At 65.5% G+C, this 106,880-nt stretch carries 129 protein-coding genes, 1 pseudogene and 1 riboswitch (1 of these 131 only partly in view); of the genes and pseudogenes, 42 read left to right on the top strand and 88 right to left on the bottom strand.

Annotated elements, in window-relative coordinates; genetic code table 11:
* Positions 1-229 precede the first annotated feature (229 nt).
* Positions 230-1,099: an oxygen-dependent coproporphyrinogen oxidase gene (gene hemF / locus ASC89_RS20350; RefSeq protein WP_055880784.1), complete on the bottom strand. Its 870-nt coding sequence runs from the start codon at positions 1,097-1,099 to the stop codon at positions 230-232.
* Positions 1,096-1,560, bottom strand: a complete 465-nt coding sequence (locus ASC89_RS20345) for a tRNA (cytidine(34)-2'-O)-methyltransferase (RefSeq protein ID WP_200940470.1) — start codon at positions 1,558-1,560, stop codon at positions 1,096-1,098. The genes hemF and ASC89_RS20345 overlap by 4 nt, the downstream gene beginning before the upstream one ends.
* Positions 1,561-1,796: 236 nt before the next feature.
* Between ASC89_RS20345 and petA the strand changes: the two genes are divergently transcribed.
* From petA to ASC89_RS20320, 5 genes are all read left to right on the top strand, one after another.
* Positions 1,797-2,321 (top strand): ubiquinol-cytochrome c reductase iron-sulfur subunit, encoded by a 525-nt coding sequence (petA, locus tag ASC89_RS20340; RefSeq protein ID WP_055881291.1) that lies wholly within the window; start codon positions 1,797-1,799, stop codon positions 2,319-2,321.
* A gap of 14 nt (positions 2,322-2,335) precedes the next feature.
* Positions 2,336-3,625, top strand: coding sequence for a cytochrome b N-terminal domain-containing protein (locus ASC89_RS20335; RefSeq protein ID WP_055880780.1), 1,290 nt, complete (start codon positions 2,336-2,338; stop codon positions 3,623-3,625).
* A 17-nt stretch (positions 3,626-3,642) separates the two neighbouring features.
* A complete protein-coding gene (locus ASC89_RS20330) occupies positions 3,643-4,485 on the top strand; it encodes a cytochrome c1 (RefSeq protein WP_056001205.1) in 843 nt (280 codons plus the stop codon).
* 131 nt (positions 4,486-4,616) lie between these two features.
* Complete coding sequence (locus ASC89_RS20325) at positions 4,617-4,817, top strand: hypothetical protein (protein ID WP_055880775.1); 201 nt, start codon at positions 4,617-4,619, stop codon at positions 4,815-4,817.
* A gap of 47 nt (positions 4,818-4,864) precedes the next feature.
* A complete protein-coding gene (locus ASC89_RS20320) occupies positions 4,865-5,395 on the top strand; it encodes an adenine phosphoribosyltransferase (protein ID WP_056001202.1) in 531 nt (176 codons plus the stop codon).
* Positions 5,396-5,473: 78 nt separating this feature from the next.
* Here ASC89_RS20320 and ASC89_RS20315 read toward each other — a convergent pair whose 3' ends face one another.
* From ASC89_RS20315 to lgt, 18 genes are all read right to left on the bottom strand, one after another.
* Complete coding sequence (locus tag ASC89_RS20315; RefSeq protein WP_162247971.1) at positions 5,474-7,378, bottom strand: diguanylate cyclase domain-containing protein; 1,905 nt, start codon at positions 7,376-7,378, stop codon at positions 5,474-5,476.
* A 199-nt stretch (positions 7,379-7,577) separates the two neighbouring features.
* Positions 7,578-7,748: a hypothetical protein gene (locus tag ASC89_RS28530; RefSeq protein WP_156384696.1), complete on the bottom strand. Its 171-nt coding sequence runs from the start codon at positions 7,746-7,748 to the stop codon at positions 7,578-7,580.
* Positions 7,749-8,273: 525 nt separating this feature from the next.
* Positions 8,274-8,636 carry a hypothetical protein gene (locus ASC89_RS20310; RefSeq protein WP_055880766.1) on the bottom strand — a complete coding sequence of 121 codons (363 nt, stop codon included), beginning with the start codon at positions 8,634-8,636 and terminating at the stop codon, positions 8,274-8,276.
* A gap of 8 nt (positions 8,637-8,644) precedes the next feature.
* Positions 8,645-9,202 carry a MaoC family dehydratase gene (locus tag ASC89_RS20305; RefSeq protein ID WP_055880762.1) on the bottom strand — a complete coding sequence of 186 codons (558 nt, stop codon included), beginning with the start codon at positions 9,200-9,202 and terminating at the stop codon, positions 8,645-8,647.
* The gene (locus tag ASC89_RS20300) at positions 9,199-9,723 is read right to left on the bottom strand and encodes a MaoC family dehydratase (RefSeq protein ID WP_082533492.1); all 525 of its coding nucleotides are present in this window, start codon (positions 9,721-9,723) and stop codon (positions 9,199-9,201) included. Before ASC89_RS20300 ends, ASC89_RS20305 begins: the two co-directional genes overlap by 4 nt.
* A 269-nt stretch (positions 9,724-9,992) precedes the next feature.
* Positions 9,993-10,415, bottom strand: a complete 423-nt coding sequence (locus tag ASC89_RS20295; protein ID WP_055880759.1) for a hypothetical protein — start codon at positions 10,413-10,415, stop codon at positions 9,993-9,995.
* A gap of 122 nt (positions 10,416-10,537) precedes the next feature.
* Positions 10,538-11,638 carry a redox-regulated ATPase YchF gene (gene ychF, locus ASC89_RS20290; protein WP_055880756.1) on the bottom strand — a complete coding sequence of 367 codons (1,101 nt, stop codon included), beginning with the start codon at positions 11,636-11,638 and terminating at the stop codon, positions 10,538-10,540.
* A 268-nt stretch (positions 11,639-11,906) separates the two neighbouring features.
* Entirely contained in the window at positions 11,907-12,641 is a 735-nt protein-coding gene (gene pth / locus ASC89_RS20285; protein ID WP_056001196.1) for an aminoacyl-tRNA hydrolase, read from the bottom strand.
* 62 nt (positions 12,642-12,703) lie between these two features.
* A complete protein-coding gene (locus tag ASC89_RS20280; RefSeq protein ID WP_055880751.1) occupies positions 12,704-13,342 on the bottom strand; it encodes a 50S ribosomal protein L25/general stress protein Ctc in 639 nt (212 codons plus the stop codon).
* 231 nt (positions 13,343-13,573) lie between these two features.
* Positions 13,574-14,839 carry an RNA polymerase sigma factor gene (locus ASC89_RS20275; protein ID WP_056001964.1) on the bottom strand — a complete coding sequence of 422 codons (1,266 nt, stop codon included), beginning with the start codon at positions 14,837-14,839 and terminating at the stop codon, positions 13,574-13,576.
* 21 nt (positions 14,840-14,860) lie between these two features.
* Complete coding sequence (locus ASC89_RS20270; protein WP_055880748.1) at positions 14,861-15,241, bottom strand: YciI family protein; 381 nt, start codon at positions 15,239-15,241, stop codon at positions 14,861-14,863.
* Between the two features lie 13 nt (positions 15,242-15,254).
* Positions 15,255-15,704: an iron chaperone gene (locus tag ASC89_RS20265; RefSeq protein WP_056001193.1), complete on the bottom strand. Its 450-nt coding sequence runs from the start codon at positions 15,702-15,704 to the stop codon at positions 15,255-15,257.
* A 25-nt stretch (positions 15,705-15,729) separates the two neighbouring features.
* Positions 15,730-16,119, bottom strand: coding sequence for a VOC family protein (locus ASC89_RS20260; RefSeq protein WP_056001190.1), 390 nt, complete (start codon positions 16,117-16,119; stop codon positions 15,730-15,732).
* A 136-nt stretch (positions 16,120-16,255) separates the two neighbouring features.
* Positions 16,256-16,663, bottom strand: a complete 408-nt coding sequence (locus tag ASC89_RS20255; RefSeq protein WP_056001187.1) for a YciI family protein — start codon at positions 16,661-16,663, stop codon at positions 16,256-16,258.
* Between the two features lie 285 nt (positions 16,664-16,948).
* Positions 16,949-17,884, bottom strand: a complete 936-nt coding sequence (locus ASC89_RS20250; protein ID WP_055880738.1) for a ribose-phosphate pyrophosphokinase — start codon at positions 17,882-17,884, stop codon at positions 16,949-16,951.
* Between the two features lie 285 nt (positions 17,885-18,169).
* Entirely contained in the window at positions 18,170-18,940 is a 771-nt protein-coding gene (gene pgeF, locus ASC89_RS20245; RefSeq protein WP_056001184.1) for a peptidoglycan editing factor PgeF, read from the bottom strand.
* Between the two features lie 2 nt (positions 18,941-18,942).
* Positions 18,943-20,022: a class I SAM-dependent methyltransferase gene (locus tag ASC89_RS20240; protein WP_200940465.1), complete on the bottom strand. Its 1,080-nt coding sequence runs from the start codon at positions 20,020-20,022 to the stop codon at positions 18,943-18,945.
* Positions 20,015-20,827: a prolipoprotein diacylglyceryl transferase gene (gene lgt, locus ASC89_RS20235; protein ID WP_056001181.1), complete on the bottom strand. Its 813-nt coding sequence runs from the start codon at positions 20,825-20,827 to the stop codon at positions 20,015-20,017. Before lgt ends, ASC89_RS20240 begins: the two co-directional genes overlap by 8 nt.
* Positions 20,828-20,991: 164 nt before the next feature.
* Here lgt and ASC89_RS20230 point away from each other — a divergent pair, with 164 nt between their 5' ends.
* From ASC89_RS20230 to ASC89_RS20195, 8 genes are all read left to right on the top strand, one after another.
* Positions 20,992-21,231: an accessory factor UbiK family protein gene (locus tag ASC89_RS20230; RefSeq protein WP_056001178.1), complete on the top strand. Its 240-nt coding sequence runs from the start codon at positions 20,992-20,994 to the stop codon at positions 21,229-21,231.
* Positions 21,228-21,941, top strand: a complete 714-nt coding sequence (locus ASC89_RS20225; RefSeq protein ID WP_056001175.1) for a metallophosphoesterase — start codon at positions 21,228-21,230, stop codon at positions 21,939-21,941. The genes ASC89_RS20230 and ASC89_RS20225 overlap by 4 nt, the downstream gene beginning before the upstream one ends.
* Before the next feature lie 50 nt (positions 21,942-21,991).
* A complete protein-coding gene (locus ASC89_RS20220; protein ID WP_055880722.1) occupies positions 21,992-22,714 on the top strand; it encodes a metallophosphoesterase in 723 nt (240 codons plus the stop codon).
* Between the two features lie 464 nt (positions 22,715-23,178).
* Positions 23,179-23,682 (top strand): YbjN domain-containing protein, encoded by a 504-nt coding sequence (locus tag ASC89_RS20215; protein WP_055880720.1) that lies wholly within the window; start codon positions 23,179-23,181, stop codon positions 23,680-23,682.
* The gene (gene proC / locus ASC89_RS20210; RefSeq protein ID WP_082528189.1) at positions 23,679-24,494 is read left to right on the top strand and encodes a pyrroline-5-carboxylate reductase; all 816 of its coding nucleotides are present in this window, start codon (positions 23,679-23,681) and stop codon (positions 24,492-24,494) included. Before ASC89_RS20215 ends, proC begins: the two co-directional genes overlap by 4 nt.
* Before the next feature lie 16 nt (positions 24,495-24,510).
* Positions 24,511-24,849, top strand: a complete 339-nt coding sequence (locus ASC89_RS20205; protein ID WP_056001172.1) for a tRNA-binding protein — start codon at positions 24,511-24,513, stop codon at positions 24,847-24,849.
* 72 nt (positions 24,850-24,921) lie between these two features.
* Positions 24,922-25,188, top strand: coding sequence for a YARHG domain-containing protein (locus tag ASC89_RS20200; protein WP_162247970.1), 267 nt, complete (start codon positions 24,922-24,924; stop codon positions 25,186-25,188).
* A 110-nt stretch (positions 25,189-25,298) separates the two neighbouring features.
* Positions 25,299-25,628, top strand: a complete 330-nt coding sequence (locus ASC89_RS20195; RefSeq protein WP_056001166.1) for a GYD domain-containing protein — start codon at positions 25,299-25,301, stop codon at positions 25,626-25,628.
* Position 25,629: 1 nt separating this feature from the next.
* Here ASC89_RS20195 and ASC89_RS20190 read toward each other — a convergent pair whose 3' ends face one another.
* Positions 25,630-26,082, bottom strand: coding sequence for a MarR family winged helix-turn-helix transcriptional regulator (locus ASC89_RS20190; protein ID WP_055881282.1), 453 nt, complete (start codon positions 26,080-26,082; stop codon positions 25,630-25,632).
* A 203-nt stretch (positions 26,083-26,285) separates the two neighbouring features.
* Between ASC89_RS20190 and ASC89_RS20185 the strand changes: the two genes are divergently transcribed.
* Complete coding sequence (locus tag ASC89_RS20185; protein ID WP_056001163.1) at positions 26,286-27,176, top strand: branched-chain amino acid aminotransferase; 891 nt, start codon at positions 26,286-26,288, stop codon at positions 27,174-27,176.
* Positions 27,177-27,364: 188 nt separating this feature from the next.
* Here the strand turns inward: ASC89_RS20185 and ASC89_RS20180 are convergent, their stop codons facing one another.
* Positions 27,365-28,399 carry an aldo/keto reductase gene (locus ASC89_RS20180; RefSeq protein ID WP_056001160.1) on the bottom strand — a complete coding sequence of 345 codons (1,035 nt, stop codon included), beginning with the start codon at positions 28,397-28,399 and terminating at the stop codon, positions 27,365-27,367.
* 11 nt (positions 28,400-28,410) lie between these two features.
* Complete coding sequence (locus tag ASC89_RS20175) at positions 28,411-29,580, bottom strand: MFS transporter (protein WP_056001156.1); 1,170 nt, start codon at positions 29,578-29,580, stop codon at positions 28,411-28,413.
* A gap of 97 nt (positions 29,581-29,677) precedes the next feature.
* Here ASC89_RS20175 and ASC89_RS20170 point away from each other — a divergent pair, with 97 nt between their 5' ends.
* Positions 29,678-30,583 carry a LysR substrate-binding domain-containing protein gene (locus tag ASC89_RS20170; RefSeq protein WP_056001153.1) on the top strand — a complete coding sequence of 302 codons (906 nt, stop codon included), beginning with the start codon at positions 29,678-29,680 and terminating at the stop codon, positions 30,581-30,583.
* A gap of 257 nt (positions 30,584-30,840) precedes the next feature.
* On the opposite strand, the gene ASC89_RS20165 is transcribed toward ASC89_RS20170, so the two are convergent.
* From ASC89_RS20165 to ASC89_RS20130, 8 genes are all read right to left on the bottom strand, one after another.
* Positions 30,841-31,323, bottom strand: a complete 483-nt coding sequence (locus ASC89_RS20165) for a nucleoside deaminase (protein WP_056001150.1) — start codon at positions 31,321-31,323, stop codon at positions 30,841-30,843.
* 2 nt (positions 31,324-31,325) lie between these two features.
* Positions 31,326-32,276 carry a phosphotransferase family protein gene (locus ASC89_RS20160; RefSeq protein ID WP_056001148.1) on the bottom strand — a complete coding sequence of 317 codons (951 nt, stop codon included), beginning with the start codon at positions 32,274-32,276 and terminating at the stop codon, positions 31,326-31,328.
* Positions 32,273-32,707, bottom strand: coding sequence for a VOC family protein (locus tag ASC89_RS20155; protein WP_056001145.1), 435 nt, complete (start codon positions 32,705-32,707; stop codon positions 32,273-32,275). Before ASC89_RS20155 ends, ASC89_RS20160 begins: the two co-directional genes overlap by 4 nt.
* Positions 32,704-33,156 (bottom strand): molybdenum cofactor biosynthesis protein MoaE, encoded by a 453-nt coding sequence (locus tag ASC89_RS20150; protein ID WP_056001142.1) that lies wholly within the window; start codon positions 33,154-33,156, stop codon positions 32,704-32,706. The genes ASC89_RS20155 and ASC89_RS20150 overlap by 4 nt, the downstream gene beginning before the upstream one ends.
* 3 nt (positions 33,157-33,159) lie before the next feature.
* Complete coding sequence (locus tag ASC89_RS20145) at positions 33,160-33,411, bottom strand: MoaD/ThiS family protein (RefSeq protein WP_055880686.1); 252 nt, start codon at positions 33,409-33,411, stop codon at positions 33,160-33,162.
* A complete protein-coding gene (gene pgsA, locus ASC89_RS20140) occupies positions 33,408-33,977 on the bottom strand; it encodes a CDP-diacylglycerol--glycerol-3-phosphate 3-phosphatidyltransferase (protein ID WP_056001139.1) in 570 nt (189 codons plus the stop codon). Before pgsA ends, ASC89_RS20145 begins: the two co-directional genes overlap by 4 nt.
* A 270-nt stretch (positions 33,978-34,247) precedes the next feature.
* Complete coding sequence (locus ASC89_RS20135) at positions 34,248-35,324, bottom strand: 3-deoxy-7-phosphoheptulonate synthase (protein ID WP_056001136.1); 1,077 nt, start codon at positions 35,322-35,324, stop codon at positions 34,248-34,250.
* Between the two features lie 232 nt (positions 35,325-35,556).
* A complete protein-coding gene (locus tag ASC89_RS20130; protein ID WP_244488506.1) occupies positions 35,557-35,988 on the bottom strand; it encodes a MarR family winged helix-turn-helix transcriptional regulator in 432 nt (143 codons plus the stop codon).
* A gap of 376 nt (positions 35,989-36,364) precedes the next feature.
* On the opposite strand from ASC89_RS20130, the gene ASC89_RS20125 reads away from it, so the two are divergent.
* The 3 genes from ASC89_RS20125 (at position 36,365) to ASC89_RS28235 (ending at position 38,386) form a co-directional block, all read left to right on the top strand.
* A complete protein-coding gene (locus tag ASC89_RS20125) occupies positions 36,365-37,216 on the top strand; it encodes a carbohydrate ABC transporter permease (protein ID WP_056001959.1) in 852 nt (283 codons plus the stop codon).
* Positions 37,213-38,010: a carbohydrate ABC transporter permease gene (locus ASC89_RS20120; RefSeq protein WP_056001133.1), complete on the top strand. Its 798-nt coding sequence runs from the start codon at positions 37,213-37,215 to the stop codon at positions 38,008-38,010. Before ASC89_RS20125 ends, ASC89_RS20120 begins: the two co-directional genes overlap by 4 nt.
* A gap of 232 nt (positions 38,011-38,242) precedes the next feature.
* A complete protein-coding gene (locus ASC89_RS28235; RefSeq protein ID WP_082434123.1) occupies positions 38,243-38,386 on the top strand; it encodes a DUF1127 domain-containing protein in 144 nt (47 codons plus the stop codon).
* A 356-nt stretch (positions 38,387-38,742) separates the two neighbouring features.
* Here ASC89_RS28235 and ASC89_RS20115 read toward each other — a convergent pair whose 3' ends face one another.
* From ASC89_RS20115 to ASC89_RS20105, 3 genes are read right to left on the bottom strand one after another with little or no spacing between them, the layout of a single operon-like run.
* A complete protein-coding gene (locus tag ASC89_RS20115; protein ID WP_056001130.1) occupies positions 38,743-39,522 on the bottom strand; it encodes a carbon-nitrogen hydrolase family protein in 780 nt (259 codons plus the stop codon).
* Between the two features lie 7 nt (positions 39,523-39,529).
* Entirely contained in the window at positions 39,530-41,473 is a 1,944-nt protein-coding gene (gene uvrC / locus ASC89_RS20110) for an excinuclease ABC subunit UvrC (protein WP_156384695.1), read from the bottom strand.
* The gene (locus ASC89_RS20105) at positions 41,434-42,240 is read right to left on the bottom strand and encodes an SDR family oxidoreductase (RefSeq protein WP_056001127.1); all 807 of its coding nucleotides are present in this window, start codon (positions 42,238-42,240) and stop codon (positions 41,434-41,436) included. The genes uvrC and ASC89_RS20105 overlap by 40 nt, the downstream gene beginning before the upstream one ends.
* A gap of 271 nt (positions 42,241-42,511) precedes the next feature.
* Between ASC89_RS20105 and ASC89_RS20100 the strand changes: the two genes are divergently transcribed.
* The 3 genes from ASC89_RS20100 to ASC89_RS20090 all read left to right on the top strand — a co-directional run bounded on the left by ASC89_RS20100 (position 42,512) and on the right by ASC89_RS20090 (position 44,613).
* Entirely contained in the window at positions 42,512-42,832 is a 321-nt protein-coding gene (locus ASC89_RS20100) for a hypothetical protein (RefSeq protein ID WP_056001124.1), read from the top strand.
* A 110-nt stretch (positions 42,833-42,942) separates the two neighbouring features.
* Complete coding sequence (locus ASC89_RS20095; RefSeq protein ID WP_056001122.1) at positions 42,943-43,890, top strand: DMT family transporter; 948 nt, start codon at positions 42,943-42,945, stop codon at positions 43,888-43,890.
* A 282-nt stretch (positions 43,891-44,172) separates the two neighbouring features.
* Positions 44,173-44,613 (top strand): hypothetical protein, encoded by a 441-nt coding sequence (locus ASC89_RS20090; protein WP_056001119.1) that lies wholly within the window; start codon positions 44,173-44,175, stop codon positions 44,611-44,613.
* 228 nt (positions 44,614-44,841) lie between these two features.
* Here ASC89_RS20090 and ASC89_RS20085 read toward each other — a convergent pair whose 3' ends face one another.
* From ASC89_RS20085 to ASC89_RS20040, 10 genes are all read right to left on the bottom strand, one after another.
* Complete coding sequence (locus ASC89_RS20085; protein ID WP_056001117.1) at positions 44,842-45,063, bottom strand: hypothetical protein; 222 nt, start codon at positions 45,061-45,063, stop codon at positions 44,842-44,844.
* 62 nt (positions 45,064-45,125) lie between these two features.
* A complete protein-coding gene (locus ASC89_RS20080) occupies positions 45,126-45,545 on the bottom strand; it encodes an SH3 domain-containing protein (RefSeq protein WP_056001114.1) in 420 nt (139 codons plus the stop codon).
* A gap of 108 nt (positions 45,546-45,653) precedes the next feature.
* The gene (locus ASC89_RS28725) at positions 45,654-46,112 is read right to left on the bottom strand and encodes an SH3 domain-containing protein (RefSeq protein ID WP_056001111.1); all 459 of its coding nucleotides are present in this window, start codon (positions 46,110-46,112) and stop codon (positions 45,654-45,656) included.
* 268 nt (positions 46,113-46,380) lie between these two features.
* Positions 46,381-46,752 (bottom strand): SH3 domain-containing protein, encoded by a 372-nt coding sequence (locus tag ASC89_RS20070; protein WP_056001108.1) that lies wholly within the window; start codon positions 46,750-46,752, stop codon positions 46,381-46,383.
* Between the two features lie 228 nt (positions 46,753-46,980).
* Positions 46,981-47,334, bottom strand: coding sequence for an SH3 domain-containing protein (locus tag ASC89_RS20065; protein ID WP_056001105.1), 354 nt, complete (start codon positions 47,332-47,334; stop codon positions 46,981-46,983).
* Between the two features lie 168 nt (positions 47,335-47,502).
* The gene (locus tag ASC89_RS20060; RefSeq protein ID WP_162247969.1) at positions 47,503-47,871 is read right to left on the bottom strand and encodes an SH3 domain-containing protein; all 369 of its coding nucleotides are present in this window, start codon (positions 47,869-47,871) and stop codon (positions 47,503-47,505) included.
* Positions 47,872-48,222: 351 nt separating this feature from the next.
* Positions 48,223-48,762: a pyridoxamine 5'-phosphate oxidase family protein gene (locus tag ASC89_RS20055; RefSeq protein ID WP_056001099.1), complete on the bottom strand. Its 540-nt coding sequence runs from the start codon at positions 48,760-48,762 to the stop codon at positions 48,223-48,225.
* A 75-nt stretch (positions 48,763-48,837) separates the two neighbouring features.
* A complete protein-coding gene (locus tag ASC89_RS20050) occupies positions 48,838-49,182 on the bottom strand; it encodes a hypothetical protein (RefSeq protein ID WP_244488505.1) in 345 nt (114 codons plus the stop codon).
* Between the two features lie 75 nt (positions 49,183-49,257).
* Positions 49,258-49,701: a Crp/Fnr family transcriptional regulator gene (locus ASC89_RS20045; RefSeq protein WP_055880647.1), complete on the bottom strand. Its 444-nt coding sequence runs from the start codon at positions 49,699-49,701 to the stop codon at positions 49,258-49,260.
* A gap of 79 nt (positions 49,702-49,780) precedes the next feature.
* A complete protein-coding gene (locus ASC89_RS20040; protein WP_056001096.1) occupies positions 49,781-50,113 on the bottom strand; it encodes a cupredoxin family copper-binding protein in 333 nt (110 codons plus the stop codon).
* 421 nt (positions 50,114-50,534) lie between these two features.
* On the opposite strand from ASC89_RS20040, the gene ASC89_RS20035 reads away from it, so the two are divergent.
* Positions 50,535-50,732 carry a hypothetical protein gene (locus tag ASC89_RS20035; protein ID WP_056001093.1) on the top strand — a complete coding sequence of 66 codons (198 nt, stop codon included), beginning with the start codon at positions 50,535-50,537 and terminating at the stop codon, positions 50,730-50,732.
* 6 nt (positions 50,733-50,738) lie between these two features.
* Here the strand turns inward: ASC89_RS20035 and ASC89_RS20030 are convergent, their stop codons facing one another.
* The 7 genes from ASC89_RS20030 to ASC89_RS20005 form a co-directional block, all read right to left on the bottom strand.
* Complete coding sequence (locus tag ASC89_RS20030) at positions 50,739-51,017, bottom strand: DUF1905 domain-containing protein (protein WP_056001090.1); 279 nt, start codon at positions 51,015-51,017, stop codon at positions 50,739-50,741.
* 174 nt (positions 51,018-51,191) lie between these two features.
* A complete protein-coding gene (locus ASC89_RS20025) occupies positions 51,192-51,533 on the bottom strand; it encodes a hypothetical protein (RefSeq protein ID WP_056001087.1) in 342 nt (113 codons plus the stop codon).
* A 183-nt stretch (positions 51,534-51,716) separates the two neighbouring features.
* Positions 51,717-51,977: a hypothetical protein gene (locus tag ASC89_RS20020; protein WP_056001084.1), complete on the bottom strand. Its 261-nt coding sequence runs from the start codon at positions 51,975-51,977 to the stop codon at positions 51,717-51,719.
* Positions 51,905-52,219, bottom strand: coding sequence for a cyclic nucleotide-binding domain-containing protein (locus ASC89_RS29250; protein WP_082533485.1), 315 nt, complete (start codon positions 52,217-52,219; stop codon positions 51,905-51,907). The genes ASC89_RS20020 and ASC89_RS29250 overlap by 73 nt, the downstream gene beginning before the upstream one ends.
* A 638-nt stretch (positions 52,220-52,857) precedes the next feature.
* Positions 52,858-53,397 carry a hypothetical protein gene (locus ASC89_RS20015; RefSeq protein WP_056001081.1) on the bottom strand — a complete coding sequence of 180 codons (540 nt, stop codon included), beginning with the start codon at positions 53,395-53,397 and terminating at the stop codon, positions 52,858-52,860.
* Positions 53,398-53,586: 189 nt separating this feature from the next.
* Positions 53,587-53,883 carry an SH3 domain-containing protein gene (locus tag ASC89_RS20010; protein ID WP_056001078.1) on the bottom strand — a complete coding sequence of 99 codons (297 nt, stop codon included), beginning with the start codon at positions 53,881-53,883 and terminating at the stop codon, positions 53,587-53,589.
* A 14-nt stretch (positions 53,884-53,897) separates the two neighbouring features.
* Positions 53,898-54,188 (bottom strand): hypothetical protein, encoded by a 291-nt coding sequence (locus tag ASC89_RS20005; RefSeq protein ID WP_056001075.1) that lies wholly within the window; start codon positions 54,186-54,188, stop codon positions 53,898-53,900.
* A 323-nt stretch (positions 54,189-54,511) separates the two neighbouring features.
* On the opposite strand from ASC89_RS20005, the gene ASC89_RS20000 reads away from it, so the two are divergent.
* The 4 genes from ASC89_RS20000 to ASC89_RS19985 are packed head-to-tail and all read left to right on the top strand — an operon-like array spanning position 54,512 to position 57,357.
* The gene (locus ASC89_RS20000) at positions 54,512-55,210 is read left to right on the top strand and encodes an iron-containing redox enzyme family protein (RefSeq protein WP_056001072.1); all 699 of its coding nucleotides are present in this window, start codon (positions 54,512-54,514) and stop codon (positions 55,208-55,210) included.
* Positions 55,207-55,773: a hypothetical protein gene (locus tag ASC89_RS19995; RefSeq protein ID WP_056001070.1), complete on the top strand. Its 567-nt coding sequence runs from the start codon at positions 55,207-55,209 to the stop codon at positions 55,771-55,773. Before ASC89_RS20000 ends, ASC89_RS19995 begins: the two co-directional genes overlap by 4 nt.
* Positions 55,770-56,882, top strand: a complete 1,113-nt coding sequence (locus ASC89_RS19990; RefSeq protein ID WP_056001067.1) for an ImmA/IrrE family metallo-endopeptidase — start codon at positions 55,770-55,772, stop codon at positions 56,880-56,882. The genes ASC89_RS19995 and ASC89_RS19990 overlap by 4 nt, the downstream gene beginning before the upstream one ends.
* The gene (locus tag ASC89_RS19985) at positions 56,863-57,357 is read left to right on the top strand and encodes a hypothetical protein (RefSeq protein WP_056001064.1); all 495 of its coding nucleotides are present in this window, start codon (positions 56,863-56,865) and stop codon (positions 57,355-57,357) included. Before ASC89_RS19990 ends, ASC89_RS19985 begins: the two co-directional genes overlap by 20 nt.
* 78 nt (positions 57,358-57,435) lie before the next feature.
* On the opposite strand, the pseudogene uvrB reads toward ASC89_RS19985, so the two are convergent.
* Positions 57,436-59,790: pseudogene (uvrB, locus tag ASC89_RS19980) on the bottom strand (excinuclease ABC subunit UvrB); the annotation flags it as partial.
* 819 nt (positions 59,791-60,609) lie between these two features.
* On the opposite strand from uvrB, the gene ASC89_RS19975 reads away from it, so the two are divergent.
* On the top strand, positions 60,610-61,785 hold the full coding sequence (locus tag ASC89_RS19975) for an MFS transporter (protein ID WP_056001059.1): 1,176 nt from the start codon (positions 60,610-60,612) through the stop codon (positions 61,783-61,785).
* A gap of 119 nt (positions 61,786-61,904) precedes the next feature.
* Here ASC89_RS19975 and ASC89_RS19970 read toward each other — a convergent pair whose 3' ends face one another.
* Both ASC89_RS19970 and ASC89_RS19965 read right to left on the bottom strand, forming a co-directional pair.
* Positions 61,905-62,384 (bottom strand): SRPBCC domain-containing protein, encoded by a 480-nt coding sequence (locus ASC89_RS19970; RefSeq protein WP_056001056.1) that lies wholly within the window; start codon positions 62,382-62,384, stop codon positions 61,905-61,907.
* Positions 62,381-62,710: a helix-turn-helix transcriptional regulator gene (locus ASC89_RS19965; protein ID WP_056001053.1), complete on the bottom strand. Its 330-nt coding sequence runs from the start codon at positions 62,708-62,710 to the stop codon at positions 62,381-62,383. The genes ASC89_RS19970 and ASC89_RS19965 overlap by 4 nt, the downstream gene beginning before the upstream one ends.
* Before the next feature lie 136 nt (positions 62,711-62,846).
* Here ASC89_RS19965 and ASC89_RS19960 point away from each other — a divergent pair, with 136 nt between their 5' ends.
* Positions 62,847-63,461, top strand: a complete 615-nt coding sequence (locus ASC89_RS19960; protein ID WP_056001050.1) for a dihydrofolate reductase family protein — start codon at positions 62,847-62,849, stop codon at positions 63,459-63,461.
* Positions 63,462-63,638: 177 nt separating this feature from the next.
* Here ASC89_RS19960 and uppS read toward each other — a convergent pair whose 3' ends face one another.
* The 3 genes from uppS to ASC89_RS19945 all read right to left on the bottom strand — a co-directional run bounded on the left by uppS (position 63,639) and on the right by ASC89_RS19945 (position 65,581).
* Positions 63,639-64,322, bottom strand: coding sequence for a polyprenyl diphosphate synthase (gene uppS, locus ASC89_RS19955; RefSeq protein ID WP_056001048.1), 684 nt, complete (start codon positions 64,320-64,322; stop codon positions 63,639-63,641).
* Between the two features lie 298 nt (positions 64,323-64,620).
* Positions 64,621-64,983 (bottom strand): transcriptional regulator, encoded by a 363-nt coding sequence (locus ASC89_RS19950; protein ID WP_056001045.1) that lies wholly within the window; start codon positions 64,981-64,983, stop codon positions 64,621-64,623.
* The gene (locus ASC89_RS19945) at positions 64,973-65,581 is read right to left on the bottom strand and encodes a hypothetical protein (RefSeq protein ID WP_056001041.1); all 609 of its coding nucleotides are present in this window, start codon (positions 65,579-65,581) and stop codon (positions 64,973-64,975) included. Before ASC89_RS19945 ends, ASC89_RS19950 begins: the two co-directional genes overlap by 11 nt.
* A 407-nt stretch (positions 65,582-65,988) precedes the next feature.
* Here ASC89_RS19945 and ASC89_RS19940 point away from each other — a divergent pair, with 407 nt between their 5' ends.
* The gene (locus ASC89_RS19940) at positions 65,989-67,152 is read left to right on the top strand and encodes a DUF2652 domain-containing protein (RefSeq protein ID WP_056001038.1); all 1,164 of its coding nucleotides are present in this window, start codon (positions 65,989-65,991) and stop codon (positions 67,150-67,152) included.
* A 27-nt stretch (positions 67,153-67,179) separates the two neighbouring features.
* Here ASC89_RS19940 and arfB read toward each other — a convergent pair whose 3' ends face one another.
* The 7 genes from arfB to ASC89_RS19905 all read right to left on the bottom strand — a co-directional run bounded on the left by arfB (position 67,180) and on the right by ASC89_RS19905 (position 72,659).
* Positions 67,180-67,635, bottom strand: a complete 456-nt coding sequence (gene arfB, locus ASC89_RS19935) for an alternative ribosome rescue aminoacyl-tRNA hydrolase ArfB (protein ID WP_320410479.1) — start codon at positions 67,633-67,635, stop codon at positions 67,180-67,182.
* 198 nt (positions 67,636-67,833) lie between these two features.
* Positions 67,834-68,619 (bottom strand): SDR family NAD(P)-dependent oxidoreductase, encoded by a 786-nt coding sequence (locus tag ASC89_RS19930; RefSeq protein WP_056001035.1) that lies wholly within the window; start codon positions 68,617-68,619, stop codon positions 67,834-67,836.
* A gap of 153 nt (positions 68,620-68,772) precedes the next feature.
* Entirely contained in the window at positions 68,773-69,279 is a 507-nt protein-coding gene (locus ASC89_RS19925; RefSeq protein ID WP_244488503.1) for an SRPBCC domain-containing protein, read from the bottom strand.
* Positions 69,263-69,616: a helix-turn-helix transcriptional regulator gene (locus tag ASC89_RS19920; RefSeq protein ID WP_056001029.1), complete on the bottom strand. Its 354-nt coding sequence runs from the start codon at positions 69,614-69,616 to the stop codon at positions 69,263-69,265. Before ASC89_RS19920 ends, ASC89_RS19925 begins: the two co-directional genes overlap by 17 nt.
* Before the next feature lie 56 nt (positions 69,617-69,672).
* The gene (locus tag ASC89_RS19915) at positions 69,673-70,731 is read right to left on the bottom strand and encodes an iron ABC transporter permease (protein ID WP_056001026.1); all 1,059 of its coding nucleotides are present in this window, start codon (positions 70,729-70,731) and stop codon (positions 69,673-69,675) included.
* A 168-nt stretch (positions 70,732-70,899) separates the two neighbouring features.
* Positions 70,900-71,844, bottom strand: coding sequence for an ABC transporter substrate-binding protein (locus ASC89_RS19910; RefSeq protein ID WP_056001023.1), 945 nt, complete (start codon positions 71,842-71,844; stop codon positions 70,900-70,902).
* A gap of 11 nt (positions 71,845-71,855) precedes the next feature.
* On the bottom strand, positions 71,856-72,659 hold the full coding sequence (locus ASC89_RS19905) for an ABC transporter ATP-binding protein (RefSeq protein WP_056001020.1): 804 nt from the start codon (positions 72,657-72,659) through the stop codon (positions 71,856-71,858).
* A 108-nt stretch (positions 72,660-72,767) separates the two neighbouring features.
* Positions 72,768-72,985: riboswitch (cobalamin riboswitch) on the bottom strand.
* A 404-nt stretch (positions 72,986-73,389) separates the two neighbouring features.
* Between ASC89_RS19905 and ASC89_RS19900 the strand changes: the two genes are divergently transcribed.
* The 5 genes from ASC89_RS19900 to ASC89_RS19880 all read left to right on the top strand — a co-directional run bounded on the left by ASC89_RS19900 (position 73,390) and on the right by ASC89_RS19880 (position 78,081).
* Positions 73,390-74,757, top strand: coding sequence for an LLM class flavin-dependent oxidoreductase (locus tag ASC89_RS19900; protein ID WP_056001018.1), 1,368 nt, complete (start codon positions 73,390-73,392; stop codon positions 74,755-74,757).
* Entirely contained in the window at positions 74,757-75,329 is a 573-nt protein-coding gene (locus ASC89_RS19895) for an NAD(P)H-dependent oxidoreductase (RefSeq protein ID WP_056001015.1), read from the top strand. Before ASC89_RS19900 ends, ASC89_RS19895 begins: the two co-directional genes overlap by 1 nt.
* Before the next feature lie 28 nt (positions 75,330-75,357).
* Positions 75,358-76,323 (top strand): aliphatic sulfonate ABC transporter substrate-binding protein, encoded by a 966-nt coding sequence (locus ASC89_RS19890; protein WP_056001012.1) that lies wholly within the window; start codon positions 75,358-75,360, stop codon positions 76,321-76,323.
* 74 nt (positions 76,324-76,397) lie between these two features.
* Entirely contained in the window at positions 76,398-77,249 is an 852-nt protein-coding gene (locus ASC89_RS19885; RefSeq protein ID WP_082533483.1) for an ABC transporter permease subunit, read from the top strand.
* A 4-nt stretch (positions 77,250-77,253) separates the two neighbouring features.
* A complete protein-coding gene (locus tag ASC89_RS19880) occupies positions 77,254-78,081 on the top strand; it encodes an ABC transporter ATP-binding protein (protein WP_056001009.1) in 828 nt (275 codons plus the stop codon).
* A 68-nt stretch (positions 78,082-78,149) separates the two neighbouring features.
* On the opposite strand, the gene ASC89_RS19875 is transcribed toward ASC89_RS19880, so the two are convergent.
* From ASC89_RS19875 to ASC89_RS19855, 5 genes are all read right to left on the bottom strand, one after another.
* Complete coding sequence (locus tag ASC89_RS19875; RefSeq protein WP_056001006.1) at positions 78,150-78,812, bottom strand: SH3 domain-containing protein; 663 nt, start codon at positions 78,810-78,812, stop codon at positions 78,150-78,152.
* A gap of 172 nt (positions 78,813-78,984) precedes the next feature.
* Positions 78,985-79,623, bottom strand: a complete 639-nt coding sequence (locus tag ASC89_RS19870; protein ID WP_056001003.1) for a peptidase inhibitor family I36 protein — start codon at positions 79,621-79,623, stop codon at positions 78,985-78,987.
* Between the two features lie 195 nt (positions 79,624-79,818).
* Positions 79,819-80,388, bottom strand: a complete 570-nt coding sequence (locus tag ASC89_RS19865) for a peptidase inhibitor family I36 protein (RefSeq protein WP_056000994.1) — start codon at positions 80,386-80,388, stop codon at positions 79,819-79,821.
* Positions 80,389-80,749: 361 nt separating this feature from the next.
* Positions 80,750-81,142 carry an acyl-CoA thioesterase gene (locus ASC89_RS19860; protein WP_056000991.1) on the bottom strand — a complete coding sequence of 131 codons (393 nt, stop codon included), beginning with the start codon at positions 81,140-81,142 and terminating at the stop codon, positions 80,750-80,752.
* A complete protein-coding gene (locus ASC89_RS19855; RefSeq protein WP_056001947.1) occupies positions 81,139-81,738 on the bottom strand; it encodes a thymidine kinase in 600 nt (199 codons plus the stop codon). Before ASC89_RS19855 ends, ASC89_RS19860 begins: the two co-directional genes overlap by 4 nt.
* 328 nt (positions 81,739-82,066) lie before the next feature.
* Here ASC89_RS19855 and ASC89_RS19850 point away from each other — a divergent pair, with 328 nt between their 5' ends.
* Positions 82,067-82,462 carry a DUF2147 domain-containing protein gene (locus ASC89_RS19850; protein ID WP_055880570.1) on the top strand — a complete coding sequence of 132 codons (396 nt, stop codon included), beginning with the start codon at positions 82,067-82,069 and terminating at the stop codon, positions 82,460-82,462.
* A 3-nt stretch (positions 82,463-82,465) separates the two neighbouring features.
* Here the strand turns inward: ASC89_RS19850 and ASC89_RS19845 are convergent, their stop codons facing one another.
* Positions 82,466-83,368, bottom strand: coding sequence for a DMT family transporter (locus tag ASC89_RS19845; protein WP_056000988.1), 903 nt, complete (start codon positions 83,366-83,368; stop codon positions 82,466-82,468).
* A gap of 166 nt (positions 83,369-83,534) precedes the next feature.
* Here ASC89_RS19845 and ASC89_RS19840 point away from each other — a divergent pair, with 166 nt between their 5' ends.
* Positions 83,535-83,882, top strand: a complete 348-nt coding sequence (locus ASC89_RS19840) for a nuclear transport factor 2 family protein (RefSeq protein WP_055880565.1) — start codon at positions 83,535-83,537, stop codon at positions 83,880-83,882.
* Between the two features lie 9 nt (positions 83,883-83,891).
* Here the strand turns inward: ASC89_RS19840 and ASC89_RS19835 are convergent, their stop codons facing one another.
* From ASC89_RS19835 to ASC89_RS19815, 5 genes are all read right to left on the bottom strand, one after another.
* Positions 83,892-85,124 carry an aminotransferase class V-fold PLP-dependent enzyme gene (locus ASC89_RS19835; protein ID WP_200940464.1) on the bottom strand — a complete coding sequence of 411 codons (1,233 nt, stop codon included), beginning with the start codon at positions 85,122-85,124 and terminating at the stop codon, positions 83,892-83,894.
* A gap of 193 nt (positions 85,125-85,317) precedes the next feature.
* A complete protein-coding gene (locus ASC89_RS19830) occupies positions 85,318-85,887 on the bottom strand; it encodes a Spy/CpxP family protein refolding chaperone (protein WP_056000985.1) in 570 nt (189 codons plus the stop codon).
* Positions 85,888-86,317: 430 nt separating this feature from the next.
* Positions 86,318-86,746, bottom strand: a complete 429-nt coding sequence (locus tag ASC89_RS19825) for a CBS domain-containing protein (protein WP_055880559.1) — start codon at positions 86,744-86,746, stop codon at positions 86,318-86,320.
* Between the two features lie 179 nt (positions 86,747-86,925).
* On the bottom strand, positions 86,926-88,815 hold the full coding sequence (locus ASC89_RS19820) for a hypothetical protein (protein WP_056000982.1): 1,890 nt from the start codon (positions 88,813-88,815) through the stop codon (positions 86,926-86,928).
* A gap of 170 nt (positions 88,816-88,985) precedes the next feature.
* Complete coding sequence (locus tag ASC89_RS19815; RefSeq protein WP_156384694.1) at positions 88,986-89,318, bottom strand: hypothetical protein; 333 nt, start codon at positions 89,316-89,318, stop codon at positions 88,986-88,988.
* A 145-nt stretch (positions 89,319-89,463) separates the two neighbouring features.
* On the opposite strand from ASC89_RS19815, the gene ASC89_RS19810 reads away from it, so the two are divergent.
* The 4 genes from ASC89_RS19810 to pip all read left to right on the top strand — a co-directional run bounded on the left by ASC89_RS19810 (position 89,464) and on the right by pip (position 92,436).
* Positions 89,464-89,919 (top strand): DUF4864 domain-containing protein, encoded by a 456-nt coding sequence (locus ASC89_RS19810; protein WP_056000976.1) that lies wholly within the window; start codon positions 89,464-89,466, stop codon positions 89,917-89,919.
* Positions 89,920-90,019: 100 nt separating this feature from the next.
* Positions 90,020-90,178 (top strand): hypothetical protein, encoded by a 159-nt coding sequence (locus ASC89_RS28525; RefSeq protein ID WP_156384693.1) that lies wholly within the window; start codon positions 90,020-90,022, stop codon positions 90,176-90,178.
* A 96-nt stretch (positions 90,179-90,274) separates the two neighbouring features.
* Positions 90,275-91,477, top strand: coding sequence for a pyridoxal phosphate-dependent aminotransferase (locus ASC89_RS19805; RefSeq protein WP_056000973.1), 1,203 nt, complete (start codon positions 90,275-90,277; stop codon positions 91,475-91,477).
* Positions 91,477-92,436, top strand: a complete 960-nt coding sequence (gene pip, locus ASC89_RS19800) for a prolyl aminopeptidase (RefSeq protein WP_055880550.1) — start codon at positions 91,477-91,479, stop codon at positions 92,434-92,436. Before ASC89_RS19805 ends, pip begins: the two co-directional genes overlap by 1 nt.
* 144 nt (positions 92,437-92,580) lie before the next feature.
* Here pip and ASC89_RS19795 read toward each other — a convergent pair whose 3' ends face one another.
* From ASC89_RS19795 to ASC89_RS19780, 4 genes are all read right to left on the bottom strand, one after another.
* Positions 92,581-93,675, bottom strand: coding sequence for a hypothetical protein (locus tag ASC89_RS19795; RefSeq protein WP_056000970.1), 1,095 nt, complete (start codon positions 93,673-93,675; stop codon positions 92,581-92,583).
* 207 nt (positions 93,676-93,882) lie between these two features.
* A complete protein-coding gene (locus ASC89_RS19790) occupies positions 93,883-94,725 on the bottom strand; it encodes an aldo/keto reductase (protein WP_056000967.1) in 843 nt (280 codons plus the stop codon).
* 948 nt (positions 94,726-95,673) lie between these two features.
* Complete coding sequence (locus ASC89_RS19785; protein WP_056000964.1) at positions 95,674-96,660, bottom strand: magnesium transporter CorA family protein; 987 nt, start codon at positions 96,658-96,660, stop codon at positions 95,674-95,676.
* Positions 96,661-96,913: 253 nt separating this feature from the next.
* Entirely contained in the window at positions 96,914-97,408 is a 495-nt protein-coding gene (locus ASC89_RS19780; RefSeq protein WP_056000961.1) for a hypothetical protein, read from the bottom strand.
* Positions 97,409-97,529: 121 nt separating this feature from the next.
* On the opposite strand from ASC89_RS19780, the gene ASC89_RS19775 reads away from it, so the two are divergent.
* Positions 97,530-98,213 (top strand): GNAT family N-acetyltransferase, encoded by a 684-nt coding sequence (locus tag ASC89_RS19775; RefSeq protein ID WP_056000958.1) that lies wholly within the window; start codon positions 97,530-97,532, stop codon positions 98,211-98,213.
* A 213-nt stretch (positions 98,214-98,426) separates the two neighbouring features.
* Here ASC89_RS19775 and ASC89_RS19770 read toward each other — a convergent pair whose 3' ends face one another.
* From ASC89_RS19770 to ASC89_RS19755, 4 genes are all read right to left on the bottom strand, one after another.
* The gene (locus ASC89_RS19770) at positions 98,427-99,320 is read right to left on the bottom strand and encodes a LysR family transcriptional regulator (protein WP_055880534.1); all 894 of its coding nucleotides are present in this window, start codon (positions 99,318-99,320) and stop codon (positions 98,427-98,429) included.
* A gap of 3 nt (positions 99,321-99,323) precedes the next feature.
* Entirely contained in the window at positions 99,324-100,286 is a 963-nt protein-coding gene (gene trxB / locus ASC89_RS19765) for a thioredoxin-disulfide reductase (protein WP_056000955.1), read from the bottom strand.
* Between the two features lie 158 nt (positions 100,287-100,444).
* The gene (gene greA, locus ASC89_RS19760; protein WP_055880529.1) at positions 100,445-100,918 is read right to left on the bottom strand and encodes a transcription elongation factor GreA; all 474 of its coding nucleotides are present in this window, start codon (positions 100,916-100,918) and stop codon (positions 100,445-100,447) included.
* Positions 100,919-101,221: 303 nt separating this feature from the next.
* Positions 101,222-101,431, bottom strand: coding sequence for a cold-shock protein (locus ASC89_RS19755; RefSeq protein ID WP_055045318.1), 210 nt, complete (start codon positions 101,429-101,431; stop codon positions 101,222-101,224).
* Positions 101,432-101,877: 446 nt separating this feature from the next.
* Between ASC89_RS19755 and ASC89_RS19750 the strand changes: the two genes are divergently transcribed.
* Positions 101,878-102,798 carry a class I SAM-dependent methyltransferase gene (locus ASC89_RS19750; RefSeq protein ID WP_056000952.1) on the top strand — a complete coding sequence of 307 codons (921 nt, stop codon included), beginning with the start codon at positions 101,878-101,880 and terminating at the stop codon, positions 102,796-102,798.
* Between the two features lie 5 nt (positions 102,799-102,803).
* Here ASC89_RS19750 and ASC89_RS19745 read toward each other — a convergent pair whose 3' ends face one another.
* The 5 genes from ASC89_RS19745 to ASC89_RS19725 form a co-directional block, all read right to left on the bottom strand.
* Positions 102,804-103,598, bottom strand: a complete 795-nt coding sequence (locus ASC89_RS19745; protein ID WP_056000949.1) for a phytanoyl-CoA dioxygenase family protein — start codon at positions 103,596-103,598, stop codon at positions 102,804-102,806.
* A gap of 198 nt (positions 103,599-103,796) precedes the next feature.
* A complete protein-coding gene (locus ASC89_RS19740) occupies positions 103,797-104,660 on the bottom strand; it encodes a DMT family transporter (protein ID WP_056000943.1) in 864 nt (287 codons plus the stop codon).
* 46 nt (positions 104,661-104,706) lie between these two features.
* Entirely contained in the window at positions 104,707-105,504 is a 798-nt protein-coding gene (locus ASC89_RS19735) for a nucleotidyltransferase domain-containing protein (protein WP_055880518.1), read from the bottom strand.
* Between the two features lie 67 nt (positions 105,505-105,571).
* The gene (gene catB, locus ASC89_RS19730; RefSeq protein WP_056000940.1) at positions 105,572-106,210 is read right to left on the bottom strand and encodes a type B chloramphenicol O-acetyltransferase; all 639 of its coding nucleotides are present in this window, start codon (positions 106,208-106,210) and stop codon (positions 105,572-105,574) included.
* 225 nt (positions 106,211-106,435) lie between these two features.
* Positions 106,436-106,880: the 3' portion of a hypothetical protein gene (locus tag ASC89_RS19725; RefSeq protein ID WP_055880512.1), read on the bottom strand. Its footprint extends 104 nt past the window's final position; only the last 445 of its 549 coding nucleotides appear in the window; its start codon lies beyond the right edge, outside the window — the gene reads right to left on this strand; it ends in the stop codon at positions 106,436-106,438.

Below are 106,880 nucleotides of genomic sequence, written 5' to 3'. Positions count from 1 at the left end.
CGGCTTAAGCTTCGGCAAGGTTGGTAAGGGTGGGGTCATGCGCAAATCTCTCCATGATCCTCCCCCGCGTGGCGGGGGAGGGACGAGGCCAGAGGCCTCACCCCGGGGGGACCAGCGAAGCTGGTGGAGGGGGGGAGCCCAAGCCGGAGAGTCTTGCCGCCCCCTCCACCGCCTTCGGCGGTCCCCCTCCCCCGCCACGCGGGGGAGGATCAAGGAGAGGTCGGTGTCTTTACGGCCAGCGCACTTCCGGGGGCATGGAGGAGAGAATCGAGGTGACATTGCCGCCGGTCTTCAGCCCGAAGGTAGTGCCGCGGTCGTAGAGCAGGTTGAACTCGACATAGCGGCCGCGGCGGATCAACTGCTCGTGGCGCTCGGCCTCGGTCCAGGGCGTCTCGAAATTGCGGCGAACCAGGGCGGGGTAGACGCTGTCGAAAGCGCGGCCGACGTCCTGGGTGAAGGCGAAGTCGGCGTCCCAGTTCCCCGAATTGTGCTGGTCGTAGAAGATGCCGCCGATGCCGCGCGGCTCCTTGCGATGCGGCAGGTAGAAATACTCGTCGCACCATTTCTTGTAGGCGGCGTAATCGACGCCATGCGCCTCGCAGGCGGCCTTGTAGGCCAGGTGGAAATCGATGCTGTCAGGGTCGTCCTGGGTGCGCCGGCGATCCAGGACGGGAGTGAGGTCGCCACCGCCGCCGAACCACCATTTGCCGGTGACGATCATGCGGGTGTTCATGTGCGCGGCGGGAACATGCGGGTTCCAGGGGTGGATGATCACCGAGACGCCGGCGCTCCAGAACTCAGCGCCTGCCTCGGTATGCGGCATCTGGCGGGCGAACTCCTCGGAGAAGTGGCCGTGGACGGTGGAGATATGGACGCCGGCCTTCTCGAACACCCGGCCGTGCAGCAGGCCCATCTCGCCGCCGCCACCGGCTTCGCGACTCCACGGTTCGATCTCGAACTTGCCGGCAGGCCGGTCGGCATGCGGCCCCTTCACCTCGGCTTCGACGGCCTCGAGGCTCTGGCAGAGCTGATCGCGGAAACTCCGGAACCAGGCCGCGGCCACTTGCTTTTTTGAGTCAATGTCGGCGGGTAATGTCATGAGAGAGCTGCAAAACCGTTGGTCTGTCGCAGCGCCTCACCTAGCACGAGGCTGCCGGCCACGGCCACGTTGAGCGAGCGCATATCTTGTCGCATGGGAATGCGGACGCGCAGCTCAGCGTCATCAGCCACCGCATCCGGCACTCCGGCCGACTCACGGCCGAGCAGCAGGATGTCGTGGGGTTGATAGGCCACGGCATAGGCCGAGACGCTTGCCTTGGTGGTGAGGAGCGCCAGCCGGCGCCCGGCCGAGCGGCGCCAATCATTGAAATGGGTGTAGCTGTCGTGCTCGGTGAACAGGGCGTGCTCGAGGTAGTCGAGCGCCCCGCGGCGGATCGAACGCGGCGAGAACTGAAAGCCGGTCGGATGGATGATGTGCACCATGACCCCGAGGCAGGCGCCGAGGCGGAGCAGGGTGCCGGTGTTCTGCGCGATATCGGGTTGGTAGAGGGCCAGATCGATCATTGGAATTCTTGAGTATAGCGGTTAGGTTTTAGGCGGTTGCTATAGTGTCGCATCGGGGGAAAGTCACCCTGACTCCGGCTGGACAAGCCCCATTCATAGTGTCAAAAGAACGCCCAAATCACGCGCTGTTGAGGGCGGGGGTTGGCTCTGGCTATGTGGCCCTATGCCAACGGGCACCGAGGCGCTGATCAAGACACAACAGACGGAAGCTTACCTTGGCGACGCAATCCAATCTGGCACATCAGGACGACCCTAAACCGGGTCGGCGCGATTTCCTCTATATCGCGGCGGGCGCCGTAGGCGCGGTGGGCGTTGCCGGGGTGACCTGGCCGCTGATCAACCAGCTGAACCCCGATGCGTCCGTGCTGGCGCTGGCCAGCATCGAGTTCGACCTTTCCGGCATCGAAGTGGGCCAGTCGGTCACCATCAAGTGGCGTGGCCTGCCGGTGTTCGTGCGCAACCGCACGCCCGAAGAGATCGCCGAGGCCAAGGCCGTTCCGATGTCGGACCTCAAGGATCCGGCGACCGACGAACAGCGCACCAAGCCGGGCCATGAGCAGTGGCTGATCATGATCGCCAACTGCACGCACCTCGGCTGCATCCCGGTCGGCGATTCCGGCGATTACAACGGCTGGGCCTGCCCCTGCCACGGCTCGCAGTTCGATACTGCCGGTCGTATCCGCAAGGGCCCCGCGCCGACCAACCTGGTGCTGCCGCCTTACGAATTCATTTCCGATACGCTCGTGAAGATCGGTTAAGGGGACTCGACCAGATGGCTCACGAATCCAGCTACGTCCCCGGTAACGTCGTCGAGAAATGGATCGACGACCGCCTGCCGATCATCCGGTGGTCCAAAGAACACCTGATGGACTACCCCACGCCGAAGAACCTCAACTACTGGTGGACCTTCGGCGCCATCCTCGCCTTCATGCTCGGCGTGCAGATCGTGACGGGCATCATTCTCGCCATGCACTACACCCCGCATGTCAGCCTCGCCTTCGACTCGGTGGAGCATATCCGCCGCGACGTGAATGGCGGCCGCATCATCCAGGCCGTGCATGCCACGGGCGCCTCGATGTTCTTTGCGGCGGTCTATATCCACATGTTCCGCGGGCTGTATTTCGGCTCGTACAAGGCGCCGCGCGAGATCCTGTGGATCCTCGGCGTGCTGCTGTTCGTGCTGATGGTGACCACCGCCTTCATGGGCTACGTGCTGCCGTGGGGCCAGATGAGCTTCTGGGCCGCGACCGTGATCACCAATATCCTGGGCGCCATTCCGGTGCTCGGCACGCCGATCCTCGAATTGCTGCGCGGCGGTTTCGCCGTCGACAACGCGACGCTCAACCGCTTCTTCTCGCTGCATTACCTGCTGCCGTTCATCATCGCGGCGGTGGTGGCGCTCCACATCTGGGCGCTGCACGTGCCGGGCAACAACAACCCGATCGGCGTGGAAGTGAAGTCGAGCCGCGAGACGGTGCCGTTCCACCCGTATTACACGATGAAGGACCTCTTCGCGGTCATCGTGTTCTGCATCCCGTTCGCCTGGTTCGTGTTCTTTGCGCCCGATATCCTGGGCCACCCCGACAACTACATCATGGCGAACAGCCAGGTGACGCCGGCTCACATCGTGCCCGAATGGTACTTCCTGCCGTTCTACGCGATCCTGCGCGCCATCGACTTCAACATCCTGTTCATCGATTCGAAGCTGGGCGGCGTGATCTTCTTCGCCGGCGCGATCCTGGTGCTGTTCTTCGTGCCGTGGCTCGATACGTCCAAGGTCCGCTCGGGCACCTTCCGCCCGATCTTCAAGTGGTTCTACTGGCTGTTCGTGGCGAACTTCGTGTTCCTGACCTGGCTCGGTTCGGCGCCGGCCGAGGGCATCTACGTGCTGCTCTCCAAGATCGCCACGGCCTACTACTTCATCTACTTCATCATCGTGCTTCCGCTGCTCGGACGCTTTGAGACGCCGCGGCCCTTGCCGACGTCGATCACTGAGTCCGTGCTGGCCAAGCACAAGGCGCCGGCGGCCGCTCAGCCTGCCGCTGCGTCGACGTCGCACTGACCCGGGGCCCAACGCCAATGATCAAGACCAAAAGCATTATCGGCGCCCTGCTGGTGAGCATGCTGTTCGCGGCGGTTCCCGCCGTGGCGCAGGACCACGGCACCCCGGAGATCAAGAAGGAAGCCTGGAGCTTCGCGGGTCCGTTCGGCACCTATGATCGCAACCAGCTGCAGCGCGGCTTCCAGGTGTTCAAGGAAGTCTGCTCGAGCTGTCACTCGGCGCGGCTCATCGCGTTCCGCAACCTCTCCGAGCCGGGTGGTCCCGAGTTCACCGAGGGCCAGGTGAAGGCGCTGGCGGCCGAGTACGAGATCAACGATCCCGAGGCCGAGGGCGGCAAGCGCCCGGGCATCGCAGCCGATCGCTGGCCGTCGCCGTTTGCCAATGATCAGGAAGCCCGTGACGCCAATGGTGGCGCGCTGCCGCCGGACTTCTCGGTGCTGGCCAAGGCCCGCGGCACGACGCAGCCGTTCCCGTGGTGGATCTTCAACTACTTCACTGCCTACTCGGAAGGCGGCCCGGACTATATCCACGCGCTGCTCAACGGCTATGTCGACCCGCCGCCGCATGGTGCCGAGGTGCCGGAAGGCAAGCACTACAACACCTACTTCCCGGGCCACGCGCTCGGCATGGCGCCGCCGCTCAGCGACGGTCTCATCACCTATGAGGCAGGCGAGACCGGCAGCGTGCCGCTGACCGTCGACCAGTACTCGCGCGACGTCGCCTCGTACATGATGTGGATGGCCGAGCCGCACCTCGTGGCGCGCAAGGAAGCCGGCTTCCAGGTGATCGCGTTCCTCCTGGTGTTCGCCGGGTTGATGTACTTGGTGAAGCAGAAGCTCTGGTCGCGCGTCGAGCATTAAGCCGACGCTGCAATGAACAACGCAAAGGGCCCTGTGGGGCCCTTTGTCGTTTCTGCGCCCCTTGCGATCCGGGGCGGCATCGTCGATATTCTCGGGCGAAGCAGTTCCTGGCGAAACATCCGGAGGCCCACATGTCGATCATTCGCGGCGCCATCACGGCCGCAGCCCTGGCCCGGACCATGATCGCCCATCCGATGGTGCGTGCCGGCATTGCTGCGGCGCCGCTGCTGCTGACGCCCAAGGTCAAGGCCGCCGCCAAGGACGCGACGCTCAACACCGCCTACAAGGCTGGCCAGCTGGCGCGCAAGATCGTCAACAGCACCAAGCGCTAACCCCGCGCTGATCTCCTTCATCGTTTCCCAACAGCCGAAGCACACTCATGCTCGACCTCAAGTCGCTCGTCCGCACGATCCCCGACTACCCCAAAAAGGGCATCCTGTTCCGTGACATCACCACGCTGATCGAGGATCCCGCCGGGTTTCGCGAAAGCGTCGACCGGCTGGCCGGATTGCATCGTGACCTGGGGATCACACACGTCGCGGGCATCGAGGCGCGCGGCTTCATCTTTGGCGCCGGCGTCGCCATTGCGCTCGGCGTCGGGTTCATCCCGGTGCGGAAGAAAGGCAAGCTCCCCGGCGAGACGATCGGCCAGAATTACGCGCTCGAGTACGGTGTCGACACGATCGAGATCCATGCCGATGTGATCGGGTCCGGCGACAAGGTGCTGCTGGTCGACGACCTGATCGCCACCGGCGGTACGGCAGTGGCGGCAGTATCGCTGCTGCGGCGGACCGGCGCGGAAGTGTCACATTCCGGCTTCGTCATCGACCTGTTCGACCTGGGCGGGGCGGAGAAGCTCCGAGCCACCGGGGTGAAGGTCGAGGCGCTGATCCCGTTCGAGGGGCATTGAGGGGCAGCAGGCGCTGAGGCCTGCAGTCGGCGCGCCCTCCCCCGCAAGCGGGAGAGGGTACCCGACTGTCAGTACCTGCTAATGCACTACGCGCAAACTGCGGGGCAGCACCTCGAAGCGGCGGCGCCAGCCGCTGACCTGGTCGCGGCCGCCGCTTTTGGCGGCATAGAGCGCCTCGTCGGCGCGGCCGACGAGGTCGGCGGCGTTGCGGTCGGTCTGGCCCGGGGCATAGGCAGCGATGCCGAGGCTGACGGTGACGCGGCCGAACTCGCTGGCCTGGTGCGGTAGCGCCAGCGCTGCCAGCAGCTCGCGATAGTCGTTGGCCAGGCGGTAGGCGGCTTCGGCATCCGCCTCGGGCAGCACCACGAGGAACTCCTCGCCACCATAGCGGGCGATGAGATCGGCCGGGCGGCGGAACACCTGGCTCAGGCACTGGCTCACCGCCTTCAGGCAGGCGTCGCCGGCAAGGTGACCGTAGCTGTCGTTGTAGGCCTTGAAGTGATCGATATCGAGCAGGATGACGCTCAGCGCCGTATCAGAGCGGAGGCTGCGAGCGATCTCGATCTCGAGCCGCTGGTCGAGGGCGCGACGGTTGACGAGGCCGGTCAGTGCGTCGGTCGTCGCTTCCTCGCGCAGCCGTTCGGCGACATCGAGCAGTTCGAGCTCGGTGCGCTTGAGCCGGGTGATGTCGGAGACCACCACCATCGAGACGCCGTCGAGCGAGGGGCGAGTGGAGACGCGCAACCAGGTGCCGTCGTACAGGTGCACCTCTTCCTCGGCGTCGTGGTGCAGCGACTCGGTGATCTCGTCGATCCACTCGGCGACATCGGCAGGCGACGAGCCGACCTGCTGCTCGCGCCGTTCGGCCGCGGCTGCGAGAATGTCGCGGATATTGGCGCCGGGGACGCGGACGTCCGAGGTCAGCGGGAAAAGCTTCTGGTAACGGGCGTTGCAGAACAGCAGCTTGCCGGCGTGGTCGAACATGGCGACGCCATCGGTCATCTGCGCCATGGCGAAGGCGAGGACGCGCTGGCGCTCGTCGAGTTCCAGCTCCAGGTGCTTCTGGTCGGTAATGTCGCGGTTGTGGGTGATGAGCCCCATGGCGCGGCCGCTTGGGTCATTGAGTTGTACCTCGAGCGTCTGCAGCCAGCTGGTGCCACCGTCCGGGCGCTCTACCGGCTGCTGGAAACTCCAATGCGTCTCGCCGGTATGGGGCGGCGAGGCAGGGCGAGCGACGCCGAGCTCGTCGCCGGGGCGTCCGATCAGCGCTTTCGACGAGCTCACCCCGAGTAACGTCGCGGTCGCCGGATTGGCGATGACGAAACGGCCCTCGGTATCCCTCACACTGATGCTGTCGGGCAGCTCGTCGATCACCTGGCGATAGATCTGGTTCTCGCGCCGTGCCGTGCGCAACTCCTCGTCATGGGTGAGCGCGAGGCCCGAGAGCATCACCGCGAGGAACAGCAGGGCGGTGCGCGCGGCAAGCAGCGGCACCCAATCGCTCATGCCGGGATCGATCGGAACGAAGGCGATGGTCAACAGGCCGATGGCGCAGGTGGCGAGCGCCAGCGCCGGCGAGTGCCAGCGGGCGATCGACAATCCGCGGCGGCGTAGCAGCAGGTGGCCGAACGAGGCGGCAAGGGTGACCAGGGTCATCGACACCATGCCAGCGGGCGCCCCGACGCCACCGACCCAAAGGCGATAGGTGATGGCCGGGATAAGCGCCGCCAGCGCCGCCAGCGGGCCGCCGAAAAAGGCGGCAAGGGCGAGGAGGCAGGTGCGCAGGTCGAAGAAGACGCCAGGCGCGAACTGCACCGGGAACAGCATGGCCGCGATGGCGCCGAGCCCCATCACCGCGCCGAAGCCGGTCTCGACCGCCCGCGGCCCGAAGCGCTCGAACACGTCGCGCAGCTGGGTCCAGACAGTGACGACGAACGCGACGACCGAGACGTTGGTCATCAGGCTGTACCAAGGCGACTCCATGACCGGGGGACCTCGTGGCGCGGGTAGGCAATAGTGTCGTCGCATGATTGTGCGCCGGTGCGCATAACGAAGCGCTAAATCGTTGAATAGAAAGCATTGGGGTCGGTAAGTGTTTGTTGGCGCTACCGGCCGCCCCCTGCTCGGGAGCGGGTTTTCCCCGTGATTGGGCGCCCCGGCGGCGTTGCCGGGGCGCCTTCGCTCATCGCGATTTAGGCCCACCGAGCAATGGCGGCAGGGCCAGCTTCTGCGGCTCAGGCACAGGGTGCCCGGCCGGCCGACGCACCGGCTGATAGGGGTTGGCGCCAGGGCGGCCGCTCCAGCTTTGCTTGTTGACCGGGGTAGGGCGCTGGTAGGTCATGAATTTGGGCATAAGCAATCTCCTTGCCCGCCGCGGCGCAGTAACGCCAGAAACGAGCTCAAGTAGCGGCGCGACGCAAAGCAGTGCTGTGCGCGAGCCGCGGTTAGCGATGAAGTGCAGGGGGGGATTGGACGCCCGAGGCGCCGGACAGAGTCAGCCCGTCATCTGGAGCAGTGCTGTGGTCGGCATCCGCGCATCAGCTGCCACTCGCAAGGCGAGGGAAGCAATGGCTCGGGCGTCCGCAACAGTGCTCAGATCATTTTCGGGCGATACTCCTCTGGAAGGCGCGTTGTTTAGCGCTGGAGGGCGGGGAGGTCAAGATGGATGTGGCGCAGTATCGACACATCCCGAGGTTGTCGACGGACTTCCCACGCCCACCGGATGTCATCCCAGCGAAAGCTGGGACCCAACTATCGGCTGGTGCGGGCGGCGAAATGGGTCCCAGCTTTCGCTGGGATGACATCGAGTTTGAGGATAGCTGCGGTGGTCCACTGACACATCGGTTGCCCTGTTGCAGCGCCCCTAGGCCCGCAATGCCTACCCCCGCGGGGTGCAGGTGAGGACGTTCTTTTCTGCGGTGTAGAGCTGCAGCACGTCGCGGCCGGCATCGTCGAAGCCGAGGATGGCGTTGGTGATGCCGGCGCCGGCGACGAGGTTGCCATCGAGGAAGGTGACGCCGTTGGAGGCCATCTCGACGGTGCCGCTGCCCGATGCGGTGCTGCCGAAATTGGCCGAGGCGTAGCCGTAGGAGCCGGCATAGATGGTGAGGAGCCCGGCGCGGGCGCCGTCGACATTGGCGCGGCAGCCCCAGTTGCCCTCGACGCCGACGCCGGTGAGCGACTGCGCAGTGGCGGGCGCGGCTGCCAGCAGCAGGGCAGCGAAAGCAAGGGCAAGGCGCATGGCGTGACTCAACTCCGTTGGGTCAGCAACTTCCCTAATCCGGGGATTTTGGTCAACGCCTCAAGAACCCGTAAGTGCGGCGGCATCCGATAGTCGCGCAGCTTCGAGAAGCCGACCAGTTCGGCATGGTAGACTTTTTCGCCGTGCTGGTTCACCGCATCGAGGCTGTTGAACAACAGGCCCCAGCCGGGAATCGAGTTGGACGGGCGCTTGCCGGTGACGGTGAGCGTATAGGTGACGGTGTCGCCGGGCCGCACCGGCGCCTTGAATTCCATCTTGTTGACGCCGGGGGAGGGGCCGGAAACGCCTGGCTCCTGGCCGAGGTCGCGCAGCCGCACTTCCTCGGCGTCGAGCGCGTCGACCATCTTCCTATGCCCCATCAGCACGGTGTGCCAGCCCGAGGCAATAACGCCGCCGAAGTGGCTTTGGGCCGCCGCAGCGGGGTCGAGATGGAAATATTGCGGGTCGTATTCCCGGCCGAAGGCGAGAATCTCTTGTTCGCTGAAGGTGTGGCTGCCGAGCGGGAACGGCTCGTCGATGGCGATGTCCTCGAACCAGCGGGTCATGCGGCACCGCCCTGTTCGACGTCATAGGGCTGCTCGGGCTGCGCCTGCATGCCGGCTTCGGGCTCGCGGCTCTCAACCAGGTTGGCGAGCCGCATGCTCATCACCGGCTGGCCCTTCTGGTTCTTCACGTCGAGATCGATGCTGACAATGCCCCATTGAGGATGGTGGCGAGAGCGACGCAACTCGGCAATGGTGGCGGTGGCCCAGATGGTGTCGCCCTTCATCACCGGCTTCTTCCACTTCAAGTCGGAAAAGCCGAGCCCACCGGCCGAAGCGATCTTCGACAGGAAGCTATCGCCGAGCAGGCGCAAGGTCAGCGCCGCGGTCTGCCAGCCGGAGGAGGCAAGCCCGCCGAGCAGCGAGCGCTTGGCGGCGGCTTCATCGAGGTGGAAGGGCAGGGGATCGAACTCGCGGGCAAAGGAGAGGATCATCTCCTTGGTCACGAGGGTCGAGCCGAGATTGACGGTCTCGCCGACGACGAGATCCTCGAAATGGCGGCGGTCAGCAGTAACGGCGTTCATGGCGGGTTGACGTATACGTCAACGGGGAGGGGAGAGGCAAGGTGGTGGGTGGTCCTACGCTATGCGGAGCGGGACCTTGCAGACCTACCTGGATGTTGCCCCACCCACCGGCGGTCATCCCAGCGAAAGCTGGGACCCATCTATCGGCTGGTGCGGGAGGTGAGCGGACGAGGGCAAGAGCCCTCGCTGCGGGGTCCCAGCTTTCGCTGGGATGACATCGAGGTTGGGGAAGCGCTGGTGCCCTCCGGAGCAGAGGGTCCACCTTCGGACTACGCCAATCCCCAGATGATCGCGATGCTGCGAGCGGTGCAGTAGACGACGAAGTTCACCGCGAACAGGCCGAGCAGCCAGACCGGCAGGCGGCGGGCGGCGTCGCCGGAGATGATACCGGTCCAGAGCAACAGGCCCACCGCCCCGATGACCAGCGCGAACATCACCACGAACCAGCCACCGAGGATATTGCCGATGGCAAGGATCACCGGGGTAAGCGCCGCGGCGACGATCGGACCGATCACCCATAGCGCCTGCTTCTCGCGCCACAGGATGGCGGCGAGGATGCCGAGCAGCAGCAGGGCGAAGCCCACCGTCGGAATGACGGTAAAGGGGGTTACGGTGCCCCCGATCAGCGCCGGTGGTCCGGCGAGGTAGGACGATATCGTCGGCCACCAGGAGCCGAAGAGCTGGTCGAGCATGACGGGGCTCAGGGGTTATGAGTTAGGAGGTCAAAAACGTATTTGGCTTGTTGCGCTTTCGAACCGGAAAAGTCTGCAATCCCCGCCTTCGCGGGGACAGGCTTTTTCCTGAAAACGCTCCCTTAGGTATTGAACTTGAACAACATCACGTCGCCGTCCTTGACGACGTATTCCTTGCCTTCGTCGCGGGCCTTGCCGGCTTCCTTGGCGGGGACTTCGCCGCCCAGGGTGACGAAATCGTCGTAGCCGATGGTCTGGGCGCGGATGAAGCCGCGCTCGAAATCGGTGTGGATCACGCCGGCCGCCTGGGGGGCGCGGTCACCCTTGTGGATGGTCCAGGCGCGGGTCTCCTTGGGGCCGACGGTGAAATAGGTCTGCAGGCCCAGCAACTGGTAGGCCTCGCGGATCAGGCGGTTGAGGCCCGGCTCATGCAGTCCGAGGCTTTCGAGATACTCGGCCTGCTCCTCGTCGGGCAGTTGCGCCAACTGGCTCTCGATCTCGGCGGAGATGACGATCACCGCGGCGTTGTGCTGCTTGGCATACTCCTCGACCTGCTTGGTCATGGCGTTGCCCGACGCGGCCGAGGCCTCGTCGACGTTGCAGACATACAGCGCCGGCTTCGAGGTCAAGAGCTGCAGCTCGACAAAGGCCTTTTCTTCCTCGGCCGAACGCTGCACCAGGCGCGCCGACTTGCCATCGCGCAGCAGCAGCAGCGAGCGATCGATCAGCTCGAGGGTCAGCTTGGCTTCCTTGTCGCCGCCGGTCTTGGCCTTCTTCTCGACGCCGTTGCGGCGCTTCTCGAGGCTCTCGAGGTCGGCGAGCATCAGCTCGGTCTCGACCACTTCGGCATCGGCAAGCGGATCGACCTTGTTGGCGACGTGGATGATGTTGCCGTCTTCGAAGCAGCGCAGCACATAGGCGATGGCGTCGCATTCGCGGATATTGGCGAGGAACTGGTTGCCGAGGCCTTCGCCCTTCGACGCGCCTTTCACGAGGCCCGCGATATCGACGAAGCTCATCTTGGCCGGCAGGATCTGCGCCGATTTGCCGATAGTGGCGAGCTTATCGAGGCGCGCATCGGGGACGGCGACCTCGCCGGTATTGGGCTCGATCGTGCAGAACGGGAAGTTGGCGGCCTGCGCGTTGGCAGTGCGGGTCAGCGCATTGAAAAGCGTCGACTTGCCCACGTTGGGCAGGCCGACGATGCCCATCTTGAAACCCATGACAGTCTCCGGAAATCGTCGTTGGCGGCGCGAAGAAAGCCGCGCCAATCGTTGCGCTTCACATCGGGTGATCGGGCGCGGAAGTCAATTGGTTTGGTGAGGGACCGCGAGGCCGGTGCGACGCCTCCAACAAGCTCGATTGTCATCCCAGCGAAGGCTGGGACCCAACTCACAGTCTGCGCAGGGGGAGGCTTGGGTCCCAGCTTTCGCTGGGATGACAGCCGGTGGTTGAGGGAGCGTCGAGCACACCGCAGCCACAGGCCCACGCTCAGTCCTTCTTGAACAGCTTCTTCAGCATGTCCGCCATCGGACCGGTCTCAGGCAGTTTGGCCTGCGGCGCAGTTGGCCGAGCGGCGCGGATGTGACTTTGCGCTGGGGCCTTCTTGCGGGTCGGGTCGGCGGTTTCCGGGCGCTGGCTGCGCTCGGCGCCGTCACCCTGCACGGCGATGGCGAGCTTGTTCATCAACCCGTTATCGTCGCCCTTGACGATCATCACCGCATTGTCGGCGATAGCATCGAGCAGCGGGATCAGCCAGGCCTGCTGTTCGGCCTTCGAAAAATCGCCGAGCACATGCGGCATCACCAGGTCTTTGTGACCGGGGTGGCCGACGCCGAGGCGGACGCGGCGATAGCCGAGCCCGATCTGCGGATCAATGGAGCGCAGCCCATTGTGCCCGCCATTGCCGCCGCCGACCTTGACCCGGGTTTTGCCCGGGGCGAGGTCGATCTCGTCATAGAGGACGGAAACGTCTGATGGCCCGAGCTTGTAGAAGGTGGTCACCTTCTGGACGCTGTCGCCGGAGGAATTCATGTAGGTCTGCGGCTTCAGCAGCAGCACCTTTTCGCCGTCGATCGCGCCTTCGGCGATCAGCCCCTGGAACTTCTCGCGGAACGCGGGAAAGTTATGGCGGCGCGCAATGGCGTCGACCGCGAGGAAGCCGATATTGTGGCGATTGTTGCGGTATTTGTCCCCGGGATTGCCGAGGCCGACGATGAGATGCATCGGCTAACTTCCAGGCAGGGGAGGGTGGGAGCGGACGCGAGGCCCGCTCCCGTATAGACAGCTTATTCCTTGGGGGCGTCGGCAGCCGGAGCAGCCTCGGCGGCGCCTTCTTCGGCTTCTTCGGCGCGCAGGCCCGACGGAGCAACGATGGTGGCGATGGTGAGGTCAGCTTCGTGGCTGTGGTCGGACGCGCCGGCCGGCAGCTTGATCGACGAGATGTGGACGCTGTCGCCAACATCGAGACCGGTGAGATCGACGACGACCTCCTCGGGGATGTGGTCGGCATCGACGGTCAGGTCGAGCGTGTGGTGGACGATGTTCAGCACACCGCCGCGCTTGATGCCCGGGGAAGCGTCATCGTTGATGAACTTCACGTGCACCTGGACATTGAGCTTGGTGCCCTTGCCGACGCGCAGGAAGTCGACGTGCAGCGCCTTGTCCTTGACGGGATCGAGCTGGTAGTCGCGCGGAATGACGCGGTGCTTCTCGCCATCAACGTCAACAGTGACGATGTGGGAGAGGAAACCACCGGCGTAGATCGACTTCATCGCCTCGTTGTACGAGATCGAGATCGGCAGGGGAGCCTTCTTGTCACCATAGATGACGGCAGGAATGAGCCCCTCACGACGCAGTGCACGAGCGGCCCCCTTGCCCACCCCGCTCCGCGCCTGAGCCTTGAGCTCTTTAGCAGCAGTAGCCATTGAATGATCCATTCATGGGTTGGTGTGAACTCTGACACATCAAAGCTCACGCACCCGTCCTCCAGGGGTGACGGGCGCTTCATGGGCGGTGGCTATAGTGGAAGAAGCCCCGGCGAGCAAGGGGCGAAGGCGGGGCAATGGGCAGTCGGCAGTAGGCAGTCGAAGAACGGGCGGAGGTAGCGGGAGTCCTGCGACTGCCGATTGCCGATTGCCGACTGCCGAGACCGAAGGTCACCCATCCGCCAGCGCCGCGATCTGGCTGCGCAGATAGTGCCGCACCGCCGCATCGGTGGCGAGGCCGCTGGCGAGGGTGAGGGCTTCGTGTGCCTCGCCCCTCAACCCGGCCTGCGCCATCAGGTGACCGCGCGCCGCCCAATAGGGCTGGTAGTCGGCCATGCGCCGGTCGTCGCCGAGCGGCGCGATGGCGGCGAGCGCCGCCTCGGGACCCTCGAGTTCGGCCAATGCCATGGCGCGGTTCAGCGCGACGACCGGCGAGGCGCTGAGCGCCAGCAGGTGATCGTAGAGGGCGAGGATCGCGGGCCAGGTGTTGGCGCCGAGCGTACGGCGGGTGACATGGGCGGACTGGATCGCCGCCTCGATCTGGTAGCGGCCGGAGGGGCCGGCGGCGTTGGCGGCTTTCAGCAGCGCCTCGGCGAGGCCGATCTGCGAGTCGTCCCAGAGGCTTGTATCCTGCTGTTCGAGCGGCACATACGCCCCGTCAGCCGAGCGGCGGGCAGCGCGGCGCGCTTCGGTATAGAGCATCAGCGCCAGCATGCCCTTGGCCTCTGGCTCATCGGGCAGGAGGCCGACGACGAGACGGCCGAGCCAGATGGCTTCCTCAGCCAGTTCGATCGAGGCGGCATCGCCGATCTCGGCCCAGCCCTTGGTGTAGGCAGCGTAGATCGCCTCGAGTACGGCATCGAGCCGCTCGGGCAGCAGCTCCTTGTCAGGGATGCCGAACGGAATGCCGGCATCCTTGATGCGGCCCTTGGCGCGCACCAGGCGCTGGCCCATGGTCGCCGGCGGGATCAGGAAGGCTGCGGCGATATCGATGGCGGTGAGCCCGAGAATGGTCTGCAGGATCAGCGGCGCGCGCATGCCGCGCTCGATCGCCGGGTGGGCGCAGGCGAACATCAGCGCCAGGCGCCGGTCGGGGATTTCCTCGGGGGCGTCGGCCGCGGCTTCGATTTCATCGGCGATCATTTTGAGATGCTCCTCGCCCGCCTGCCGAGTGGTGCGGCGGCGCAGCGCGTCGGTCTGCCGCCGGCGGGCGACCGTCAGCAGCCAGGCATCGGGATTGTGCGGCACGCCCTCGCTCGGCCAGCTGTGGAGAGCCGCCGCAAAGGCTTCGGCCAATGCATCCTCGGCGCCAGCGACATCGCGGGTGCGGGCGGCGAGGAAGGCAACGAGGCGGCCATAGCTTTCGCGCGCCACCCGCTCGGCGACGCCAGAGGCGCGCTCGGCGGCCCGGGCGGCCTCGTTGCCTTCGCTTTGCATCATCAGCCGTAGCTCCGCATGTCAGGAGTCTTTGCGCCTGAGGCTGAGGTCGGGCCGGGGGTAGTTCTCGGCCAAGGGACGGATCTCGATCGAGCCGTAGCGCGAGCTCGGGCAGCGCTTGGCCCAGGCGATCGCCTCGTCGAGATTATCGACCTCGATCATGAAGTAGCCCGCGAGCTGCTCCCTGGTATCGGCGTAGGGGCCGTCGAGCACCTCGGTTCGACTGTCGCCGAAGCGAACAGTGGTCGCCGCCGAGGCCGGCTGCAGGCGTTCGCCCGCCGCCATGCCGCCGCCCGCTTTGGCTAGTGCCTCGTTGAACGCGGCGTAATCGGCCCAGAGCTCCTTCTGCGGCGCATTGGCAAGGGCGACTTCGTCGTGATGGATCAGCATCATGTAGCGCATGGTGGAGCGATCCTCAGCGGGTGGCTTGCTTGACGAGCTCGGTGATGCGCTTCTCGTCAGCGGGGGTGAGCTTGAGCAGGGCGAAGCTCGACGGCCACATGTTGCCATCGTCGAGCCGTGCCGCTTCGTTGAAGCCGAAGGTGGCGTAGCGCGCCTTGAACTTCGCCGCATCCTGGAAAAAGCAGATGCTCTTGCCGTCCTTGTAATAGGCCGGCATGCCGTACCAGAGCTTGCTGGTCAGCTCGGGCGCCGCAGCCTTGACGAGGGTGTGGATGCGCTCGGCAAGGCGGCGGTCGGCCTCCGGCATGGCGGCGATCTTGTCGAGCACGGCCTGCTCTTCCTCGGCGGCGCTGGCGTTGCGCTTCAGCTCCTTGGCGCGCTCCTTCATCGCGGCCTTTTCTTCGGCGGTGAAACTGTCGGCGGCTGCGTCGGTGCGCTTCACGGTGTTCTTCGCGGTGGCCATTTTCGGTTCTCCTTTTGCTCAGCGCTTACCAGTTCAACTGCACGAACTGAATGATGTTGCCGCAGGTATCGTCCACCTGGGCGATGATCGAGGCGGTGACGTCGGTCGGCGGCATGATGAACGCGCCGCCTTTGGCCTTGATCCGCTCATAGTCGGCCTTCACGTCCTTGGTGTGGAGCAGCAGCGCGGGCTGGCCCTCGGCGAACATCGCCTGCTGGTAAGCCTTGGCGGCCGGGTTACTGTTCAGCTCGAGCTGCAGCTCGGTGCCATCCGGATCGTCGGGCGAGGTGACGGTCAGCCAGCGATAACCGTGATTGCCGAAGTCGGCCTTCTTCTGGAGGCCCAGCACCTCGGTATAGAATTTCAGCGCCTTGTCGTGCTCGTCGACATACACCTTGGTCAGCTTGATCTGCATCGGTCTTTTCCCTGTCATTGGGCTGGCGGCGATGGCCGCGTCAGCGTCAGGACACCGTGCCCTGATACGACAATGACGGGGGTGCTCAGACCATTTCGACTCCCGGGCAAAAAAACTTCAGAAAAATCTGTGGCGCTCAGAATCCGGAGATCAGGGCGCGGACTTCCACCGGTCCCCACTGCGCCGCGGGGCACTTTTTCGCCCAGGCAAGCGCCTCGTCCATGTCGGCCGCTTCGATGATGTAGAAGCCGCCGAACTGCTCGCGGGTCTCGGCATAGGGGCCGTCATGCACCTTGAGCTCGCCGGCATCGTTGACGAAGGCAGCACCGCCCTTGTTGTCTTCGCGATAGCTGGCGTCGCCGCCTTCCATGACCAGGGTCTTGGCGTCATGGGTGCGGGCGAGGGGGGCGGTCATCACGAAGGCGCCGGCCTTGGTCAGCGCCTCCTGATAGGCATAGAGCGTTTCCATCGCCTTCTGCATCTGGTCGGGCGGGATCTGGGCTCCGGCTTTCTCGTCGGCATAGAGCATCAGCATAAAGCGCATCGGTGTCTCCTCTCCTGGGCACGATAGCCCCTCAGGGCAATGTCGGGCGAGAGGAGGCGATTTCGACAGGGGGATGAGGATTTTCACTACTTGCCAGCTCACCGGCCCATCTCCCCCTTGGCGGGGGAGAAAGCGAAAACTTGGGCTTAGCGGCAAGAGAGGGGGGCGTGGGTTGGACACGGTGGCTCCGCATCCCCTCTCTTGGAATTTCTAAGGCTTAGCCAAGAAGCTAAGCCCAAGAAATTCCATTCTCCCCGCAAGGGGGGAGATGAGGAGAGAGCGGTCTCAGTCCAGCAAACTCGAGACGCTCTGTTCGCTGGCGGTGCGGGCGATGGCTTCGCCCATCAGCGGGGCGATCGAGATGATGCGGATGTTCTTGGCGGCCTTGGCGGCATCGGTGGCGATGATCGAGTCGGTGATCACCAGTTCCTTCAGCTTCGATGCAGCGATGCGCTCGGCTGCGCCCTCGGAGAGCACGCCGTGAGTGATGTAGGCCGAGACTTCGGTGGCCCCGGCCTTGAGCAGGGCTTCGGCGGCGTTGACCAGCGTCCCGCCGGAATCGACGATGTCATCGATCAGGATGCAGGCGTGGCCGGAGACGTCGCCGATGATGTTCATCACTTCGGAGACACCGGCCTTGGGGCGGCGCTTGTCGACGATGGCGAGGTCGGCGCCGATGCGCTGCGCGGTGGCGCGGGCGCGGGCCACACCGCCGACGTCGGGCGAGACGATCATGACGTTGCCGTTGGGCGAGTAGTGCTCCTGGATATCGCGAACCATCACCGGCGCGCCATAGAGGTTGTCGGTCGGGATATCGAAGAAGCCCTGGATCTGCGCGGCGTGGAGATCCAGCGTCACCACGCGGTTGACGCCGGCCTCGGTGATCAGGTTGGCCACGAGCTTGGCGGAAATCGGAGTGCGCGAGGCGGACTTACGATCCTGCCGGGCATAGCCGAAATAGGGAATCACCGCGGTGATGCGACGGGCCGAGGAGCGGCGCAGCGCATCGGACAGGATCAGCAGCTCCATCAGGTTGTCATTGGCCGGATAGGAGGTCGACTGCAGGATGAACACATCCTCGCCGCGGACGTTCTCGTGGATTTCGACGAAGATTTCTTTGTCGTTGAAGCGCTTGACCGTGCAGTCGGTCAGCGGGACTTCGAGGTAGCTCGCGACGGCTTCGGCGAGCGCGCGGTTGGAATTGCCGGTGACAAGTTTCACGAGCGCGCTCCGCTATCGGGCCGGTCCGGGGAGTTGCCGGCTCCTGATGCGCGGGTCTTTAGCTTGGGGCGCAGCGGGGCGCAATGCGCCTTGTGACGGATCGGTGAAGGAATCTGGGCGGTGTGACCGCAATCCATCCGGTGACCGCAATCATGAGGTCAGGCACGGAGTCATTCCCGCGAAAGCGGGAACCTCTGTTTTCTGCGTGTGCCGCGAACTCCGCAAACGGGGGTTCCCGCTTTCGCGGGAATGACCCGGTGGGTAACGGCGAGCTTGGGAGAGGAACTACAACCCGCCCAACCCGATCACGCTCAGCTGCCGCCCGGTGGTGATGGCCTTGTGCGTGGCGTAGCGGTGCGAGAAGTACTTCTTGGGCTCGGCATAGGTGCAGATGCCCAGGTCGTCGACCAGGCCGACACCGGCGGCGATCAGGTGGTCGAACACGAAGCCGGGCAAGTCGAAATGCTCGCGCCCGCCATTCGGCTTGGTGATGCGGTTTTCGGCGTCGCGGTGGTCGCGGATCAGCTCGGCGGCGAAGTCGGGGCCGACTTCGTAGTTCGGGCCGGAAATGGTCGGGCCGATGGCGGCGACGATGCGGTCGGGGCGGGCGCCGAGGTCGACCATGGCGGCGACGGTTGCCTCGGCGATGCCGCCGGTGGCGCCCTTCCAGCCGGCATGCGCCGCGCCGATCACCCGGGCCTCGGGGTCGGCGAAGAGGATCGGGGTGCAGTCGGCGGTGAGGATGCCCAGCGCCAGGCCATGGACGCGGGTGACGAAAGCATCGGCCTCGGGGATATCATCGGGGTCGGGCTGGCGCGTGACCTCGAGCACGGTGACCGAGTGCACCTGCTTCAGCGTCACCAGCTGGTTGAGCGAAAAGCCAAGGATACCAGCGATCTGCGCGCGGTTCTCGATGACATGATTCAGCTTGTCGCCAGCCGACAGCGAGACATTGAGCGAGGAGAACTCGCCGGTCGAGACGCCGCCGCGCCGGCCGAAAAAGCCGTGCCGGATGCCGGGGATGCGCTCGAGGGCGCGGCTCACTTCGAAAGGCATGCTCATTTCGGGAAACCGATCGGCTCGATGTTGCCGGAATGGGCGCAGAACACCTTGAACAGGGTGCCCATTTCGGTGCTGTCGACGAGGCGCTTCAGCGCCGCGGCGATAGTGTCGATCTGGCCCGGATTGGCCTTGGCCAGCTGCGTGGCGCGCTCGACAATGCCGAGTCCGCCGAGGAAATCGCGCTGCGTCGAGAGCTTTTCGACGGTGAGGCCGAGCTCGGTTGCGACCTTGCCGAGGCCGCCGAAATCGACATGCGCGCTCAAATCGATCTCGCCGGGGGCATCGAGCGGGTCGGCGAATGCATGGTTGCGCACCGCCTGCAGGGTTTCGCCGGTCTGGGTGGTGGCGTAGCCATAGTCGATGGCGAGGATGGCTCCCTTGTTCGCGGCAATGCGGCTGCCGAGTTTCTCCATGATGTCGGCGGCGGCGAGGCTGACCTCGTAGATTTCGCCGGGCTCGGCGTTGGCCAGCTCGATCGGCATGGCGGCAGCGGGGATCGGCGTCGGGTTGAGCCCAAAAGTGCGCTTGCCGTCGCGGAGGCCAATCTGGCGTTCGTGCCAACCGTCGGTCGCCTTGACGAACTGGCGGATGGGCAGGGCATCGAAGAACTCGTTGGCGACGACGAGCAGCGGATCGTCGGCGACGGCGTCGACCTCGCTGGCCCAATAGGGATTGTACTTGCCGAGCCGCTCGGCCTGCTGCTCCCGCAGCGCCGGATTGGTCTCGAACAGCTGCAGGTGGCAGGCATCGAGAAAACCCTCGGCCTTGGCGGCGACGCGCAGCGCATCCTGCATCAGAGTGCCGCGGCCGGGGCCGAGCTCGAGCAGGGTGAAGCTCTTGGGCTGATCGAGCTGCTGCCACAGGTTGACGATGAAGAAGCCGACCAGTTCGCCGAACATCTGGCTGATCTCGGGGGCGGTGATGAAATCGCCCTTGGCCCCGAGCGGATCGGTGCCGGTGTAATAACCGGAACGCGGGTGGGTGAGCGCCAGGCTCATATAGGTGGCAAGCGACATAGGGCCGGTCTGGCTCAGCTGCATGTCGATGATATCGCCGAGGGAGCGGGTATCAGCCACGGGCAGGCCTCATGGCGTAAACGATGAGGCCGATGCCGGCGACGAGAATGGGGAGGCTCAGCACCATGCCCATGGTGAGCCAGCCACCATAGAGATAGCCGAGCTGCGCATCGGGCAGGCGGAAGAACTCGACGAAGATACGGCTGAGCGCATAGCCGATGCCGAAAATGCCGGCGACGAGGCCGGGCTTTTTCAGCGCCCCGAGCTGGTTGGTGGCGATGCGAATGACGATGAACAGCAGCACGCCCTCCAGCAGCGCTTCGTATAGCTGGCTCGGGTGGCGCGGCAGGTGTTCGGGATCGGTGGGGAAGACCACGGCCCAGGGCAGGGTGGTCGGCGCGCCGTAGAGTTCGGCATTGATGAAGTTGGCGACGCGGCCGAGGAACAGCCCGATGGTGCCGATGGCGCCGAGCAGGTCCATGCCGGAAAGGATGTTGCCGCCCTTCGAGCGGACGAACAGCGCCATGGCCAGCATGATGCCGACGAGGCCGCCATGGAAGCTCATGCCGCCATCCCACAGCGCGATGATCTCGCCGGGGTTCGCCGCGTAGTAGCCGAAATTGTAGAACAGCACATAGCCGATGCGGCCGCCGATGATGATGCCGACCACGGCCCAGAAGGCGAAATCCCAGATCGCCGAGGGCTCAAAGGGCGGGCGGTTGTCCTTCCACAGCCCATGCCGGCGCAGCAGCGTGGTGGCGTAGGCCGCGCCGCCCAACACACCGATGAGATAGGCCAGCGCATACCAGCGGACGACGAGCGGCCCGATGGCGAAGGCGATGGGATCGATATTGGGGAAGGGCACGAAACGCGCTCCGGGTCGAGAAAATCCACTCCCATGCGCATTGCCCGCCGGGGTGGGCGAGATTGCGACGAGGAGGCTGAGACCTTTTAGCCACCGCTATGGTCTGGTCAAGGCACCGGCGGCAGCCTAGATATCGAGCACAATTGTGAAGGCGAGGACGGACGATGACCCAGGGTGGCAAGATATTCGACGAGCTGGGCAAGCTGATGAACAACGCCGCCGGCGTCGCCGATGGCGTGCGCCGCGAGATCGAGACGGCGGTGAAATCGCAGCTCGAGCGGCTGGTCGCCGACATGGACCTGGTCAAACGCGAGGATTACGACGCGCTGCGCGAGCTGGTGCAGGCGCAGAGCGCCGAGCTCAAGGAGCTGAAGGCGCAGGTCGAGGCGCTCAAGTCCAAGTGAGGATCGCGGTTCTTTCCGACGTCCACGGCAACCTCGAAGCGCTGGATGCCGTGCTGGACGATATTGCCCTCGAGAAGGTCGAGGCGACGGTGGCGCTCGGCGATTTCCTGAGCGGGCCAAGCAACCCGTTGGGCGTGGCCGATCGCTTCATCGAGCTGGGGCTGCCTGCCGTGCGCGGCAACCACGATCGCTACATCACCGATGGGCGCGACAAGGACTGGCACATCGATGCGCTGGTGCGCGGCATGCTCGATGCGCGCCAGCAGCAGTGGCTGGCCTCGGTGCCGGCGACGCTGCTGCTCGAAGAGGACGTGTTCCTCTGTCACGGCACGCCGCGCGACGACAATACCTCGTTCATGGACACCATGGTCGGCACAATCGCGACCATGCATGCGCGCGACCATATCGAGGCGGAAGCGGTGGGGTTCGACCACGACGTGCTGCTCTGCGGCCATACTCATGTGCCGCGCAGCCTGAGGCTCGCCGATGGGCGGCTGGTGGTGAACCCGGGCAGCGTCGGGCTGCCGTTCGAGATCGGCTCGCCCGATGCGCGCTACGCCATCATCGAGAAGCGCCGGGCCGGGTGGAATACGGAGTTGCGCGCGGTTGCCTATGACCACGCTGCCGCGGCAAAGCAGGCGCTGGATAAGGGCTATCCGGCCTGGGCAGAAGCGCTGACCTGGGGATGGGCCAGCCCGAAGGGGCTGTAGGGACGTTCAGAAGACTTTTCGTCGCCGCATTTGCTGGGAACGGTGCAGCCATGAGAATCGCGGTTATTTCCGACGTCCACGGCAACCGGCTGGCGCTGGAGGCGGTCGAGGCCAGTATCGCCATGGTCGGGGTCGATGCCACGATCAACCTGGGCGACCTGTTCGCCGGACCCCTCGATCCGGTGGGCACGGCTGACCTCTTGATCGAGCGCAACTACCCCACCGTCATCGGCAACCACGACCGCTACATCGCCAACGGCCTGCCGGCATCGAAACAACCGGTTGACAGGTTCGTCAGTGAGCGGCTGCGGCCGGTGCATTACGACTATCTGAGGAGCCTGCCGGCGACCCGCGACATCGAGGGCGAAGTGTTCCTCTGCCACGGCACTCCGACCAGCGACGAAGAGCCGTGGCTCGACGCCTGGTGGACCGACCGCACGGTGACCATGCCGGGCGAAGCGAGCGTGACGGCGAAGGCGGACGGGCTGGATTTCCCGGTGCTGCTCTGCGGCCATACCCACGTGTCGCGCATCGTGCGGCTGCGCGACGGGCGGCTGGTGGTCAACCCGGGCTCGGTGGGGCTGCAGTTCAACTACGGGGCGCCCGATGCACGCTATGCGGTGCTGGAGCGGCATGGCGGGCAATGGTCGGCCAGCATTCGCGCCGTGCCCTATGACTTCGAGGCCGCGGCGCAGCAGGTGATCGCCAATGGCTTTCCACAATGGGCCGAGGCGATCCGCACGGGCTGGGCCAGCGCGATCGGGTTGTTCTGAGGCTTCGAACCAATCGACCCACCAACTCGGTGTCATCCCTGCGAAAACAGGGACCCAACTCACAGCTGGCGCGAGCGGATGAATGGGTCCCAGCTTTCGCTGGGATGACGATCGAGGATGGAGGAGAACTTGGGTGCCCACTGAAGCATCGTCTGTGACAGCTTCGTCATGCAGCGCCGCGCATTGTATGCCGAGTCGGGCCAATGGCGATGTGCCAAAATCGCGCAAATCGGGTGGGGACAGACTCGGGTGGTTAAGACCCTGTTAACCCTTCGAGCCGGATCATCCACAGAAGAAAGCCTTGGATGGCTCTGGCGGCACAATCCCCGGAATCGGGGCGTCAGTGTAGCGTTCCTCCATAGGGACGATTCGTAGGCTTGATGCGTGCGAGTTCTTGCAAGTAACGCGTAGGACCGGGGAACCGGCCGGCCTTCAAACGTTTCGCCCAATGGGACGCTCAGCCAATGGCACACCTTCTGGAACTGGAACCGGACCGCACGGTGCATCCGGTCGACATCATCGAGCATATCGCTTCGATCAACGACTGGAACTTCGAGCGGCAGGACGCCGACGAAATCTCCATTTCGGTGCGCGGGAACTGGGCCGATTACCACGTGTCCTTCAACTGGATGGAAGACCTCGAGTCGCTGCACATCGCGGCGGCCTTCGACCTGAAGGTGCCGGACACCCGCCGCACCGAAGTGAAGCAGCTGATTTCGCTGATCAACGAGCAGCTGTGGATCGGCCATTTCGACATGTGGAACCATGAAGGCGTGGTGCTGTTCCGCAACTCGCACCTGCTCACCGGCGGCGCCGAAGTGAGCCCGCAGCAATGCGAGGCGCTGCTGCGCTCGGCCACCGACAGCTGCGATCTCTACTACCAGGCGTTCCAGTTCGTGATATGGGCTGGAAAGGGCGCCTCGGAGGCGCTCAGCCAGGTGATGTTCGAAACGGTAGGCGAAGCTTGAATTTATCAGATATCGGCCCCGTCGTTCTGGTCGGGGCCGGCAAGATGGGCCTCGCGCTGGCCCGCGGCTGGATCGCCGGCGGTCTGCCGGCGGACCGGCTGGTGCTGTGCGACCCGCAGCCATCGGAGTTCGCGACGCAGTTCGCCGCCGAGCACGGCATTCGCCTGCAGGCGAGCCCGCTTGGCGTGTTGACCCATGTGCTGGTGCTCGCGGTGAAACCGCAGGTGATCTACGAGGTGATGGCCGAGATCCAGCCGATCGTCGGCAGCTATACGCTGGTGCTGTCGATCGCCGCCGGTATCTCGCTGGTCGGCTTGTCCGAGGGGCTGCAGACCGAACGCGTCATCCGCACCATGCCCAATACGCCGGCGCAGGTCGGCCGGGGCATTACCGGGGCCGTGGGGCTGTCGATCACCGAGGAAGACCGCGAAACCGCCAACGCGCTGCTCAGCGCCGCCGGCCAGGTGATGTGGTTCGACGACGAGACCAAGATCGACGGCGTTACCGCGGTTTCCGGCTCTGGCCCAGCCTATGTGTTCTACATGGTCGAGGCGCTCGCCGCCGCGGCGCGGCGCCAGGGGTTCGACGAAGAGCAGGCGATGCAACTGGCGCGGGCGACGGTCACCGGCGCCGCGGCGCTGATGGATGCCGATCCCTCGCCGGCCGGCACGCTGCGCGAGAACGTCACCTCGCCCAAGGGCACAACCTACGCAGCGCTGCAGGTGCTGATGGCGCCCGACGGGCTCGAGCCGCTGCTCGACCGGGCGGTGCGCGCGGCGCGGCAGCGCTCGGAAGAACTCGGGCGGGCCTGAAAGTCGGTGCGGGTAGATGGCTGAGATCACCTATGCCGAGTTCGAGCAGGTCGATATCCGCGTCGGCACCGTCGTCGAAGCCCGGGCATTCCCCGAGGCGAGGAAGCCCGCCTATATCCTGCTGATCGATTTCGGGCCGGAGCTCGGGATCAGGAAGAGCTCGGCGCAGATCACCGTGCACTATACGCCGGAAACGCTGGTTGGCCGCCAGGTGATGGCGGTGGTCAATTTCCCGCCCCGCCAGATCGGCCCGGTGCGCAGCGAGGTGCTGACGCTGGGCTACGAGGACGCAGATGGTGCTATCGTCCTCGCCGCCGTCGAGCGTGGCGTGCCCAACGGCAAGAAGCTGATGTAGGATGATCCTCTCCCAATTGGGGATCGCTGAGATGCCGGTTCGCCCAAGGGAAAGATGAAGGAGGGGATTGAGGTGAAACGCATTCTCCCAGCCGTGCTGGCCTTCGGCCTGCTGGGCGCGATGACTGGCCAGACCCTGGCCGAGTCGTGCTTCGACCTCTGGATGGCGCGCAACACCATCTACGACGACAATGGCTACTGCTTCTCGACCGAGCTCGCCCAGGAATATTTCGACAACGACGATTGCTGGACCAGGAAGCCCAAATTCTCCAAGGCCGAGCGGCGCGAGATCGAAGCGATCAAACAAGAAGAAGACGACCGCGGCTGCAAGGTGAACTGACGGCGCCGGTGGTGACAGCGGTACCGTCCACACCCTGAGTTCGTCCATACCCTCGGCGTGCCAAGGGTTGTAAGGTTGAGTGTTTTGGGAAAGAGCCGAGGAGCTCAGCCATGGCACTCTATCTGACACGCTTCAGCTACACGCCGGAGACTTGGGCGCGACTGACGAAGAATCCGGAAGACCGCCGCGAGGCTGCACGCAAGTACATCGAATCCGTAGGCGGCAAGCTGCACGGCTTCTGGTACGCGTTCGGGGCGCATGATGGGTACAACCTGTGGGAGGCGCCCAATAATGTTGCCATGGCCGCCGTGGCTATTGCCATCGGAGGCGGAGGCGCGGTGGCCGAATTCGAGACGACGCCACTGCTGACGGTGGAGGAGACCCTGGCCGCGCTGAGCCGTGCGCAAACTGTCGGCTATCGGCAACCGGGAGCTCAGTAGGCTACAGCTCTTCGGTGAGCTTCAGCCGATCCAGCAACCCGCGATCTTCCGGTTCGACCATGCCGACGAAGAACCGCAGCACGGTGCGCTTGCCTTCGGGGGGCAGGGCGGCGATGGCGGCTTCGATGCGGCTGGTCTGGGTGGCCGAGAGGGTCTCGAACAGGCCGCGGCCTTTCTCGGTGGCATAGAGCAGGCGCTGGCGGCGGTCCGTCTCGCCGGTTTTCTGCTCGACATAGCCATTGTCGACCAGCTGGCGCAGCACCCGAGCGAGGCTCTGCTTGGTGATCTTCAGGATATCGAGCAGGTCGGCAACGGGCATGCCGGGCCTGAGGTTGACGAAATAAAGCACCCGGTGGTGGGCGCGGCCGAACCCCTGCCGTTCAAGCAGTGCATCAGCATCGCCGACGAAGTCCCGGTAAGCGAAGAAGAACAAGCCCATGACGTCGAGCGGCATGGCAGGCTCGCCGGCCTGCGCCAAATTTATGTCAGCCTTGTTGACATTTATTTTGCCCGATGCCATCATCACCCCATCGAAAACACAGCTCTTTGCCTTATCCCAAAGCCGTTCCGGTTTGCCAATAGCAAGCCGGTGGGGCAGGATCACAGGCAACAACACGGCGGACCCGAAGGGCCGCACCAGACGAGTGGGAGATTGAGATGGCAGGCTTGCCAATGGACCAGCGTGAAGGCTGGATCTGGTTTGATGGTCAGTTGGTTCCCTGGAAGGACGCCAAGATCCACGTGCTGACGCACGGGCTGCACTATGCGAGCTCGGTGTTCGAGGGCGAGCGCGCCTATGGTGGCGAGATCTTCAAGTCGCGCCAGCACAGCGAGCGCCTGATCCAGAGCGGCAAGACGCTGGATTTCACCATCCCATATTCGGTCGATGAGATCGAGGCAGCCAAGCGCCTGGTGCTCGAAAAGAACGGCCTCGTCGATGCCTATGTCCGCCCCGTGGCCTGGCGCGGCTCGGAGGAACTGTCGGTTCCCGGCCGCAACAACAAGGTGCACCTCGCCATCGCCGCGTGGGTGTGGCCGAGCTATTTCTCGGTCGAGGAAAAGCTGAAAGGCATCCGCCTCGAATGGAGCCGCTGGAAGCGCCCGAGCCCGGAGACCATCCCGTCTTCGGCCAAGGCCGCCGGCCTTTACATGATCTGCACGCTGTCGAAGGACGCGGCGATGGCCAATGGCTATGCCGACGCGCTGATGCTCGACTATCGCGGGCTCGTCGCCGAAGCCACCGGCGCCAACGTGTTCTTCGTCAAGGGCGACGAAATCCACACGCCGACCCCGGATTGCTTCCTCAACGGCATCACCCGGCAGACGCTGATCCAGCTGGCGCGCGAGAACGGCTACAAGGTGGTCGAACGCCACATCAAGCCGGAAGAGCTGGCGGATTTCGAGGAATGCTTCCTCACCGGCACGGCGGCGGAAGTGACTCCGGTCAGCGAGATCGGCGAGTACAAGTTCAAGCCGGCCAAGGCCTGCACCACGCTGATCAACGCTTACGCGGAAGCCGTGACCCCGAAGAAGGTCGCAGCCGAGTAAGCTTTTGGTTTGTATCGAAGTTTGAAGGCCCGCTGATTCAGCGGGCCTTTTGTTTTTGCCTCCCCAGGGGGCCCCGGGTCCTTCCCCACCCACCATCGTGGATGGGGCGAATGTGGTGGGTTAGCTCGATCACTCCAGCGATCATCCACCTGTGATCGCTCGGTAGCTCAACTGGTGGTTTGGCTCCATCACACCGCCGGCGGATCGAGGCGCTGGAAGCCGGCCTGCCGGTAATACGGAAAGCGCGGATACGAAGGCGTGACCGCACTCGCCGCGTCGAGCCGGGCGATCTGGCCGGCATCGAGCGACCAGCCGATGGCGCCAAGGTTCTGGCGCAACTGCTCCTCGTTGCGGGCGCCGATGATCACCGAGGACACCGTCGGGCGCTGCAGCAGCCAGTTGAGGGCGATCTGCGGGATGGTCCTGCCGGTCTCCGCAGCGATCTCGTCCAGCACGTCGACGATGGCATAGAGCTTTTCGTCGTCGACCGGCGGGCCGAACTCGGCGGTGTTGTGCAGTCGGCTGCCTTCGGGCAGGGGCTGGCCGCGGCGAAGCTTTCCCGTGAGCCGGCCCCAGCCGAGCGGGCTCCAGACCAGCGCGCCGACGCCCTGGTCGAGCCCGAGCGGCATCAGCTCCCATTCGTAATCGCGGCCGAGCAGCGAGTAGTAGACCTGGTGCGCCACGTAGCGAGACCAGCCGTGCCGGTGCGAGAGATCGAGCGATTTCATCAGCTGCCAGCCGGCGAAGTTGGAAACGCCGATATAGCGGAGCTTGCCGGCGCGGACGAGGTCATCGAGCGTGCCAAGGGTTTCCGCCACCGGCGTCGCGGCGTCGAAGGCGTGCAGCTGCAACAGATCGATATAGTCGGTGCCGAGGCGGGTGAGCGCGGCGTCGACGCTCCCGATCAGCCGGGCACGAGAGGTGCCGGCTTCGGTCGGGCCATCGCCCATCGGCAGGCCGGTCTTGGTGGAGATCAGCGCCTGGTGCCGGCGGCCCTTGAGGGCGGCGCCCAGCACCCGTTCGGAAGCACCGTCGGAATAGACGTCGGCGGTGTCGAACAGGGTGACGCCGGCCTCGAGGCAGATATCGACGAGGCGCCGGGCTTCGGCTTCGTCGGAGGTGCCCCAGTGGCTGAACAGCGGGCCGGAGCCGCCAAAGGTGCCGGCGCCGAAGCTGAGGGCAGGGACCTTCAGGCCCGAGGCCCCGAGAGTGCGGTAATCCATGATATCGACTTTCAGTTGGAGGGGACGAGTGGGGCGTGGCGGCGGAGCAGCAGGCTGACCAGCAGCAGCGCCAGCGCGAGCAGCGGCAGCACGGCGCCGACCAGTGGCAGGGCGGTGAGCCCAAGCCCCTGTTCGAGGGCGACGCCGCCGAGCCAGGCGCCGAGCGCGTTGCCGAGGTTGAAGGCGGCGATGTTGAGCGAGGAGGCGAGACTGGTGCCGGCCCCGCCGGCCTTTTCCAGCACCCAGAGCTGCAGCGGCGCCACGGTGGCGAAGCCGGCCGCACCGAGGAGGCCAACTGCGATGACCGCGGCGATCGGGTTAGGCAGGGCGAAACTCATCGCCAGCATGACGATGCCGAGGGCGGCAAGAGTGCCGAGCACGCTCCACAGCAGGTTCCGGTCGGCGAGCTTGCCGCCCAAGAGATTGCCGACGACGAGGCCGCCGCCGAACACCAGGAGGATCGGCGAGACCATGGCTTCGGGGAAACCGCTGACCTCGGTGAGGGCGGGCGCGATGTAGGTGAAGACAGTGAACACGCCGCCAAAGCCGAGCACGGTGAGGAGGAGCCCGAACAGCACCGGCCCGCGCAGCATGGCGCGAAGGTCGGCCCGCCAGTCGGCGGCCTCGGGCGCGGCCTGGTCCCTGGGGACGAGGGCGGTGATCACCAGCATGGCGACGATGCCGATGGCGGCGACGGCCCAGAAGGTGGTGCGCCACGAGGTCAGCTGGCCCAGCCAGGTGCCGAACGGCACGCCGAGGATATTGGCGACGGTGAGGCCCGTGAACATCACCGCGATGGCGGAAGCCCGGCGATCCGGCGCAACGAGGCTGGTGGCGACCACCGAGCCGACGCCGAAGAAGGTGCCATGGGCGAGCGAAGTCAGGACCCGCGCCGCCATCAGCATCTCGTAGCTCGGCGCGATAGCGCAGGCGATGTTGCCGAGGGTGAAGATCGCCATCAGCACCAGCAAAGTGGTCTTGCGCGGCCAGCGGGCGGTGAGCGAGGTGAGGAGCGGGGCGCCGACGACGACGCCGAGGGCATAGCCGGAGATCAACAGGCCCGCCATGGCGACGCTGACGCCGAGATCGGCGCCGACTTCGAGCAGCAGGCCCATGATGACGAATTCGGTGACGCCGATGCCGAAGGCACCGGCGGTGAGCGCATAGAGAGCGAGTGGCATGATACACCCCAGGAAACTGGTCAGGGCGCAGAAATGGACCTCGCGGGCTCGATGAACTAGACTGCCTCAGGGAACAGCTTTTGTGAGTTGAGTTCACATGTCGCGCAATGAGGTGAACCGCTTCGGCGAGATGGACGTGTTCGTGCGAGTGGTCGATATGGGCGGCTTCTCGGCGGCCGCGCGGACGCTGCGGATGACGCCCTCGGCGGTGAGCAAGCTGATGGCACGGCTCGAGACGCGGCTCGGCACGCGGCTGCTCAGCCGCTCGACCCGCACGCTGCAGCTGACGCCGGAGGGCACGGCGTTCTACGAGTCGAGCCTCAGGATTCTCGCCGATCTCGAGGAGGCGGAGCGCGGCGCCGGGGCGGCCGAGCAGCCGGCCGGGCGGATCCGGCTCAATACCAGCGCCTCATACGGCACCCATATCCTGACGCCGCTGCTGCCGGAGTTCCTGGCACTTTATCCCGGTATCAGCCTCAACGTGGTGCAGACCGATGCGATCGTCGATCTCTACGCCGAGCGCACCGATGTGGCGGTGCGGGCCGGGCCGCTGAAGAACTCGAGCCTCTTGGCGCGAAAGCTCGGCGCGACGCGCATGGTGATCGTCGCGGCGCCGGCCTATCTCGAACGCCATGGCACGCCGGCGAGCGCCGCCGAGCTCGAAGCGCATAACCGGCTGAACTTCTGCTACCGGCGGACGGTCGAGGGCTGGCCGCTCAAGGAGGGCAACAAGCTGGTTTCGGTGCCGGTGGCGGGGAACCTGCAGGCGAGCGATGGCGAGGCGTTGCGGCAGCTGGCGGTGGCCGGCGTCGGCATCACCCGGCTCGCCGCCTTCACGGTGCGCGACGACCTCGCCGCCGGGCGGCTGGTGCCGGTGCTGGAGGCGCAGAACCCCGGCGATCTCGAGGATTTCCACGCCGTGTTCAGCGGGCAGGGCGGGTATTTGCCGGCGCGCGTGCGGGTGCTGCTGGATTTCTTGGCGGAGCGGGGGCGGGTGGGGTGAGGGGGCGTGCGCGCAGGGCGCCACCTCGCGTGCCGCCCCACCCCCTCCCAGCCTCCCCCATCAAGGGGGAGGTGCCGTCCAGTGTGTGTGGCGCGACCTGGTCCAATCCACCGACCCACCTCCCCCTTGATGGGGGAGGCAAGCGCAGCTTGTGAGCGCAAGCGAACTAGCGAAGCTCGGAGGGGGTGGTGCCACCGCCTCGATCTTAATGGGGAGGGGGCGGGGTTGAGGGCAGCCCGCACCGGCGGTGGAAGTCGTCAGCCCCGCCGCATCTCGTGCCGCCGCCGGTGCAGGTCATGCATCCGGTCCTGCAGCGCCGGATCCGGGCCGTCGATCGGCAACCCCGGCGCGATGGCGGAGATCGGCAGTCCGTTGACCGGTGACGGGCCATCGCCCATGGCGGTGCGCCACTCGGTCAGTTGCGCCGACGAGACGGCGTAGACGATGCGGCCGAGCCCAACCCAGGCATGGGCTGCGGCGCACATCGGGCAGTGCTCGCCGGAGGTATAGACGGTGGCGACGGCGCGCTCGGCGGCGCTCATGTTGGCCGCTGCCCATTTGGCGATATCGATCTCGGGATGCCGCGTCGCATCGCCGGTGGACTCCCAGTTGTGCTCCTCGAACAGCACTTCGCCGGAGGCCGAGACGAGGATTGAGCCGAACGGATCATTGTTGGTGCTGAGCGCGGTTTCCGCCAGCTCAGCGCAGCGCAGCAGATGCTTGTGGTCGGTCTCGTTCATCGTCAGCTCCAGGTGGCGAGGCGGGCAGTTTCGAAGGTCAGTGCATCAAGCAGGACGGCCCGGGCTTCCGGCGTCGACGGCTGCTCATTGCCGTTGAAGACGTGGCCATGCTCGCTCATCAGGTCGAGCAGGAAGAGCGCCACATAGAGGCTGAAGATGTGGTCGTTGCGGTGGCCTGCCGCATCCATCCAGTAGTCGACATAGTGTTTGGGGCCCCGCATCGAGGTGAGTGCTGCAAGGGTGAGCGCCGGGGCGTAGCGCGGGTCGCCGAAGCAGAGATCATCGACATCGACGATGCCGGAGAAACCGCCTTCGGGGCTGACGATGACGTTGCGGGTGGTGGTATCGTGGAGGAACGGCGTTGCCGGAATCGTATCGAGTTCGGCCCGATGCCGCTCGATCGCCGCGCCGACCGGGGCGAGCACCGCCGGGTCGAACAAGGCCGCGGCGGTGAGGCGCTGCACCGAGCGGGCGAAGTTCGAGTCGAGCTCCTTCGACCAGCGGTCGTGCGGCGCGGTTTCGGGCGTCGCTGCATAGCCGTAGCGATTGCCAGGAGGGGACTTTGCCGCGGCGGTTTGCGCGGCGGCGACGTTCTCGGCAATGGCGCGCAGTTGCGGGTCGGTGAGCTCGGTCACGACATTGCCGAGATCGGTGCCCGGCAGCCGCTCGATCAGCATGTAGGGAAAGCCATCGATGCTGCCATGGGCGATAACCCCGGGCAGCGGTACGCCGAGCGCGTGGAGCTCTGCCATCAGGCGGGCGCCCTCGGCGAGACCCGCGGCGCGATAGGGGTGGCCGAGGCGCGCCACCACCGATTCACGCCCTGGAGACGAGACGTCGAAGACGTAATGCGCGGCGCCGGTGGCGAAGCGCTCGACGTGCTCAGGCGACCAGCCGAGCCGCTCGTTGACGATGCGAGCCGCGAGGGCGGCGAAATCCGGTTCGGCGCTCATCGCCCGTCCGGATAGACGGCCGGCCCTTTGAGTTCGAGTTTGTTGCCCCAGGGATCGAGCACATAGAACGAGTTGCCCATGCCGCGGGCCCCGCCATGCAGGGCCTCGCGCTCGATGCGGACACCGTGCGCGGCAAGGTGGGCGCGCATGGCGCCTTCATCGAAGGGCGAGAGCGCAATGCAGACATGGTCGACATTGCGGCCGCCCTTCACCGGCGGGATGGCGGAAGCCGCGCCCGGATGGGTGATGTCCCAGAGGACGATCAGCGCGGCGCCGCACCAGACCTGCTCCATGCCGAGCGCCGGATACGAATAGCCGGGCTGGCAGCCGAGCACGTCGGCGTACCACTTGGTGGCTCTGCCGAGATCGTCGACGAGGAAGACGACGTGGTCGATGCCCACGAGCGAGAAGGGTGGGCGGGTGTCGGTCATGGCTTGTTCCATTTGGCGCGGGCGTCGTCGTCTTCGGGCTTGGCCTCGACCCAGCGCTCGCCTTCGGGCGTCGCTTCCTTCTTCCAGAACGGGGCGTCGGTCTTCAGATAATCCATCAGGAAGGAGGCGCCGTCGAAGGCGGCCTGGCGGTGCGGGGCCAGCGTCATCACCTGGACGATGGGCTCGCCCACGGCGAGCTGGCCATAGCGGTGGATGACCGACGCCTTGATGAGGCCGAAGCGCACCACCGCCTCGGCGATGGCCTTGCCGATCTGGGCTTCCGCCAGTTCGGGGTAGCTCTCGAGCGTCAGCGTGCTGACCGGATCATCGGGGCGCGAGCGGACGAGGCCGGTAAAGGTGACCGCCGCGCCGGCGCCGGCCGAGGCGGCAAGGAAGGCATTGGTCTCGGCGCCCGGATCGAAGGGCGCCTGCTGCAGGCGGACCGACACGGGTCAGCCGCCGGTCATCGGCGGAAACAGGGCGATGACCTTGGCATTGCCGATCGGGGTCGAGTGCGGCACGATCTCGGTATCGAGCGCCGCCTTGATCAGACTGGGCTTTTGCATCGCCAGATCAGCGGCTTCGTCGCGATCCCTCAGCCACTGAATCAGGTCGCCGACGGTGATCACCTCGGCCGGCGGGGTAACGTCCTCCTCACCGCGGTTGAGGCGCTCGCGCAGCCAGGCGAAATAGCGGATCTTCATAGTTCAGGTCCCGACAGATGCGGCCAGGTGGAGCGCAGGTACTCCCATCCGGTCCAGACGGTGAGCCCGCCGGCGATCCACAGGACCACGTGGCTGATGAAGCCGAGGCCGAGCAGCATCGGGGCGGCGATGATCAGGCCGAGCGCGACGAGCTGGGCAGTGGTCTTCCACTTGGCGAGGAAGGTCACCGGCACGCTGATCGAGCGGTTGCCGAGGTATTCGCGGAGGCCCGAAACGAAGATCTCGCGCAGCATGATCGCGATGGCCGGGATCAGGTCCCAGCCGTTGAGATCGCGGGTCCAGGCGAAGGTGATGAGCAGCGCGCCGACCAAGAGCTTATCGGCGATCGGATCGAGCATCTTGCCGAGCGCCGAGTTGAGGCTCATCCGGCGGGCGAGGAAACCGTCGAGCCAGTCGGAAACGGCGGCGGCGATGTAGAGCAGCAGCGCGATCCAGCGCAGCCACTCCCAGCCGGCAACGAGGAACAGGCAGATCACCGGAATCGCGAGGATGCGGCCGATGGTCAGCTGGTTGGGAAGCGTCATCAGTTGCGGCGGAATTTGCATGCCGCGAGAAGACGCTATCGCCGGGTGACGGGGCAGTTGGTGGCGTAGCAGACGCCACCGAAGCCGGCAGTCGGCGACCCTCTCCCGTTTACGGGGGAGGGGGGGACCAGCCGAAAGGCTGGTGGGAGGGGGGTGCCACAAACTCTGGCCTCCGCCCAGTCCGCTTACGATCAGTGCGTGGGGCACCCCCCTCCCACCACGCTTTCGCGTGGTCCCCCCCTCCCCCGCAAGCGGGAGAGGGTCGCCGACTGCCGGCTTCGGTGGCGTCTGCTACGCCACCAACTGCCCCGTCACCCGGCGCCGCTCTTCCACGGCCTCGGCCAGCTTTTCCAGCACCTCGACGGTCGAGTCCCAGTCGATGCAGCCGTCGGTGATCGACTGGCCGTAGACCAGCTCCTTGCCCGGTACGAGGTCCTGGCGGCCGGCGACGAGGTTGGATTCGGCCATGACGCCGATGATCCGCTTGTCGCCGGCGGCGATCTGCGCGCCGACTTCGGCCAGCACCATGGGCTGGTTTTCCGGCTTCTTCGACGAATTGGCGTGGCTGGCGTCGATCATCACCGCCGGGCGGATGCCGGACTTTTCGGCTTCCTTGCAGGCGGCATCGACGCTGAGCGCATCGTAGTTGGTCGCCTTGCTGCCGCCGCGCAGGATGATGTGGCAGTCGTCATTGCCGGTCGTGGCCGCGATGGCGGAGTGGCCGGACTTGGTCACGGCCAGGAAATGGTGCGGCTGGCTGGCGGATTTCACCGCGTCCAGCGCGATGCGGACATTGCCGTCGGTGCCGTTCTTGAAGCCGACCGGGCAGCTCAGCCCCGAGGCGAGCTCGCGGTGCACCTGGCTCTCGGTGGTGCGCGCGCCGATCGCGCCCCACGAGATCAGATCTGCAAAGAACTGCGGGGTGGTCATGTCGAGGAATTCGGAGCCGGCGGGCAGGCCGAGATTGTTGATCTCGAGCAGCAGCGAACGGGCGAGCCGCAGCCCGTTATCGATATCGAAGCTGCCATCGAGATTGGGGTCGTTGATCAGGCCCTTCCAGCCGACGGTGGTGCGGGGCTTTTCGAAATAGACTCGCATGACGATCTCGAGGCTGCCGCCCAGGCGCTCACGGAGCGGGGCGAGGCGGCGGGCATAGTCGAGCGCCGCCTTGGGATCGTGGATCGAGCAGGGACCGACGACGACGGCGAGCCGATCGTCCGTGCCATGGAGGATGTTGTGCAGCGCGTGGCGTGAGCTGATCACTGTGCGGGTCGCCGCGTCGGTGCGCGGGAACTCGCGGATCACCTCTTCGGGGGTTCGGAGTTCGCGGATCTGTTTGATACGCAGGTCGTCGGTGGATTTCAGCATGTCGTCGGCTCCTCGGGGTTCTCGGCACCGGCGACAAAAAAGCCGCCAGGTGATCTGGCGGCTTTTTGGGAAATCTCGGTTTGGTGTTTTACGTCAAACGCGCCCCTTCGGCTGCCAGCGGCTTCCGGTGGTAAAATACCAATACGAATAGGCGGCGCGAAGGTTCATGGGCGGGTTTGTAGCCGAGCTTTACTGACTTGTCACGGGGCTCAGTTCATCCGTTCGTCGAATACTACTGCTCGCCGCCATCCCTGGCGGCCGCCGTCTTGATGGCGGCGAAGACGCGCAGCGCCGCCTCGAAGTCGGCGGGGTCGAGCGCGCCGAGCACCTGGCGGCGGAGCGCCATCACGTCCTCGTTGACCTCGGCGACGACCTCGCGTCCTCGGTCGGTGAGGGAGACGGCGTTGGCGCGGCGGTCGGTGGGGTCGGGCTCGCGGGTGACGAGGCCGGAAGCCTGCAGCTCATCGATCAGCCGGACCAGCGAGGCGCCTTCGATGCCGATGGCGTCGGCGAGGGCGTTCTGGCGCACATTCTCGCCGAGACGGTCGATCCAGATCAGCGGCGCCGAGGCAGCCTCGGACACGCCATGCTTGGCAGCGACGGCCCGCGCCATCTTGCGCCACAGCCGCCCGGTGAGCAGCAGGTCCCGGGTGAGATCGCGCATCAGGTGTGCTGGATCGCTTGTTACCATTAGCTAGTATCCTAATTATGCGGAGCTAGATTGGATAGCTCCGATATCGGCATCCGCCTTGCGGGCGTTCGCAAGCGAACAACCACAAATGGGTGGTGGTGGGCAACACCAGGCTGGGGATGCTGGGTACGATCAATGCTTCGATCGGGCTTGGCCCGGCGCTTTAGCACCCAGCGAAAGCTGGAACCCATTTCGCAGCCCGCGCCAGGGGAGAGTTGGGTCCCAGCTTTCGCTGGGATGACATCGAGTTTGGGGTAACTACAGTGCGTCAGCTCGATGAATGGCGGCGCTTATCAAGCGGCCGATGGCCGTTGATCTCCCACGTCACAACCCGCATAAGCCGCGGACGATGACCACCCCCGTCAGGAAGAAACCGGACAATCGCGCGGCGCTGCCTTTGGTGGCGCCGTTCGTCATCGTCTATGCAGCCTTGTTCCTCTATCCGACGCTGCAGATGCTGGCGATGAGCCTGACCGATGGGCAGCTGATCCTGCCCGGCGAATGGGTGGGGCTCAGCAACTACCTGAAGCTGTTCCGCGACTGGCGCTTCGGCAACTCGGTCGCCAACACCGCCTATTTCGTGGCGCTGACGGTGGTGCCGGGAACGCTGCTGGGGCTCGGCTTCGCCATGCTGGTGGTGCGGCTCAAGGGGGTCTGGCAGGCAGTGGTGATGGCGGTGTTCTTCCTGCCCTACATTCTGCCTGTCACCACGGTGACCTCGATCTGGACCTGGTTCGTCTATGGGCCGGGGCAGCTGGTGCTGCCGGATCGGGTCCTCGGCCGGCCGCCATTCGTCTTGCCGATCGCCGCGACCATCACCGTGTGGTGGACGGTCGGCTTCAACGTGCTGCTGTTCATGGCGGGGCTGAAGAACATTCCGGCTGAGCTCTATGAGGCAGCCAAGCTCGATGGGGCAGGGCGGTGGATGCAGTTCCGCAGTATCACCTGGCCGCTGATCTGGCCGGTGACGGCTTTGGTGCTGACCATCCAGCTGATCATGCAGATCAAGGTATTCGACCAGGTGTACCTGCTGGTGCAGGGTGGCCGGGTCGATGCTTCGATGGTGCTGGTGCAGTACATCTACACGCTGGCCTTTCAGCGCAACCAGGGCGGCTATGCCGCGACCGTGGCCGTGGCGCTGTTCGTCATCGTCGCCGCGGTGTCGGTGCTGCAGTTCCAGCTGCTGCGAGCGCGTAAATGATCCGCCGGTTGAACCTTGCCGGGTTGGTGCTGGCGCTGCTGACGGTTGCTGCAGCGGTGGCCTGGGCGTTTCCGCTGGTCTGGGCGATCCTGACGACGGTGGCGCCAGAGGCGGATGGGGCGCCGCTCGATGGGCTGGTGGTCTATGCCAAGGCGCTGTTCGGCACGCCGATCGGGCTCTGGTACCTCAACTCGCTGGTGACCTCCGGCACGGTGACCGTGGTGGTGATCGCCATCAGCGCCGCCGCCGGCTACGCCATCTCGCAACTCGAGTTCTGGGGCCGCAAAGCGCTGTGGTACCTGATCCTTGCGAGCTTCATGATCCCGGTGCAGGCGCTGATCGTGAACCACTTCCTGCTGATGAACAGCTGGAAGCTGATCAACACCTGGGCTGGGGTGATCCTGCCGCAGCTGATCGCGCCCATCGCGGTGATCGTCTACAAGCAGTTCTTCGACAGCGTTCCCAAAGAACTGAGCGAGGCGGCCAAGGTCGACGGCGCCAGCCATGCCCGCGTGCTGTGGAGCATCTACCTGCCGGTGAACTGGGGGGTGACGGCGGCGCTGGCGATCATCGTGTTCATCGGCGCCTGGAACGCCTTCCTGTGGCCGTTCCTGGTGGTGACGAAAGAGCCGCTGATGAATGTCACGGTGGCGATCGGCCAGGTCGAGCAATATTTCGGCGTCGGCGGGCTGGCCGCGGCGCTGCTCGCCGGCTTGCCGGTGGCTTTGGTCTACCTGGTGTTCCAGAAGAAGGTGACCGAGGCGATCATGCTGTCGAGCGGCATCAAGGGCTAGCCACGGATCTGCCACAGGGTTGCCGCCGGGCTGCTCGTCATATGAATGCATTATGAACGAAAACGCATGGCTTGGCGGTCGCGCTCCCCTCAACCCCCTGCAATCCTGAACGCAAACTTAACTCCGGTTCGCACGGCATGCACAGGGTGCATAGCTCGGGTGCGTAATACCCTACTGGTTGGGTCGGGTTGGTGGGCCTATATCAGCATCACCAAACAGAAGGGGAAACCAAATGAACATCCGTCAGAAGCTCTCGCAGTTCGCCGCCTACAACCGCACAGTCCGTGAGCTCTCGCAGCTGAGCAACACCCAGCTTCGCGACCTCGGCATCACCCGCGACGACATCAAGTCGGTCGCCCGTACTGCGGTCAACTAAGCAGCTTTCTCAGCGATGAGATGAACGAAGGCGCCCAGTGGGCGCCTTTTGTTTTTGGGGGGTGTGGAAGTTGCTTGTATCGCGCCCGCCAGCTTCGCCTCTCTTGCGATTTCTAGGACTTAGCAAACGCTAAGCCCAAGAAGTCGCTTTCTCCCCCGCAAGGGGGGAGATGATCGGTGGTCTCCACTTGCATCGAAGCATCAGTCGGGACTCTCCCCCTTGGCGGGGGAGAAAGCGAAAACTTGGGCTTAGCGCAGCTAAGTCCTTAGTTTTCGCCAGAGAGGGGGCCGTGGGGAGCTACCGTGCCCGCAAAATCCCCCCTCTTGCGATTTCTAAGACTTGGCGAAGGGCCAAGCCTAAGAAATCGCTTTCTCCCCCGCATGGGGGGAGATGGGGCTGGTGCCCGTGGGCAGATCAAAGAACAGCAGGCCCGGCTCATCGAGCGGCAACTGCGTCACGACCTGCCCGTGCGGGTCGAGCACGGCGGTCGGGCCCCAGGCGACGCGGCCGTCGCGTTCGCCGGTGACGTCGGACGAGATCAGCCACAGGCCGGTCTCCCGGCAGCGCTCGCCGCGGATGGCGTTGTGCTGGTGCTTGAAGGTCTCCGCCGTCTCGCGCCGCAGCATGTTGTTGGCGACGCAGAGCAGCAGCGAAGCGCCGGTATCGGCGACCTTGCGCGCGGCCTCGGGGAAGTTGGTGTCGTAGCAGATGTTGATGCCGAAGCGCAGGCCGTCGACCTCGAAGCTGGGGCTCTCCGTTCCCGCGGTGAAGGCCCGTTCGGCGCCGAGCAGGTGGGCCTTGCGGTAGCGACCGATGAGCTGGCCGTGCTGCACCACGATGGCGGTGTTGAACAGCTGCCCGTCATCCAGCTCCAGCATGCCGATGACCAGCATGGGCCCGCTACGGGGAAGCTCGGCGAGTACGGACTGGAAGGCGCTGGAGCCGAGATCGAGCGCCTGGCGCCGCGCCGCCGCTTCGTCGACCAGGTAGCCCTGCAGAAAGCCCTCGGGAAAGCACAGCAGCGCCGCGCCCGCGGCCTCGGCCCGGACCGCAAGCTCGGCCACACAGGTCAGCGCTGCGCCGATATCCTCGCGATACTCGATGGTCTGGGCGGCGGCGATCCGGACGCTGCGCACGCGCCGCTCAGCCGGGGCCGTTAAAATGGTCGTAGATCTGCTGCGCCAGCTGGGTGGAGACCCCGGGGACCTCGGCGAGGTCGGCGAGGGCGGCGCGGCCGACGGCCTTGGCGGAGCCGAAGCGCTGCAGCAGGGCGCGCTTGCGCGTCGGCCCGATGCCTTCGATCTCGTCGAGCGGGTTCCTGATCACGTCCTTCTTGCGCTTGGCGCGATGCGTGCCGATGGCGAAGCGGTGGGCTTCGTCGCGCAGGCGCTGGACGTAATAGAGCACGGGATCGCGGTGCGGCAGCATGAAGGCGTCGCGGCCTTCCATGAAGAATTTTTCGCGGCCGGCATCGCGCTCCTCGCCCTTGGCGATGCCGATGAAGGTCACCTCCTTCTGCAGGTTCAGTTCGGCGATAACCTGGCGCACCGCATTGAGCTGGCCGGCGCCGCCATCGATGAAGACGACGTCCGGCCAATCCGGCATACCGGTGTTCTCGTCTTCGGCTTCCGGCTCACTCTCGTTGGCGAGGCGGGTGAAGCGGCGGGTCAGCACTTCGCGCATCATGCCGAAATCGTCACCCGGGGTGATGTCGGTCGAGCGGATGTTGAAGGTGCGGTAGTACTTCTTGTTCAGCCCCTCTTCGCCGGCGACGATCATGGCGCCGACGGCGTTGGTGCCGGAAATGTGCGAGTTGTCGTAGACCTCGATGCGGCGCGGCGGCTCGTCGAGGCCGAACAGCGTGGCGACGCCCTCGAGCAAAGTCTTCTGCGTCGCGCCTTCGGCCAGCTGGCGGCCGAGCGCCTCGCGGGCATTGTTGAGCGCGTGCTGGACCAGGTCCTTCTTTTCGCCGCGCTGCGGCGTCTGGATCGAGACCTTTGAGCCGGCGCGGGCCGACAGAGCCTCCTCCATCAGCTCCTTCTCGCTCAGCTCATGCGAGAGCAGGATCTGCTTGGGCGGGGTGCGATCCTCATAGAACTGGCCGATAAAGGCCTCGAGCACTTCGGCATCGGAGAGCGAAGCGTCGGCGCGCGGCCGGAAGGCGTGGTTGCCCCAGTTCTGGTAGGCGCGGAAGAAGAACACCTGGACGCAGAACTGCCCGGCCTCGTGGCCGATGGCGAAGACGTCGGCTTCCTCGACCGATTTCGAGGCAACGTCGCCCTGCGACTGCACCAGCGCGAGGGCCGAGAGGCGATCGCGCAGCAGGGCGGCACGCTCGAAATCGAGGTTCTCGGCGGCGACGTTCATATCGGCGGCGAGGTGGTCCTGTACCGACTTGGACTTGCCGGAGAGGAACTGCCGGGCTTCCTCGACCAGCTCGTTATAGTCGGCCATCGAGATTTCGCCGGTGCAGGGGGCCGAGCAGCGCTTGATCTGGTGCAGCATGCAGGGCCGGGTGCGGGCCTTGTAAAAGCTGTCCGAGCAGGTGCGGAGCAGGAAGGCGCGCTGCAGCGCGGTGATGGTGCGCTTGACTGCCAGGGCAGAGGCGAAGGGGCCGAAATAGTGGCCCTTGATGCGGCGCGAGCCGCGGTGCTTTTTCAGCTCGGCGGCTTCGTGCTCGGTGGCGATCAGGATGTAGGGGAAGCTCTTGTCGTCGCGCAGCAGCACGTTGAAGCGTGGCTTCAGGCGCTTGATCAGGTTGGCTTCAAGCAGCAGCGCTTCGGCTTCCGTCTCGGTGCGCACGAACTCCATGTTGCGCGTCGCTTCGATCATCCGCCGGATGCGGATATCGAGGCCTTCGGGACGGGTATAGTTGGTAACGCGCGCCTTGAGGTTGCGCGCCTTGCCGACATAGACGACCTCGCCGGCCTCGTCGAACATCCGGTAGACGCCGGGTGAGGGGGGCAGGGTCTTGACGAAGGTCTTGATGACCTCGGCGCCGGAGATTGGCGGACTTGCTGGTGTAGTTGGCAAGGGAGGCGTCTCGGTCATTTGCGCCTCGGCGTGGGGCCGCGGCGGGCCGGCCATTCGATATGCTCGCCGCCATCGAGGACGATCATCTGGCCGGTCATCGCGTCGAGGCCGAGGATGGCGGCGACGCCATCGGCAATGCCGTCGGGCCCGGCGGCACGGCCGAGCGGCAGCTCGGTAAGGCGACGAAGGTGGGCTTCGGGCGAGACATGCGGCGGCGGCACGGTGGGGCCGGGGCCGATGGCGTTGACCCGGATGCGCGGCGCCAGCGACTGGGCCAGGGTGCGGGTCATGGTCCAGAGCACGGCTTTGCTCAGGGTGTAGCTGAAATAGGCCGGCGACAGGTCGAGGACGCGCTCGTCGATGATGTTGATGATGTTGCCGGTTTTGCCCTCGGGCAGCTGGGCGGCGAAATCGCGCGACAGGAAGGCGGGGGCCTCGGCGTGGACGGCAAAGTGGGCGTCCCACAGGCTCTCATCGAGATCGGCGATGGAGTCGCGCTCGAAGCTCGAAGCGTTGTTGACGAGGAGGGTGAGGGGGCCGAAGGGCTTCGCCGCCTCGGCGATGAGGCGGGCGCGCTGGCCGCGGTCGGCAAGATCGGCGCCGATGGTCGCGGCCTTGCCGCCACCGGCGCGGAGGTCGGCCGCACGGATTTCGGTCGCCACCGCCTCGGCCTTTTCGGCTGACGAACGATAGTGGATCACCACCGCCCAGCCGTCGCCGGCCAGCCGGCGCGCGATAGCGGCGCCGACGCGGTCGGCGGCTCCGGTGACAAGGGCGACACGGCTGGAATCGGCCGGGATGTGTGCGGGTGCGGATGTCATGAGTCGAGCCGGAAGATAGGGCTTCGCGCGCGCCGCTTCAATTGACGGCTGTGTGGTTGGGGCGCGCCAAGTTGTCGGCCGGCGAGGGGCAGCCGTGAGGCACGTATCGCAAGCAGAGCTGGCGGCAACAATTGCCGGTCCACCCGGATTTCCCCCGCTGCTTCAAGTACGTGCAAGCTTGTGACTACCGACTCTCTGCAATCAGGCGTAACGTCGCACTTGCGAGTTGGGGGCCACTCGGCTTCCAAAAGCTGGATCTGAGGAGCGTCCAATGGAAGCAATTATTCCGATTCTCGTTCAACTGATTGGCGGCGGCGTTGGGGGCAACGGTATTGCGGCCGTGCTCAAGCAGGTCAATCTCGGGCCGGTGGGCAACACCATCGCCGGTGCGATCGGCGGCTGGCTCGGCACCTGGCTGGCCGGCATGATCCCGGGGCTTTCCGGCCTGGTCGGCACCGCGGCGGCGGCAGCCGGCACGGGCGGCATGGATATCGGCGCGCTGGCAGGGCAGGGCCTGACCGGCCTCGTTGGCGGTGGCCTGCTGACCACCATTGCCGGGCTGATCAAGAACGCCACGATGAAGAGCAGCTGAGCGCTGGCGCCATCCACATCGATCGCGCTTTCAGACCCTGAGAGCGTTCTAGTTCCCGTTACTTGCCCCGGGCAGCGTGTCCGGGGCGTTTGACTATCCAGAGTATGTCCATGACTGAGCCCCATGCCGGGCAACCCCGCCGCCGGGCCGACAATATCGCGCTCGGCATCGGCCTCACCCTTCTGGCCATCGTCATCTTCGGTATCCAGGACGCGGTTTCCAAGTCGCTGGTGCAGACGCATTCGCCGTTCCAGCTCGCCATGCTGCGGTTCTGGGCGTTCGCGGCGTTTTCGCTGGTGCTGGTGAGCCGGCAGGGCCCGCTCAGAGAGGCGTTCCGCTCAAAATATCCCTGGCTGCAATGGCTCAGGGCGATCCTCCTGGTGGTCGATATCTGGTTCTTCGCCATGGCGCTGAAGACCGTGCCGCTGGCCGAACTGCAGGCGGTGGTGCTGGTCTATCCGCTGATGGCGACGCTGGTGGCGATCCCGATCCTCGGCGAAAAGGTCGGGCTGTTCCGGCTGGTGGCGGTGTTCATCGGTTTCTGCGGGGCGCTGGTGATCGTTCGACCGGGCGGCTTGCCGATCGATGGCGGGGTGATTTTCGCCATCCTCTCAGCGGCGAGCTATGCCGTCTACATTGCGCTGACCCGAAAAGTGTCGAGCGCCGACACTACGGCGACCAGCATGGTCTATGTCGGGGTGGTCGGGCTGCTGCTGACCACGGCAGTGGGCGTGTTCTTCTGGCAGCCGATGGACCTCGCCGCCATGCTGCAGATGGGGCTGGTGATGGTCACGTCGACGGCGGCGCATGGGCTGATGATGGTGGCGCTGTCGCGGGCCCCGGCCAGCACGCTGCAGCCGTTCAACTATTTCGCGCTGCCCTGGGGCATTTTCCTCAGCTACCAGGTGTTCGGACACCTGATCGATCCGGCAGCGCTGATCGGCGGCGGCATCATTGTCGGCGCCGGGTTGGTGGTGATGGCGCGCGAGCGGCATCTGAGCCGGGTCGGGCGGCGGGGTGAGATGACCGCGGCAGAGGAAGAGACACTGCCGCATTGAGGGATCGGCAGTGGTCATCGGATGCAGTTAAGCGCGTGGCCCCACCCCCTCCCATCCTCCCCCATCAAGGGGGAGGTGCCGTTCGGTGCTTGGGGCAAGGGAGTGCCAAAGCTCAGGACCCCACCTCCCCCTTGATGGGGGAGGCAAGCGAAGCTTGGGAGCGTAGCGACCTAGCGCAGCTCGGAGGGGGTGGGGCCACACGCCCCAGCCCTTGAATCCCCACCCCCTCAGGGACATCTGATGCACAACGGGCGTTGACGCCTCGCGGAAGGGGATTGGCCGATGGTTGTGCTGCTGGAAGTCGTGCTGGTGCTGGGGCTGATCGGCATTGTCGGCAGCTATTTCTTCCGCGGGCGGCGCGATGCCGAGCGGCAGGACGTGATCGAGCGGCGCGTCGAGGCCTATATGCAGACGATCCGGCGCGAAGGCGGCAGCTCGGAGCTGGCGGCGATGGGCGATCTCGAGCTCAGGGACCTGCTGCTGTCGAGCGCCCGCAACCTTCGGGTGCAGGCTGAGCGCAAGTGGTACATCCTGCTCGGCGGTGGCGCCGCCGCGGTGCTGGCGGCGATCGCCATCGGCACCGAAGAGGGGACGCGCGGCTTCGGTATCGTGCTGCTGGTGGCGGCGCTGGCGCTCTACGGTGTCAACGAATTCATGGGCCGCCGCATGCGCGAGCCGCTCGTGGCGCGGGGGATCGACGTCGAGCGGCTGCGGGTGGAGTGAGGCGGAGACCGCCGGCGGTGCCACCGCGCCCCCTCGCCCCTCTGGGGAGAGGGCGGGGGTGAGGGGCGCCAAGCGCGCGGGACCCACGGCCTGGGGTGGCCTACCGCGCAGGTGATAACTGCTCATGTGGTGTGCTTGGCGCCCCTCACCCTGACCCTCTCCCCAGAGGGGCGAGGGGACGATAGGGGCGCCAACTGTGCAGATCTCGGAGAGGGGCAGTGAACAGCCCTACAGCCGCCGCATCTTGCCGACCATGAAGACAACGGCGCCGGCAATGACCAGCACGATCGGGGCGAGCACCATGATCGACAGGATCGTGCCGTCGATGTGCACGGTGCCGTTCTTCTGCAGCTCGGTCAGTCCGAAGCGTTCAATGAAGAAGATGCCCAGGCCCACGCTGGCGAGGGTGGAGGCGAGCTTCACGTAAGGCTTCATCTGCTGCGTGGCCATGGGGCACCGGGCGCTGTGTCGTCGAAACTAAATAGGCCGCGTCACAGCGCCCGGCAAGCGGGTCAGTTGCTGAAGCAGAACGACACGTTGGGCCGGCCGAAGCAGGCCTGGCTGCGATAGAACGGATAGATCGGGCGAGCGCGGTAGCGCGGGCGCTCCAGATAGAAGCCGTCATCGTAGTCATCGTAATAGTCGTCGTCGTAATAATCGCGATCGCGGTAGCGATCCGCATTGAGGTAGTTGGCGTTCACCCAGCCATCCGGGCCGCGCTGCTCGATGAGGCACCAGGCGCCCTTGCAATAGTCGATCTCGACCCGCTGGCCCGGGCGCAGCACGCCGACGACCGCATAGCCGGTCCCGGCGCCGGCGCGGACATTGACGGTCGAGGAGGCATAGGCGGTGGCGGCGCTGGCCGCGCTGGCGCCGGCGGCGAGCGCGAACAGCGCGCTGGCAAGGCCGATGGCGATGTGACGGAGGGGCATGACGGGTCCTTTCGGGAGGTAACGTGATCTCGATATCCCCAAACGCCGCCAACCTGCTCCGGGTTTCCTGAACCGAAAATGAACAGTTGCGCCCTTGGGTTGCCTCACTCAGTTGCGGGGGCAGACCTGCGCATAGCGGCCGTGGATGCAGATGATGTCGCCGTAGAAATCATACTCACGGTACCGTTGGTGCGGCCGCTCGAGGAACGTGTAGTTGTCATAGTAGCGCTCGCCGCCATAGTAGCCGCCAGCATAGCTGCCGCTGTCGTGCTCGACCTCTGCGACGAAGCCATGCCGGGCGTAATGACGCGGCGTGGTGAGGTAGTTGGCATCGACCCAGCCATCCGGGCCGGATTGGCGGACGAGGCACCACGGACCGCGGCAATGATCGATGCGGACCCGCTCGCCAGGCGCGAGCACGGCAATAACTGGATGGCTGCCACCCGGGCCGGCGCGGACATTGACGACGGTCGACGCCACGGCGCCGCCGGCGCTGGCCGGCGCGATGCCGAGGCCGAGGCCGGCAAGGGTGGCAAGGACTGAGAGGGCGACGCGAGCTGGTGACATGCCGGACTCCTTTTGGAGGGGAGTAACTTGAGGTGAGTAACGCGCGAGAGGCCCGAAACGCTGCGTTGCCGGGTGGAGAGGTGTTAACCGCTGGTAAACGAAAGCGCTCCCGGGGGGAGGTCCCGGGAGCGCTTTGCGGTCGGCTGAGCTGACAGCCGATGGGGTAGGGGCTTCGCCTGGCGGCGAAGCCGCCCGAGGGAGCGTTTCGCCGAAGTGGCGAAGCCGCCCCTGGGGCCGGAGCGTTTCGCCTAACGGCGAAGCCGCCCGGTTAGTAGCTGGTGCCGAGGCAGAACTGGGCGTTCTTGCCGTCGACGCAGAAGCTGCTGCCGAAGCCGTAACCGTAGCCGGGCTTGACCGGGTAGACCGGGCCGTCATCGTAATAGTCGAAATCGAGCACGCCCGCCTTCACCCAGCCATCCGGGCCGGGGATCTGCACCTTGTACCAGTTCTTCCACTGGCCGATGACCTTCACCTTGTCGCCTTCGTAGACGGTGTTGATCGGCTGCGAGCCGTTCTGGTGGTTCTTGCGGACGTTCGCGTCCTGGTCGACATAGGCCCAGGTGGCGGCCATGGAGGCGCCGGCAGTGGCGAGGACGATGGCGGTGGCCAGAGCCGCGGTCTTGATGCTGGTGATGAACATGATGGGATCCTTGGTTGGAGTCGTTGAAGTCGCTAGTGGCATCGCTGCCTTGTCATGAGGTGTAACAGGCCCAACCTGAACGCAGCCTGAAACCCCGGCAGTCCGAAACCCCCGGAAAACAAAGCGCCTCCGGGGGGAGGTCCCGGAGGCGCCGAGGAGATCAACCCGAATGGGGTTGAGGGGGGAAGAGCCGGAGCGTTTCGCCTATCGGCGAAGCCGCCCCGGATATTAGTAGCCGCCGCTCAGGCAGAACGAGGCGTTCTGGCCGTTGATGCAGAACGAGCCGCCGTAGCCATAGCCGTAGCCGGGGAACGGATACTGCTGGGCGAAATCGAGCACGTTGCCCTTCACCCAGCCGTCCTGGCCCGGGATCTGCAGCTTGTACCAGTTGTTCCACTGGCCGACGATCTTCACCTTCTGGCCGGCCTGGACCCAGTTGACGTTCTGCGAGGCCTGCTGGTGAAACTTTTTCACCTTGGTGTTGTTCTCGACCCAGGCGTACTGGGCGGCCATCGAAACGCCAGCAGTGGCGATAACGACGAGAGTGGCGAGAGCGGCGGTTTTCAGAGTGCGGAAAGACATCTTCGGTTTCCTTCGTTTCGTGGGTTGGCGTTACTGCCTTGACCGTGAAGTTAGAAGGATGTGCCTGAACCGAAGCTGAAACCCTTGTACATGTAGAATGATTTCGCGCCTTGCGCGGAATCTGTTCATCATTGTGGCGGCAAAGGTGGCGCCTGAGGGCGGCGGCGCCTACCAGCAGAAGATGCTGTTGTCGTCGTCGTCGCAGGTATCGATCGGATCGAGCGGATCGAAGCCTTCGAACTTGTAGGGCGTGACCTCGAGCTTGGCGCCGGAACCGACGAGATAGGAGCCGCGCACCCAGCCGGCCGGCTCGCCATCCCTGCCGAGGAACAGGCACCAGTTGGAGTCCCTGGTGCAGCGCTGCAACTGCACCTGGCTACCCTTGGGCAGCGTGCCGATGGTGCGGTAGCCGGCGCCCGGCCCGCTGCGCACCGGGATATCGGCCGAAGCCCGCGCCGTACCACGCGACGCAGCCTCGGCGGGCAGCACCGCCAGGCTGGCGGCAACGAGGCTGAGGGCGAGAAGGGCGATACGCATCGGGAGACTCCGGCTGTTGTTGTTCTTGTTGGCGAGCAGCAACGCCGGAAAGCGGGCAAAATCGGGGCATGCGCAGGGGGGCGGTTCTGTGCAGTTGCCAGGGCAGGGATGCCACGGCTCGGACTTTGAAAGTCCGGAGGGAAATGGGTGGGGCACTATGGCCCCCATCAAACTCGGTGTCATCCCAGCGAAAGCTGGGACCTCACGGCGAGGGCTCTGCCCTCGTCCGGCTTTCGCAGCCCGCGCCAGCCGATAGTTGGGTCCCAGCTTTCGCTGGGATGACAGCCGGTGGGGAAGGCGAGAGCGCGTCAAACCGATAGGTGTCGCGCCCCTCGCCCTCGCTGGACCGCCCTACATCCGCACCGCGCCATGGTCGCCCACCGGCGGCTTCGCTCCGGTAATCGCGGCGGTGAGCATGAGGGCGGTGGCGGCCAGCTGGTTGGGGCCTTCCCAGATCTCGGCATTCTCCGGCGTCACCGTGAGCAATCGGATTTCCGGGTCGTCGGCGCTGTCCCACCAGGCTCTCGCGAAGGGCGTCCACAGCTCCTTGATCCGCGCGCGATCATTGCTGAGCGCCGCCTGGCCGGTGATGGTGACATAGTCCTGCGCGTCGTGATCGGCGAAGGCGAGGGTGACGGTCGGGTATTTCTTCACCTGCTGCACCAGCGTGAGAGCCGGGGCGCCGGTGGCCTCGGCCAGGGTGGTGCCGCCATGCGCGCCGATGAGGAACTGGATCACATCGCCCTCGCGATCGACGTGCGCCGAGAGCGGCCTGATGCGCTGCTGCTCGCCATCCCAGGTGGTGACGAGGGCGATGCGGATCTTCTCGGCGATTTCCCACGCCTTGTCGGTCAGCTCAGCCGGAGTGAGGTGATGTTCTTCATTGGCCATAGTCGGCTCCTGTCGTTGCGATGACGAGGCAAACGGGCCAAGGGCCCGCGGAGTTGCCACCTGATGGCGAAGTGATCAGTAGCGGATCGGGCGGCGCCGCTTGATCTCGGCGATGCGCTCGGCATCGGCGTCGGCGCTGAGGTAGCGGCCGCGCTCGAGAATCTCGAGGGTGTACTCTCGGTAGGTGAGCCCCATCGCCTCGGCGCGGCGGGCCCGCATCACCGCGATATCGTAGGGCACGTCGTTGAAGGCCTTTTCGCTGGCGGCCTTCCACTCGAAATAGTTGCCGATGCCGTTATCGCCCCAGGGACGCGGCGAATCGTTCAATGGCGGGCCGCCGTTCGAGAGCGGGGCGGCAGGCGCCTCCGGGTCGTTGCGATCGTCTGTGTCTTGCCCGTCGAGGGTCTGGTCTTTCAGCATGACGCCATGTTCGGGCGGCGCGGCGACAAGATCAATGCAGTCGCGGTTATGGCTGCCATCAACCCTGCCGATGGCTCAGGCGCGGGTTTCGGCCCCGGTGACGGCGCCGAACAGCCGCTCGAGCAAGCCCTGGTCGCGGTGCCCCTCGCTCTCTTTCTTCAGCTGCACCAGCAGCGCGCTGGTGGCATCGAGCCGCTGGCAGGCGAGGGTGGCGACGTGCAGCGCGGCGATCGGGCTCTGTTCGAGCCAGCGCAGCCCATCCTCGATATGGCGCACTTCGACCGGGGTGAGGGCGGTGACGTTGGCCGAGTGATCGGCGCCGAGCAGGATGCTCATTTCGCCGACCAGCGTGCCGGGCTCGGAGATGCGCGCCACTTCGACGCCGTCGCGCTCGACCACCAGCCGGCCGGAGACGAGGATGAACAGCTCGCCGCGCGACTCGCCGGTTTCGATCAGCCGCTCGCCGCGCGCGAGGCTCACAGTCGGATAGGTATTGGTCAGCGCCAGCAGATTGGCCATGGTCGATCCCCCGTTTGACGGCAGGCTAGCGGCCCGGAGCGTGGCCGTCGAGTCGGTGCGACCGGGCGCCGTTGGGCAGCTAGTGGACGGTCACGGTGCCCTTCATCGAGGGGTGGATCTTGCAGATATAGGCGTGCGCACCCGCGGCGCTGACGGTGACCGTGGCCCGCTTGCCGGTCGACAACCGGCCGGTGTCGAAGGCGCCGTCATTGGCGGTGGCGGTGTGCGGGGCGCTGTCCTGGTTGATGAAGGTGATGGTGTCGCCTTTGGCGACAGTGAGCTTGGCGGGTTTGAACTTGTGTCCCTGGATCGTGACGGTGTGCCCGGCCGCCTCGGCGGGCAGGACGCCGAGGGCGAGCCCGCCGATGACCAGCGGCACCGCCAGGGCAACGGCGAGGAACGGATTGCGCATGCGAGCCTCCTCCGGGATGGCCCACCAAGGCTAGGAGCCGGCAGGCGGTGGCGCAATGCGGGGTCACGGAGTGGTGAAGGCGCGGTGCCGGCTTCGACCTCTTCACCTCTCCTTTGGGGGGACGCGGGAGCCCCATTTTCACAGATGGCCAGAACATACTCGATGTCATCCCAGCGAAAGCTGGGACCCATCCAACCGCTGGCACGGGCTGCGCGTTGGGTCCCAGCTTTCGCTGGGATGACAGCCGGTGGGTGGTTCGATACCGAGCCAAACCCTCTACGCCGACGCAGTCTCGCGCTCGTGCAGCCCCGCCCGCCCGCGCCCTCGCCAGAGCGGCAGGGTTGAAATCCCAACGAAGGGAGTGGACTCCGCGAAAACCTCACGCCTAGAACAAATCAAGAACACTTGCCGGAGACGCGCCATGCCCAGACACACCATTCCGCTCAACGGTCGCACCACGCGGCACACCAAGTTCACCCAGGACGAGGTGGAAGCGCTGCTGCAGAAGGGCTTCCGCTTCGCCATCTACCACCCCGCCGGCGACGAGTTCCGGCTGAGCCTGCCGTTGCAGACCATCGAGGATCGGACGCATGGCACGCTGACCATCGAGCAGGGCTGAGACGCCTCAATTGAGCCGTTCGGTCAGCGTTACGGCGATGGCGTCGCCGACGCGCTTGCCCAGTTGGTTACGGAGTTTTGCGGCGACCGGTAGCTTATGCGTGCCGTTGCCGAGCGCCATGAAGCTGGAGCGGAACGGCTTGCCATCCATGGTGCCCACGACCTTGACCAGGCCGCGGGTGCCGAAGAAGGCGACGGACTCGGGCCAGACCAGGTAGGTCCAGCCGCCCTCGGCGGAACTCTGAACCAAAGTGGCCTCGAAGCTGGTGGGGAGAGTTACTGACATGATCGGCTCCTTTCGCTTGCCTGACCTTATGTCGCGCGAGCTGGGCCGATTTCGACAGGGGGGGCCATGGCCGGCCGGTCTGAACCATGCGCTGCCGCTGCGCGGCCAGAGGGCGCCGCCGGGGCGACGCCATGGGGGGTGGGACAGTTCCGATCTGTCCTGCGGCCTGCACGCTCAGTCGTAGACCGGGTTCTTGTTCACGCCTTCGCCGCCAGGTGGGTTCGAGCTGCAGGGTTTGGCGTGGACGCGGCAATAGGTGATGCCATCAGTGGTCTTGCAGCTGCGGGTGGCATCGTCAGCGTTGGCCCAGCTGGCGAAGTACATCCCGTAGCTGTCTTCGACGTGGATGCGCCAGTTGATCTTGGCCTTGCTGAAGGCGATGGCGGCGGTGGGGCCGCGCCCGATGCCTTCCATCTGTGGATAGCAGCTGGTGAGTGCCGCATGCGCCGGCATGGCGGTGGCGCACAGCGCGCCGGTAAGCAATGCAATCGCCCCAAGTCTGGTCACGGAGATCATCGGATCCTCCTCCTCGGTGGATGCAGTTCCGCGCACCGGAGGGTCGCGCCGGAGCGCGGAGGTCGTTCGACCTCATGAGGAAGGAGGGTAGTGGCGTCGCGCTGAATGGGGCGTGACGCAACCGTTCAGGGGCTGCGAGCAGCCCGCCGAGGAAGCAGGCGATCAGGGGCAATGGCGAAGGCTCTACCGGGGGAAGGCGCCTTGCGGGGCGCTGAACATTTCCTGCCGGTTGGTCGGCGGGGCAGGCGGCTCGTCGCTCGGCAGATGCAGGGCGTTGAACAGCCGGCTCATCAGGTCGGTCTCGGGCTTGCTGCCCTGCTTGCGCTTGTGCTCGACCAGCAGCGCCGAGGTGGCGTCGAGCCGGCTGGCCATCAGGTAGGCCATGCGGAAGGCGAAATCGGCGTCGCTGGAGAGCGTGCTGCGGGCATCGGAGAACACCCGCACCCGGTCTCCTTGATGGCGCGCACTGTGGCGCTGGTCGGGGTGCCGAGCACCACCGACATTTCGCCAACCACCGAAAAGGGCCGCGACACGGTGGCGATCTCGACGCCGTCGCGGATCACCCCCAACTCACCCTCCTCGAGCACGTAGAGGCTGCCGCCCGGCGCGCCCTGGGTGATCAGCACTTCCCCCGGTGTCAGGCGGACAGTGGTGTAAGACGACGCGGGCGTCACTGGATTATGCATGGTGCGACCTCCCCAAACCGGCAAATGTGACACCCTAAACTCTTGCTGCGCAGGTGCATGGGGCAGGGAGCGGCCGATACAGGCGCGTGGCGCAATGCTGCGGATATGGCACAAACGACGGCGCGGGATTTGGCGGGCGGAAGACAGCCCGCCAACCTCGACTCAGGAAGTCACGATCGGGCGTCTTCAATGCTGCGATGGATTGGGGGCGGACTTGCTTCTCTGTTGCTGGCGGGCCGGCTTTGCAGCGCCTGGCCTGGCGCGCGAGCTGCCGCACCGACTGCAAATCGAGCCCAAAGGGCCCTTTCGTGGCCAAGGAGAAGTCCATAAGATCGACTTAGTCGCCTAGTCGCGGAGATTGCAGGCGTCGCAGAGACCATGATCGCCGGCCACTGCCAAGGCAGCATTGAACGGCTGACCACAATGGAAACATGTCGTCGTCGCAGCGGAAGACTCCCGTTCGGGTTGACGTCGCCGCCGACGGTGCTCTGCTTCGATCTCTTTTTTGGTGAACTTGTCCATTGCGGAAGCGTGACCTGGTCGTTGGTGTAAGGCCAGCGACAGATACTACGGAGGTTGATGATTGCTTAAGGCGGTTGTGACTGATGATACCCGGTCGGGAGAACCGGCGGCGTCGGTCAGGATGGTGCGGCTCTATGAGCGGCCAATGCCGCCTCCACTTCCTCACGGTGGGCCTGGGAGGCCCTGCGCGCAGCGCGAACGGCCTGCCTGAGGGACACCATCAGTACCCGAACCTGATCAAGCGGCTCGAGGGCGGAGAACGTCTTGGGGCTCGGCGAATTGAGCTTCTGAACGCGGGCGAACGTGTTCTGCACTATGTCTTTGTCTACAGCAGCCAGCGCTTTGTACGCATTGTTTGCAGCGCTGGTGTCGACCTTCGCCCTGAGGTCGTGAGCCAGTTTGTTTCTGAGCGAGCCAAGAGCGTTGAGCCCCTTTCCCAAGTCAGGACGCAGGCCGATGGCGACGGCAAGGTCAACCTTGGCGGAGTACTCGAGCGAGTTCAGCTTGGCGGCCACGGGGTTTTCCAGGTTCTCCGTGAGCAGTTCGATGAGTTCGTGCTCGATGTAGATGAGCCCCCGGATCACCACGCCGAGGGCGTCTGATTTTCCCATTTCCTCGAAGAAGCGCGTTTCCTCTTCCAACTTTATCACGACCAATTAGGACACTCCGGTAGACGTAAGACGCTGAACGTCTATCACAGCATCAGCGCTTGGCTGTCTCATTGCCGAGTTCGAGCCGATCTTAGGTCGGGCATTTTTCGAGCTGTTGCCGACATTCGCTCACGGAGCGCTGCGAGTTCGGGACTGCGCGACAGGATCGGGCCGGCGCGTGGCCGGCCCGATCGATCATTTGGCGACGATGCCGTCCAGCGCCTCGGAGTTGACCCAGCCGGTCAGGCGGCGGCCGGGCTGGCGTACTGAGACCTGGCAGTAGCCGGGCAGCTCGGTGCATTCGTGCAGCATCACCCGTTCGCCCTTCATCAGCTGGCCGAACGGCCGGTGGCCGGGGGTGCGGTAGACCGGCGTCGAACGCAGCACGGTGACCTCAGGGAAATCCTGCGCCAAAGCAGGGGCGGCGAAAGAGCCGGGCGCGACGAGGGTGGCGATCAGGGCGAGCGCGGCGGGATGGCGTTTGCTGAGCATGGTTACGGCTCCCGTCACTTGGTGGAGACGGCGCCGTCGAGCGCATCGGCCGCGACCCAGCCGCTGCGGGGATGCGGCCCGGCGAGCTGCCCGACCCGGCACCAGGTCGGCTTGCCCACGCATTCGTACAGCCTGAGCCGCTCGCCCTTGGCGATACTGGTGACGCGCCGGCCATCCGGCGGCGGAGCCCGCAGCAGGTCGGTGGCGCGAACTGTGGTGATCTCCGGGAAGGATTGAGCGAAGGACGGGGCAGTCAAACAGGCGGCCGCAACGGCAAAAGCCGTGACGCTAAGCTTTGGCAGCATTTGATGTTTTACCTCGCGTTGCGGGATGCAACGGGGCGAACATGAAAGTCATATGATGAATTGAGGATGAACCGAAAGTGGCGGGGTTTCGGCGGTGGTTCTGTCAGGTATTGGCGGCTTCGCGCCAACAGCCCGTAGTGGGCAGGATTGTGGCAGCGGAGGACCTTGTGGGCGAGGCGCGGCGGTACGCTGCCCGGACGACAACGACGCCTGCCGCTACAGTGCATCGGGGCCCGCGCACGGGAATGGCATGTCGATCTTTCATCTCTTGTTCTTTAGATGTTCTCTGGTAGCTTACTTTCAACACGTATTGGGGGTAATGCATGGGACTGACCAGATCTGATGCGCTCAAGTACTATGATCAGTGGCCTTTCGAACGACACCCGCTATGGACAGCGGTGCTTGAACGGCGTCTGACAAAAGAACAGATCATACTAGCCGAGATACAGCACTATCTACGCTCCAACGTAGGGCGACTGTATCGAGAACGGGCCGCCATTAGCGCGCGCCTGATCGGCGGCGAACTTTTCGAGCTGCTGGATCAGACTGCGCGGGAGGAGTGCCAGCTAGATGAGTCGGGTCCTAGCCATGTTGACTTGATTCGCTCGTTCCTGTTGGCCAACGGCGTCACTCAACGAGAGTTGGATGTGGCTGTGCCAACCCCAGCAAACGCAGCGGCTATGGCCCTTTACAAAGACATTGCTGATCGTGGGCCGCTTCAGCACATGATCGGTGCTGGATGTGTCGAGTTTTTCTACAGCAAGCTCAGCCCACAGATATTTTCAGCCTACGTCGACCTTTACGGTTTCACGGCCGAGGACGCGAAAACGTACGAGTTGCACGGACCAATGGACGCCCAGCACGGGGAGCGAGCACTAAAGGTGTTGGAAACGACGCTGGCGCAGGCCATGGAGCATGAGATTGCTGTAGCGGTACGTGATGCGTTTGCTGCAACGAGCCTTCACTATGACGGGATGTTACAAGCAGCCATCCCGAACAGCGGATACTGGAGCGGCGAATGAAAGGCTACATTTACAAGCTGTACGCCGGTGCGGACCCCTCGATGGGATGGGAGTTCAACGACCCCATATTCGGCAAGTACGCCACATTGGGCGCCTGTATGCCGAACATCCGCAGGTTCCTCGATATCGGAGATTGGGTGTTTGCGCTGAGCGGCAAGGTTCCCGAAAGGGTCCCCTATGTCATTGGCGGCTTTAAAGTCGACGAAAAGCTGGATGCTCTCGATGCGTATGAGCGTTTTCCTGAGTATCGGCTGAAGAAGAACGAGCGTGGTCAGGTCATCGGCAACATCATTGTCAACGCAGATGGCGAACACAACGCCTTGGACGATCATGATCAGTTTGCCAAGCGGCGGCAAAATTACTTAGTAGGGAAAGAAGCTGTCGCGATTGTAGGGGAGCGAGCGATCGAGCTCGCGCGGGCCCGAACCCACGGTATGCTCGAGCGAATTCTCAAGGTGCGCTCCAACAATACAGCGGATCTTGTCCCTCGTTGGCGCGGGCTGAACGAGGAGCAAGTTAAGGCCCTCGTTCAGGAGCTTCGGCGGCTGCAGGGGGGGAAATGACCGCTCTGAAGGAGGCGCTGGCCGCCCGGTCTGTTAGGCTGGAGCGGCTCATTGCTAGTGGGCTAAGCGAGCGACGCATTGCTGAGCTTTTGAGTGACGCAGATCCCACTGTGGACGAGGTTCGCCTCTTATCCAAGCACCTTCATATCCCTGTCAGGGAGCTCTTGGTTAGCCCTCCGAGCGATGCCAGGTCGCTACAAAAGTACCGCTCCAACTTTGGACGGTCACCGGCTGACGAGCTGGAGTACGAAGGGGCGCTTGGGTCCTATCGGGCTAAGCTTGTCGCTCGGTTAGTTGACGTGTCCGACCTTCCCTTCTTTTCCGACTTCCCAAAGACGCTGGCTTCTGCCGAGCAGCTGGCAAGAATGTTTCGCGAGAACATACTCGGGATTGACCGTCGCTCCGCGCTCTTTGGGCTGTCAGAAACTCTATTTGCAAAGTTCGGCGTGGTGCAGCTCGTGAGCAAGTTTCGTTCGCTCGATGGCGTCGCGACGCGCACAAATGGGACGGCCATCGTTCTTCTCGCTGAGCGTCATCTCGGGCGGATGCGCTTCACTCTGTGTCACGAGGTTTGCCACCTCATCACAGATCTCCCAGTCGGCAGCGACGAGATCTGGCTAGATCAGGAAGTTACCCACGAAACGGCAGGCTCCTCCTTTGAGGAGGAGAGTTTCGCCAACGCCTTTGCTGCCGCCTGTCTGTTGCCGCCCGGAGGCGTTTCCGACGTAGTAAGGCGCTGGCGGGCCACTCACGACTCCCCTGCGGACGGCCTGACCGCCCTTGAGGTCATGAATGTAGCGAGGTCGTTCGGCACTAGCTTTGACGTGGCGGGCGGACGTCTTGAGGTCCTGGAATTACTGCCTGCAGGTGCCACGCGCTCGTTAAGGCGAGCTATCACCGAAGAGTTTGCTTCTCCTGAGAAGTTTGGAGACCATTTTGGTCTTGCTGCCGATCCGGGTGAAGAGTGGAACAGTGTGGCTCGTGGCGCAATGAGGGGCTGTGCTGAGCAAATACGGGCGGGTGAGATATCGGTGGAGCGGGCCGCGGAGATCTTTGGGCTATCGCTGCAGGAGGCCTTGGAAGTAGTCGATGCAAGCCGCTATCATTGATGCCTGCGCCCTAATAAATTTGATCAGGTCAGGTGGGGCGGCCGAGATACTGTCTGCCATCCCAACTGAGGTCTGGTTTCAGGGGTTGGTCGAAGACGAAATCGTAAAGGACAAGGTTATCCTCGAACAACTACTAGAAGCCGGTCTGATTCATCGTTTCGATGGGTCATCTCTGTCTGCGACGGCGGTAGGTGATATCGCTGCCGATCATGAGATTGGCGTCGGAGAGGCCGAGTGCGTTACGATCTGTGTCGAGTCCGGGGAGCTACTGATCTCTGATGATCGAAGGGCGAGGGATGTCGGTGTAGATCTGTTGGGTGCGGAGAACGTCACCGGCTTTATTGGGCTGCTATGTCAATGCATAGACGGGGGTGCCATTTCGTCAGTTCAAGCAGCGAAGTGGTTGGCTAACGCTCAAGGCGCTGGTGGCTTTTTGCCGGACTTTGACTTCGACACGAGGCAAATGGTTGCTTGATGGATGTGTTGGGACCGAAGTCGTAGCTAGGAGAGCGGGGATGGAGCACGGCTACTCCACCCCACCCTCCAACACATCCAATTCCATCTCCCTCAACCGCTTCACCTCATCGCGCAGCCGTGCCGCCTTCTCGAACTCCAGGTTCGTCGCCGCTTCGCGCATCTCGCGCTCCAGGTCCTTGATCACCGCAGCCAGGTTTGCTCCGGCCTGGACCTTTTCCTTGCCGCTCTTGTCCTTGCCGATCGAGACGGTGACGTGGTCCTGTTCGTAGATGCTGTCGACGATTTCCTTGATGTTGGATTTCACCGATTGCGGGGTGATGCCGTTGGCGACGTTGTAGGCGGTCTGCTTTTCGCGGCGGCGGCTGGTTTCGGCCATGGCGCGTTCCATGGAGCCGGTGATGTTGTCGGCGTAGAGGATGACCTTGCCGTCGACGTTGCGGGCGGCGCGGCCGATGGTCTGGATCAGTGAAGTCTCGGAGCGCAAAAACCCTTCCTTGTCGGCATCGAGGATGGCGACGAGGGCGCATTCGGGGATGTCGAGACCTTCGCGCAAGAGGTTGATGCCGACCAGCACATCGAAGGCGCCGAGGCGGAGATCCCTGATGATCTCGATGCGCTCGATGGTGTCGATATCGCTGTGCATATACCGCACGCGAATGCCCTGCTCGTGCATGTATTCGGTGAGATCCTCGGCCATGCGCTTGGTGAGCACGGTGACCAGGGTGCGGTAGCCGGCTTTCGACACCTGGCGGATCTCGTCCACCACGTCATCGACCTGGGTCTTGGCCGGCCGGATTTCGACCGGCGGATCGATCAGGCCGGTGGGGCGGATCACCTGCTCGGCGAACACGCCGTTGGCCTGCTCCATTTCCCAGGCGCCGGGGGTGGCCGAGACATAGATGGTCTGCGGGCGCATGGCGTTCCACTCCTCGAAGCGGAGCGGGCGGTTGTCCATGGCCGAGGGCAGGCGGAAGCCGTATTCGGCGAGGGTGGCCTTGCGGCGCAGGTCGCCGCGATACATGGCGCCGAGCTGGCCGACGGTGACGTGGCTTTCGTCGATGAACACCAGGGCGTTGTCGGGCAGGTATTCGAACAAAGTCGGTGGCGGCTCGCCCGGCTTGCGGCCGGAGAAGTAGCGCGAATAGTTCTCGATGCCGGCGCAGGAGCCGGTGGCTTCCATCATCTCGAGATCGAACAGGGTGCGCTGCTCAAGCCGCTGCGCTTCGAGGAAGCGGCCGGCGCCGTTCAGCTCCTGCAGGCGGGCGGCTAGCTCCTTGCGGATCTCCTTGATGGCGCCGGTGAGGGTGGCGCGCGGCGTCACATAGTGGCTGTTGGCGAAGATGCGGACGCTGAGCAGGTCGGAGGATTTCTTGCCGGTCAGCGGATCGAACTCGGCGATCGACTCGATCTCGTTGCCGAACAGGGTGATGCGCCAGGCGGCATCCTCATAGTGGGCCGGGAACAGCTCCACCGTATCGCCGCGCACCCGGAACGTGCCGCGGACGAAGCCGGTGTCGCCGCGCTTGTATTGCAGCTGGCTGAGCGAACGCAGCAGCTCCTGGTGGTCGACCTTCTGGCCCTTCCTGAGATCGAAGGTCATGGCGGTGTAGTCTTCGACCGAGCCGATACCGTAGATGCAGGAGACCGAGGCGACGATGATGACGTCGTCGCGTTCGAGCAGGGCGCGCGTCGCCGAGTGGCGCATGCGGTCGATCTGCTCGTTGATGGTCGATTCCTTCTCGATATAGGTGTCGGTCCGCGGCACATAGGCCTCGGGCTGGTAGTAGTCGTAGTAGGAAACGAAATACTCGACGGCGTTGTCGGGGAAGAACGACTTCATCTCGCCATAGAGCTGAGCGGCCAGCGTTTTGTTGGGCGCAAGGATCAGCGCCGGCCGCTGAGTGCGCATGATGGTCTGCGCCGCGGTAAAGGTCTTGCCGGAGCCGGTGACGCCGAGCAGCACCTGGTCGGTCTCGCCGTTCTCGACGCCCTCGACCAGGTCGGCGATGGCGGTGGGCTGGTCGCCGCGCGGCTCGTAGCTGGTGACCAGCTTGAACAGCACACCGCCTTCGGACTTGTCGCGCGGGGCAGGGCGGTGCGGCTTCCACTCCTTGTTGCCCTCCACCTCCTTGCGGCCGTGCAGGATGATGTCCTCGAGCGCCTTCACCGTGGCGGAGATACCGACGGTCTGCGCGCCGGCCAGCGACTGGCCGGGCATGTTCTTCGCCCTGACCTTCTTCTTCGAAGTCTCGAGCGCTTCGCGCAGCTGCTCCATCACCTCGGGGTCTTTCGCCGCCTGGCGCGAGATATCGCGGGCCGTGACGTGGCCGGAGGGCAGGTGACCGAAGCCGGCCTGGTCGGACTCACCCATACCGCCGAAATCCGGACGGTCGACCGAGTTGGCCTTCGACTTCGGGGCCTTGAGCTGCATGCCGGTGGCGGCGGAGCGGGCGGTCTTCTTCGGCTTTTCCTGCGCCAGCGGGCCGTCGGCCTTTTTGATCAGGGGTTGGGGCGTCAGCGGCTGGATGCCGGTGCCGGCGGCTTCGGCGGCGCGGCGGGCGGCGTTGTCAAGGGCGCGCTTGTTCTTCAGGCGCTCCTGCGGCAGCCGCTTGTTCAGGCGCTCGTCCTCGGCCTTCTCGATCTCGCCGAGGAAGTCATCGATGGAGAAGTCGGAAACCGGCTTTTTCGGGGGCATGGCGGACTCTCGGCGTTTGGTTCACTTGGCGCCCCGCGATAGGAGCGCGGGCGGTGCGCAGCCAGCACCATAGATAGGTGTGCTGTCAGAATCTGTCAGTGTTGTCGTGGTTCCACGTCAATATAGGGTGTGGCGAACGGAAAGGGAACAGGGGGTGCCGAGGGCACGATGCCCACCTCCCCCTTGACGGGGGAGGCAAGCGGAGCTTGGGAGCGACAGCGACCTAGCGCAGCTCGGAGGGGGTGCGCAGGGGGCTCGATGCGTGCGGCCAGGCTTTTTGACGTGGAGCCCCACACTCGGTGGTGGTTCCCAGACCAGGCAGTGACCGGCCGCAGGCACCGAGGCTCCGCACACCCCCTCCGAGCTGCGCTAGCTCGCTTGCGCTCGCAAGCTTCGCTTGCCTCCCCCGTCAAGGGGGAGGTGGGCATCGAGCTTGTGGCTGGATCCGGCCCAGCAATGCGATTGGGACCGCTACCATTGGATGTGTCGCTGCGGGCGATTTGCCCTTTCCCATGCCTCCGCACGACGCCAAGAATACCCTCCCGAGGGGGAGCTATGGATTCGCGGCTGTATTGGCTGGCGCTGGCGGCATTTGTCGGGGCCATTGAAGGGGGCCTGATCGCCGGATTGTTGCCGCTGATCGGCGCCGACCTCGGGGTGAGCCTGGGGCAGGCGGGCCTGGTGGTGCTGTTCTATTCGCTGGCCTATGCGTTCGGCCCGCCGCTGCTGGCGCTGCTGCTCGGCGGGGTGGGGCGGCGGCGCATTCTCGCCGGCGCCGAGTTCGGCTTTGCGCTCTGCGCGCTGCTGATCGTGCTCTCGACCACGTTCGAAGCCCTCGTCGTGGTGCGGACGGCGCTGGCGGTGGTGGCGGGGACCTATACCGGCACCGCCATGGCGACCGCCGCGATGATCGCGCCTTACGGCAAGCGTGGCCGCTACATGCAGGTGATCAGCATGGGGCAGGCGATCGCGGCGCTGGCCGGCGTGCCGCTCGGGGCGTGGATCGCGGCGCAGTTCGGCTGGCGCGTCGTCTATGTGATGCTGGCGATCATGGCCGGGCTGGCGGCGACGGCGCTGTATATGCGGCTGCCGCGCGGCATGCTGGGCGATACGCTGAGCATTCGCGACCGGCTGCGGGTGCTGCGCAACCCCGGCGTGGGCCGGGCGCTGCTCTCGACCCTGTTGTTCATGATCGGCTCGTCGCCGCTGATCGTCTATATCGGCGCGCTGATGGCGGCGGTGGGCGTCGGCTACGAAACGCTGCCGCTGGTGCTGCTGGCCGGCGGCATCGGCGCCATTGCCTGCAGCGCCACCGCGGGCCGGATGTCGGATCGGTTCGGCAGCGGCCGGACAGCAACCATCGCCGGGCTGGCGGTGATCGTGGTGATGGCGGTGTTTTTCGGCCTCTCCTATGTGCCGCCGGCCTTCGCCCTGCCGGCGCTGATGCTGACGGTCGGCGCACAGGGTTTCGTCGGCCGCACGTATTCGATCGCGGTGGCCAGCCACATGGCGCAGATCGCGCCGGGCGCCGTGCCGGTGGCAATCTCGCTCAATATGTCCGCCTTCATGATCGGGATGGCGGTGGCAGCGGCCTTAGGAGGCATCGTGCTCGACAGCTGGGGCGCTATGGCCCTGCCGCTGATCGGCATCCCCCTGGTCGCCCTGGCGCTGATTGTGTGGCGTTCGGTGCCGGAAGGGCCACGCGAGCGGGTGGATGAGGAGGGGTCGTAAGGGGGGCGAGGCGGCTTGGTTGTGTTTCCACTGGCGGTGCCATCAACGCCCCCTAGGAGGGGAGAGGGGACGCGAGACATCCGCCGGTGCCAAACTGCGCCGGACCGGGCGCCTTCGCTCTAGCTGGTCGGCACCTCAACAAACCGCGCCAGCTGTTCGATCACGGTACCCCAGCCGTCGTAGAAGCCGAGTTCGGCGTGCTTGTCGCGCGTGGCGCGGTCGGAATGCATGACGCGGGCCGCGTACTGCGTGCCGCCATTCACCTCGTCGAGGGTGATTTCGGCTGTGATGAAGCTATTGGGCGCTGGGCGGAAGCCGGCGAGCAGGGCATCGGTGAAGATGAGGCGGCGCTGCGGTTCGACGATCAGGAAGCAGGCATCCATATGCGGGGCAAAGGGCTGGCCGGCTTCGCTGATCTCGGTGACCAGCGGGCCGCCGGGCACGGCTTCGAAGCGGACTGCCCGGCACTTGGCCGGCTCGGGCACCCACCATTGCTCGAACTGCCGCGGCAGCGTCCAGGCATCCCAGACGGCGGCGCGCGGCGCCCGGATGAAGCGCTCGATGGTGAGGTCGCGTTCGGGGTCGAACATCTCGGTCATGGCTTGTCCCTGGTGACAAAGGCCTCGAGCCGGTCGGTACGCCCGCTCCACAGCCGGCGCTGATGATCCAGCCAGCTGTCGACCAGCGCGAACGTGCCCTTTTCGAGGGTGCAGGTGCGCACCCGGCCGGTTTTCGCGGTGCGGATCAGGCCGCTCTGCTCGAGCGCGGTGATGTGCTTCATGAACGAGGGCAGGGCCATGTCGAAGGGTTTGGCCAGTTCGCCCACGCCGGCCGGGCCGCCGCCGAGACGTTGCAGGATGGCCCGCCGCGTCGGATCGGCGAGGGCCTGAAAAATCCCGTCGAGTTGCTCGGTGCCCGCATGCATGGGCGACGACTAGCATCGGCTAATGCTTAGCGCAATGGCTAAGTGTTTAGTGCTGACGTCACTTAGCCGTTGCGCTAAGTGTTTGCGGTTGATAGTTAGCCAAAAGGCATAGTGTTTCTCACTCGGAGTTCGAAAAATGAAGCTGGTGGTCATGACCTTCGTATCGCTGGACGGCGTCTACCAGGGGCCGGGCAGCCCGGACGAGGACCGCAGCGACGGCTTTTCGCGCGGCGGCTGGTTCGTGCCCTATCTCGAGCAGGGCTTTCTCGATCAGGCGCGCAGCTGGCTGGGGCAGGCCGATGGGCTGCTGCTCGGGCGGCGGACCTATGAGAGCTTTGCGCGCGACTGGCCGGAGATGAACAAGCCGGATGACGCCATCGGGCTGATGATGAACCGGCTGCCGAAATACGTGGCCTCGGCGACGCTCGAGGCAACCAGCTGGGGACCGGCGACGGTGCTGGGTGGCGACGTGCTCAAGCAGGTCGAGGCGTTGAAGGCGCGGGATGGCGGTGAGCTGCAGGTGCATGGCAGTGGCAGCCTTGCCGGGTCGCTGCTGGCGGCGGGGCTGGTCGATGAGCTGCGGCTGGTGGTGGCGCCGGTGATTGTCGGGGCCGGGCACAAGCTGTTTGCACGGGATGGCGTGGCGACGGCGATGCAGACGCTGCGCAACGACAGGACGCCGGGCGGGCTCAACATCCAGGTGTTCGAGCGGGTGGGCGAGGCGAAATACGAGACGTTCCAGCGGCCTTAGGGTTACGGGTGGGGGGCAGTATTTGTCCACGCACTCGGTGTCATCCCAGCGAAAGCTGGGACCCATCTATCGGCTGGCGCGGGCTGTGAGTTGGGTCCCAGCTTTCGCTGGGATGACGGCCGGTGGGGAGGTGAGGCCGTGGGCCATCTCGGGTCCGTTTACGGCTCTCACAGAGCCCTACCCAGCCATGGCCCTAACAGGCTCGACATTGCCGCCAAAGCTGCGCACCCGGGTGCCATACTCCGCCAATGCCGTGTCGAACTCGGCGGGGCCGAAGTCGGGCCATTTCACCCGGGTGAAGTAGAGCTCGGCCTGGGCGCATTCCCACAGCATGAAATCGGAGAGCCGCTGGTCGCCGCCGGTGCGGATGAGGAAATCGACATCCTCGGTGCCGAGTTCCGTGGCGATCGCCTCGGGGCCCGCTGCCGCGGCGGCGAGGATGGCGTCGCGGGCGGAGTAATCGATGGCGACGCGCAGATGCAGGCCGGTGCAGGCGGCGGTGCTGCGTTCGGCGGCGGCGATGGCTTTCACCAGGCCGAGCGGCAGGCGATCGCGGCGGCCGAGAATGGAAATGCGGACATTGGCATCGCGCAGCTGGCGCGCCTCGACGAGCAGGAAATGGCGGAGCAGCGCCATCATGCCGGCTACTTCGGCCTCGGAGCGGCGCCAGTTATAGGTGGAGAAGGCGTAGAGCGACAGCGCGCCGATATCGCGCGCAATGGCCGAGCGGACGATGGCGCGCACGGTATCGGCGCCGACCTGATGGCCGGCGGGGCGGGGCAGGCCCCGCGCCTCGGCCCAGCGGCCATTGCCGTCCATGATGATGGCGACGTGGAGTTTGTGGTCAGGAGTGGTTTGCATTGTAAACCTCTTGGACATCGGTTGAGCGGATATGAATTGGTCAGGCATCGGTTACGAATTGGCAGTGGTCGACGGAGAGAGACGGCCCCCTCCCTCGCCATTCGAGCATAGCTCTCATGGCCTTCTCGCCTCAAATCGCTCCACTGGAGCGATTTGCCCTTCGGGACGGTTCGAAGTCCCCCATGAAGGGGGAGGTGCCCCGCCGGTTCATTGGGCACAATCGAAGACGAAGCCTCGACTCTTCACCTCCCCCTTTATGGGGGAGGCCGGGAGGGGGCCGTCTGCTTCAGTCAGCACCTCAAGCCACCTGCGGTTTCCCCGGCGCAGCCTGCTCAGCCCTTGCCGAGGCGTCGCGGACGACGCGTTCGAGCACCGAGAGATAGTCGAGAAAGCGCTGGCGGCCGGCGGGGGTGAGGCGGATTTCGGTCAGCGGGCGGTTACCGGTGTAGCCCTTGTGAATGTCGACCAGGCCGGCTTCCTGCAGCACGGCGAGGTGGCGGCTGAGATTGCCCTGGGTGAGGCCGCAGAGGCGCAGCAGGTCGTTGAAGGCGAGGCCGTCGGGCCGGCTGACCAGCGAGGTGAGGATGCCCAGGCGGGCCTTCTCGTGGATGACGCGATCGAGCCCGTCATAGGCGAAGGGGGCATCGGGCTCAACGGACATTGGCGGCCTCCGAGGCGCGGTGAACGATGCCGGCGATCAGCAGCTGGCCGACGGCGAAGGGCAGGCCCATATGCCACGGCGAGAGGTTGTGGTCCCCGGCGGCGAAGAGCAGCACGGTGAAGCCTGACAGCAGGTACCAGGCGCCGGCCAGCGCGATGGCGCGCGGCAGCGAGCGGACGGCGGCAAAAATGCCGAGGCTGACGAGGATCAGCCACAGGCCGGGGACCAGCCACAGCTGCTCGGGCGCAAAGCGGGCGAAGAAGGCGAGCAGCGTCGCGCCGGCGACGCCTGCCGGCACGAAGTTCAGCACCGCCTCGCGGATCATCTGGTCGGCAAGGCCGGCATGGTGGCGCTGGGCCCGGCGCAGCATCTCGGCGCCGATCAGCGCGACGGCGACAATGGCGGTGAGCACCCAGCCGGTGAAGTAGGCCATGGGCTCGGCGGCGCCCGGCAGCACCGACTGCAGCGCCGCAACGGCGAAGGCGAGGAGGCCCGAGGTGGCGAGGGCGGCCGGACCGAGGCCGAGGAACTCGCTCGACTGGGCGAGGCGCGACTTTATCTCGACGATATCGGCGAGGGCTTTGTCGAGGTCGGACATGGCCGGTGACTCTGGTTTGTGACGCAAACCAGATTGGGGCGCAAATTGCGGCGGGTGTATGGCGTGGAGTCGGGAACCGTGCGGTCACAGGCGCCGCTGTGAAGCGCGGTGCATTCGTGGTAATTTGTCGGGTGCCTCTGGGCTCCCCGCCTCGTGGCACGACGCCAGGAGCTTTCCAGCTCCCGGCGTTCTAGGTGACTGCTCGGACCCCGATGCCGCCATGCGTCGGGGTCCACCTATTGATAGCGGATCGTTCCGGCAATTCCGCTGACATCGGACGGCCGCTTGCGGCCGTTGCGGGCGGACGGCAAGCGGCCGCCGCGAGCGGATCGGCAAGAGGCCACCGCGACACTGGCCCTGCTGCCCCGTTCCGTGAGACAATGACGGCGCGGCGGGGGAGGTGACAGGTGTCGACCCGGCTTGGCTATTTCCTCATCGCCGACATTACCGGCTACACCCAGTATCTGGGAGCGTCGGAGCTGGAGCATGCGCAGCAGACGCTGACGGCGCTGCTCAACCTCCTGATCCACGACACGCGGCCGCCGCTGGTGATCTCACGGCTCGCTGGCGATGCGGTGATCAGCTACGGGCTGAGCGACAATTTCCTCACCGGCCAGACCTTCGCCGAGACCATCGAGGACACCTATGTCGATTTCCGCAGGGCGATCGAGCGGATGGTGCACAACACCACATGCCCCTGCAATGCCTGCCGCAATATCGGCACGCTGGATCTGAAGTTCTTCGTCCATCATGGCGAATTCGCCGTGCAGAAGCTCGATGCACATGACGAGCTGGTGGGCTCGGAGGTGATCCTGATCCATCGGCTGCTGAAGAACCACGTGACCGAGGCGACCGGCTTCCGGGCCTATACGCTGTTCACCGATGCGGCGCTGACCCGGCTCGGGCTGGGGACCGAGGGGCTGGTGGCGCATCAGGAGAGCTACGAGAATTTCGGCCCGGTCGCAGTGTGGATCGAGGACATGCATCCGGTGTGGGAAGCGAAGCGCCAGCTGACCCGAGTGAGCATCCCGGGGGACAGCGAGCTGATGCGGGTGAGCGCCGAGATCGCGCTGCCGCGCGAGCGGGTGTGGGACTATGTGGTGCAGCCCGAGCACTACCGGGTGCTGCTGGCGGCGACGCATCTCGATATCAACGGCAAAAGCGCCGGGCGGGTAGCGGTTGGCAGCGTGTTCCAGTGCTACCACGGCGACGCGATCATTCCGCTGACGGTGCTCGAATGGCAGCCATTCGAGCAGATGCTGGTCGAGTATGTGTCGCCGGTACCGATCCGTGGGGTGTCGGGGCTGACCGAGCTGCGGCTCGAAGACTCGGGGACCGGCACCCGGCTGACGCAGATCTTCAGCAAATCGAGTGGCCCGTTGCTGGGCCGGATGATGTCGGATGCCGGGCTGAAGTCGTCGGCGAAACAGTTCCAGCACGATATCGAGCAGTTCGCGCGGCATATCGAGGCGGACCATGCGCAGCATCCGCCGGAGGACGCGATGCCGACGATCGCTGCGGCGGAGATCGGCGCGGCGGCGCGCCAGAGCCTTGGCGAGATCGGCGCCTAGAGCCTTTCACCGCCGATCCGACGAGCGTTAATCCCAGCTCTTGACGCTGCGCAGCTTCTTGGTGGCGCCGCGCTGCGACTTGCCTTCGAGGCGGCGTTGCTTGGAGCCGAGGGTAGGGCGGGTCGGGCGCCGGGGTTTTGGCGGGACCAGCGCCTCGCGCAGGATGGCGACGAGGCGGTCGATGGCGTCGTCGCGGTTGAGCGGCTGGCTGCGCAGGCGGTTGGCGGTGATGACGATGACGCCCTCGGTGGTGAGCCGGCTGCCGGCGAGAACGGCGGCGCGGTGCTTCAGCGGCTCGGGCAGCGACGGCGAACCCATCAGGTCGAAGCGGAGCTGCGCCGCGCTCGACACCTTGTTGACGTTCTGGCCGCCCGGGCCGGGGCTGCGGATATAGTCGATCGAAATCTCCGACAGCGGGAGATGCACGGCGCCGCCGATGTGGAGAGAGTCGGGAATGGGGGAGGGCTCCGGTGGTCGGGGCACCAATAGCACAATGGTCGGCGCGGGAAGAGTACCCCCACCCCTGTCCCCTCCCCGCAAGGGGGAGGGAGACGCTCTCACTGAGGCCGGTGTTTTGGTCTCCTCCCCCCTTGCGGGGGAGGGACAGGGTGGGGGGTACCCTTCCCGCACTGAACCATCCTCCCACGTCCTGCGAATTGGCGTGGCCACACGCTCGGACGGCTAGTCCGCGTCCATCACCGAGCCGCAGGTGAGGTTCATGATGGCGCCTGATATCGCGGTGGCGCGGTCGGAGGCGGCGAAGGCGGCGGCGCTGGCGACCTCGGCGAGGGTCGGCATGCGGCCGAGAATGGTGCCGGCTGTCATGTAGGCCTTGATCTCGCGAACCAGCTCGGCGTGCTCGGGGGCGGAGGGCCAGGTCTCGGGGATGGCCTCGGAGCGGAGGCAGACGACGCGGATACCCTTGGGACCGAGTTCGGCGGCGAGGGTGCGCGACAGCGCTTCGATGGCGGTGCAGGCGATGCCGAAGCCGCCGGCGCTGTGCTCCATCTGGTCGCGGCCCGAGAGGTGGGCGCCGGTGGACGACAGGGTGAGAATGACGCCGGAGCCCTGCTTGACCATATGGCGGGCGGCGGCGAGGCCGGTGAACAGGTGCGTGCGGACGCCGGCAGTGATCGGGGTGAGCACGTCCGCGCTGTTCATGTCGATGAGGCGCGTGCCCTGCAGGTGGCCGAAGATCGAGATGGCATTGAAGGTGATGTCGATGCGGCCGGCTTTGGCGGCGATGGCATCGGCATGAGCCTGGACGGCGGCTTCGTCGAGGGCGTCAACTTCGGCGGCCTCGGCCTCGCCGCCCGCGGCGTTGATGGCATCGGCGACGGCCTGGACCTTGGCGAGCGTGCGGCCGGCGAGGAACAGCCGTGCGCCATCGGCAGCGAACTGCCGGGCTGTGGTGGAGCCGATCCTGCCGGCGGCACCGTGGATGATGGCGATCTTGTTGGCGAGCATGGCGTGGGGTGGTCCTTTGCTTGTCGGCTGAGGTGCCGGTGGCCCGCAAGGGGGAGGGAGACGCAGACTGAGATGCTGGTGTGAGGGTCTCCCTCCCCCTTGCGGGGAGGGGACAGGGGTGGGGGGCAGCCAGCACCGGCGGTTGATAGGGGCTCAGGTCAGCTGTTGCAGCTGGATGCCCTTGGCCAAAGCCGTGGCGTATTGCTCTTCCTTATTGAAGAGCGAGTTCCAGCCGCCGACATGGCTGTCGCGCGAGGCGACGGAGGTGAAGGGGGTCTGGTGGAAATGCTGGGTGGTGCGGCCGGCGCGTTCCTCGAACTGCACGGTGATGGTGGTGGGCACGGTTTCGCCGGCCCCTTCGTCCCAGGCGAAGCTGAGGACGATGCGCTTATGCGGCTCGATCTCGAGATACTCGCCGCCCGACCAGCTCTTGGGGAACATCGACGAGGTCATGCCGACGCGCCAGGCGCCGCCGGGGCGGAAGTCGGAGCTGAGGTCGGTGACGGTGAAGCCTTCCGGGCCCCACCAACGGATCATGTGTTCGGGCTCCTGCCACATGCGCCAGACGATCGACAGCGGCGCAGCGAAACTGCGGGTGATGAACAGCTCGTCGTCGCGCAGCTTCAGGGCCTCAGTGCGCATCTCAGTTCTTTGAGCCATTGTCATCTCCCTTGGTGATCTCGTCGAGATAGGCGCCCATCTTGTCGAAGCTGCCTTCCCAGAACATGCGGTAGCGGGCGAGCCAGCCATCGACTTCTTGCAGCCGGGCGGTTTCGAGTTTGCAGGGCCGCCACTGCGCCTCGCGGCCGCGGCTGATCAGGCCGGCGGTCTCCAGCACCTTGAGGTGGCGCGACACGGCCTGCAGGGTAATGTCGAAGGGTTCGGCCAGCTCGTTGACCGTTGCCTCGCCTTCGCTCAACCGGGCCAGCAGGGCCCGGCGGGTCGGATCGGCGAGGGCCGAGAGCGTGGTGCTGAGTGGGTCGGTGGCGGAGTACATATTCAACACTTTCGTTGATCAACGTTTGTGTTGAATACGCCTCGCCTTGGTTGCTGTCAAGCGGCACGGCCGCGGCGGCGGAGCAGCAGGATGAAGAAGCCGCCACCGACCAGCCCGGTAATGATGCCGATGGGCAGATCCTGCGGCGGGATGATGATGCGGGCCAGCATGTCGGCGAGAACGAGGAAGATGGCGCCGAGCAAAGCCGAGAGCGGCAGCACCCGGCGATAGTCGCCGCCGACAACCAGGCGGACGATGTGCGGGATCATCAGCCCGACAAAAGCGATGACGCCGGAAAAGGCCACGGCGGCGCCGGTCAGCAGGGCCGACACGATGAACACCACCATGCGGAAGCGCCCGGCTGGAATGCCGAGCGTGGTGGCGCTTTCGTCGCCGAGCGTCATGGCGTTGAGGTTGCGCGCGTTGGCGATGAGGTAAGCGCCGCAGGCGAGGAGCGCGACGAGCGGGTAGGGCAGTTGCGCCCAGGTCGAGAGCCCGAGGCCGCCAAGCATCCAGAAGATCACAGTGTGGGCAGCGCGCGGATCACCCAGGAAGATGGCGAGGCTGCCGCCGGAGCTGATGAGGAAGCTGACGGCGACGCCGGCGAGGATCAGCCGGCTGGCATCGGTGGAGCGGGTGAGATTGGCGATGCCGACGACGATGGCGGTGCTCAGGAGCGCGCCGCCGAAGGCGAAGAGCGGGACGGTGGCGAGGCCGAGGAACATGCCGGTATGCAGCAGCACGATGATGGCGCCGAGCGCCGCGCCCGAGGAAATGCCGAGCAGATGCGGATCGGCGAGCGGGTTGCGGGTCACCGATTGCAGGGCGGCGCCGACCAGCGCCAGGCTGGCGCCGACGGCGGCGCCGAGGATGACGCGGGGCAGCCGCACCTCCCAGACGATGTTGTCGCGCCCGGCCGACCAGCTCACCTCGACGCTGCCGGGGGCGAGATGGTGGGCAACGACGGACCAGACGGTGTCGAGCGGAATGGCGATGGCGCCGACGCTGACGGCGACCAGCGCCGTGACGAGGAGCAGCGCGGCGAGCGCCAGCACCAGCGCCGGGGTGGCGTGGATCAGGGCGTGGCGCGGGCCGGTGAGGTGGCGGTGGGACATGGGGGCCTTACGGGGTGCTGACTGATAGAGACGGCCCCCTCCCGGCCTCCCCCATGAAGGGGGAGGTGAAGAGGGGTTTGTGGCTCGATCGAGCCCTTCTCACCGGCGGGGCACCTCCCCCTTCATGGGGGAGGATGGGAGGGGGCCGTCTGTCGGCCGTCTACCCCGCTACTCCGCGAACGCCGCGGCCAGGTGCTTGATCGCTGCGATGTTGCGCGGGCCCGGGGTGGCTTCGACATATTGAAGCGTAACGAAGCGGTTATGTTTTATCGCCGGAATGTCCTTGAAAGCCGGGTTGTTGCGCATGAAGTCTGCCTTCTGCTCGGCGGTGACTTCGCCATAGTTGATGATGACGATGACGTCGGGGTTGCGCTCGATCACCGGCTCCCAGCCGATCTCGACCCAGCTCGAGTTCACGTCGTCCATGATGTTGGTGCCGCCGGCGGCTTCGATCAGCGCGGTGGGGATGGCGTAGCGGCCGGCGGTGAAGGGCTTCTCCTCGCCCGAGTCATAGATGAACACCTTTGGCGGGGTGTCGCGCCTGGGCAGCGTCGCGGTGAAGGCAGCCAGCTCGGATCGGTAACCGGCAACCAGCGCTTCGGCGCGTTCGGAGACGCCGAAGATTTTTCCCAGATTGAGCAGGTCGACATAGAGGTCGTCGATCGCGGCCTTGGGCTTGTCCATGATGTGGATGCAGCTTTCGGTCAGCTCGTAGACCTTGATGCCGAAGGCGCCGAGGGTCTCCGGGGTGATTTCGCCGCCGACCTTCATGCCGTAGTTCCAGCCGGCGAAATAGAAGTCGGCATCGGCGCCGAGCAGCACTTCCTTGGTGGGATAGTCGGGCGACAGTTCGGGCAGCTCGGCGACACCGGCGCGCAGCGTTTCGTTCAGCGTCTTCCACTCCGACACGCCGGTATAACCGGCCATCGAGCCGGTGAGGCCGAGGGCCAGCATCATCTCGGTGAGGTTGACGTCGTTGGAGACGGCGCGGCTCGGGGCGGTGTCAAACGTAACGTCACGGTTACAGCTCTTGATAGTGACCGGGAAGTCGGAGGCAAAGGCGCTGGTCGCGGCGAGCGCGACAAGCGGGGCAAGAAGGAAGCTGTGGCGCATGAAGATCTCCGTTAGCGGCGTGGTTCGAGATGAAAGGAAAAGCGGGGGCGGCCGGTAGCCGGATGGCTGTCGATGGCGGTCTCGACGGCAAAAGTCTCCCGGATGGCCGCCGGCGTCAGAATCTCCAGCGGTGGGCCGAGCGCTGCCTGCCGGCCATCGGCGATGACCAGCACGCGATCGGCATGGGCCGAAGCGAGCGCCAGGTCGTGCAGCGAGACGATGATGGTGGTGGGCAGCGCCGCGAGTAGCGCCAGCACTTCGAGCTGATGGCGGATATCGAGGTGGTTGGTGGGCTCGTCGAGGATCAGCAGGTCCGGTTTCTGCACCAGGGCGCGGGCAAGCATGACGCGCTGCTTCTCGCCGCCGGAAAGCGAGGCGAAATCGCGGGCGGCCAGCGGCGCGAGGCCGAGCAACTCCAGCGCGGCTTCGACCGATGCGTAACCATGTGGTGACCCGTCATGCTGGTGCGGGGTGAGGCCGAGCTCGATGATTTCGGCGACGCTGAGGCCGAAATCCGAGGCCGGCTCCTGCAGCACGGTGGCGATGCGGCGGGCGGTGGCGCGGGGCGGCAGCGACCACAGGTCGACACCATCGAGGCGGACCGTACCGGCGGTGGGGCGGTGATAGCGGTAGAGGCAGCGCAGCAGGCTGGATTTGCCGGCGCCGTTGGGGCCGACCAGCGCCAGCATCTCGCCGGGCGCGACGACAAAGCTCAGATCGCGGACGATCGGGGCGCGATGCGACGGGCCCCAGCTCAGGCCTTCGACCGTGAGGGCGGCCGGGCTAGAGCCGACGAGGGATCGGGCAAGCTCCATCGGAGGCCTCCGCGCATAGGCGAGGGCTGACGGGCGAACCGATCAAAATGCGAGCTGCGATGCGTAGTCGTAGCGCCATCGACGTTCCCCTCGGCACACCCCGGCCGGGTTACAGTGAGCTGTCGAGGCAGGTCTCCTGGCTCGCGGGTCACAGCGCCTCCGAACCTTCCCAACCCGTCGGGTCAGTGGTGTCTACGGAAGAGCTCGCCGCTTACAGTTGCGGGGGCAGCCACGGTTTTGCGCCCTGATGGGTACGTCGCACCGTGTTCCCTTTTAATCCCCGTTGGCTTGGCGGCCGCCGAGGAACCTTGAACCGGCGCATAGAGCGTGGACTCGGGAGCGATGTCAATTGCGCGAGGTAGCGGACCCGACACCGTGCGGCGGGCCGGGTCCGCGTCGTGAGGGAGGGGAGGCGCCCCGCCTCACGGGCTATCGAGCGTCGCAGCTCGATGGGAGAAATGAACTGAGATGTGCCCCCTCAGTGCCACCGACTCGGCAGCTTAGGAGCAGTGCATCACAGCCCAGCTGACAGAGCGCTGAACGTCGGTTGCAGAAATGGTTCAGGAACCGCATCCGACCGTCCGTTCCCCGGCAAGGCGATTGTGCGGGCAAAAAAAGCTCACGAACCCAGCGATCGGCGCAAAGCCATCAGTCGACATTGTATATTGAATTAGTAGTCTAAAGTCTCATTGCCGAGCATGGAGCGCGGCACCGGGGGACCGATGTCGAAATGACCACCGAGGACAGACAGCTCAAGCTCGGCGCCTTCATCATGGCGACCGGGCATCATATCGCGGCCTGGCGGCACCCGGATTCGGACGCCGATGCCGGACACAGCATCGACCACTATCGCGGCCTCGCCGAGACGGCCGAGCGCGGCAAGTTCGACCTGGTGTTCGTTGCCGATAGTCCGGCCGGCTGGGATGGCGACAAGGACGCCGAGACGCGCAGCCGGGTCAGCCATTCGGCGCATTTCGAGCCGGTGACGCTGTGGTCGGCGCTGTCGCAGGTGACCGAGCGGATCGGCTTCGTCGCAACGGCGTCGACCACCTATGAGGATCCCTATCTCCTCGCCCGCAAATTCGCCTCGCTCGACCATATCTCGAAAGGCCGCGCCGCATGGAACGTGGTGACGACCGGCGCCGACGTGTCGAAGAACTTCTCGATTGCTGGCCATCCGGCGCATGCCAACCGCTACCAGCGGGCCGAGGAAGTCGTCGATCTGGTGCTCGACCTGTGGGACTCCTACGAGGATGATGCGCTGATCCGCGACAAAGCGAGCGGGATCTTTCTCGACCCCGACAAGGTCCACAAGGTCAATCACCACGGCAAGTTCTTCGATGTCGCCGGGCCGCTGAACGTCGCCCGTTCACCGCAGGGCCGACCGGTGGTGGTGCAGGCCGGCGCCTCGGAGCCGGGTCGGGAACTGGCGGCGCGCACCGCCGAGGTGATCTTCACCGCCAACCAGACGCTGGAAGATGCCCAGGAGTTCTATTCCGACATCAAGGGGCGGCTCGCCAAATTCGGCCGCCGGCCGGAACAACTGCTGATCATGCCGGGCATCTTCGCGGTGCTGGGTGGAACGGAGAAAGAGGCGCAGGAGAACTACGAGTTCATCCAGTCGCTGGTGCACCCGACGATCGCCTGGTCGATCCTCAAGCAATATTATGTCGGGGTCGACCTGTCGGGCTACTCGCTCGACGACAAGGCGCCGCCGCTGCCCACCAATACCGAACTCAACAAGAGCCGGCTGAAGCTGGTGTCGGACCTCGCGGCGCGCGGCCTCAGCCTGCGAGAACTCTATTTGTCACTGGCCACGGCGCGCGGCCACCGGACGGTGGTCGGAACGCCCGAGCAGGTGGCCGACGCCATCGGAGAGTGGTTCCACGGCGGGGCGGCTGACGGCTTCAACATCATGCCACCGGTGCTGCCCACCGGGCTCACCGACTTCGTCGACCAGGTGGTGCCGGTGCTGCAGCGGCGCGGCTGGTTCCGCACCGAATATGAAGGCGCGACGCTCAGGGAAAATCTCGGGCTCGCGCGGCCGGTCAATCGTTTCGTCGAACGCGCTGCGGCGCAGACCCAGAGGAGCGCCTGATGGCCGGGCTGAATATTGTCGGATTTGCCGGCAGCTCGTCGCGACCGTCGCGGACGCGCAACCTGGTGGAAGCGATCGCCGATGCGGCGGCGCAGCGTTCGGGAGCTAAGGTCTCGATCTTCGATCTGCAGGAGATCCAGCCCTCGCTGGGCTCGACCCTCGATCCGCGCTCGGCGCCGGCCGATCTCGCGCAGCTGATCGCAACGATCACCGCCGCGGACGCGCTGGTGGTCGGCTCGCCGATCTACAAAGGCACCTATGCCGGGCTGTTCAAGCACCTGTTCGACCTGATCGAGCCCAAGGCGCTGAAGGGCAAGCCGATCGTGCTTTCGGCAACCGGCGGCAGCGAGCGGCACGCGCTGGCGATCGACCACGGGCTGAGGCCGCTATTCGCATTCTTTTCGGCCGACATCATCGCTACCGGCATCTATGCCAGCGAGCCGGATTTCGCCGACTACCAGCCGCATAGCCCCGGCCTGCTGAAGGGGATCGAACGGGCGGCCGAGGAACTCGACTGGCGGCTGCAGGGCAAGCGCGTCGAGGCGGCCGAGCCGCAGCGCGCCATCGCCTGATTTCAACCTGTTTCTGATGGAGACGACGATGATCGATCGCAGATCGACACTGAAGCTATTCGCCGCGGCGTCGGCGCTGAGCCTCGTGCCCGGCGTGGCACGGGCCGAGGATACCGCCAAGGAATTCCGCATCGGTTGGCAGAAGGGTGGGGTCTTTGCGCTCGCCAAATCGTCGGGGGCGCTCGACAAGCGGCTCGAAGCGCGCGGCGTCAAGATCACCTGGTCCGAGTTCACCTCGGGGCCGCCGCTGCTCGAGGCGCTGGGCGCCAACGCGATCGATTTCGGCTCGACCGGCGACATCCCGCCGCTGTTCGCCCAGGCTGCCGGTGGCGACCTGGTCTATGTGGCGGCCAGCAAGAGCAGCGTCGCCGGTTCAGCCATCCTCGTCAAAAAGGACTCGCCGATCCAGTCGATCGCCGACCTGAAGGACAAGAAGGTGGCGTTCAAGCGCGGCTCCAGTGCGCATAATTTTGCAGTCAAGGCGCTGCGCACGGTCGGGCTGACGCCGGCCGATGTCGAGGCGCTGGATCTGGGGCCGCCGGATGCGGCGCCGGCCTTCGCCAGCAACCAGATCGACGCCTGGATCATCTGGGACCCCTATTATGCGATCGCCGAACAGGCGCCGGATACGCGCGTGCTGGTGACGACCGAAGGCATCGTCGACTCCTGGGGCTACTACCTGGCCAATGGCGGCTACGCCAAGGAGAACCCGACCATCCTCGCCGAGGTGATCGACGAGCTGGCGAGGGTCGGCAAGGCGGCGCAGGCCAATATCGAGGCCACGGTCGGCGAGATCTCGGCGGTGACCGGGGTGCCCGAACCGATCCAGAAGATCGCGCTGACCCGCAAGGGCGCCGACCTCGGCGCCATCCAACCGCTCGACGACAGCATCCTCACCTACCAGCAGGCGCTAGCCGACGAGTTCTTCGGGCTGGGGATCCTGCCCAGGAAGCTTTCGATCGCCGAGGTCTTCTGGCACGCGCCGGAGCTCTAGAGCATTCCGCCGTTTCGCCGAAACGACGAAATGCCTGAGGCCTTTGATTTGTCGCGCTTTCAGGGAGACACGAAATGACGCTGGTTGCCGAGCTTCCCAAACCGGCCGCCTTGCCGGGCGGGCCAAACCTGCGCCAGGCGGGACGGTGGATTTCTTCCCGGCTGGCCGGTGCGCTGCCGCTGCTGCTGCCGGTGGCCATCGTCGTCGCCTGGCAGACGGCGTCGAGCCTGGGACTGATCGGCAACCGGCTGATGCCGGCGCCGCTGGATGTGCTTCGGGCCTTCTGGGACAAGACGATTTCGGGCGAGCTCGGGGTCAATATCGCGGTCAGCGCGCAGCGGGCGCTGTCGGGGTTGTTCGTCGGCGGCTCGATCGGCTTCCTCCTGGGGATCGCCAACGGTGTTTCCAGCCTGTCGCACCGGCTGACCGATACGACGCTGCAGATGATCCGCACCATTCCCAACCTGGCGCTGATCCCGCTGGTGATCCTGTGGTTCGGCATCGGCGAAGAGGCGAAGCTGTTCCTCACCTCGCTCGGGGTGTTCTTCCCGATCTATCTCAACACGTTGCACGGGGTGCGGACGGTCGATCCGCAACTGATCGAGATGGGGCGGGTCTATGGGATGAACGGCTGGACCTTGTTCCGCAAGGTGATCTTCCCAGGCGCGCTGCCCTCGATCTTCGTGGGCCTGAGGTTCTCGCTCGGCATCATGTGGCTGACGCTGATCGTCGCCGAAACCATGGCGGCCTCCTCAGGCATCGGGCACATGGCCAACTCGGCGCGCGAGTTCATGATGACCGATGTCGTGGTGCTGGCGCTGGTGATCTACGCGCTGCTCGGCAAGCTGGCCGATGCGACGGCGCGGTTCCTCGAACGGCGGACACTGCAATGGCACCCGGCGTTCCAAACGCCGGCGAAAGGGTGATCCGATGAGCCAGATTCAGCAGGCCCGCAAGTTCAACGCCTGGGGCAAGGGGATCGAGCCGGAGTACGGTCCGCAGGCACCGGCGCCCACGGCAGAGCGCGGCAGTGCGGTGGGCATCCGCATCGAGGGGCTGGATAAGTCGTTCGGCAGCGTGCCGGTGCTGCGCCAGCTCGATCTCGAGGTGCCCGCAGGGCAGTTCCTCGCCATCGTCGGTAAGAGCGGCTGCGGCAAGAGCACGTTGCTGCGGCTGCTCACCGGTCTCGACGAGCCGACCGGCGGGCGCATCACCTTCACCGGTCCGGGCGGCGAGGCAGTGACGCCGAATGCCCGGATCGTGTTCCAGGAGCCGCGGCTGCTGCCGTGGGAGCGCGTCGCCGGCAATGTCGCGGTGGGCCTGGGGCCGGGCCAGGGCGGCCGCCCGGCCAAGGAGAAGTCGCTGGCGGCACTGCGCGAGGTGCAGCTCGACGAGAAGGCTGGCGACTGGCCGGCGCAACTCTCCGGCGGGCAGCGGCAGCGTGTGGCGCTGGCGCGTGCGCTGGTCAGCCGGCCGGATTTCCTGGCGCTCGATGAGCCGCTCGGAGCGCTCGATGCGCTGACCCGCATCACCATGCAGGGGCTGGTCGAGCGGGTGTGGCGGGAGCAGGGGTTTACCGCGCTGTTCGTCACCCACGATGTCGGCGAGGCGGTGGCGCTGGCCGACCGGGTGATCGTCCTCGACGAGGGGCATATCGTGCTCGACATCCTGGTCGAGCACGAGCGTCCGCGGTTGCGGGGCGCCGAGGACCTGGCGCGGATCGAGCGACAGTTGCTCGACGCGATCTTCCGGCGCTAGGTGCAAGAAGCAAAACGCCGCCCCGGGCAATAAGCCGGGGCGGCGCTTTGTGTTCAGTCAGGCGGCGCTCAGCGGACGCGCAGCGAGCTGATATTGTCGTTGGCACCGCGCAGGTTCGGCACGCTGCGTGAGATCACGATGCAGCGGCCGTTGAAGTTGGCGCGCTCGCAGACCAGGGCCTGCGCATCGCCGCGGATTTCGATCGAGCGGATCGAATCGTCCCAGCGGCCGAGACGGGCGAGGCGCTCGCCTGGACGGGCGCAGAAGCTGTCGCCGCGGAAATTGGTGTTCTCGTAGAAGCAGACGCGGTCGCGGTTGCCACCCGGACGGCCGGGCCGCATGTCGAAGCCGCCCGAACCGATCTGGAAGCTGAAGCCGGGGACGTCGAAGCCGATGCTTACATCGACATCCGGCCTGCTCGGGCCCGGACGATCGGGAACGATGACGCGGGTATCGATATCGTCCTCATCGTCGAAGCCGGAATCGTCGTCGCTGAGGAAGCTGGCGGAGACCCAGCCATCCGGACCCTGCTTGATCACGTAGCACCAGCCCCCGGAGCAGCGATCGATCTCGACCTGTTGGCCGGGGCGCAGCACATCGACCACGGCGCCGTTCACCGGCGCGGCACGAACATTGACAGTGCTGGTGGCGACGGCGGCGTTGGCCGCACCGGCGAAGAACAGCGAGCCGAGCAGCACGGTGGCGGCTCCTGCCAGTTTGATGGGATGCATGAATAGTCCTCTCTTTGTGACGCTTTGGGGCATTTATCGATTGTCGCCGCGAGGCCGAAACGGCCCGAACGCAAGGGAGTTCCATGCATTCGTGTCGATTGCGCCTAAAATGCAAACGCCGCCCCGGGAGTTCCTCCCCTGGGCGGCGTTCGGCTCTCAGTATGGTGAAGCGTCAGTTAACTTCGTAGGACGAGATGGCGTTGTTGAGCTGCTTGGGCAGCGACGCCTTGGACGAGCTGATGTCGGCGCAGATGCCTTCGAGGTCGAAATCGCGGCAGACCAGCACGTCGGCATCGCCGAACACCTCGATCGAGGAGATCGAGTCGTTCCAGCTGCCGCCCAGCGCATCGTCGCTGTCGCCGGGCTCGACGCAGAAGCTCGCGCCGTTGAAATTGGCGTTCTTGTAGAAGCAGACCTGGTCTTCTTCTTCCGGCTCGGGCAGGGGCTGCGGCTTGGGCTGGTTGCCGATGCCGATCGAGATCGACGGCTTGCCGTCGCCGCCGACACCGAAGCTGAAGCTGAACGGCACGTTGGACGCGGGCTTACCCTTGTTGAGCCCGCCGAGGCGGTTCTGGCGCACCCAGCCATCGGGGCCCGGGATCTGGATCAGGCAGACGGTGCCCTGGCAATCGAGCACGGTGACGAGCTGGCCTGCTGCGACCGAGTTGACCACCGGCGAGTTCGGGTTGGCGGTCTTGCGGACGTTGGAGTCCTGCAGCATGTGGGCATTGGGCGCAGCGAAGGCAGGCGCGACGGCAAGGCCGACAAGCGCGGCCAGCGCTGCGGCGGCGACGAGGTGGAGACGCTTCATGAGGATGTTCCCTGATTGACGGCACCGGGATCGGTGCCGCGGCGCGAGATCAGCAGGGCATCAGGTGCCGCGCGCCGAACGCTGCCGACAAACAGCAGTATTCGCGATTCGAGGCGAAATCGACTGAATTGCAAAACAAACGGCCCGCACCGGGCAGGCAGCGGGCCGGTCGTTACTGAGCGTGGCAGGCGAAACTCAATAGACCCGCATCGAACTCACATTGTTGTCGAGGAAGCCGTGCAGGCTGGTCCGGCTGTCGTTGACGCGTTCGCAATAGCTATGGAACTCGCGGTCGCGGCAGAGGTCCACCGAGACGTTGCCCTCGATACGGACCGACGAGTAGCGGTTGTCGGTGTCGAGCAGCAGGAAATCGCGGACGCTGGTGCCGGCCTTGGCGCAGAACGAGGCGCCGGTGAAGTTGTGGCCTTCATAGAGGCAGACCGTGCCGGGGCCGCCCCAGTTGTAGGGAATGGGGGCGAGTTGCCAGGGGTGACGGATCACCTTGCCGAAGGCGATGTTGTAGAGGCTGGTCCAGCCGGCGGCGCGTCCGGCATGGACGTGGCACCACCGCTTGGAGCAACGATCGACATAGATGCGGACCTGACCTTCGATCTCGCCGGTGACGTCGTAAGCCTTGCCTGGACCTTCGAACAGGATGAGCGGATGGACCGACCAGGCGGGCGAGCCCACCGGCGCCGCGGTCGCGGCGGCCGTGCCGAGAGCGAGAAGGGCTAGTGCAGACAGGCAGGCGAGCAACTGCTTCATCGAAAATGCCCCGTACCAAATAATCAGAGACGAAGCGTAGCGCCGCTGCATGACGGTTGGAAGGGTGCGCCGGCAACAGGGTGGGGGAAAATTGGCGGGGTACCGGCCGCAAAAGACTGTGGCTCCGCACACCCCCTCCGAGCTGCGCTAGGTCGCTGCCGCTCCCGTCAAGGGGGAGGTGGGCATCGAGTCTTGGGCCGGACCGGTCGGAATGGAAGAGGATCAGCGGCGGAAAGGCGCCGCGCGGAATCCCTCGCGCAGCGCCTCCCTCATCGTCCCGGGGAAGAGGCCACCCATCCCGGGACGGGATAGGTGAAGCTTTGCGATTGTGGTGCTGAACGGGTGCTGAACGGCTGTCGGTTCAGCGTGGGATGACGCGCTTCTGGCCCTGGTCGTCGAGGGCGACGTAGACGAAGCGCCCTTCGGTGACCTTCACGCGGTCGGCGAGCCGGTTGCGGCGAGCCCAGGCCTCCATGGCGATGGTGATCGAGGTGTTCCCGACCCGCTCGATCGTGGTGTAGACGCACAGCACATCGCCGACCTTGACCGGCGCGATGAAAGTCATGGCTTCGACTGCCACGGTGGCGACACGGCCTTGCACGCGCTCGACGGCGCAGATCGAGCCGGCAATATCCATCTGGCTCAGCACCCAGCCGCCAAAGATGTCACCGGCCGGATTGGTGTCGGCCGGCATGGCGAGGGTGCGGATGGTCAGCGCACCATTGGGCTCGGCGGTGGAGGCTGCGTCGGTCATGCGCGAGGTCCTTTCGGCGGCCAGCGGCCGATTTCTTCTTCCCAGTGCCGGCGGCAGAGCGAGACGTAGACCGATTTCTCGATCGACACCTGGTTGCCCTCGGTGAGCGCGCCGCCTTCGGTGTCGCGGCGCACCACCATGGTGGCCTTGCGGCCGCAAAAGCAGATAGTGCGGACTTCGCGCAGCTCGTCGGCGACGGCGAGGAGCTCCGAGGAGCCGGGAAACAGCTTGCCCTGGAAATCGGTCCTGAGGCCATAGCACATCACCGGCACATCGAGCCGGTCGGCGACGCGGGCGAGCTGCCAGACCTGGTCGGTAGTAAGGAACTGCGCCTCGTCGACGAAGACGCAATCGACCTTCGATTCCTGCAGGTGATCGTTGACGCGCTGGAACAGGTCGTCCTCGCCATTGAACATTTCGGCATCGGCGGAAATGCCGAGCCGCGAGGTGATGCGGCCGACATCGCCTTCGGCATAGAGCGAGGAAGTGAACAGTAGCGTGCGCATGCCGCGCTCGACATAGTTGTAGGATGCCTGCAGCAGCAGGGTCGACTTGCCGGCGTTCATCGCCGAGTAGGAGAAGTAGAGCTTGGCCATGCGGCTGTTCATGCCGCAGGCGAGGGGCGGCGGCGAGGCCAATCGGTCGCTCTCAACAAAAAATCGGCCGCCTGGCGGGGGCGGCCGATAAGAATGCCGAATTGGGGCTCGGCGCAGGACATACGAATTGGCGGCGATGTCCTGCTCATAAGGACCGTCCGGCTGCCGATAGTGGCGGGTGCAACCGGGTCTAGGCCGGAACAATGGGGACGTTCCGGACACCCGCAAGCTATTGAGCCGACGTGACAAGCAGATGACGAACGGTTTCATATTGGCGACATTATCGCACCGTAGCGGAGAGCTGCGGGCAGGGCTGCTGGAGAGGCAAATGAAGACCTTCTGGAAGGCTGGATTGGGTTTGGCGATGGCGGCGGCGATGGCCGCGCCGAGCATGGCGCAGGGCGTCGATGTCACCGGCATGTGGCGCCCGGACAAGAACTCCGACTACGAGATGAGCATGTGCGGCAAGGACAATGCCCAGCTGTGCATCAAGGTCGTGGCGCTGCGCGGCAACATGGATAGCGACAAGAACCGGCCGTACCTCAACACCTACCTGATCGACAAGGCGAAGCCGAGCGGGCAGGGGCGCTGGAAGGGCAAGCTCAGCCTGTTCGGCCAGACCGGCGATGCGACGCTGACGCTCAATGGCGCCAACACCATGAACGTCAAGGCCTGCGCCTACATCGTGGTGTGCCGCGAGATCACCCTGACGCGGGTGCAGTAGCTCTCAGGCTGGCTTTGTTTCCCGGCGCTGCTGCAGTGCCGGGATGGCCTCCACCATGATGATGGCGAAGAAGATCAGCGCCGCGCCGGCATAGCCGATGAGGGGCAGGCGCTCGCCCAGCAGCAGGGCGCCGCCGAGCGCGGCGAACAGGCTTTCGGCCGAGAGGATGATCGCCGCGTTGGCAGAGGGGACGTGCTGCTGACCGATCGCCTGCAGGGTGAAGGCAACGGCAGTGGACATCAGCCCGACATAGAGGATCTGCACCCAGCCGCCGAGAATACCCTGGAGGTCGGGAACCTCGAAGACAAAGGCAAAGGCGATACAGACGACGCCGACACTGAGCACGGTGATAGCCGAGAGCACGATCGGCAGGCCGGTCTGGCGGGTGAGCAGGCCGAGCATGAAGACGTGCCCGCCCCAGAACACGGCGCTGATCACTACCAGCAGGTCGCCGAAGTTGAAGCTCTCGAAGCGCCCGCCGTTCAGGTAGAAAATCCCGACCAGCGCCAGCGGGGCGCCGAGATAAATGATCGGGTGGGGTTTTGCCTGGATCACCAGGAAAGCGATCAGCGGCACGAACAGCACGTAGAGCGCGGTGAGGAAGCCGGAATTGGTGACGCTGGTTTGGGCGAGGCCATATTGCTGCAGGATTGAGCCGGCGAAGAAGGCAGCGCAGAGCACGGCGACCTGCAGCCAGAGCCGCGGCGTGAACGGCCCGACTGCCGGCCCCTTGCGGCGGAGCTCGATGAGCGCGAAGGGCAACAGCGCCACGCCGCCGATCAGGAAGCGCGTGCCGCTGAAGGTGAGCGGTCCCATATGCGCCATGGCGGCCTTCTGGGCGACGAAAGCGAGCCCCCAGATGGCGGTGGCAATGAGCAGCAGCAGGACGGCGAGCGGACGGGACATCGGCGCTGTGTAGCCGGAGCGACGGCCTCGCGTCGAACGGATTTTGGCGATGGACCGATCAGCCGGCGTGATGGGGGCGGCGAAGCGGCAGTGGGTATCACTTGCCCACACTCCGATTATATGTCAGCAATACTGACATAAAATTGTCGAATGGGAGAACCGCTCGATGAACTCTGCTGACCAGGCATTTGCCGAGGAATGGGTCGCCGCGTGGAACGCGCGGGATCTCGATCGGATCCTCAGCCACTACGCGGCCGAGATCGTGTTCCTGTCGCCGTTCGCGCTGCGGCGACTGGGTGATGGTCGTGTCGTCGGCATTGCGGCGTTGCGCGAATACTGGCGCGGCGGGCTCGCGGCGATACCGGATCTGCGGTTCGAGCTCGAGGCGGTGCTCTCCGGCCACCAGTGCCTCACTATCCTCTACCGCAACCAGAGCCGGCAACTGGTTGCCGAAACGGTCGAATTCAACGCGGCTCGCCAAGTGGTCCGTTCGGCGGCCTGCTACAGCGCCTGACCGGCTGCCTTACTTCAGCTCTGCATCCAGCGCTTCGATCAGCCGCTGCACTTCGGCTTCGGAAGTGTAGTGGGTGAACGAGACGCGCAACACGCCGTGGCCAGGGTTGAGGCCGAGGGCTTCGAGCAGGCGGTAGGCGTAGAAGTGCCCGCCTGAGGCCATGATCTTGTGGCGGGCCAGGCGGTCGGCAGCTTCGACGGCAAGCTCGCCGAGCGCCAGCGAGATGGTCGGCGCGCGCTTTGCCGGATCGGTGGGCCCGATGAGGCGGACATTGTTCTTGGAGCGCAGGAACTCCATCAGCGGGGCGAGGAGGATCTCCTCCTGCAGCCGCATCGCGGTGTGGGCCTTGCGGAACGGATTGGCGCCTTCGACCCGATCGCCGGCGAGCTCGGCAACCCGCTCGAGATAGTCGGCGACACCGGCGGTGGCGGCGATCTGGGCGTGGTCGGGGCCGGCCGGCGTCAGCCGCTTGCGCGGCTGGGTATCGTTGAAGAAGTGCCCCTGGTTGGGGAGCTCCGAGGCCAGCGAGGGGCGGATCGCCATGACGCCCTGGTGTGGTCCGAACACCTTGTAGGCGGAGAACAGGTAGACGTCGCAGCCGAGCTCGAGCAGGTCGGGCAGGCCATGTGGTGCATAGGAGACGCCGTCGACCACGGTGACGGCGCCAAAGCTCTTGGCCTTCTGGACGATCTCGTGGACCGGGTTGATCTCGCCGACGATGTTGGAGGCGTGCGGGAAGCAGACGGCGCGGACCTTGCTATCAAGCAGCTTGTCGAGCGCGGCGGGATCGAGATGGCCGGTGACCGGGTCGACCTGCCACTCGCGGATGACGATGCCCCGATCGGCCAGCCGGCGCCACGCGCCGCCATTGGCCTCATGATCCTGGTTGGTGACGACGACGGCGTCGCCGGGCTTCAGCCAGCCGGCAAAGGCATGGCCGAGCGTATAGGTGTTGCCGGAGGTGGAGGGGCCGAAATGGATCCAGTCCATGCCGACATTGAGCGCCTGCGCCATACGGCGATGCGCCAGATCCATGGCGGCGCCCGCCTCGCGCGAGGCGGGGTAGAAGCCATAGGGCTGCACCTTGGTGGCGCGATAATAGTGGTCGAGCCGGCCGAGCACCTGCTGCGACGTGTAGGAGCCGCCGGCGTTCTCGAAAAAAGCCCAGCCATCGAGGCTCGGTTCGCGAAACGCCGGGAACTCGGCGCGGATCAGGTCGGTGTCGAGGGGCAGGGCGGTCATAAGTGGCGCTCGGGAGATCAGATGCCCGATGGTTAGCGGAGCGATGTGACCGCGGCAATGCGGCGTGTGGATAAAGGGGGCGGTACAGCCGTGCGAAAAAGGGAAGAAGTCCCGGCGGGAGGGGCGCCGGGACTTCTCTTGGGGACGGCGTCGCGGCCGGTCGCGTTGGGGCTCGGACCGGCGGGGACTGGGGTCAGCCGTCCAAACCAGGGGCCGCGGGGCGGTGGGTCAGGTGCTTGCCTTGATGCTGGAACTTGCCCTGCATGTGGCCGCGCGGGGCGAGCTCGCGCTTCTGGGTGTCGGTGAGGCTTTCGTAGAAGCTCCTGAACTGCGGCAGCAGTTCGCTCATCGCGGCGAGGCGAGCTTCATCGAACTTGAGGCGCTGCTCGAGGCGCTGGATCAGGTCCGGACGCTCGCCCCGGTTGGCGTTCTTGCCGGGGCGGATGGTGTCGCACTGGTCGGCGAAATCGGTCTGCGCGGTCAGTGCCGAGGTGCGGAAATCCTCGAACAGCTTTTCCTGGTCCCTGGTCAGCTGAAGCTTGTTGGCCATGCGGTCGAGGCGGCGCTCCAGCCGGTCGACGGCGCGGTTGTTGCAGGAGAACTCGGCGAAGCGGAAGGCGCCACCGGCGGCATCGCGGCGGAACTCGAGGGTGCGGTTGTCATTGCGCGGGCGATCGGGACCGGCAGCGAAGACCGGGCTCATGGCGGTGAGGCCAAGGGCGGCAACGAGGGCGGCGAGGATGGTGGCTCGGGTCGGGGTCATCGGGGTCTCCCATCGGTTGAGTGGCAACGGGAAAAGGATGTGCTGCGTCGGCTTGCCGGGGTGTTGCGGCAAGGTGAAATCGCGGCAAGGTTGGAAAGGTGGGGCGGTTCGCCCAACGGCGACATCGCGCCCGTGGCGCACCCATCCGAGCTCTGCTAGGTCGCTTCACTCCCAAGCTTCGCTTGCCTCCCCGTCGAGGGCAGGGCTATCGCATATGACGGCGCTGGGCACCTCTTGCCTTCTCCCACAAGGGGAGAAGGCCATCCAACTACTGTCAGCGCCCCATATGCGATAGCCCTGCCCCTTGAGGGGGAGGTGGGCATCGCGCATGTGGCTGGATCACGCCAAGGTCACCGGCGGACACCCTCCCCTTGACGGGGAGGGATGGGGTGGGGTGCGCAGCGCACGTTTTTGAGATGATCGCCGATCGCTACGACGCGATGTACTCTTTCAGCGCCAGGGCTTCCTGTTCGGCTTCTTCGATCTTGCGCTTCACCACGTCGCCGATCGAGACGATGCCGGTCAGTTTGCCGGCTTCGACGATGGGGATGTGGCGGATGCGGTGGCGGGTCATGGTTTCCATGAGGTCCGAAACCGAGCTGGCCGATGTGCAGGTGATGACCTTGCTGGTCATGACGTTGCGTACCGGGCCGGCGAGAACCGCAACGGGGTCCTTTTCGAGGTGACGGACGACGTCGCGCTCGCTGAGGATGCCCGCGACCTTGCCCTTGGCGTCGACGACGACCACGGCACCGATCTTCTTGGAGTTGAGAATGCGGACGGCTTCGGAGAGCGGCGCGCCGGCTTCCACCGTGAAGACGGTGTGGCCCTTGGATTGAAGGATAGTCTCGACTTGCATCGTTGTTCCTCCTCTCAGGCGGTCATAGTGCGCCAAAGGTGAGGAACGGACAAGAGTCCGAAAGTCTGGGGGTGGATAAGCCTTGAAGCCGGTGCGTGGGGACCCCCACCCCTGTCCCCTCCCCGCAAGGGACGCAGTAGCGCCCTGAGGGGGAGGGAGACGCTGACGGAGAGGTCTGGTTACTGCGCGGCGGGGGCCTTGAGGTCGCGCTTTTCGTCCTGGGTCGACGGGGCCGGCGTATCGAGCACCGGCAGCTCGACCGGCTCGCCGCTGGCTTCGGCGACGACGTTGAGCTTGCCGGCCAGCGCCGCCGGGTTGGTCTCGGCGGCGGCGAGGTCGGCGAGGCCGATGCCGGCTTCGTCCTTGGCCGTGATGGTCAGCTTCAGGTGCGAAGCGCCGCTGAGGAAGGTGCCGAGCTGCTGGGCAGCGGTCAGCGCCTCGGTGGTGTTGCCGAGGAAGGCGAGCGTCATGCCCTGGGCCATGCCGGCGACGGCAGTGCGGAAGGCGGCCTCGGACTGGCCGGCATCCTTGGCACCGGCGGCGAAGGCGAGCGCGCTCATGCCGCGGTCCTCGATCTCGATGGTGACATCACGCAGGGTGAGCAGCATCGCGGCCATGGTGGCTTCGTCGGTGTTGTCGGCGAACAGCGACTCAGTGGCGTTGCCGAAGGTGCCCGAGAGGTTGACGCGGCCGAGTGCGCCCATGTCGATCAGCACGTCATCGACATTGATGGTGGACGTCGCCTGGTCCCAGGCGAGCTTGGTGCCGAGCGAAATATCGAGCTTGTCGACACCGCGGGCGAGCAGATCCGCCACCGGCAGGTCGGTCATATCGGCGGTGATCGGCAGGATGAAGTTGGCGAGGTTCAGCGAAATGTCGGCCGGAATGCCGTTGACGTAGTTGCCGAGCGTCGCGTCGAAAGCGCCGAGGGTGCCGGTGATGCGCTTGCCCGAGGACTCCGGATCGGGCACGTCGATGGTGAGGTTGGCGAGGCTCATGCCGTCGAGCGCCGGAACTAGCTTCCGCCAGTTCGTGGTGAAGTAGGCTTCATCGAGCTTGGTGGCCGCTTCGATGGCCGCGATGGCGGCGCTGAAGTCCATCTTCTTCCAGGTGAAGTTACCGAACTTCAGCAAGCCGTCATTTTCGACGGTCATGTCGAAATCGTTGAGCGAGATTGCCGGATAGATCGCCGGCTCGAAGCCGCCGACGGTGATCGGGCCCGAGGCGACGGTGAGCGGGTTGCCCTTGTCGTCCTTGCCCGAGCAGTTGAAGCCGCTGAAGGTCATCGGCGTCGAGGAGAAGGCGGTGAACATGTCGGCGTAGAAGCGGACGAGCTTGTCGACCGTTTCGGGCGCCACCTCGGTGCCGGCCTTCTGCGCCGCATCGGCTTCGACGATCAGCGCGTTGATCTCGGTGAAGTTCTGCTTGAGCGGCCGGGCGCTGAAGCTGCCGAGCTCGCCAGTGCCGAACTCGCAGCTGAAGGCGTCGCCGCCCTTCAGCGAGCCGCCGGAGAACTTGAAGTCGGCATAGACCTCTTTCATCTCGGTGCCGGCTGCAGGGGCAGCGGTGAGACCATAGAAACCGAGCAGGGCGGCGAGATCGAAGCGGCCGACCGACATTTCGCCGAAAGTGCCGGTGACGCTTTCGGCGCCGCTGAAATCGGTGCCGCCGACATGAGCGGAGGCCGCGACGCCATTGGCGACATCGGTGAGGGTGATGTCGCGATAGGTGATCACCGACGGGCCGGCGCCCTCGACATAGCTGGGATAGCTGACCTTGATCTCGGGGATGATGACCGACTTGGCATCGAGAGTGGCCAGTGCATCGAGCGCGCCCGGCGCACCGGTGAACAGCCCACGCACCGCGCCTTCATTGATGTTGCCGTCGACCACTTCGACACTGGCGACCGACAGCTCGTAGGGGCCGGTGGCGGCGCCCTGGGTGATGCCGGTGACCGAAAGGGTTTCGGCGGAGGCGCCGGTGGCGGCAAAGCCGGCAAACACGGAGCCGAGCAGAAGGGCGCGCAGCGGACGCAGGCGGCCGAGCGGAGCAGAAGCGATACGGGTCATGTCGGTTTCCTCAGTCGCAAAATCATGAGACGCCGCGTCCCGCGTTCACCTTTGGGTGAGGAAGGACACGGCGCGGGGAACGGCCCGAAGCGAGCGTCACGGGCTTCTAGACTACCCTAGCTAACGGGAAGATGAACGGCGGAGCGCGAAACGCGTTGAATTATGCCGTTTCAGCCTTCGCCGTGACCGGGCTTCCAGGCGGAAAGTGGATTGGACTGCCGGGCTTTGGGCGGCTGCAGGCCTTCGCGCAGAATGGCGCGGACCACTTCGACGAGGATGGCGAAGAGCAGGGCGCAGAGCGGCACGAACAGCAGCACCACGGCAGTGTCGATCTCGCCAGCGCCGATGATGGCGCGCGGCGGGATGAGGCCGAGCAGCAGCGCGATGCCGGCGCCGACGAAGGTGAGCGAGAACGAGATGGCGGTCGCCGCACTCAGGGCGTTGCGGAACAACGGCCGGCGCAATGACGGTCGCTTCGGCTGGGGAAGCTTGGTGGGAGACATGAGGACTCGCTGACTCGGCAGATCACAACGCAGTGATAAAGCTCACTGAATGCGCGGATGTTTCGTTGCTAAAGGGGTGAAGCGGGTACGATTTGAAGGCGATCGTGTGGCGAAAACCCGCCAGGCGACATGGGGAGACGGGAGCATGCGACTGTTCGTAACGGGGATCAGGCTGGTGCTGGTGGGGCTGTTGGCCGCCTTCCTGATGATTGGAATGGCGGCGCGAGCCGAGGATCAGGCCAGCGAGGCCGCGGCGCTCGAGCCGTGGCAGAGCGTGATCACCAGCCAGATCGAAGCGTTTCGCAGCAAGGATGCCGCCGGGGCGTTCAGCTATGCCGGGGCAGGCTTTCAAGTGACGTTTCCAAGCGCCGAGGCGTTCTTCAACGCCATCGTGACGGCAGGCTACGCGCCGATCATGGAATCGCGCTCGCACAGCTTCGGCAAGTTCCAGAAGCTTGGCGACAAGGCAGTGGCGCAGGAAGTGAAGTTCGTCGGCAACGACCAGGGCCTGTACAGCGCTATCTATATGCTGGCCGAGGAGGCCAATGGCTGGCGGGTGCAGGGCGTGCAGCTCGCCAAAGCGGCCGGCGTGGGAATCTGAGCTTTCCTGAGCCGAGGATGAACGGCGGTATCAGTGAATGTTCAACGGCTTGGCGCGAAAAGCGGATATTCAAAGCCCCGCGTTGTCCAGGATGTTTCCGTTGAAGCTTCTCGCCCTTTCCGCCGTCCTCGCCGCCATTCTCGTCAGCCTGATGCCCGATGGCGAACAGGCGATGGGCGGCAGCAAGAGCAGCGTGCGGGCCGACGGGACCGAAATCGTCCTGCCGGCGCATGCGCCGGTTCCCGCTCGCGCCGTGTGAGCACGGCATCTGACCTCTGCCATCTGACCAAACGTCCCGGTTGTCTATGGGCAATCGAAGCCGTAGAGCTTTCCCGCCAATTCCAGGGAGATGATCTTGGCTTTCCTGTCCGACGCCCTCAGCCGCATCCAGCCATCCGCCACCGTGGCGATCAACTCCAAAGCCGTGGAGATGAAGCGGCAGGGGCAGGACGTGATCTCGCTGGCCGCAGGCGAGCCGGATTTCGATACCCCCGAGCATGTGCGTGAGGCGGCGATCCGGGCGATCAACTCGGGCAAGACCCGCTACACGGCGGTCGACGGCATCCCCGAGCTCAAGGAAGCGGTGGCGCAGAAGTTCAAGCGCGACAACGGGCTCGATGTCACGGCGGCGGATTGCTTCGTTTCCTCGGGCGGCAAGCAGATCATCTTCAACGCCCTGATGGCGACGCTGAACCCCGGCGACGAAGTGGTGATCCCGGTTCCGTACTGGGTGAGCTATCCCGAGATCGTGCGGCTTTGCGACGCCGATCCGGTGTTCGCGGTGGCCGATGCCTCGACCGGCTTCAAGCTCAGGCCCGAAGTGCTGGAAGCGGCGATTTCGCCCAGGACCAAGTGGCTGATCCTCAACACGCCGTCGAACCCGACCGGCGCTGCCTATACGCGCGACGAACTGCGCGGGCTGGCCGACGTGCTGCTGCGGCATCCGCACGTCCACATCCTCACCGACGATATCTACGAGGTGCTGGTCTATGACGGCGGCACGTTCGCCACCATAGCCGGGGTGGAGCCCAAGCTCATGGAGCGGACGCTGACCATGAATGGCGTGTCGAAGTCGCACGCCATGACCGGCTGGCGCATCGGCTATTGCACCGGGCCGCGGCCGTTGCTCGCGGCGATGAACAAGCTGCAGAGCCAATCGACCACCAACCCCTCCTCGATCTCGCAATGGGCGGCGGTGGAAGCGCTGAACGGGCCGCAGGAGTTTTTGAAGGGCTGGCGTGAGGTGTTCCAGGGGCGGCGGGACCTGGTGGTTGCCGGGCTCAACGCCAATACCGGGCTCGACTGCCTGACCCCGGAGGGGGCGTTCTACGTGTTCCCGTCGGTGAAGCGCCTGCTCGGCAAGACCTCGGGTGGCGGCCGGGCGCTGACCGACGACGCGGCGTTCGTTCTGGCGCTGCTCGAAGAGACCGGGGTGGCGCTGGTGCATGGCTCCGCGTTCGGGCTCGCCGGCCACATGCGGCTGAGCTATGCCGCCTCGAACGCGCAGCTCGAGGATGCCGTGAGCCGGATCCAGGATTTCTGCGCCAAGGTGAGCTGATGGCATACCCGATCACCGAGCCGGTCGCGAGCGGCTGGCTCGAGGTCGGGGATGGCAATGCGCTCTGGTGGGAAGAAGCCGGCCGCCCCGACGGGGTGCCGGCGCTGATCCTCCATGGCGGGCCGGGCTCTGGCTTTTCGGCCTCGATGCGGCAGTTCTTCGATCCCGAGCGCTATCGGATCATCGGCTTCGACCAGCGCGGTTGCGGCAAGAGCACCCCGCATGCCTCGGGCGAGGGCGTCGATTTCTCGGTCATCACCACCGCGCACCTCGTCGCCGATATCGAACGGCTGCGAGCGCATTTCGGTGTCGACAAATGGGTGATCTATGGCGGCTCATGGGGCGCCACGCTGGGGCTCGCCTATGCCGAAGCGCACCCCGAGCACGTCGCGGCAATGGTGTTCGGCGGGGTGACGACGACGCGGCGGCGCGAGATCGACTGGCTCTATCGCGGCATCGCGCCGCTCTACCCGGCGGAGTGGGAGCGGTTCGTCGCCGGCGCCCCCGTGGGAACGCCGGACGACGGGCTGATCGCGGCCTATAACGTGCTGCTGTTCGACCCCGATCCGGCAGTGCGCGACAAGGCGGCGCGGGATTTCCACGATTGGGACAACGCGACGGTCTCGGTCACGGCGCAGGTCGGCCGGGCATCCGATGGGGTAGACCCCAAGCGGCTCCTGGCGCGTAGCCGGATCGTTACCCATGTCTTCCGCCACGCAGCGTGGATGGAAGACGGCAGGCTCCTGGCCAATGCGCATCGGCTGCGCGGCATCCCCGGCGTGCTGGTGCAGGGTCGGCTCGACCTGCAGGGGCCACTGGTCACCGCCTGGGAGCTGTCGCGGGCCTGGCCGGAGGCGAAGCTGGTGGTGATCGACGGGGCAGGGCACTCGGCCGGCGATGCCGGCATGCCCGAGGCGATCACCGCGGCGCTGGATCGGTTTGCCGGGGTTGACCACTGATAGAGACGGCCCCCTCCCGGCCTCCCCCATGAAGGGGGAGGTGAAGAGGAGCCGGTGCTCTTGATCAGATCGAGCCCCAAACTCGATGCGGCACCTCCCCCTTCATGGGGGAGGATGGGAGGGGGCCGTCTGCCGGGGTTCTGCTCAAAGATAATCCATCAAACTCATCGACCCACCGTCACTCCCACCAAACGCTGACGACCCGGCGGCCTGACTCAGCAGGGAGCCGAGTTTGCTGGCGGTCTGGTAGTTGGACACCGCGGCGGCATAGAGGTTTTCGGACCAGCCGGCGGCGGCGCGTTCTTCGCTGCTCATCGCGCCATAGAGCGAGATGACGTTCTGAGCGAAACCGGCCGGGTTGCCGGTGCCGGCGGATTTGAGGCTCTGCAGCAGCGCCGTGCCGGAGCGCGAGCGCATTTCCATAGAGGCGGTGCGGACTTCGGTGGCCGAGAACTTGCCGTTGGAATTGAGCGCCACCGAGGCCAGCGAGCGGCTGTCGAACTCGGAATAGTCGGGCTTGCCGTTGCCGCTGGCCTTGTATTGCGCATCGAGCGTGGCGCGGGCGTCGCCGGCCACATCCTTGATGTCGCGCGGCTTGCCGGTTTCGCCGCCAGCGAGGCGCTCCATGTAAGCGTTGACCGGGTCGTTGGGCACGGCGCCCGGCAAGGTCGAGGGCTTGGCTTCGATCTGCTTCAGCATCTCCTCGAGTGCGGCGCGCTGGTCCACATAGGCGGCGGAGGCTTTCTCCTCGGGGCCCATGGCGTCGAAATAGGCGAGGGCGGCGACGTAGAGGCCTTTGACGCTGCCGGTAACGCGACCGACGGCGGTAGGGCCGGCCATTGCCTGGTCGAAGCGGTTCTGCAGTTCAATGGCGGCGGCCTTCTGCTCGTCGGCGGTGAACAGCTGGTTGGAATTGGTGCTCATCGCGTAGAGCTCGCGTCGATCGACCTTGCTGAGATCGAGGGCGAGCTTGCCATCCTTCAACGGCGTGGTGAGCTTGGCGTCGGCGAGCAGCTTGTCGAGGGTGGCGCGGGCCTCGGTCGTGACGGTGGCGAAGTCCTTGATAGTGGTCAGCGCCGCTTTGGCGGCATCCGACAGGGTGACGTTGGTGGCGCCGGACTCGCTGGAGCCAGGCGCGGGCGGATTGGTCAGCGCCTGCTGCTGGGCCTTCTGCGCATTGGCGATGATCTGCGCGTAGGTCAGTGAACTGGTGCTGGTCGCGGTGCCGACGCTGGTCATGGGTGCCTCCGGGCGGTCGCGCCTTACCATGCAGGCGGCGTGCCAGCGCGAAGGGCCGGGATTCCGGGCGTTCGGGCGGAGCGAGAACGGGCAGGCGGCAGGAAATGCCGAGTAAGGATTGCTGGTTGCGCCGGACTCTCCGTGATCCTCCCCCGCCACGCGGGGGAGGATCGCCGCTCGGCCGGTGGTTCCCTCGGAGCTATGACCTCAGATCATCTCCAGCGCCTGCTTGCGGCGTGGCGGCGGGAAAGCGGCGTCGAGGGCGGCGTGTTCTTCGGCGGTCAGCGTGAGGTCGGCGGCGGCGCGGTTCTCGGCGACATGGTCGAGGCCGGTGGCCTTGGGGATGGCGATGACGCCGGGCCGAGCCAGCACGAAGGCGAGGGCGACCTGCGCTGCGGTGATGCCGCGGGCGTTGGCGATGCGCTGCAGCGACGGGTGGCGGAGCATGCGGTTGTCGTTGCCGAGTGGCGAGTAGGCCATGATCGGCATGGCGTGTCCGGCCGACCACGCGAGCAGGTCATACTCGATGCCGCGGGCGCTGAGGTTGTAGAGCACCTGGTTGGTGGCGCAGGCCTTGCCGCCGGGGACGGTGAGCAGTTCTTCCATATCGTCGACATCGAAGTTGGAAACGCCCCAGCCGCCGATGGCGCCGGAGCGCTGCAGGGTTTCGAAGGCATCGACCGTTTCAGCGAGGGGATGCCGGCCGCGCCAGTGCAGCAGATAGAGCTCGATATGGTCGGTGCCGAGCCGCTTCAGGCTGCGCTCGCAGGCGGCGATGGTGCCGCCGCGGCTGGCATTGTGGGGCAGCACCTTGCTGACCAGCTGCACCTCGTCGCGGCGGCCCTTGATCGCTTCAGCGACCACCAGCTCGGCGCCGCCATCGCCATACATCTCGGCGGTATCGATCAGCGTCATGCCGAGTTCGATGCCCCGGCGCAACGCCGTGACCTCGTCGGCATGGCGGCGGCGATCTTCGCCCATGCGCCAGGTGCCCTGGCCGAGAGCGGGCACGGATTTGCCGGAGGGGAGGGCAATGGTGGGAAGAGTCATGAGCGGCCTCGGGTTGGGCGACCAGCCTAGCGCGGCTGGTGCGCGGGGCAACCTGAGAGCCAAAAGAAAAAGGCTCCGCTCGAGGGGATGAGCGGAGCCTTCAAAGGCCGGCTCGCCGAAGCGGGCGACCCATCGAAGCGCAGCCAGGGAGGAGGAGCGGCTGCAATTCGTTGAGATGACTATCGGGTGATGCGGCGAAAGGAACAATCGCCAAGTCGGAACGTCAGCCATGCGCTGGGCGCGAGGCGCCGGGGCAAGCAAGATGAGCCGAAGCAAAAAAAAGAGGCCCCATCCGAAGATGGGGCCCAATGAAAAGGACCGAAGTCCAAATCTGAAGTGGTGGCAAATGGACGAGGGAGGAGGATACGCCATTTGCCGATGGCCCTAAGTCGAGGGAGGAGGATACGACTTCGGACCGGTGTCGCAGAGCAGGACCGAGGGAGGAGGATACGGTGCGGCTCACATCGACAGTCACAATATGCACTTTGACCGTTTGGTCCACAATGCGGAGTTCAACATGCCAGCTATGCAGTTTGTGCAGGCATAGGTCAGCCATGCTGCCGTGACGCATGCGTCAATCACCTGCCGTTCGAGCGGCTGGTTCGGGCGTTCGTGTGGCGGAAAAAAACAAGGCCCCGCTCGAGGGGAGAGCGGGGCCGAGTAGCAGCCGTTGCCGGCTACAGGGAGGAACAAACAACGAGCGCGAGGAGGAGGAGGGAGATGCGCTCAGCTGCTGTCGAGCGGGGATATATGGGGTGAGTGCCGACCCAGCAACCGAGGAGTATCGAATGAGGGGCATGCGTTTTTCGCATGGCTGTTAAGTCGATGAGTTTGCTCGTGTATTGCGGTTTCCGGCGTGCGTCGTGGCGTCGCACGCCGATGTGAACGCGACGCCAAGTGCTTGATTGTGACAGTTTTTTGTCAGATTCGACGGCGAATCCCCGGGGCTCAGAGCCAGCCGCTGCGCTTGAAGAACAGGTAGGGCACCGCCGCCGAGAGGACCATGAGCCCCAGCGCGAATGGATAGCCCAGAGGCCAGCTCAGCTCGGGCATGAACTGGAAGTTCATGCCGTAGATCGAGGCAACGAGGGTCGGGGGCAGGAACACCACCGCGGCCACCGAGAAGATCTTGATGATCTGGTTCTGCTCGAGGTTGATCAGCCCGAGCGTCGCATCGAGCAGGAAGGTGATCTTGTCCGAGAGGAAAGCCGCGTGGTCGCTGAGCGCGGCGGCGTCGCGCTGCAGCACCTTGATTTCCTGCTTGCGGTCGCGCGCCGATTTCTGGTCCTCGGCGCCGCTCGACTGGTGAAAGCTGACGAGCCGGCTGATCGAGACCAGGCTCTCGCGGGCGAGGGTGAGGACATCGCCCTTCTTGCCGATGCGCTCGATCAGCGACTGCAGGTCGCGGGTCTTGCGGGTCGGCTTGGTCGATTTGTTGCCGAACACCTCGCGCGAAATCTGGTCGATGCCGTCGCCGGTGTTCTCGAGCAGTTGCGCCAGGCGGTCGATGAAGGACTCGAGCAGACCGATCATGACGCGCTCGCCGCCGATCTCGCCGGTGGCAGGGCGGGAAACCAGGCGCTCGTAGAGGCGGAAGGGCTTTGGATCGGCATAACGCACGGTGACCAGCTGGTCGTTGCGCAACACGAAGGTGATCGGGGTTTTGACCACCTGATCTGCCTCATCCTCGATCAGCGCAGTGATGGTCATGAACTCGGCGCCTCCCTCGCTGTAGAGGCGGGCGGAAGGCTCGATGTCCTGCATTTCGCGGCGGGTGGGGATGTCGATGCCGAGACAGGCCTCGACGAACTTATCCTCTTCGCGCGAGGGGTCGGTGAGCGAGTACCAGACCGCGCCGGTCAGCTGGGTGCCGGCGGCGGGGTCGAAATCGGTGGGAACGAGGCGGTCGCCTTCGCGGATATAGGCACGCAGCATAGCGGGGCTCCAATAGATGGCCGCGCCGGCGCGCCTGGCCCACCTGTTTGTCGCGAGATCGAACCGGAAAAGTCTGCAACTTTTCCTGATCTCGCTTCTGGAGCCTAGAGCGCCGGCAAGATCGAAGATCGACTTCGACTGTCGGGGTTCATTTTCAGTCCTTGATGAAGGTCCTGACGCAAGCGTCCGGAACAGTGCCGCAATGCGCCTTTGCGCGTGGGGCGTCAAGGGCGAAGCAATGGGTGGCGAGACACTAGTTCGCGAAGGCGGAGACCAGCACCGAGCGCAGGTCGCTCTCCGTCGCATAGCCAAGGTTCTCGATGCGCCAGAGCGGTTCGCTGAGGTTGGGCTGAGCCACGAGGATCAGCTGCAGGTGATCGGTGAAGTTGGCATCGGGATAGTCGGGGAAGCCGTAGGCGATATCGACGACGGCGCGATCGGCCTCGAGGGTGACCCCGCCGACCTTGCACTCGGCCGCGTAGTCGGGGAAGGCCTGCCACGGGATGCCGTCGCCGAGCGGCGGCTTCTCGTCCGGGTGGGCCTGCTGGATGGCGTCGTTCCTGGCTTCGGCTTCGGCGATCGCCGCGGTGAGCTCGGTGGTGAGCAGGCCCTCAACCGGCGCCATGTCGTTGCCGAGGCGCGAGATGCAGAAGATCTCGCCGATCTGCTCGGGGCTGATGGTGACCATCTGGGCCAGGGACGGCGTGGCGACGAGGCAGAGTGCGGCAGCGACGACGAAGCGATGCATGAGGGGCCCCTGAGGTTTTCTACGTTCTAGCCGAGGCCGCTGAATTGCCGATGAACACCGGGAGTTGGGAACTCGCCGCCGCGGTGGTAGAGGCGTGACGCGAATTCGAAGGACTATTGGAATGATCGACTTCTCCGTGCTTGACGATCCGGCGTGGCATGCCCTGACCACCGACCAAGCGGCGCTGGGCCAGCGCAACGGTGCGGCGGCGCGCTTTCGGGCCGAGCTGACGCCGATCGGCGGGCTCGCGCGCTATGACGCCGAAGCGTTTGCCGAGCTGCGGCCGCTGGTTGCGCCGGAAGACGCAGTGGGGCTGGTGTCGGCGACGCACTACCGGGTGCCCGCGGACTGGGAGGTGCTGCAGGCGGTGCCGGTGTTCCAGATGGTTTGCGAAGCGGCGCAGCCGATACCCGATATCGTGCCGGTGCAACTGACGGCAGCGGATGCCGAGGCGGCGCTGGAGCTGGCGACGGCGACCGAGCCGGGACCGTTCCGGGCCGGCACCCTCGGCATGGGCCGCTATTTCGGACTGCGCTCGGAGGATGGGCGGCTGATGGGGATGACCGGCGAACGGATGCAGCTCGGGCAACTGACCGAAGTGAGCGCGGTGTGCACCTGGCCGGAGTTCCGGGGCAGGGGGCTGGCCAAGGCGCTGGTGTCGTATGTCTCGGCGCTGATCGCGGCGGACGGGCGAGTGCCGTTCCTGCATGTGAAGACCGAGAACGCTGGCGCTATCGCGCTTTACGAAAAGCTCGGGTTCGCTGTGCGGAAAGAGCTGACATTCACCGTGGTGCGGCCGCGCTGAGAAGCGCAGTCGGGATTCCCTCTCCCGCTTGCGGGGGAGGGGGGACCACGCGAAAGCGTGGTGGGAGGGGGGAGCCCCACGCACCAATGGTGGGCGGACTTGGCCGAGGCTAGTGTTTGTGGCACCCCCCTCCCACCAGCCTTTCGGCTGGTCCCCCCTCCCCCGCAAGCGGGAGAGGGACGCCGACTGAGATTGCGGGGACGCGGCCAGCTCCTAGAACGACCACTCCCGGGCCTTGCCGACGAGGAAGTCGCGGAAGACGCCGACGCGCTTGGAGTTCTTCAGCGCCGGGGGATAGACGAAATAGGCTTCGTAGGCCGGCAGCTCGATGCCTTCGAGCACGCGCCGCAAGTTGGTTTCGCCCTCGGTGACGTAATCCGGCAGCATGGCGATGCCGATGCCGGCGCGGGCGGCCTGCATCATGCCGTAGATGGCGTTGACCTTCATCGAAGCGCGGCGCGGCGAGGAATCCGGGCGGCCGAGGCGCTCGAGGTAGTTGATGTCGCCGAGATAGGACGGCACCGGCTCGCCGAACGAGATGACGCGGTGGTTGTCGAGATCTTCGACCGCCTGCGGCTCGCCGAACTCCTTGAGGTACTGCTCGGAGGCGTAGAAATGGTTGTGCACGGTGAACAGCTTGCGCTGGATCATCTCGGACTGGTTCGGCCGGTGTAGGCGGATGGCGACGTCGGCCTCACGCATGGCGAGATCGAGCTCGGCGTCGTTGAGCTTAATCTCGATCTGGATTTCCGGATAAAGGATCAGGAACTCGTGGATGCGCGAGGATAGCCAGGTCGAGCCGATACCCACCGTGGTGGTCACGAGCAGGGGGCCGGTCGGCACCTCCTGGCTCTCGGACATCTGGGTCTCGACCTGCTGCAGTTCCCAGTGCATGCGGTGCGCAGTGCGGAACAGCTGCTCGCCCACCTCGGTGAGCACAAGGCCGCGGGCGTGGCGGATGAACAGCTTTAGCCCCAGATCCTCCTCGAGCGCCGAAATCTGCCGCGATACGGCAGACTGGCTCATGTTGAGCTTTTCAGCGGCGTGGGTGAAGGACCCGGATTCGGCGGCGGTGTGGAAGATGCGGAGCTTGTCCCAATCCAGCATCGGCTATTCCGCCGCTTCTGCGAGCTCGAGCGATGCCAGATATTCCTCTGCGTCCAAGGCTGCCATGCACCCCATCCCCGCGGCTGTCACCGCCTGCCGGTAAACGTCGTCGGTGACGTCGCCGGCCGCGAACACACCGGGCACGTTGGTGGCGGTGCTGCCGGGTTGCACCTCGAGATAGCCGCCCGGCTTCATGTCGAGCTTGCCCGAAAAGATCGACGTCGCCGGCGAGTGGCCGATGGCGATGAACACCCCGTCGACCGACTTTTCGGTGACGTGGCCGGTTTTGGTGTCGCGGATCTTCACGCCCTGAACCGAGCGCGGCATGTGCTGGCCGTAGACTTCCTCGATCTCGGCGTTCCAGATCACTTCGACCTTGGGGTTCTTGAACAGCCGCTGCTGCAGGATGCGCTCGGCGCGGAACTCGCCACGGCGGTGGACCACGGTGACCTTGGACGCGAAGTTGGTGAGGAACAGCGCCTCCTCGACCGCGGTATTGCCGCCGCCGACGACGATCACTTCCTTGCCGCGATAGAAGAAGCCATCGCAGGTGGCGCAGGCCGAGACGCCGAAACCCTGGAACTTTTCTTCGGACTCGAGGCCCAGCCAGCGCGCCTGCGCACCAGTGGCGACAATCACCGTGTCGGCCGTGTAGCGGGTGCCGCCATCGCCGATGAGCACGAACGGGCGCCTGTCAAAATCGACCTCGACGATGATGTCGTTGATCATCTTGGTGCCGACATGCTCGGCCTGCGCCTTCATCTGCTCCATCAGCCAGGGCCCCTGGATGACGTCGGCGAAGCCGGGGTAGTTCTCGACATCGGTGGTGATGGTGAGCTGACCGCCGGGCTGGATGCCGGAGATCATGACCGGCTCGAGCATGGCGCGCGCCGCATAGATGGCCGCCGTGTAGCCGGCAGGACCCGATCCGATGATGACGACTTTGGCGTGCACCTTACGCTCCACTTACTCTGAGACCTAAGCCCAAGACAAATAGGTATGGACCAAAATAGGAGGTTCGGCGCGCACCTTTCAAGGGCACGACCATCGCCCTGAGGCGATGGAGCGCACGGACTCACCGAAAAGTCACAGCCGCCGGGCGCCACAAAGCGCCCGCAGCGGCTCTAGACGAACTTCACGTCGAGGATTTCGTAGGTCTTGGCGCCACCGGGGGCAGCCACTTCGACCGAATCGCCGGCTTCCTTGCCGATCATGGCGCGCGCGATCGGCGACGAGATCGAGATGCGGCCCTTCGACAGGTCCGCCTCGGCGTCGCCGACGATCTGGTACTGCTTTTCGGCCTCGGTATCTTCGTCGACCAGCTTCACCGTGGCGCCGAACTTGATGGTCGAGCCGCTGAGCTTGGTGACGTCGATGATGTCGGCGAGCGCCAGCAGAGACTCGAGTTCCTTGATGCGGCCTTCGTTCAGGCTCTGCTGCTCCTTGGCGGCATGATACTCGGCGTTTTCGCTGAGGTCGCCATGGGCGCGCGCTTCAGAGATATCGGCAATGATCTTGGGGCGCTCTTCAGACGTGCGGCGACGATATTCCTCCGACAGGGTCTTGTGACCGCTCGGTGTCATCGGAATTTTGTCCATGGCCGTCTCCAACTCAAAGAAAGGCTCCCCTGCCAAAGTCATTCGGCGTCGTCAGCATGCTGACCTGAGGGGGAGCGTCTGGGTAAACTGCCTTCGGCGAAGGCTTCGGTCAAGCGGGGCGTATCCCCGTTGCGCGAGCGGTGCATATCGTTGCGGATTGCCTGCCGGTCAAGGGGGAAGGCCAGCACTGGAAAGGCAAAAGGCGCAGTCCGGAGACTGCGCCCTCGTGATCTACGCCGATCCCATCTGGATGCCTTGCAGCATCCGATCGATCAGGATGCCTTGCGGCACCCTGGTCCGGGATCAGGACGCCTGGAGGTTGTCGGCGGCGTTCTTGCCGGTCCGCTTGTCCTTGACGATCTCGTACGTCACTTTCTGGCCTTCATCGAGGCCCGAAAGCCCCGAGCGCTGGACAGCGGAGATATGCACGAACACATCAGCCCCACCCTCGTCGGGCTGAATGAAGCCATAGCCCTTCTGGCCATTGAACCATTTCACAGTGCCGGTAGCCATAAATAGTCCCTTTCGCAGTCTGCCGTGGCAGTTCCCACCCCAATGGAAACTCCGCCAATCGAATTCTTGGTATGACCTCAGCAGGCGCGTTTGAGACGCCAGGCACGAAGTGTCGGCCGCAATATTCGACTATTAACTTGTAGACCGAAAAATTCCGCCTATCAATACGGCGCCGTGAACTGCTTTTGCCCGGCGTGCGGGGTGCACGTCGGGTTGAAATTCGATCTGACTAGCAGGCCATCGAGCCCGGGGAGTGGGGCGCCGAAGGCGTAGAGATACCGGGCGACTCGGCCCGATGGGCAGGCGTCCGCTTCCGCGGGATGCCCATAGCTCAGTCTATGCCTCGGCAATGTGACAGCAAAGTGGAAATTCCGGCTCTTGCCCATCTTCCCCGCGGCAAGCCGACGCGCTACACGCGTGCGGTCCCAGCCCGGTGCCAAACAACCTTGCGCGAAATACAGTATTCGTCCGGCGACCTCGTCGCCGATCGTCGTGCGTCCTACGCCGCGGCGCTCGCCGCCGAGCGCGCTTTTGCGGAAGCAGCCGATCTCATGGTGCAGGCGCTGGAAATGGTGCCGCAATGGGTGGCCGGCTGGAACCTGCTCGGCGGCTATCGCGAGGCGGCGGGCGATATCGCCGGGGCGGTGGCGGCATGGACGCAACTGCTGCAGCTCGATGCCAAGGGGCTGTTCGGCGCGGCGCTGAAGCTGGCGGCGCACGGGGCAGGCGGATCGTCAGTGGCAGCGCCGGCCTATGTCGAGGCGCTGTTCGACGACTATGCACCGCGCTTCGAAGACTCACTGGTCGCGCGGTTGGGCTACCGGACGCCGGAAATGCTCGAAGTGGTGATCCGCAATGCGCTCACGGCGCGCGGCGCGGCGCGGTTCGAGCGGGCGCTGGATCTTGGCTGCGGTACCGGGTTGATGGGGGCGCGGCTGCGGCCCTTGGCCGATCGGCTGGAGGGCGTGGATCTGTCAGCAAACATGCTGGCGGAGGCGCGGCGCAAGGGGATCTACGACCACCTTGAGAAGGCGGACCTGGTGAGCTATCTGCTGGGTGAGCCCGGGTCGGCCGACCTGATCGTTGCAGCGGATGTGTTCAACTATGTCGGCGTGCTGCACGGGGCGTTGATGGCAGCCAGCGGGGCCCTGCGCCCCGGTGGGATTGTGGCCTTCTCGCTCGAGACGCATGCGGGGGAGGACGCGGTGCGGCTGGGGACCACGTTGCGGTTCCAGCATGCGACTGAGCCGACCCTGGCGATCTGCCGATCGGTGGGGTTGCGGACCGTCATGGTGGAAGCCACGACGATCCGCATGGATCGCGGCCTGCCGGTCGAGGGCGCTATCGTCCTCGCCGAGCGGCTGTAATCGGATCAGGCAAGCGCCTGCCGGATGGCGATCTCCACCGGTGAATAGTCGCCGTCGGCGCGGTCGAGGCGCAGCGGCTCCCGCGGCAGCAGTGGCGGCTGGGCCATGAAGCGCGGCTCGGTGCCATGGTGCGGCTGGGCAGCGTGTACCAGGAACGGATGGCAGAGATAGACCGTGCCGGGACTGCCGGTGGCGAGAACTTCCGGCCGATGCGCTGACGCGGCAAAGTTGTCGGCGGCAAGCTCGCGCAACGTCAGCCCGGCTTCACCGGCCGGCGCCAGCTGTCGCGCGATATCGAGGTGCGAGCCGACGCGGATGCGAGTCGGTGCATCCTCGGCGCCGACCTCCGAGAACAGGAACAGCATCAGCAGCGCCCGGCCGCGCGAACTGACATTGGCGCGCCAGCTCAGGAAATCGCTCGGGTTCTCTTCCCAGCCGAAACTCACATCGATGTGCCAGCCGGCATCGCCAGGATCCTCTGGCGAGGGGAAGCGGACCGGGAAGGTGCCGAGATTGCCCTGCGGCAGCCAGCGGCCGGGGCCGACCAACTGATCGAAGGCGGCGCGGAGCAGCGGCGTATTCGCCGCGGCAACAAATGGCGGCTGGCTGTAATTGCCGAGGCGGATGACAGGTTTGGTCCAGGTTGTGGGGTCGTTGGGGTCGCATCCGGTGTCGGCCCAGAGGATGGCGCGGCCTTCTGCCGCGAGATCCGCGGAGAAGGCATGGTCGATGCGGACGAAGCCGTCGGTGATGAAGGCGTCGATCTGCGCTGCGGTGAGCGCGGGAGTGTTCACAGGCATTGTGGTTTCCGAATTCGCATAAGCTCGCGACGCCCAGACCGGCAAAGCCGACGACGGGCGAGCAGGGCGCCCTCAGGCGCGGTGGTGTTGCCTCATGGCTCGCTCAGGCGAGGAGGAACACCGATGCGAAATTGCGGATCATCATCATGATGCGGGGAACATAGCGGACGAAGCGACGAGGTCAACCCGTTGCCTTGTTCAGACAGCCGCTTTGGCCCGGCGGCGTCGATCGGCGGCAATGAGGGCGAGCGCCACGCCACCGAGGATGCCGATGGAGGCGATGACGAGGCGCAGCGTGAGCGGCTCGGCGATCAGCAGCACGCCGCCTGCGGCAGCGATGGCAGGGACGGTGAGCTGGACAATGGCCGCCTGAGTGCGGGCGAGGCTCGGGAGTACGGCGTACCAGACCGCGTAACCGAGGCCTGAGGCCAGCGCGCCGGAGGCGACGGCGTAAGCCGCAGCGCCGGGATCGACCGGATGGAGCACCAGGCCGGCAACGACGATGAGCATGGCGACCGGCAGGCAGCGGATGAAGTTGCCGGCGGTGTCGACCAGCGGAGCTTTCGAGCCGCGGCCGAGCAGGGTGTAGGCGGCCCAGCAGAGGCCGGAGCCGACCATCAGGAGCGTGCCGAGCGGATGCGGGGCGACGAGACCGGGAGAAACGAGATACGCGAAGGCGGCGAGCGCCACGGCAAGGCCGAGCCATTCGAGCATGCCGGGGCGATCGCCTTTGAACACTGCCCAGCCGAGCATGCCGATCTGCACGCTGGCAAACAGGATCAGCGCTCCGGTGCCGGCGCCGACGAGGATGTAGGCGATCGAGAAGGCGAGGGCGTAGCCGAACAGCGCCGCAGCAGCGCGCCAGCTGCCGCCGACGGTGACCGGCATCCCGGGCGCGCGGCGGAGGAGGAGCAGGGCCGCAAGCACGACGGCGCCCGCGGCAAGGCGGATGCCGGTATAGCTCAATGGCTCGGCATTGGCCGTCGCAAAGGCGAGGCGCGCCAGCACCGAGTTGGCGGCGAAGGCGAACATGGCGATGGCGGTGAGGACGACGATCTTCACGCGAGGTGCTTCCGCGGGCAGTGTCGTCACTATGCGCCGGTGGCGGCTACCAGTCGATGCTGCGGCCGGGGAGGGCGCGCTGCAGGTTGCGGCGGGTGGCGGCTTCGAAGGCGCTGGGCCACTCGACGCCGAGCGAGGCGCACAGGGTTTTGGCACGCGGCATGAAGGTGCGGGCAAGAGCGAGGTTCGACGCGATAGCGGAGTCGGCGGTGAGTTGCGGCAGGGGCGCCGCGGCCAGCACGGCCATGCGCTCGGGATCCAGCACGCGGCTCAGATGCAGCATGCCGCCGGGAATGCGCGGGTTGACCTCGATGGTCAGGAGGTCAGTGAGGAAGCGGCGGAGGAAGGTGTTGCCGACGGTCATCAGTTCGACTTCGCCGCGACCGATGGCCACCGGCGTCAGGCCGAGGATGCGGATGAACTCGCCGACCATCCAGCCGAGGCGCCCTGGGTTGCGGGCGGGCTCGGGCGTCTCGGGGCGGAGCGTGGCATGGAGGTTGTCGCGATCGACCAGTGGTTTCAGGCAGTCCTGCGCCGTGTTGGCGAGATGCTCGGGGCTGGCGATATGCAGGTCGATGCGCAGCCAGTCATCGGTGATGGCGTTGAGCACCAGGGCGTGCGGCAGGCGGTTGTAGTGGACGATCGGGGCAATGGTCTCGAGCGTCTTGCGCCAGTCGGCTGCAAGCGCCTCGTGCTCGGCAGGGTCGGCGATGGCGAGCAGGTCGACATCGCTGAACGCGTCGGCGGTGCCGGTGCCGAAGCTGCCCGAGAGGAACAGCGCCGCGATGCGCGGATCGCCGCCAAAGCTGTCGGCGACCCGCGCAATCAAGGTTTTCTGGTCCATGACGTCCTCTCCCACTGGTTTTCGCAGTATTGAGAGAGGGAGGTCGAGCGGTCCAGAAGACCTATGTTTATCTTGTCAGTATTTTGGACTGCCAATATACATGAAGATCCGCGATGCGGTTCGAGGTGAACAGCGGCATCGCCCCGGCGAGTTGTTCGTCGGTCCAATCCCACCAGTGCATTTCGAGCAGCATGGCGATCTCCGCCTCGGCGAAGCGCTTGCGGATCGGCTTGGCCGGATTGCCGCCGACGATGGTGTAGGGCTCGACGTCCTTGGTCACCAGCGCCCGGGTGCCGATCAGGGCGCCGTGGCCGATGGTGATGCCGGGCATGATGATCGCCTCCGAGCCGATCCACACATCGTTGCCGATGACGGTGTCACCGGCCGGCGCGAAGCCGTCGGCGGCGCCGGCAAAGGCCGCAATCTCCGGCATGTAGTGGAACGGGAAGGTGCTGACCCAGTCGTTGCGGTGGCCCTGGTTGCCCGCCATGATGAAGGCGGCGCCCGAGCCGATGGAGCAGAAGCTGCCGATGATCAGGCGGTCGACATCGGTGCGGTCCGGCATCAGGTAGCGGGCGCAATCATCGAAGCTGTGGCCGTGGTAATAGCCGGAATAATAGCCGAAGCGGCCGACCCGGATATTGGGGTTGGTCACCTGCTCGTCGAGCCGGATGCCCTTGAACGGGCTTTCGAAATAATTGGTCATGATGCTGTCTCGATAGATGGCCGGCGCCGCACAGGCGGACGCTTCAAGCCATGTGGTTGTGGAGAATGAGCAGCCGCACTCACCCGGCGCGACGCGCCGGGGGCAGCAACATCGCCACGCCGATCAGGCGCGCGACGCGATGGAGGTGGTTCGGTCTGCCAGCTTCATGATGGGCCGGGTCTAGGTGATGGACGAGGCGGTGTCAAACAGCCGGCCTCGTGCACCTCACAAAGGCATCTCGGCCGCCAGCCGTTCGTCGATCTCGATGATGCGGGCGCACAGGTCACTGACACCGGAGGCGTAACCGTCGAGCTTGAGCACATCGCCATCGGCAAAGCCGATCAGGATGTTGCCGGTCCAGCGCCGCTGCATTCCTACCACCTGCGCGAGGTCCTTGGTGATCCGGCTGCCGTTCGCCCCGGCGTAGTCGAGACTGGTGCCGCGCCAACGGACATCGGTGCGCACTACGGAGCGAATTGTCGCCACGCCGGTCAGCACGCACAGCGCGAAGGCGAGGATCAGCCAGGTCAGAATCTGCATCTGGTTTTCCGCGTCGGCTCGCGCCGACCCGACGAAGAGACGAACATAGAGCATCAGGCAGACAAGCCCCGCGCCCAGGACGATGCCGGACCAATGCATGCCGCTTGGTGCGATCCGACGCCAGCCGTGG

The sequence above is a fragment of the Devosia sp. Root413D1 genome (assembly GCF_001425235.1).
GTDB lineage: Bacteria > Pseudomonadota > Alphaproteobacteria > Rhizobiales > Devosiaceae > Devosia_A.
This window is presented reverse-complemented; position numbering and strand designations above follow the sequence as displayed.

Bases quoted from the DNA above. Each gene is read 5' to 3' on its own strand.
- hemF (WP_055880784.1), bottom strand. From the start codon at position 1,099: ATGACATTACCCGCCGACATTGACTCAAAAAAGCAAGTGGCCGCGGCC.
- ASC89_RS20335 (WP_055880780.1), top strand. From the start codon at position 2,336: ATGGCTCACGAATCCAGCTACGTCCCCGGTAACGTCGTCGAGAAATGG.
- ASC89_RS20330 (WP_056001205.1), top strand. From the start codon at position 3,643: ATGATCAAGACCAAAAGCATTATCGGCGCCCTGCTGGTGAGCATGCTG.
- ASC89_RS20325 (WP_055880775.1), top strand. From the start codon at position 4,617: ATGTCGATCATTCGCGGCGCCATCACGGCCGCAGCCCTGGCCCGGACC.
- ASC89_RS20320 (WP_056001202.1), top strand. From the start codon at position 4,865: ATGCTCGACCTCAAGTCGCTCGTCCGCACGATCCCCGACTACCCCAAA.
- ASC89_RS20315 (WP_162247971.1), bottom strand. From the start codon at position 7,378: ATGGAGTCGCCTTGGTACAGCCTGATGACCAACGTCTCGGTCGTCGCG.
- ASC89_RS28530 (WP_156384696.1), bottom strand. From the start codon at position 7,748: ATGCCCAAATTCATGACCTACCAGCGCCCTACCCCGGTCAACAAGCAA.
- ASC89_RS20310 (WP_055880766.1), bottom strand. From the start codon at position 8,636: ATGCGCCTTGCCCTTGCTTTCGCTGCCCTGCTGCTGGCAGCCGCGCCC.
- ASC89_RS20305 (WP_055880762.1), bottom strand. From the start codon at position 9,202: ATGACCCGCTGGTTCGAGGACATCGCCATCGACGAGCCGTTCCCGCTC.
- ASC89_RS20300 (WP_082533492.1), bottom strand. From the start codon at position 9,723: ATGAACGCCGTTACTGCTGACCGCCGCCATTTCGAGGATCTCGTCGTC.
- ASC89_RS20295 (WP_055880759.1), bottom strand. From the start codon at position 10,415: ATGCTCGACCAGCTCTTCGGCTCCTGGTGGCCGACGATATCGTCCTAC.
- ychF (WP_055880756.1), bottom strand. From the start codon at position 11,638: ATGGGTTTCAAGATGGGCATCGTCGGCCTGCCCAACGTGGGCAAGTCG.
- pth (WP_056001196.1), bottom strand. From the start codon at position 12,641: ATGCATCTCATCGTCGGCCTCGGCAATCCCGGGGACAAATACCGCAAC.
- ASC89_RS20280 (WP_055880751.1), bottom strand. From the start codon at position 13,342: ATGGCTACTGCTGCTAAAGAGCTCAAGGCTCAGGCGCGGAGCGGGGTG.
- ASC89_RS20275 (WP_056001964.1), bottom strand. From the start codon at position 14,839: ATGCAAAGCGAAGGCAACGAGGCCGCCCGGGCCGCCGAGCGCGCCTCT.
- ASC89_RS20270 (WP_055880748.1), bottom strand. From the start codon at position 15,241: ATGCGCTACATGATGCTGATCCATCACGACGAAGTCGCCCTTGCCAAT.
- ASC89_RS20265 (WP_056001193.1), bottom strand. From the start codon at position 15,704: ATGGCCACCGCGAAGAACACCGTGAAGCGCACCGACGCAGCCGCCGAC.
- ASC89_RS20260 (WP_056001190.1), bottom strand. From the start codon at position 16,119: ATGCAGATCAAGCTGACCAAGGTGTATGTCGACGAGCACGACAAGGCG.
- ASC89_RS20255 (WP_056001187.1), bottom strand. From the start codon at position 16,663: ATGCGCTTTATGCTGATGCTCTATGCCGACGAGAAAGCCGGAGCCCAG.
- pgeF (WP_056001184.1), bottom strand. From the start codon at position 18,940: ATGCCTTTCGAAGTGAGCCGCGCCCTCGAGCGCATCCCCGGCATCCGG.
- ASC89_RS20230 (WP_056001178.1), top strand. From the start codon at position 20,992: ATGACCCAGGGTGGCAAGATATTCGACGAGCTGGGCAAGCTGATGAAC.
- ASC89_RS20220 (WP_055880722.1), top strand. From the start codon at position 21,992: ATGAGAATCGCGGTTATTTCCGACGTCCACGGCAACCGGCTGGCGCTG.
- ASC89_RS20215 (WP_055880720.1), top strand. From the start codon at position 23,179: ATGGCACACCTTCTGGAACTGGAACCGGACCGCACGGTGCATCCGGTC.
- ASC89_RS20205 (WP_056001172.1), top strand. From the start codon at position 24,511: ATGGCTGAGATCACCTATGCCGAGTTCGAGCAGGTCGATATCCGCGTC.
- ASC89_RS20195 (WP_056001166.1), top strand. From the start codon at position 25,299: ATGGCACTCTATCTGACACGCTTCAGCTACACGCCGGAGACTTGGGCG.
- ASC89_RS20190 (WP_055881282.1), bottom strand. From the start codon at position 26,082: ATGCCGCTCGACGTCATGGGCTTGTTCTTCTTCGCTTACCGGGACTTC.
- ASC89_RS20185 (WP_056001163.1), top strand. From the start codon at position 26,286: ATGGCAGGCTTGCCAATGGACCAGCGTGAAGGCTGGATCTGGTTTGAT.
- ASC89_RS20180 (WP_056001160.1), bottom strand. From the start codon at position 28,399: ATGGATTACCGCACTCTCGGGGCCTCGGGCCTGAAGGTCCCTGCCCTC.
- ASC89_RS20175 (WP_056001156.1), bottom strand. From the start codon at position 29,580: ATGCCACTCGCTCTCTATGCGCTCACCGCCGGTGCCTTCGGCATCGGC.
- ASC89_RS20170 (WP_056001153.1), top strand. From the start codon at position 29,678: ATGTCGCGCAATGAGGTGAACCGCTTCGGCGAGATGGACGTGTTCGTG.
- ASC89_RS20165 (WP_056001150.1), bottom strand. From the start codon at position 31,323: ATGAACGAGACCGACCACAAGCATCTGCTGCGCTGCGCTGAGCTGGCG.
- ASC89_RS20160 (WP_056001148.1), bottom strand. From the start codon at position 32,276: ATGAGCGCCGAACCGGATTTCGCCGCCCTCGCGGCTCGCATCGTCAAC.
- ASC89_RS20155 (WP_056001145.1), bottom strand. From the start codon at position 32,707: ATGACCGACACCCGCCCACCCTTCTCGCTCGTGGGCATCGACCACGTC.
- ASC89_RS20145 (WP_055880686.1), bottom strand. From the start codon at position 33,411: ATGAAGATCCGCTATTTCGCCTGGCTGCGCGAGCGCCTCAACCGCGGT.
- pgsA (WP_056001139.1), bottom strand. From the start codon at position 33,977: ATGCAAATTCCGCCGCAACTGATGACGCTTCCCAACCAGCTGACCATC.
- ASC89_RS20135 (WP_056001136.1), bottom strand. From the start codon at position 35,324: ATGCTGAAATCCACCGACGACCTGCGTATCAAACAGATCCGCGAACTC.
- ASC89_RS20130 (WP_244488506.1), bottom strand. From the start codon at position 35,988: ATGCGCGATCTCACCCGGGACCTGCTGCTCACCGGGCGGCTGTGGCGC.
- ASC89_RS20125 (WP_056001959.1), top strand. From the start codon at position 36,365: ATGACCACCCCCGTCAGGAAGAAACCGGACAATCGCGCGGCGCTGCCT.
- ASC89_RS20120 (WP_056001133.1), top strand. From the start codon at position 37,213: ATGATCCGCCGGTTGAACCTTGCCGGGTTGGTGCTGGCGCTGCTGACG.
- ASC89_RS28235 (WP_082434123.1), top strand. From the start codon at position 38,243: ATGAACATCCGTCAGAAGCTCTCGCAGTTCGCCGCCTACAACCGCACA.
- uvrC (WP_156384695.1), bottom strand. From the start codon at position 41,473: ATGGCCGGCCCGCCGCGGCCCCACGCCGAGGCGCAAATGACCGAGACG.
- ASC89_RS20105 (WP_056001127.1), bottom strand. From the start codon at position 42,240: ATGACATCCGCACCCGCACACATCCCGGCCGATTCCAGCCGTGTCGCC.
- ASC89_RS20100 (WP_056001124.1), top strand. From the start codon at position 42,512: ATGGAAGCAATTATTCCGATTCTCGTTCAACTGATTGGCGGCGGCGTT.
- ASC89_RS20095 (WP_056001122.1), top strand. From the start codon at position 42,943: ATGACTGAGCCCCATGCCGGGCAACCCCGCCGCCGGGCCGACAATATC.
- ASC89_RS20090 (WP_056001119.1), top strand. From the start codon at position 44,173: ATGGTTGTGCTGCTGGAAGTCGTGCTGGTGCTGGGGCTGATCGGCATT.
- ASC89_RS20085 (WP_056001117.1), bottom strand. From the start codon at position 45,063: ATGGCCACGCAGCAGATGAAGCCTTACGTGAAGCTCGCCTCCACCCTC.
- ASC89_RS20080 (WP_056001114.1), bottom strand. From the start codon at position 45,545: ATGCCCCTCCGTCACATCGCCATCGGCCTTGCCAGCGCGCTGTTCGCG.
- ASC89_RS28725 (WP_056001111.1), bottom strand. From the start codon at position 46,112: ATGTCACCAGCTCGCGTCGCCCTCTCAGTCCTTGCCACCCTTGCCGGC.
- ASC89_RS20070 (WP_056001108.1), bottom strand. From the start codon at position 46,752: ATGTTCATCACCAGCATCAAGACCGCGGCTCTGGCCACCGCCATCGTC.
- ASC89_RS20065 (WP_056001105.1), bottom strand. From the start codon at position 47,334: ATGTCTTTCCGCACTCTGAAAACCGCCGCTCTCGCCACTCTCGTCGTT.
- ASC89_RS20060 (WP_162247969.1), bottom strand. From the start codon at position 47,871: ATGCGTATCGCCCTTCTCGCCCTCAGCCTCGTTGCCGCCAGCCTGGCG.
- ASC89_RS20055 (WP_056001099.1), bottom strand. From the start codon at position 48,762: ATGGCCAATGAAGAACATCACCTCACTCCGGCTGAGCTGACCGACAAG.
- ASC89_RS20050 (WP_244488505.1), bottom strand. From the start codon at position 49,182: ATGCTGAAAGACCAGACCCTCGACGGGCAAGACACAGACGATCGCAAC.
- ASC89_RS20045 (WP_055880647.1), bottom strand. From the start codon at position 49,701: ATGGCCAATCTGCTGGCGCTGACCAATACCTATCCGACTGTGAGCCTC.
- ASC89_RS20040 (WP_056001096.1), bottom strand. From the start codon at position 50,113: ATGCGCAATCCGTTCCTCGCCGTTGCCCTGGCGGTGCCGCTGGTCATC.
- ASC89_RS20035 (WP_056001093.1), top strand. From the start codon at position 50,535: ATGCCCAGACACACCATTCCGCTCAACGGTCGCACCACGCGGCACACC.
- ASC89_RS20030 (WP_056001090.1), bottom strand. From the start codon at position 51,017: ATGTCAGTAACTCTCCCCACCAGCTTCGAGGCCACTTTGGTTCAGAGT.
- ASC89_RS20025 (WP_056001087.1), bottom strand. From the start codon at position 51,533: ATGATCTCCGTGACCAGACTTGGGGCGATTGCATTGCTTACCGGCGCG.
- ASC89_RS29250 (WP_082533485.1), bottom strand. From the start codon at position 52,219: ATGCATAATCCAGTGACGCCCGCGTCGTCTTACACCACTGTCCGCCTG.
- ASC89_RS20010 (WP_056001078.1), bottom strand. From the start codon at position 53,883: ATGCTCAGCAAACGCCATCCCGCCGCGCTCGCCCTGATCGCCACCCTC.
- ASC89_RS20005 (WP_056001075.1), bottom strand. From the start codon at position 54,188: ATGCTGCCAAAGCTTAGCGTCACGGCTTTTGCCGTTGCGGCCGCCTGT.
- ASC89_RS20000 (WP_056001072.1), top strand. From the start codon at position 54,512: ATGGGACTGACCAGATCTGATGCGCTCAAGTACTATGATCAGTGGCCT.
- ASC89_RS19995 (WP_056001070.1), top strand. From the start codon at position 55,207: ATGAAAGGCTACATTTACAAGCTGTACGCCGGTGCGGACCCCTCGATG.
- ASC89_RS19990 (WP_056001067.1), top strand. From the start codon at position 55,770: ATGACCGCTCTGAAGGAGGCGCTGGCCGCCCGGTCTGTTAGGCTGGAG.
- ASC89_RS19985 (WP_056001064.1), top strand. From the start codon at position 56,863: ATGCAAGCCGCTATCATTGATGCCTGCGCCCTAATAAATTTGATCAGG.
- ASC89_RS19975 (WP_056001059.1), top strand. From the start codon at position 60,610: ATGGATTCGCGGCTGTATTGGCTGGCGCTGGCGGCATTTGTCGGGGCC.
- ASC89_RS19970 (WP_056001056.1), bottom strand. From the start codon at position 62,384: ATGACCGAGATGTTCGACCCCGAACGCGACCTCACCATCGAGCGCTTC.
- ASC89_RS19965 (WP_056001053.1), bottom strand. From the start codon at position 62,710: ATGCATGCGGGCACCGAGCAACTCGACGGGATTTTTCAGGCCCTCGCC.
- ASC89_RS19960 (WP_056001050.1), top strand. From the start codon at position 62,847: ATGAAGCTGGTGGTCATGACCTTCGTATCGCTGGACGGCGTCTACCAG.
- uppS (WP_056001048.1), bottom strand. From the start codon at position 64,322: ATGCAAACCACTCCTGACCACAAACTCCACGTCGCCATCATCATGGAC.
- ASC89_RS19950 (WP_056001045.1), bottom strand. From the start codon at position 64,983: ATGTCCGTTGAGCCCGATGCCCCCTTCGCCTATGACGGGCTCGATCGC.
- ASC89_RS19945 (WP_056001041.1), bottom strand. From the start codon at position 65,581: ATGTCCGACCTCGACAAAGCCCTCGCCGATATCGTCGAGATAAAGTCG.
- ASC89_RS19930 (WP_056001035.1), bottom strand. From the start codon at position 68,619: ATGCTCGCCAACAAGATCGCCATCATCCACGGTGCCGCCGGCAGGATC.
- ASC89_RS19925 (WP_244488503.1), bottom strand. From the start codon at position 69,279: ATGGCTCAAAGAACTGAGATGCGCACTGAGGCCCTGAAGCTGCGCGAC.
- ASC89_RS19920 (WP_056001029.1), bottom strand. From the start codon at position 69,616: ATGTACTCCGCCACCGACCCACTCAGCACCACGCTCTCGGCCCTCGCC.
- ASC89_RS19915 (WP_056001026.1), bottom strand. From the start codon at position 70,731: ATGTCCCACCGCCACCTCACCGGCCCGCGCCACGCCCTGATCCACGCC.
- ASC89_RS19910 (WP_056001023.1), bottom strand. From the start codon at position 71,844: ATGCGCCACAGCTTCCTTCTTGCCCCGCTTGTCGCGCTCGCCGCGACC.
- ASC89_RS19905 (WP_056001020.1), bottom strand. From the start codon at position 72,659: ATGGAGCTTGCCCGATCCCTCGTCGGCTCTAGCCCGGCCGCCCTCACG.
- ASC89_RS19900 (WP_056001018.1), top strand. From the start codon at position 73,390: ATGACCACCGAGGACAGACAGCTCAAGCTCGGCGCCTTCATCATGGCG.
- ASC89_RS19895 (WP_056001015.1), top strand. From the start codon at position 74,757: ATGGCCGGGCTGAATATTGTCGGATTTGCCGGCAGCTCGTCGCGACCG.
- ASC89_RS19890 (WP_056001012.1), top strand. From the start codon at position 75,358: ATGATCGATCGCAGATCGACACTGAAGCTATTCGCCGCGGCGTCGGCG.
- ASC89_RS19885 (WP_082533483.1), top strand. From the start codon at position 76,398: ATGACGCTGGTTGCCGAGCTTCCCAAACCGGCCGCCTTGCCGGGCGGG.
- ASC89_RS19880 (WP_056001009.1), top strand. From the start codon at position 77,254: ATGAGCCAGATTCAGCAGGCCCGCAAGTTCAACGCCTGGGGCAAGGGG.
- ASC89_RS19875 (WP_056001006.1), bottom strand. From the start codon at position 78,812: ATGCATCCCATCAAACTGGCAGGAGCCGCCACCGTGCTGCTCGGCTCG.
- ASC89_RS19870 (WP_056001003.1), bottom strand. From the start codon at position 79,623: ATGAAGCGTCTCCACCTCGTCGCCGCCGCAGCGCTGGCCGCGCTTGTC.
- ASC89_RS19865 (WP_056000994.1), bottom strand. From the start codon at position 80,388: ATGAAGCAGTTGCTCGCCTGCCTGTCTGCACTAGCCCTTCTCGCTCTC.
- ASC89_RS19860 (WP_056000991.1), bottom strand. From the start codon at position 81,142: ATGACCGACGCAGCCTCCACCGCCGAGCCCAATGGTGCGCTGACCATC.
- ASC89_RS19855 (WP_056001947.1), bottom strand. From the start codon at position 81,738: ATGGCCAAGCTCTACTTCTCCTACTCGGCGATGAACGCCGGCAAGTCG.
- ASC89_RS19850 (WP_055880570.1), top strand. From the start codon at position 82,067: ATGAAGACCTTCTGGAAGGCTGGATTGGGTTTGGCGATGGCGGCGGCG.
- ASC89_RS19845 (WP_056000988.1), bottom strand. From the start codon at position 83,368: ATGTCCCGTCCGCTCGCCGTCCTGCTGCTGCTCATTGCCACCGCCATC.
- ASC89_RS19840 (WP_055880565.1), top strand. From the start codon at position 83,535: ATGAACTCTGCTGACCAGGCATTTGCCGAGGAATGGGTCGCCGCGTGG.
- ASC89_RS19835 (WP_200940464.1), bottom strand. From the start codon at position 85,124: ATGACCGCCCTGCCCCTCGACACCGACCTGATCCGCGCCGAGTTCCCG.
- ASC89_RS19830 (WP_056000985.1), bottom strand. From the start codon at position 85,887: ATGACCCCGACCCGAGCCACCATCCTCGCCGCCCTCGTTGCCGCCCTT.
- ASC89_RS19825 (WP_055880559.1), bottom strand. From the start codon at position 86,746: ATGCAAGTCGAGACTATCCTTCAATCCAAGGGCCACACCGTCTTCACG.
- ASC89_RS19820 (WP_056000982.1), bottom strand. From the start codon at position 88,815: ATGACCCGTATCGCTTCTGCTCCGCTCGGCCGCCTGCGTCCGCTGCGC.
- ASC89_RS19815 (WP_156384694.1), bottom strand. From the start codon at position 89,318: ATGTCTCCCACCAAGCTTCCCCAGCCGAAGCGACCGTCATTGCGCCGG.
- ASC89_RS19810 (WP_056000976.1), top strand. From the start codon at position 89,464: ATGCGACTGTTCGTAACGGGGATCAGGCTGGTGCTGGTGGGGCTGTTG.
- pip (WP_055880550.1), top strand. From the start codon at position 91,477: ATGGCATACCCGATCACCGAGCCGGTCGCGAGCGGCTGGCTCGAGGTC.
- ASC89_RS19795 (WP_056000970.1), bottom strand. From the start codon at position 93,675: ATGACCAGCGTCGGCACCGCGACCAGCACCAGTTCACTGACCTACGCG.
- ASC89_RS19790 (WP_056000967.1), bottom strand. From the start codon at position 94,725: ATGACTCTTCCCACCATTGCCCTCCCCTCCGGCAAATCCGTGCCCGCT.
- ASC89_RS19785 (WP_056000964.1), bottom strand. From the start codon at position 96,660: ATGCTGCGTGCCTATATCCGCGAAGGCGACCGCCTCGTTCCCACCGAT.
- ASC89_RS19780 (WP_056000961.1), bottom strand. From the start codon at position 97,408: ATGCATCGCTTCGTCGTCGCTGCCGCACTCTGCCTCGTCGCCACGCCG.
- ASC89_RS19775 (WP_056000958.1), top strand. From the start codon at position 97,530: ATGATCGACTTCTCCGTGCTTGACGATCCGGCGTGGCATGCCCTGACC.
- ASC89_RS19770 (WP_055880534.1), bottom strand. From the start codon at position 99,320: ATGCTGGATTGGGACAAGCTCCGCATCTTCCACACCGCCGCCGAATCC.
- greA (WP_055880529.1), bottom strand. From the start codon at position 100,918: ATGGACAAAATTCCGATGACACCGAGCGGTCACAAGACCCTGTCGGAG.
- ASC89_RS19755 (WP_055045318.1), bottom strand. From the start codon at position 101,431: ATGGCTACCGGCACTGTGAAATGGTTCAATGGCCAGAAGGGCTATGGC.
- ASC89_RS19745 (WP_056000949.1), bottom strand. From the start codon at position 103,598: ATGCCTGTGAACACTCCCGCGCTCACCGCAGCGCAGATCGACGCCTTC.
- ASC89_RS19735 (WP_055880518.1), bottom strand. From the start codon at position 105,504: ATGGACCAGAAAACCTTGATTGCGCGGGTCGCCGACAGCTTTGGCGGC.
- catB (WP_056000940.1), bottom strand. From the start codon at position 106,210: ATGACCAATTATTTCGAAAGCCCGTTCAAGGGCATCCGGCTCGACGAG.